Origin of the sequence: Streptomyces sp. NBC_01255, assembly GCF_036226445.1 — a bacterium.
In the GTDB taxonomy this organism is placed as follows: domain Bacteria; phylum Actinomycetota; class Actinomycetes; order Streptomycetales; family Streptomycetaceae; genus Streptomyces.
The window spans coordinates 1,658,968-1,772,865 of record NZ_CP108474.1; the positions used below are offsets into that span (position 1 = coordinate 1,658,968).

Here is a 113,898-nt window from a genome sequence, read left to right on the forward strand (position 1 = left end):
CCGGTAGAGGCGGCGCCGGTAGGCGTCGTCGTCGCGGACGGCGAGGGCGGTGGCGGTGGCGGAGGCGACGGCGGACATGACGGCGGCGACCACGACGGCGGTCTCGGGGTCGGCGGCGCCGCGGCCGTCGGGGATCAGCCAGAGCGCGACGAGCAGCAGCGAGCCGTTGAGGAAGAACACCAGCAGGCCGAGGACGAGCGCCGGGACGAGGAGGAGGGCGCGGACGATCACCGGCCACACGAGCGCGCCGAGCAGACCGAAGACGCCCGCGGCGGTGGCGGCGGTGACGGCCGTCCTCGTCAGGCTGTCGCCGTCCGCGGACTGGAGCTCGAAGTCGGGGAGCAGTCCGGCGAGGGCGAGCATGGTGAGGGTGGACACCGCCCACACCACGATCATCCGCATCACCGCGCGGCCCGTGGTCCGCCAGCGGCCGGCGCCACCCCATCGCCCGTCTCCCACGCCCGATTCACCTTTCACCCGTTTCCTGCCTCAAGCGTGGCACAACGCCCACGGTCAAGGCGCGAAACGGGTGACGGGGAACGGCCCGGGTGTGTCAGGTCGCGCGCTCCCGTGTCGGGTGGTGCGGACGGGTCAGGAGCCGTCGTACCCGGCGGTGGGCATCGAGAGCCGCCGGTGCACGCCGGCCTTGGCCGCCGTGTCGTACGCCGGTTCGTCGAGGCCGACGGTCTCGACCCGTACCCCGCGGCGCTCGCACTCGGCGCGGAAGCCGGGCACCGAGGTCAAGGCCCGGGCGAGGACCCGCTCGTTGGCGGCGACGAAGAGGTCCACCTCGCCCGCCTCCACGTCCTGCCACAGGGCCGCGTGGTCGGGACGGATGCCGTAGAAGAGGAGTTGGCGGACGAGCGTGTACCCCTTGTCGGCGGCCCAGCGGGCGCACTGCTCGTGCTGGCCGCGCGTGTCCACCAGGAAGGGGTCGCTGTCCAGCTCTTCGAGCGGGGTGAGGCTGGCGATCGCCGCCACCCGAACGTCGTCCATGGACCGACCCTACTGGGGAACGGCACGGCCGAACATCCTCCGGAGCACGCTCCGGACATTTACCCTCGTTACGGAGGTACGGAACGGTCGCGGACATCGGGGCGCGGCGGCCGGAGCCCCCGAGGACGGCAGACGGACGACGGAAGGCGGCATGCCGGTGGAGGTCACCTGGTGGGGTCACGCGACCTGCACGGTCGAGGACTCCGGGGTCCGCTTCCTCACCGACCCGCTGTTCACCCGCCGGCTCGCGCACCTGCGCCGCCGGCGCGGCGCCCTGCCGCCGCCCGAGGCCACGCTCGCCGAGGCCGTCCTCGTCTCGCACCTGCACGCCGACCATCTGCATCTGCCCTCGCTGGCCCGGCTCGCGCCCGGGACGCGGATCGTCGTGCCGCGCGGCGCGCCCGCCGCCGTACCGGGGCTGCGGAGGCTCGACGGGAACGGGCTGCGGCTGACCGAGGTGGAGCCGGGCGACACGGTGACGGTCGAGGGCGTGACGGTACGGGCCGTGCCGGCGCTCCACGACGGGCGGCGGCTGCCGGTCGGACCCCACCGCTCCCCCGCGCTCGGGTACGTCGTCGAGGGCGAGGCGCGGACGTACTTCGCCGGGGACACCGGTCTCTTCGACGGGATGGCGGAGGCGGTGGGTCCGGTGGACGTGGCGCTGCTGCCGGTGGGCGGCTGGGGCCCGTACCTCGGGCACGGCCACCTCGACGCAGGCCGCGCGGCCGAGGCGCTCGCCGCACTGTCGCCCGCGGCCGCGGTGCCCGTGCACTACGGCACGTACTGGCCGATCGGGCTCGACGGGGTCCGGCCGCACGAGTTCCACGCGCCGGGGGACGAGTTCGTCCGCCAGGCGGCGAGGCTCGCGCCGAAGGTGGTGGTGCACCTGCTCGCCCACGGCGAGCGAGTGCGGCCGGAGGTCGCCCGGTGATCGACGGCCTCGTCGGGATCGCCGGGGCGGTGCGCGAGCTGCCGCCCGAGTCGACGCAGCAGGCGGTCGGCTACCCCTCGCTGTTCCTGCTCGTGGCGCTGGGCGCGCTGGTGCCGGTCGTGCCGACGGGCGCCATCGTCAGTTCGGCGGCGGTGGTCGCCTTCCACCAGTCCTCGCCGCTGTCGCTGCTCTTCGTCTTCCTGGTGGCGGCGTTCGCCGCGTTCCTGGGGGACATCGCGCTGTACTGGCTCGGGCAGCGCGGGGTCCGGTCCCGCAACGGCTCGCGGTGGCTGGCCGCGCTGCGGAGCCGGGCGACGCCGGAGCGGACCGCGCACGCGCAGCAGCGGCTCGACACCCATCAGGTGTCGGTGCTCGTGCTGTCCCGGCTGGTGCCGGCGGGGCGGATCCCGGTGATGCTGGCGTGCCTGCTCGCGAAGATGCCGCTGCGGCGCTTCGCGCGGGGGGACGCGGTGGCGTGCCTCGCGTGGGCGGCGACGTACCAGCTGATCGGGATCCTGGGCGGTTCGCTCTTCCCGGAGCCGTGGCAGGGCGTCGTGGCGGCGGTGGGCCTGACGGTGCTGTTCAGCGCGCTGCCGTCGCTGTGGCGGCGGGTGCGGGGATCTCGAAGGGTCGCGGGCCCGTCAGGGAGCCAGCACCCGTGAGGCGCCGACCGGGAGGTCCCACAGGTCCTCGCGGGGCAGCCCCGCCTTGTCCCAGGCGGCCCTGACCCGGGTGAGGGGTTCCAGAACGGGTTCGGAGGACAGGACGAAGGTGGCCCAGTGCATGGGGGCCATCCGCCGCGCCCCCAGGTCCTGGTGGGCGCGGACCGCCTCCTCCGGGTCCGTGTGGACGTCGCTGAGCCACCAGCGGGGGTCGTAGGCCCCGATCGGGAGCAGGGATAGGTCGATGCCGGGGAAGCGGCGGCCGATCTCGGCGAACCAGTGGCCGTAGCCGGTGTCCCCCGCGAAGTGGACGCGGCGCCCCGACGGGTCGGTGAGCACCCAGCCGCCCCACAGGGAGCGGCAGGTGTCCAGGAGGGTGCGCTTGGACCAGTGGTGGGCGGGGACGAAGTCGAAGCGTACGCCGTCGAGTTCGGCCGCCTCCCACCAGTCGAGTTCGGTCACGCGGCCGAACCCGCGGCGGGCGAACCAGCGTCCGAGGCCTGCCGGGACGAACACGGGGGTGCGCCGGGGCAGTCGCCTGAGGGTGGGGGCGTCGAGGTGGTCGAAGTGGTTGTGGCTGATGACGACGGCGTCGACGGGCGGCAGGTCCTCCCAGCGGACGCCGACCGGGGTGAGCCGGGCCGGGGTGCCGAAGATCCGGCGGGACCAGACGGGGTCGGTGAGGACGGTGAGTCCGCCGAGGCGCAGGATCCAACTGGCGTGCCCCGCCCAGGTGACGGCGAGCGAGTCGGGTCCGGCGGACGGCAGCGGCCCCGGCTCGAACGGGAGCAGCGGGACGTCGCGGAGGCCTTCGCGGCGGGGCCGCACGGCACCCTCGCGGGCCAGCCGCGCCATGGCGCGGACGCCGGGGAGGGGGGCAGTGAGCCGGTCGACGAAGGTCCGGGGCCAGTCCGCGCGCAGCCGGCCGATCGGCTGGAGTACGGACGTGGGGGCGGGAGCCGGGAGTGGGGCGGGGGCGTCGGCCGCGGGGGCGTCGGAGGGGTACGGGGCCTCGGCGGCCTGGGCGGGGTGTGCCGTCCGTTCGGTCATCTGCGGGCTCCGTCCTGCGCGGCTCGTACGGGGTGGGCGGGGTGGGCGGGGTGGCCGGGATGGGGATTGCCGGGATGGCCGGGATGGTTCACCGGAGTTCCTCCAGGGCTCCTCCGAAGTCCGTCAACGCGCGTGCCACATGAGGGAGTTCCTCGGGGTTCCGGGATCCGAGGGTCTCGGCGCGCTCGTCCTCGGTGCCGCCCAGGAACATCTCGGTGCCGAACCGGGCGCGCAGGGCGCCGAGTTCGTCCCCGAAGCGGTGGCCGCCGGGGACGGAGGCGCCGAGTCGCGCGGTCAGGTGGCTCTCCAGCTCCAGGGAGTCGGTGACGCCGCGGGCGGCCAGTCCCGACCTCAGCCTGCCGAGGTCCACGTAGAGATGGCGTCCCGCCTGCGGGGGCCTGGAGAGGGCTCCGGCGGCAAGGGCGGTGCGGTGCGCGGCGGCGGCGAGCCGGCCGTGGACGGTGGCGGCGCGCCGGGCCCGTACGGTCACGTCCTCGGGTTCGTCGAGGGCGTGCGCGGCGGCGGGGGCGACGGGGCCCGGGACGACGGCGCCGATCGCGGTGAGGACGTCCAGGACGCGGGCCCTGCGGTCGGTCCAGCGGTCGGCGCGGGACGGGTCGGTGGGCGGGAAGCGGGCGACGGCACAGGGCCAGGCGGCCGGGGTGAGGGGCGCGCCGCCGAGGTCGACGAGGACGGTGACGTCGTCGGGGCACATCTCGGCGGGGCTCAGGAGCACGGTGTCGTGCGGGTGGTGGAGGGTGTCGCGCCAGGTCTCGTCGCTGATGACGTGGAGGCCCTCGGCGACTGCGGCCTCGCAGGCCTCTCGGACGATCTCGGGCGGGGCGACGGTGGCGGTGGGGTCGTCGGCGACGGAGAGCAGCAGGACCCGGGGGTCGCCGCCCTCTGCGCGGACCCGCCGGACGGTCTCCAGGAGGGCGTACGGGTCGGGGACGCCGCCGCATTCGGCGGGGGTGGGCACGTGGTAGGCGGGGCGGCCGAGGAGGCGGGCCTGCGGGGTCCACCAGGCGGGGCAGGGACGGGGCAGCAGGAGGTCGCCGCCGTGCGCGGCGATCAGGGCGAGGAGGAGGGCGGGCGCGCCGGGGGCCGCGACCACGTCCTCGGCGTGCGTCCGCAGGCCGCGGCGCCACCAGTAGCCGGCCGCCGCCTCCCGCAGGACGGGGCCGCCGCCGGGCGGCTCGGGGGCGGTCCGTCCGGCCGCGGCCGCGAGGAGGGCGGCGAGCCCGGGGAGGACGGGCAGGCCCGCGTCGGGCGCGGGAGGGCCGTAGCGCACCGGGCCTCGGGCTTCCGGAGCCGTGTGGTGCATGTCCCGTACCTCCTGAGCGCACGGGGGCACCGGGAACGGCACCCCGAGCCCTTTATACGAAGATCCGGGCGGTTTCGCCGCTCAAGCAGGCGCTCGGTACGACGTTTCAGGCGACGGTGACCGGGTGGCGTACGACCGCGTCGAAGAGGTAGCCCTGGGTGTTGTGGACGGCCCGCTCGGGCTGGGTGTTGCCGGCGGCGTCGGTCGTACGGGACAGCAGGGTGACCGGCCCGGTGCGGTGCGGGCGCCACGGCGCGGCCCAGCGGACCCAGCCGTTCCGCCTCGGGGTGTCGAGGAGCCGGGCCCGCCGCCAGTGGGTCCCGCCGTCGGTGGAGACCTCCACCGAGCGGACGGGCGCGTGGGCGGACCAGGCGCGCCCGGTGAGCCGGTGGACGCGGTCGGCCTCCAGGGTGGCGCCGAAGGGGAGTTCGTACGCGGACTTGACCGTCTGCACGCTGATCGGGGCGCTGCCGCCGGACGGGTGGGCGGGCCCGAGAAGGCGGTACCAGTCCGTGGACCAGGGCGAGGACAGCGGGCGGGTGGAGACCTCGATGTCGCCGAGCCACTTGATCGAGGCGATGCCGACCCAGGAGGGCACGACGAGCCGGACCGGGTGGCCGTGGTCGTACGGCAGCGGTTCGCCGTTCATCTCGTAGGCGAGGATGGCGTCGTCGAAGGCCTTGGCGACCGGCAGCGGGCGGCGGACCCGGCCGAAGTCGACGCCGCCGGAGACGTACGGGTCGTCGAGGCCGCGCGGCTGGAGGGCGACGGCGTCGCGGGCGATCCCGGCGCGTCGCAGCACGTCGGAGAGGCGGACACCGCGCCAGCGGGCCGCGCCGACGGCGCCGAGGGTCCAGGAGGTTCCCGTGACGGACTCGCCCTGCTGGCTGGTGTAGAGGCTGCGGCCGTTTCCGGCGCACTCGATCAGGGCCGTTCGGGTGACGGAGGGGAGGTCGCGCAGCTGACCGTAGGTGAAGTGGACGGGGCTGCGGCCGTGGAGGCCGTCGCCCCAGAGCGTCAGGCGCCAGTCGGCGGCGTCGAGGACGGGGGTGGAGGTGTGGTTGCGGACGAAGAAGCGGTCGGTGGGGGTGAGGAGGCCGGTGTCCGCGAAGGCGTCGAACCGCGCCTCGGCGTTGGTGCCGCGGACGGTGAACCACTCGGGCGGGAGCGCCTTGACGATGCCGGGCACGGCGGCCCCGCTCGCGGGTGCCGCGAGTGCGCCTGCGGGCGCGGCGGTGGCGAGCCCGCCGAGGGCGGAGACCGCGGGGGCCGCCGCGAGCAGCTTCAGCAGGGAGCGGCGGTCGGGCGCGGGCGAGTACGGCACGGGACTCCTCGACACGGGGAACGGGCGGGCCACCGGGCGGCGGCGGGCCGATCCTAGGGGCGGGGAGGGGGCGGGGAGGGTGCCTGGACGGTCCGTTCACGGGGCTGTCACACACGGGCCTGCCGGGTCGGGGGCGACGCGGGCGAAAACGGGAGCGGACCACGGCCTTCCGGGCCGAGAATGCGGCATGCCGACAGCGATACGAGAAGCGATGCCCGAGGACGCGGCGGCCCTCGCCGCCGTACACGTCCTGTCCTGGCAGGCCGCCTACCGCGACCTGCTGCCCGGGCCGTACCTGGACGCCCTGGACCCGGGGGAACGGGCCGCCGTGTGGCACGCGCGTCTGACGGCGCCGGACCGGCCCACGGTGCTCCTGACGACGGAAGCCGACGGGCGGGTGGTGGCCTTCTCCTGCTTCCGCGCCTGGCCCGACGGGCCCGACGAGGCCGGCGAGTCCGACGGGACCGCCGAGGCCGCCGGGGCCGCCGACGAGCCCGGCGCGCTCGACCCCGCCACCACCGCCGAGCTGGCGGCGCTGTACTCCCTCCCGGAGGTGTGGGGCACGGGCGTCGGACGGGCTCTGCTCGCCGCGTCCACCGAGGCCCTCGCGGCGGCCGGGTTCCGTACCGCCGCCCTGTGGGTCCTCGCCGGGAACGCGCGGGGCCGGCGGTTCTACGAGGCGGCGGGCTGGCGGCCCGACGGCACGAGCGTGTGTGACGTCACGGGCGGGCGGGAGCTGGAGGAACTCCGGTACCGGCGGGAGCTGTTCACTTGAGACGATGTCCACATCCCAAGACGCACATCTCACTATGCGGCGCGAGTGCGTACGGTGAAGGAACGCACCCACACCGAGGGAGTCGCTTCGATGACGCATGCCTCCACCCCGTCCGCGGCCCACGAGACCGCCGTCTACACCCACGGCCACCACGAGTCCGTCCTGCGCTCGCACAGCTGGCGGACCGCCGCCAACTCCGCCGCCTACCTGCTGCCCGAGCTGCGCGCGGGACTGGACGTCCTGGATGTGGGCTGCGGCCCCGGCACGATCACGGCCGATCTGGCCGCGCTGGTGGCGCCCGGCCGCGTGACCGCGGTCGACGCCGCGGAGGACGTCCTGGACAAGGCCCGCGCGGTCGCCGCCGAACGCGGCCTGGAGAACGTCGAGTTCGCCGTGGCGGACGTCCACGCCCTGGACTTCCCCGACGACTCCTTCGACGTCGTCCACGCCCACCAGGTACTCCAGCACGTCGGCGACCCGGTCCAGGCCCTGCGCGAGATGCGGCGGGTGTGTCGGCCCGGCGGGGTCGTCGCGGCCCGTGACAGCGACTACGGAGCCTTCGCCTGGTTCCCCGAACGACCCGCGCTGGACGGGTGGTTGGACCTGTACCACCGGGTCGCCCGGGCGAACGGCGGCGAACCGGACGCCGGGCGGCGCCTGCTCTCGTGGGCCCGGCAGGCCGGCTTCACCGACGTCACGACGACCGCGGGCACCTGGTGTTTCGCCACCCCGGAGGAGCGCGCCTGGTGGAGCGGCCTGTGGGCGGACCGGACGACCGCCTCGGTCTACGCCGAGCTGGCCGTGAAGGGCGGCCACGCGACCGCCGACGAGCTGACGGCGATCGGCGAGGCCTGGCGGGAGTGGGGCGAGCGGGAGGACGCCTGGTTCATGGTCCCGCACGGCGAGATCGTGTGCCGGGTGTCCTGACCGCAGCGCGCCCCCGTCCCTCGATCAGCTCGGACGCATCCTGAACTCGTAGGCGTACGGCAGGGGTTCTTCGGTGACCTCCGACCAGAGCTCGCCGAGGATCTCGGCGCCCTCGCGCAGGTCCGCGACCTCGAAGCCCGCGTCGAAGACGGCGCGGGCCTCGCCCGTCCTGCCCTCGGCGAGGAGCAGGCGGGCCTCCAGGAGCCGGAAGGCGCCCCTGCCCCGGACCTCTTCCGGCAGTCGCGTCCACGTCTCGCGCGCCCGGCCGGTCCGTCCGGCGGCGAGCAGCGCGACGACGGCCTCGCGGCCGAGGGCGGCGGCCACCACCTCGTCCTCGGCCGCCCGGTCGGCGTGGTCGGTGAAGGCCTCGGCGAACCGTTCGGCCGCGCGTGCCGGGTGTCCGTCCTCCCGGTCGGCGACGGCGAGGCAGTAGAGCAGCGGCCAGCGCACGGCGGCCTCGCGCAGTCCGCGTTCCCAGCTCCGTACCGCCTGGGCGCGGTCTTCGGCGTGCCACTGGGCGATGCCGAGGTGGTACTCGGTGGAGGGGTCCGCCGGGGCGGTCTCCAGCATGTCCCGCCAGGGCGCCGAGACCAGCGGCGCGCCGGGCGCGGCACCCTTCTCGGGGACCGGCAGGACTCCGGTGAGCAGCAGTTCCCGCCAGGGCTCCTGCTCCGGTCCGAGCGTCGACTCGGGGAAGGGAGTCCCGGGCAACTCATGGCGGCCGCGCAGGACTTCGAGGGCGCCCCAGCCGGAGCCGACGGCGAGGACGGTCTCCGGCTCGGCGTCGGCGGCCCGCTCCCGCCACGCGGTGTACGCCGCGTCGACCCCGGCGCGCGGAAGCACCCCGGCGAGGCCGCTCTCGACGGCCTCCCGGGCCACGCCCCAGTCGTCGCCGAGCGCCGCGGCGGGATCCGCGGCGAGCGGTCCGTACGCCTCCAGCCAGCTGAACTCCCCGCCGCCCGGCAGCTCCAGGTGTTCCAGCTGCGTGCGGGCGAGGCCGGCCTGGATCTCGGCGTAGCCAGGAGTGCCGGGCTCGGTGAGCCACTCCTGCCAGCGCCGGCCGCCGCGCTCACGGCCCCACAGGAAGAGCTTGCGGCCGCGCAGCGGATCGGTGGAGGTCTGGACGAGGCCGGTGCCGTCGGCGTCGAGGGCGGCGATCCAGCGGCGCTGTCCGTCGGGCAGGTCGTAGAACCAGTCGGCCGCGTGGTCGCCGTTGAGCGGGTACGAGCGGTCGGTGCCGTCCGCGGTGACGGGGACGGGCACGCGGCGCAGCCCGCGCTCGTAGCCGTGGTGCCAGGCCGAGTCGGCGGGGGCGATGACCCGGCGGTCCTCCGGTACGGCGGTGTTGGACCACCAGTAGACGGGGGCGGGCCGCTCGTGGGGGTTACGGACGCGGACGCCGACATGGAGGAAGTCGGAGTCCTCCGGGAGCCACAGGTCGACCTGGAAGGGGAGGTCCCGCAGGCGCTCCCACTCCCACAGGCGGAGCATCGGACCGCCGTCGGGCGCGCGGACGACCGCCGCGTGCAGGGGTGAGCAGGAGAGGGTGGTGTGGCCGGTGGCTCCGATGTTCCACTCGATGCCACCGGAGTACCAGGCGCCGTTGAGGGCGAAGGCCGCCGGCTGGAACACCGGGTTGCGGTAGAGGAGTTCACGTCCGGTGGGCTTGTGGTGCAGGGAGTGGACGCGGCCGCCGAGGCCGGGGAGCACGGTGGCCCGGAGCCGGTCGTTCTCGATCACGATCGCGTCGAGCTCGGCGGGGGTGCGTTCGCGCCCGTAGCCGTCTCGTACGGGGGCGGGCAGCAGGCTGCGCAGGGGTGCGCGTCCGATGCCCCGGGCCATGTCGCGCGGGAGCTCCGCGAGGGTCTGCTCGTCGACCGCGTGATTCCCGTGATGGGTCCGCAGGGCGGGCAGGGGGTTGTCCGGGCCCAACGGGGCCGCGGGCAGCGTCAGTACGGCACGTCGCACGGTCGTCATCCACCCATGGAACACGCCGGGGCCCGTCCTGACCAGGGGCTCTCGCGCCATGGTTCGACGGAGCGGGCACGCGGGGCCGCCCGGATATTCCGGGCGGCGCTGATGCCGGTCGCCGTACTGAAGATCAACTACAAGCGCTGACCGGTACCCGGGGGCTGCGGGGGGTACGGGGGCTGCGCGGGCTCCGGCGCGGTGATCGCCCAGCGCTCGTGGTCCCGCCAGGCTCCGTCGATGAACAGCATCGCGGGCGAGAAGCCCTCCAGGCGGAAGCCCGCGCGGCGGACGAGCGCGCGGGAGGCGGTGTTGCCGGGCTGGATGTTCGCCTCCAGGCGGTGCAGATCCAGGGGCCCGAAGGCGTACGCCAGGAGCAGCCCGAGAGCCTCGGTGAACAGTCCGCGTCCGGCGGCGTGCGCGAAGGCTCCGTAGCCGAGGGCGCCGCTGCGGAAGGCGCCGCGGACGATGTTGTTGATGTTGACGAAGCCGGCGATCCGGCCGCCGCCGGCGTGCTCGGTGCCGTCGGCGTGCTCGCACACCAGGAACCCGGCGCGCGCCGGGTCCTCGATGAGCACGCCCGCGTAGCCGGCGTACGCCTCGGGGGTGCACGGCGGGAACAGCCAGGGCCGGTGGAGCTCCCGGCTCTCGCGGGCGCGGGCGGTGAACTCCTCCGCGTCGTCCGGGGAGAAGGGGCGCAGGCCCACACGGGGCCCGGCGGCGAGGAAACGGCCGAGATCGTCGGGCATGGACCAAGGTTAGGGCCCGCCCCGGACGGACCGCTCGCCCGGACGGGCCACTCGCCCGGACGTCCGTCGCCCGGGCCGCCCTCCCCCGCCGGTCAGCGCCGGGCGGTGCGGACGCGGGGCGGGCAGGTCTCACCTTTGCGTACGACCCCGATCGTGACCGCGGTCCGCCGGTCGAGGACCGTGGCGGCCGCCGGGTACTGCGTGCACACCCGCCAGTTCGGCGGCCACAGCACCCGCCGGTCCCGTCCGCTCGCGTCGTGGACGTCGAGGCGGGTCCGGCGGTCGAGCCGGGTGAAGACCCGCCACAGCCGTACGCCCAGCAGGTCCGGCATGGCCCGTGTCCCGGCGCCCTCCTCCGGTACGGCGGGTTCCTCGGCCGAGGAGACGGCGACGGCCGCGAGCGCGAGGACGGCGGTCGCGCCCACGACGGCGGCCCGCTTCACTTCTGCCTCCGGCCCGCGACGTAGTAGCCGCAGGCCGCTCCGAGGACGGCGGTCGCGAGGAGCGCCAGATAGAGCGGCATGGACACCTCGGGGATCAGGATCCGGATCCTGACCTCCCGGGTGTTCTCGAAGATGAAGACCAGCGTGAGGACCGCGACCGCCGTCATCGCGATCCGGCCCGGGGTGAAGGCTCCGCTGAACCGGGACGTGCCGCCCGCGCGGGACGCCCCTGACGTGTCCTTGGGACTCATGCCCGGCCCTCTCCTCCGTCGTGCCGTCGGGGGTGCCCGTCGGTCGCACCCGGCCCGCGCCGCGGGACCAGCCGTGGGACCAGAATGGGGCGAGTCGAGCCCCACCGTGTCGGTGGGAGGAGCCGTACGGGTGACTTGTCAGACAACGTGGGCCGACTACGGTGGTCCCGGACACCGGCGGGAAGCCAGACGGGAACCAGACGAGGAGGCGGCCGTGGCGGTCAGCGGACAGCGGCGGCGGCCGGTCGTGGCGCTGTACGAGCGGATCGCGGACGCCGTCCACGACGGCACCTACCCGCCGGGCTCGACGCTCCCCTCCGAACCGAAGCTCGCCGTCGAACTCGGCGTGAGCCGGCCCGCCCTGCGCGAGGCGCTGCTCCTGCTCCAGGAGGACGGTCTCCTGACCGTGCGCCGCGGGGTCGGCCGGACCGTCAACGACCGTCCGCCGCGCAGGGGTTTCGAGCACATCCAGCCGCTGGAGGAGCTGATCGGCGCGGGGGGCCCGCTGCGCGTGCGCGCGCTGCTGCGGACCGTGGAGGAGCCCACCGACTTCACGACGCAGCATCTGCTCGCCCCGGCCCGCGCCGAGCTGCGGTTCTGGGAGTCCGTGCTGACCGGGGAGGGTACGGCGGCGGCTCTGAGTCACGAATGGGCGGCGGCCGACGAGGTGCTCGACCGGGTGCATCCCGAGTTCGCCCGCGCTCTGCGGGCGGCGGAGCCGGACGCCCCCGCGCGAGCCGGCGGGCCCGGCCCCGCCACCTCGATGCTCGCGGTCCTCGTCGGGGCCTCGCCCGAGACGGCCCTGAGCGCGCACAGCGGCATCACCGCGACCCTGCTCGGGAGGCGGCGCGGGGACCAGCTGGGCCGCCCGGCGGACACCCCGGCCGTCCTGGTCACCCAGGTCGTGCGGGTCGGGGAGACCCCGGTCCTGGCCGCCAAGCACATGCTGCCGACAGGCACCCCCGCACTGCCGGTGCTCCAGTCCCACTGAGCGGCCCGGAACCGGCCCGCACCCGGCCGTCGCCGCACACCCCTCGGCCGTGGCGTACACTTCCCCGCCATGCACTTGTCTGACAACCCTGCCACGCCTGCCGCCGCCACCGTCTCCGAGTGGATCCGCCGGGCCCCCAAGGCCGTTCTCCACGACCACCTCGACGGCGGGCTGCGCCCCGCGACGATCGTCGAGCTGGCGCGGGAGCACGGCTACACCGCGCTGCCGACCGAGGACCCGGCCGAGCTCGCGGTGTGGTTCCGGGACGCTGCCGACTCCGGCTCGCTGGAGCGGTACCTGGAGACCTTCGCCCACACCTGCGCGGTGATGCAGACCCGCGAGGCGCTGACCCGCATCGCGGCCGAGTGCGCCGAGGACCTGGCGGCGGACGGTGTCGTCTACGCCGAGATCCGCTACGCCCCCGAGCAGCACCTGGAGGGCGGGCTGACCCTCGACGAGGTCGTCGAGGCGGTCAACGACGGCTTCCGCGAGGGCGAGCGCCGCGCCGGCGGCCGGATCACCGTCCGTACGCTCCTCACGGGCATGCGGCACACGGACCGCTCCCTGGAGATCGCGCGGCTCACGGTCGCCCACCGGGAGAACGGCGTGGCGGGCTTCGACATAGCCGGCGGCGAGATCGGCAACCCGCCGGCCCGCCACCTTCCCGCGTTCCAGCACCTGAAGCGGGAGAACTGCCACTTCACGATCCACGCGGGCGAGGCCGTCGGCGCGGAGTCGATCCACGAGGCCGTGCAGGTCTGCGGCACGGAGCGGATCGGCCACGGCGTGCGGATCACGGACGACATCGCCGAGGACGGCACGCTGGGCGGGCTCGCCGCGTACGTCCGGGACAACCGCATCGCCCTGGAGGTCTGCCCGACCTCGAACCTCCAGACGGGCGCCGCCAAGGACTACGCCTCGCACCCGATCGACGAGCTGCGTCGCCTCGGCTTCCGGATCACGCTCAACACCGACAACCGCCTGGTCTCCGGCACCACCATGAGCGAGGAGTTCCAGCACATGGTGGACGCCTTCGGCTACGGCCCCGAGGTGTTCGAGGAGTTCACGGTCGCCGCCCTGGACGCCGCCTTCCTGCCGCTGCCGGAGCGGCAGCGGCTGATCGACGAGGTCGTCCGCCCGGGGTACGCGGCGCTCTGACCCGCCCCCTCTACCCCACCCTGCCGTTCACGAGCGGCAGCTCCAGCGTCCCCGCGTCGTCGGGGGCGCTGGTGACGGTCACCGGCCTGATGCCCCGGTTGCCGAAGTAGGCCGAGTCGCTGCCCGCGATCACGAACTGCAACCGGTGGCCGGCTTCGTAGCGGTGCACGATCGCCGGCAGTTCCACCGTGAACGGGCGCTTGACGTCGGGCACCCGCACCGGCGCGACGAGCCGCTTGACCAGGGTCTTCGTGCCGTCCGGCGCGATGTCGTAGACCTTGGCGAAGAGGACGAGTTTGTCGGCGGCGTCCCCGGAGTCCTGGAACCACTCGGTGACCGGGGACTGGACCCGCAGCGTGGCCTTCGGGGAGCCGACGAGGTCGACCGGGGCGGTCAGCGGGGCGCTGGTCCAGTCGACGTAGGTGCCGGCGGTGTCGGAAGGCCCGGGCTGGGGGATCCCCATCATGCCTGCCAGCGAGATCTCCGAATGGCTCGTCGGGACCAGCGCGTTGCTGTACGTCCGCGATCCGCGGGCGACCTTCGACGTGTTGTCGACGAGCTTGCCGTCGCCGGAGAGGTAGAGCTTCTGACTGACGGCCGGGACGGTGTCGGCGGTGCCGTATCCGCTCTGCCAGTCGCGGTGGTACGCGAACTCGGCTCCGGTGTCCGCGTTCCGGTTGCCGTGCAGGTAGCGGTCGAACCAGGCGAGGATGCGCCGGCCGACGTAGCTGGTCTCCAGATTGCCCTTCGCGAGGTCGAGCTCGCCTTCGTCGGGGTTCATGAGACCGCCGCTGTGGCCCCAGGACTGCCAGACCATCTTGGTCTCGACGCCTTGCGATTCGAGCTTCTCGTAGGTGGCCCGGGCCTCGTTGAGGTTGAAGACGGTGTCCATCTGCCCCTGGACGAGCAGGGTCGGCGCCTTGACCCCGTCCAGGTACGAGGCCGGGGAGACGCTCCGGGCGTAGTCGAGCATCTTCTTCGTGCCGGCCGCCGGGAAGCTGCCGGAGTTCAGCAGCCGCACGGTGTCACAGGCGTCCGTGACGAAGTGCAGACAGTGGAGCGAGTTGATCCTGCTCGGGTCGAGCGAGGGCGAGAGCAGCGGCTGCGCCTCCCCCATCAGGTAGAAGCCGTTGGCCCACTGCCACTTGAAGACGCCCGGGGTGGCGCGGTCGGCTCCGTTGGGGGCCAGGGCGTAGGCGAGGTCGTTCCAGGTGATGAGGGGGACGAGGGCGTCGAGCCGGGGATCGACGGAGGCGGCGGCGAGCTGGATGGCGCCGCCGTAGGAGCCGCCGATCATGCCGACCCGGGGGTCGCCCGCACCGTCCTTGGTGACGAAGTCGACGCGGGTGCCGTCGTCGGCGGCGCGGGTGCCGGCGAGGAAGTCGACGAGCCGGGCGGCGGCCTGTCCGTCGATGCGCGGGTCGTCGAGCGAGATGAGGCAGCCGGACTTGCCGAAGCCGAGCCCGGAGTAGACGAGTCCGACGTAGCCCCGAGACGCGAAGGCCTTGCCGAGGACGTCGGTCTGGCCGTCCGCCTTGCTGCCGCCGAAGCCGTTGGTGGCCATGACGGCGGGCGCCGGACTCCCGGCGTCGACCCCGGCCGGCCGGTAGAGATCGGCCTCGACGGTGCAGGTGCGGCCGCCCGCGTCGACCGTGAACGTGAGCGGGGTGACGGTGTACGCGCCGGGTTCGGCCGCGCTCACCGGACCGGCGAGGGCGAGCGGCGCCGCCATCGCCGTACCGGCCATCAGGGCGAGCATCTTGCGGGATCTGGGCAGTGCACGGGACACGGAGACCTCCACGACGAGGACGCATGAATGACTCACCAGCGACTTACCTACCGGTAAGTAAGTGGGCCGCGCCCATGCTGTGACACGTGTCAGTGCATCGTCAACAGAGGCGACAGGGTTACTGACGGAGATGCAGTGAAGCCCGCGCCCCCGGCCGTTCACCTCTGCCGGGCCTGGTGGTTCCCTCAGGCCAGGGCGGGCATCTCCAGCGTCAGCGCGCACGTCTCCGCGTCCAGGACCGCGGGCACTCCCAGCGGAACCGTCAGCGCCGTGCCGCTGTGGCCGAAGCCCAGCTCCTCCACCACGGGTATGCCCAGGCCGCCCAGCCGGTCGACGAGGACCGCCCGCACGTCCTCGTACGGGCCGCACTCCTCCCATGAGCCCAGGCCGACGCCTGCGACACCGTCCAGCCAGCCGGAACGCAGCAGTTGAGTGAGGACCCGGTCGAGCCGGTACGGCTCCTCCCCCACGTCCTCCAGGAGCAGCAGCCCCCCGCGCGCCGAGGGCCTGCCGTGCGGGGTTCCGAGGTCGGCGGCGAGCAGACTGACGCAGCCGCCGAGCGTGACCCCGCGGGCGCGGCCGGGGACCAGCGTCCGCGCCGTGTCCAGACCGAGCGTCAGCACCTTCTCCGGCTCGAACAGCGTGGCCCGCAGGGACTCCTGGGTGCGCGCGTCCGACAGGAACGTGGCCGCGGCGACCATCGGTCCGTGGAGCGTGGCGAACCCCGTCCGGACGGCGAACGCCTCGTGCAGGGCGGTGACGTCGCTGTAGCCGACGAACGCCTTGGGCCCGGCCGCCTTGATCGCCGGCCAGTCGACGAGGTCCACCATGCGCTGCACCCCGTAGCCGCCGCGCGCGCAGATCACGGCGGAGACGGACGGGTCGCACCAGGCGTCCGTCAGGTCGCGGGCCCTCGCCCGGTCCGCGCCCGCGAGGTAGCCGAGGGTGGGATGGGCGTCGAGGACGTGCGGGGCGACCACGGGATCCAGGTCCCAGCCGCGCAGGATGTCCAGCCCGGCCAGGAGGCGCTCCTCGGGTACGGGTCCGCTGGGGGCGACGACGGCGACCCGTGACCCGGGCCGGAGGCGCGCGGCCCGGGTCAGGGGTTCGGCGGTGGTGTGCGGGGCCTTCGGGGTCACGAGCGGAGCTCCAGGTCGGGGACGTCGGTACGGGTGAGGCCGAAGGTCCGTGCGTACAGGGCGAGTTCGGCCTCCAGTGCCCTGATCATCGTGTCGGCCCTGCGGAAGCCGTGCCCCTCGCCCTCGAAGGCGAGGTAGGCATGGGGGACGCCCCGGCCGGCCATCCGGGCGACGAAGCGCTCGGCCTGCGCGGGCGGGCAGATGACGTCGTCGAGTCCCTGGAGCAGGAGGAAGGGGGTCGTGACCCGGTCGACGTGCTCGATCGGTGAGCGTTCCTCGTAGCGGGCGGGGACCTCGTCGAGAGGGCCGATGAGGCCGTGGAGGTACTGGGACTCGAAGTCGTGGGTCTCGTCGGTGGCCCAGCCCAGCAGGTCGAGGATGGGGTAGATGATCGTGCCGCAGGCGTACACGTCGGTGGTGACGAGGGAGGCCGCGGTCGTCCAGCCGCCCGCGCTGCCTCCGCGTACCGCGAGCCGGGCGGGGTCGGCAGTGCCCTCGGCGGCGAGGGCCGCGGCGACGGCCGCGCAGTCCTCGACGTCGACGACGCCCCACTGCTCGCGCAGCCGTTCCCGGTACTCCCGGCCGTAGCCGGTCGAGCCGCCGTAGTTGACCTCGGCGACGCCGATCCCGCGCGAGGTGAAGTAGGCGATCTCCAGGTCGAGGGCGAGCGGGGCGTGCCCGGTGGGTCCGCCGTGGGCCCAGATCACGTAGGGCGGCAGTTCGCCGGCGGGGCCGGTGAACCCGGGGTGGTGCGGCGGGTACACCTGCGCGTGGATCTCGCGTCCGCCGGGGCCGGTGAAGGTGCGGATCCGCGGCTCGGGGTAGTAGGCGGGGTCGACGGCGTCCGTGTGCGCGGCGCCGACGACGCGGGTGCGGCCGGTGCGGGTGTCGAGCTCGACGAGTTCGTAGGCGCTGCGCGGTCCCGCGGCGACGCCGACGACGCGGGTGCCGTGCGCGGCGAGGGTGGAGGCCCATTCGGTCCAGGGTCCTGCGGCGTCGACGAGGGTTCCGCTGTCGGGATCGAGTATCCCGAGGGCGGTGGTTCCCTTGCCGTGGACGACGGCGATCAGGCCGTTCTCGAGGGGTGTGAACCAGTTCAGCCCGATCTTCCAGAGCGGTCCGGCGAACTCCTCGTCGCGGGGGCAGAGCGCGAGGGGTTCGCCGGCCTCGCCGGCCGCGTCGAGCTCCGTCCGGTAGAGGTTCCACCAGCCGGTGCGGTCGCTCGCGAAGAGCAGTCGCCCGGGCGCGTCCCAGGCGACCTGTGCGATCGACTCGGCGGGGCCGCCGGCGACGGTCCGGGTGCCGTGGAAGGTGCCGTCGGGGGCGACGTCGGCGAGCTGGACCTCGGTGCCGTCCCAGGGCATGCGGGGGTGGTCCCAGGCGATCCAGGCCGCCCGGTGCCCGTCCGGGGAGAGCCGGGGGCCCGTGACGAACCGGTGTCGCCCGTCGGAGAGTTCGCGCACGGCACCGCGGTCCTCTGCGGCCGATCCGTCCAGCGGCACGGCGGCGAGGACCCGGCGGACGTCGGTCGGCGCGGGCCCGGTGAACTCCTCCAGGACGCACCACACCTCGCCGCGGTCGGGGTGGATCACCGGGTCGACCCAGCGCAGTCCGCCGCCGACGCCGGAGACCGGTGTGAGCGGCCGGGGCCCGGCACCGGGCCCTGCCTCCGGCTCGTAGGCGTACAGGCGCTGGTCGGGGAAGTGGCTGAAGACCACGAGCGGTCCGCCGCGCGGCCGCGCGCTCGCGGCCCAGGGCTGTCCGCCGTACTCGACGACCCGGCTGCGGACGTTCCACGGCGCCGGGAGCACCGGCTCCTCGGTACCGTCGGCGCGCCGCCGGACGAGGGCACGCCTGCCGCCCTCGGCGGGCCGGGGCGCGGTCCACCACAGCTCGTCGCCGACGGTGCCCACGTACTCGGGTCGCCCGTCGTGGGCGGCGGCGAGCGCGGCGTCGACGGGCGACGGCCAACTGCCGTGCGCGGCCGTGGTCGCGGTCGTGGACGTGGACGCGGCCATCTCGGCTCCCCCTGTCACTGCGTTCTCCTAGGCGGACTTCATGTAGTGGTCGAGCACCCGGACGCCGAAGTGCAGGGCGTCGACGGGGACGCGCTCGTCGACGCCGTGGAAGAGCGCCCCGTAGTCGAGCTCCGGTGGCAGCCGCAGCGGAGAGAAACCGTAGCCGGTGATGCCCAGCCGGGAGAACTGCTTGGCGTCGGTGCCGCCGGACATGGTGAACGGCACGACGTGTCCGGCCGGGTCGAAGCGCTCGACGGCGGCCCGGAGCTTCGCGAAGGTCGGCGAGTCGACCGGCGCCTCCAGGGACACCTCGCGGTGGTGGAACTCCCACTCCACGTCGGGCCCCGTGAGCGCGTCCATGGTCGTGGCGAACTCCTCCTCGCCGCCGGGCAGCGTCCGTCCGTCGATGTACGCGACGGCCTGGCCCGGGATGACGTTGACCTTGTAACCGGCCTTCAGCATCGTCGGGTTGGCGCTGTTGCGGACGGTCGGTGCGACGAGTGCGGCGGCGGGGCCGAGCTTGTCGAGGAGGAGGTCGACGTCGAGGTCGGGCGCGCCGGTGTCGACGTCGATGCCGTACAGCGCGGCGAGTTCGGTGAGGGCGGCGCGGACGGTGGTGGTGAGGCGCACCGGCCAGGTGTGCGCGCCGATCCGGGCGACGGCGGAGGCGAGGCGGGTGACGGCGTTGGCGGTGTTCACCTTGGAGCCGTGGCCCGCCTTGCCGTGGGCGGTCAGCTTGAGCCAGGCAGTGCCCCGCTCCCCCGCCGCGATCGGGTAGAGGGTCGTGCCGGGCTGCGGGTGGAAGCTGAACGCCCCGGACTCGCTGATGCCTTCCGTGCAGCCCTCGAAGAGCGCGGCGTGGCGGTCGGCCAGGAAGCCGGAGCCGTCGTCGGCGCTTGCCTCCTCGTCGGCGGTGTACGCGAGGACGATGTCGCGGCGCGGGCGGACGCCCTGTCGGGCCCAGGAGCGGACGACGGCCAGGACCATCGCGTCCATGTTCTTCATGTCGACGGCGCCGCGCCCCCACACGAGCCCGTCGCGGACCTCCCCGGAGAAGGGGTGCACGGTCCATTCGGCGGGGTCGGCGGGGACGACGTCGAGGTGGCCGTGGACGAGGAGCGCGTCGGCCGAGGGGTCGGTGCCGGGGATGCGCGCCACGACGTTGGTGCGGCCGGGGGTCCGCTCCAGGAGGGTGGGTGCGATCCCGGCGGCCGCGAGCCGCTCGGCGACGTACTCGGCGGCGGGGCGCTCGCGGCAGTCGCCGCCGCCCCGGTTGGTGGTGTCAATGCGGATGAGCTCGGAGGTGAAGGTGACCACCTCGTCGAGCGCCGTCGTGTCCGGGCCCCGGACCTCCTCAGCCATACTGCTCCTCCACTGCGGCCGAGACGATGGTCGTGACCGCCTTGAACGTGCGAATTGCCTCGTACATCGTCTCCCCCGTGTAGGAGACGCGCCGCTCGCCGCTCCGCGCCACGCCGGGAACCACCGTGGCGGCCGCGCCGAGGTGGTCGGCGTCGAACTCCAGCTCCACCGTGAACGGTCCGCCGCGGACCGGCTCGTGCCGGACGGCGAGGGCGGTCGCGTCCTTCGCCGCCGCTCTGATGTCGGCGGCGGTCCTGGCCGGGGTGCGGCACACCGCCGCGTACCGCGAGACGTGGTCCTTGACGGCCACCTTGCGGGCCTCCGGCGCGTACCCGAGGGCGTCCTCGCAGGTCAGGTCGTCGCCGGTGACGAGCACGACCGGGACGCCGTACTCCGCCACCACATGGGCGTTGAGCAGGCCCTCGCTCGCGCGCTCGCCGTTCAGCCAGACGCCCGTGATCGAGTTGGCGAGGTAGGTGTGCGCGAGGACGCCCTCGGTGCCCGCGCCCGTGTGGTAGCCGACGAAGGCGATCCCGTCGACGTCCCCGTGCTGCACGCCCTCGACCATCGACAGCGACTTGTGCCGGCCGGTGAGCATCTCGGCGCGCTCGTCGAGCCGCTCCAGGAGCAGGTTCCGCATGCTCCAGTGCGCTTCGTTGATCAGGACCTCGTCGGCGCCGCCGTCGAAGAAGCCGAGCACGGCCGCGTTCACGTCGGACGTGAACATCGCGCGGCAGCGCTCCCACTGCGGTGTACCGGGCAGCACGTCGGCGGGCCAGGTCACCCCGGTCGCGCCCTCCATGTCGGCGCTGATGAGGATCTTCATGTCTGGCACCGTACGCGCCGCCCGGCACCCCTACCACCCCTGTGGATAACCGCCGTTGGAGTGGACCAATGACAGCCTGTCGGAGGTCACCGGGACGGCGGTACGGATCATCCGCGGAGTTCCGGATGCCCAAGGTCATGGGAGCATGCTGCCCTCCGGGCCTCCCGACCCGCCCTCGAATGAACGGGCGCCTCGACGATGGCTCGAATAGGGCGAAATATCGTCAACATGTGCGTATAGGCTGTCGGCCGCAGTTGTCGTACCGACCCCGGAGAGCACTCGGTGACCATCGCCATCACCCCGTCCGACACGTCCGCCGAAGACCGCGAGGCCGCCCCCGCGGCGATCTCGGAGCCCGAGTTCTGGGTGCCGGAGGCCCCGGAGCCGGACGCCCCGGAGCCGGAGGCCTCCACGCCGGAGGTCCCCGCGGCCGAGGTCCAGGACGAGGAGCCGGAGCCCGTGTCGCCCGACGCGCACGACCCCGTCGTCGTCCGCGACGCGCAGGACTTCGGGATCTACGCGCGGACCGGCGGCTGGGCCTTCGCGCTCAAGGTCGCGCGGAGCGTGCGCCCCGGCGGCCAGCCCGCCGAGGGCACGGCCGCCGCGAAGGTCTCGGCGAAGGCGTTCGCCGCGCTCGCGGGGTGCTCGCCCGACCGGGTCATGCGCTACTACAAGGCCTGGGACATGGCGGCCGACGACGGCCTGGTCCCGCAGTTCGAGGTCCTGGTGCCCGGCGAGGACGTCGAGCTGCCCGACGCGGACGTCTGGCTCTCGTACTACACCTCCCGCAACAGCGCGTCCTCCGTGCGCGGCCAGGCGATCAGCGCCGCGGCCGAGGCGGAGGGCATCCGGCCGACGAAGGCCCTGGAGGTCGCCGAGAACCCGACGGCGCTGCGGGCCGCGATCCTCGCCGACCCCGGGACGGCCGAGGCGGCACGCGGCGCGCTGCTCGACCGGATGAAGGAGGACCCGGCCCTCCAGACGGAGATGGCCCGCGCGTTCGCCCGCACCGACGACCTGAAGAAGGCGGTGGCGAGCGAGGCGAAGGCGGCCGACCGCATCGGGTACGTGCGGCAGATCGTCGAGAACGGTCAGATCAAGACCCCGGCCGGGCAGACGGTGGACGCGCCGGCCGAGCTGCGCGCCGAGGCGGAGCGCCACCTGTCGCTCATCGACGAACTCGACGACTCCGAGGAGGCGGGCGAGTGGGCCGGTGAGGCGTACGACGCGGTGAAGGGCCTGGTCGCCCGGGCCGTCGAGGAGGACCCGACGCTGCGGGTCCAGGAGCGGCGCACCAAGTTCTACAACAGCTTGCAGAAGGCGACGAAGGTCTTCGAGGAGCTGACGCTGGACGAGGTGATGGAGGAGGACATCTACGAGGCCGACATGCTCCAGCGCCTCGAAGCCCTCCAGGACGCGATCGGCACCTGCATCAGCGCGCTGCGCAAGGCGTCGACCGGTTCCTGACCCGGCACCGAGATCTCGATCGTCGGCGGGCGGTTGCCCACCTACCTGTACGAGCCGCCCGGCCTGCCGGCCTTGCCGCCACCGGATCCGGAGCCCGTGGAGGTCTGACGTACGACACAGCGAAACGGAGGGTCGCCCCCGGCACGAAGCCGGGGACGACCCTCCGTCATGTCTCCTGGATGCTGTCAGTCCGACGGGACCTTGATCCCGCGACTCATCAGCTCCAGTTGTTCGCCTCGGAGAATTCCTCCAGAGACGGTGTCACATCGTTCGAGAACGCTTCCGCGAGGTCGCGCAACTCGGTCAGGGTCGATTCCGCACCCTGACGTTCTCCTGCCTCGCCTCGCTCCCTCAGCAGGATTGCGAGCGCTCGATCCTCAGCATCCCTCTCCCCCTGGACCAGTGGCCCAGGAGCCGGCTGAGGCTCACCGCTTCGCACGATCACGGGCTTCTCTCCGGAGAGCTTGAAATCAACCATGGAGAAAAGCGTTCGCATCGTTTTGTAACCGGTTTCGATGCGATCGACGGACGGCCTCAAGGAAACTGCCAGCGCTTCCCCGACGAGACCGACAGCCATCTCCGCGTAGAACCCGGGAGACGCGGTGGGATCCGCGTCTTCGAATTCACCCTCGTCATCTTCGACGAGGGAATCGAGGAAGGCTGCGCACTCGTCCGCCTCGTCGTGACCAGCGGCCATACGCCACGCGAGTTCCAGACCGGAATCGATCCAGTCCTGCTGCTCTTCGGATCCCAACACCCGACAGAAGGCTGCCGCCCGCTCCGCTGTTGCCGCAGCGAGGAGTTTCAACTCGGTATCCGATGGGCTAGGAAGGTTCTCAATCACGACGTCCCGCTAATCTTCGCTCGAAATCCAGAAGTACCTGAACGGGGAATACTTGATGGTTCCGTGTCCACCCATGAGGTTCACATCCCTCGTGTCCACCAGGGGGAGGCAGTGTTCGTTGCAGAAGTTGGTCGACGCCGCACCGAAGATCGCGTGCTCGTTCGAGGCCAGGTTACCGAGGATGGCTTCCTCGGCATGTCCTGCAGCTTGGATGAACTCCTCGCCGTCGCGGAGCGACCATGCCGGCGGCTGCGCGGCCCCACCACTGATTCCGATGCGAATCGTAACGCTCCGGGTGTCGGAGTTGTAGACGCCGATCACCGCGGTGACCCCCCTGTAGTTGGCGCCAGGGAAGTCGTCTCGGGTGGACTGCAGTTCCAGCGCTCGGTCGTGCGCGAGGCGGGCATCGTCTTCAGTCGCGACACCACAGTTGTGAACCAGGACGGGTGTCGCCCCGGCCAGCACGTAGTACGTGTGGGTGTCCGAGACGGTCAGGTTGTGGACCGTCTCGCTCCGGGCCGTCCATCGCTGGACCGCGGTGACCTGGACGGAGACACCCGCGCTGGTCCTGAGCCACTCACGCGGCTTCAGGTCCGTGGCGCTGATCCACTCGCCCAGTTCGGGGACCCAGAAGGGGTGACCATCGGTCGCGGTGACCTCGGCCGTCTTCGTGCCCTTCGGGCCGTCCGTGTCGATGGTGACCTTGACCAGGCGCTTGAGGCCCTCGCCCTTGATCTCCGCCGTGACCGTCTCGGTCCGGGTCTCCCCGGTCCTCGGGTCGGTGGCGACGATCTTGTCACCCGTTCTGACGTCCTCGATGGCCTTGACGGAGCCGTCCGCCATCAACACCTTCGTGCCCTGCACGAAGCTGTTGTCCGCCGTCTTGCAGGAGCCGCCGCTGGACCCGCCGTTGCTACGGGAGGAACCACCGGAGCTTCCGCCCGGCTTCGACGTGCTGACCTTGCCGCCACCGCCGCCCTTGCCACCGCCCTTGCCGCCACCGGCCACGGACGAGGACTTCGGGGCCGCCTTGGCCTGAGCCCGCTTCTGGACCGGGTTACCGGTCTTCTTCTTGGCGGCCGCCGCAGCGTCGGCCTTTCGTTTCGCCGCCTCGGCCGCCTTCTTCTTGGCCCGTTGCGCGGCCTCCTTCTTCGCCTTCTCGATGGCGGCCTTCTTGGCTCTCAGAGCCGCCGCCTCGGCCGCCTTGGCGGCCTTCAGGACCGCTTCCGCGGCCGCCTTCGCCTTCTTGAACGCCTGGATGGCGTTGATCGTGCGGTCGACCGCCCTCAGGACGGAGGGGATCTTGCCCAGCTTGGTCCACGGGATCGCCCCGATGATCATGCTGCCGCAGGACCACATGTCGCCGCCGAAGCAGGCCATGGCGTCACTGAGTCCGATGAAGTCGCTCAGGACGCTCCATGCGGCGGCGAGGATCACCGAGGTGAGGGACTTGCCCATGGTGGCCTGCGCCTGCGCGACCTGCGCCGCGGACAGGCCCGCGCCCACGAGGGCCGCCGCCTTCTCCGAGGCGGTCAGGGTGATCGCCAGACCCGTCGGGTCCGCGTGGGTGACCGGGTTGTTGTGCGCGTAGACGTATCCGTTGGCCTGCAGAGGATCGTTCAGGTCCATCTGCGGGTCGGCGGAGAGGAAACGTCCGACCACAGGGTCGTACAGACGGGCGCCGAGCAGCGTGTAGCCGGAGGAGTCGTCCCTCGTCTTGCCGAGGAACCCGGTGTGCGTCTGCAGGTTGACGCCGGCCGTGCCCGCACCCCGCTGGTTGCCGAACGCGTCCTGCTTGCGGATCCGGACGTCCATCGCGCCACCGAGCAACACCTCGGTGTAGGTCGAACCCTGGTGGTCCGTGGTCAGGGCGACCAGTTGGTCCCCGGCCGTGCCGTTGGCGTAGCGCATGACCGCGCCGGCAGGGGTCGTGTAGGTGCGCTGCGAGTTGACCAGGACGCCGCCCTGCTGGACGGTGACCTCCGTGTCACCCAGGTTCAGGGTGGCAGTCTTGCCCTTGATGGTGAGCAGGCGTTCGCCGGTGGGACCGTAGATGTGACGGGTGTCGTTCTGCGGCGCCCAGAGCTGCGCGGCGGAGGCTCCGTCGCACGTGGCCAGGACGATCGCCGTGGCGTTGGCCGAGTTGGCGCCCTGCACCGCGAGGCACAGGTTGGACGCGACGTGCGTCAGCTGGCCGGCCGCGTTGCGCTTCAGCTCCTGCGCCGTAGCCGCCGCGGCGGTGGCGGCGCACTTCTGGATCTGCAGCGCGGACCCGGCCGTGTTGGCGGCCGGCTGGAGGCACCAGTCGTCGTACACCGACAGCGTGCCCCGGTTGGGGTCGGTCTGCGGAGTCGCCGGGGTGCTCGGGGTGGGCGTGAACTTCCAGCTCTGCGCCAGGGTGGTGTTGCAGCTGTAGAGCTGGACCGGCTGCGCCGCGACCGCGAGACCGCTCTTGAGGTCGATGCACTTGTCGGCCAGGCCCACGTAGGAGGTCTTGCCGCCGGTGCCCGCGCCGGTGATCCGGTCGATCTTGCCGTCCGGCGTCCAGGTCAGCGTCTGCTTGTCACCGTTGTCGAGCGACGTGACGGACTTCGTCTCACCCGTCAGCTCGTACAGGCGCTCGGCCTCGGCCTTGACCTGCGCACCCGCGGGGGTGGCGTAGGTCTTCGAGACCTTGGTGAGCGTGTGCGGCTGGCTCTTGGCCGCGCCCACACCGTACTGATACGTGGTGGTCGCGTCCTTGGCCGTGGCGCCGGTCAGGTCCTTCTCGACCAGCTTGGTGCGGTTGCCGAGCAGGTCGTACTCGTACTCCTGCCAGTAGCCGGAGCTGTCCTTGCCCGGGGCGACGTTGAGCGTGCCGTCCGGGTTCTTCGGACCGGTGCAGTTCTCCTGGTCCTTCGAGGTCCAGGCGTTCTTCAGCTGGCCCAGCGGGTCGTACGTGAAGCACTGCCGCTCCTCGATCCCGGTGGCGTGCTCACGGATGCCCGTGACATTGCCGGCCGGGTCGTAGGCGTACTCGCGCTTCGAGACCAGATTGCCCTCGACCGGACCGGCACCACCGGTCTGCTCCCGGTAGACCATCTGGTTCTGGAGCTCACCGGTGGACTCGTCGAAGGAGTTCTGTGCCCACACCCGGTACGGCACCGCGCCCAGGGTCGAGCGCAGGACCTGGCCGTAGGGCGAGTAGAGCGTCTCCGAGCCGTACCAGTCCTTGCCGGAGATGGAGAGCGGGTTGCCCTCCTTGTTGTAGCGGATGACCAGCTTCTCCGCGTCGAACTTGCCGGCCTTCGGAAGGTTCGTCTCCTCCAGCATGCCGTTGTCGGAGAACGTGTAGTCGTACTTGTAGTCCGCGGGGATGCCCCACGTGGTGGCCAGCGACGGGGGAAGGGACAGCGTCGTCGAGGTCGGCTGGTAGTCCTTCGTGTAGCCGTTGACCTTCTGGGTGTAGGCCAGGCCGTCGGTGTACCGGGTGGCGGAGGCGGGCATGCCCTTGCCCCCGGCGACGGTGTCGTACGCGAGCGAGGCGAGCAGCGTGCCCGTGGAGCCGCCCAGACGCTGCTCCTTGGGCCGGGACAGCTCGTCGTACGAGTTCCAGGTCGTGATGCCCCGCGCGTTGGTCGTCGTCAGCGGACGGTCGCGGTGGTCGTACGTCACCCGGGTGGTGCCGGTGTCCGGGTCGGTCGCGGTCTCGAGCCGGCCGCGCCGGTCGAACGTCCACGACCACGGGTGCGTCGGGTCGACCGAGCTGGTCGCCGTCGTCAGCTGACCACGGCTGTCGTACGCGTAGCGCGTGGACGTGTGGCCGCCGGGCGCGTCCGGGGTGAAGGTGTCCGTGCGGACGGTGCGGCCCAGGGCGTCGGTGAAGACCTGGTAGGACGAGGCGCCCTGCGGGTGGATCACCTTCGACCAGTCGGCTCCGTACGCGTAGCGGGTCGCCTTCTCCGGCACCTCCTGGGAGATGGCCTCGGTGGTCCCGGGGGCCTTCACCTTGAGGACCGGCATCTCCTCGAGCACGCGGCCGAGGCCGTCGTACTTGTACCGGGTGATGTTCGGGACCGTGGTGTCGGCGCGCGGGGTGAACAGCTCGCCGTTCGGAGCGTCCTCGTTGAGGTAGGCGTTGTTGGTCTGGTAGACCTCACCGGCGCTGTTGTACAGCGTGTCGGTGATCAGACGGCCACCGCCGTCCGCCTCCTCCTGCGACTGGCGCTCGCGGCCGAGACCGTCGTAGATCGTGACGGACTTCTCGATCCGGTTCTCGTAGCCACGGCTGTAGGTCGTGATGTACGGGGGCTTGCGGAGCTTTCCGCCGTCCGGGTCGTTCGGGTCGGGCTGGTCGCCCGGGGTCACGTACTCGGCCCTGAAGTCCGGGACCGCGTTCGGCGACGGGGTCCGGCCGGGGGACCATGCCTCGGCGAGACGGCCCAGCGGGTCGAACGTCGCCTCGCTGACGTGGCCGTTGACGTCGGTGGTCTTCAGCGAGACGCCGCGGCCCGGCTCGACCTCCTGGACCTGGGTGTGACCCAGCGGGTTCGTCTGGGTGATCTTGAAGACCTGACCCGTCGGCGGGTCGAAGGTGGTCGTGTACTCCTTCTTGTCGACGTCGATCTGCTTGGTGACCCGGCCGAGGGCGTCGAAGGCGACGGTGCCGCCGGTCTGCCAGCCGGTGCCGCTCTCGTTGATGGACCACGTCTCGGTGGCCAGACCGCGGGTGGTGTCGGCGAGCGCCGTGCCGTACGCGGTGTTGTCGTAGGAGGTCCGGCCGCCGGCGCTCAGCTTCGTGAGGTCGGACCAGTCCGCGGCAGCACACGAAGTGGACGAGACGAGAACCTGCTTGGTCAGGCCGATGATGTTCTTGGCCGTGTTGTGCAGGTACTCGAGCTTGGTGCAGGACTCGTCACCGGTCTTGGTGGGGTCGGTGTCGCCGAACGACTCCACCTGCGTGGGCAGACCGTGGACACTGTCGAACGTCGTCCTGGTGCGGACGCTCCGCAGGGTGCGGGCGTCGTCACCCGTGCCCGACGACTTCGTGTACGCGATCTCCTCGGGCTCGGTGACGCGCCACGCCTTCAGCGGGTCGAGGCCGTCGCCGCGGACGCGGCTGGCGAGCTCGGTGGCCTCGGGGACGGTGAGGCTGCGGGTGAGCCAGTCGCCGTCGGCGTCGGCCGCGTTGGAGTAGCTGAACTCCTCGGATATGCGGCCGGCGAACGCCTCACGGTCGTAGACCGTCGCACCGTCGTGGGTGAGCGTGGCGCCCGCGATGTTCTTCATCGGGACGGTGTCGCCCATGCCCCGGTAGAAGCGGGTGACCGCCTTGGTCTTCGGTCCCTCCGTGCCCGGCGTGTCCTCGCCCGGGCTGGAGCCCTCGCCGTTGTCGGCGGCGACCTTCCGCTCTCCGGTGACGACGGCCGTCTGCTCGAAGCCCGCGAACTGCGAGTACGTGCGCGTGGACTTCTTGCTGAACTCCGCCTCGGCGAGCTTCCAGCCGGCGTTCTTGTAGTCGTACGACGTCCGCGTGGAGTACGAGCCGTCGACGTTCGGCAGCTCCTCGATCGAGTCGACCACGTACTTGTGGAACCAGTCGATGTCCTCGACCTCGGCGTCCGGGTGCCAGAACATCGGGTAGCACAGACGCGTGTTGGCCTTCAGCGCGGCCGTGTCCGTCTTGCCGGGCAGACCCGTCCTGCTGGCGCAGCCGTCCGCCGCGTCACCCCAGGTCGGCATCTTGTAGGTGACGACGGTCTCGCCGCCGTACTCGTTGATGACGCGACCGATGCGCAGCCTGGCGAAGCCGGGACGCGGGTCGATCGGCGCCCCCTTCTCCTCCCCGGTCGTCTTCCGCAGGAGGACGCGGTTCGGCATCTCCTCCTCGTTGGACTCGAACCGGATCGGGTTGAGCGTGACCGCGGCGTCCGTCGAGCCCTTGCGGGCGTAGCCGGTGCGCTGGATGGACTCCAGCCACAGGGCCGTGTTCGGGCCGGTCTTGAGGACGGGGAAGTTCTGCTTGAGCTGGTACTGGTCGACGTCCTGGCGCGCGGTGGTGTCGGTGCGGCGCTGGGCCGAGGTGGTGATCTTGTCCAGGCGCTTCGTCGACCAGAAGGTCGGGCCGGCGTTCCAGCACTTCTTCTTGTCCGTCGAGGTGACCGCCTGGCACCGCAGGTCGGCGGGGGTGTCGTACCAGATGCGGTACTTGCCCGGGTCGCTCGACGTGAAGTTCTCGTCGCTGCAGGTCAGCGTACCCTCGGTGAAGCAGCGCTCGGCGACGTCGAATCGCACGCGGGCCGGGGCCGTGGCGCTGAAGACGGTGTCCTTGCGCTGGCCGTAGTCGATGCGCTTCAGGTAGCCGCCGCGGTGGTACTCGACCGGCCCCTTGAAGTAGAAGTTCTTCGCGTAGTAGTTCTTCTCGCGCTCCCACCACAGCGACATGGCGTTGCCGTGGACGTCCTCGACGTAGTCGAGGTTCCACTGCCAGGCCTGGTTGCAGGCGGAGGACTTCCAGTCGGCGGTCGTCGCGCCCTTGTAGCAGGGCTCGCCCGCGTGGTTGCCGTAGACCGGCACCGCGAGCACGGAGTCGGTGTACGGGTCGTCGGCGGCGGTGCCGTTGTCCGACCAGCCCGGGAGCTTGTTCAGGCCGAAGTGGTACTTCGTGCCGTCCTTGGTGGTGACGACCCAGTACTCGCCGTCGGCGTCCTTCATGCCCGAACGCGGGTCCTTGGACGTGTCCTTGAACCGCTCGATCTTCGAGCCGTCACCGTTGGCGCTGAACCACTTGTCCTTGGACTCGTCCCACACCAGCTCGGTGGTCATGCCGCCCAGGGAGAGGGTGGCGTTCTCCGAGCCCCAGCACAGGTCGGCCGTCTTGTGGGTCGCGTTGTTCGCCCCGGCCTTCTTGGAGTCCTGGCGGCAGTTGACGTACGTCCGGCTGATGGAGCCCGGGTTGTAGTCCCAGCCGTCACCGATCCAGGAGGCCTGGTTGTTCGACGCCGAGGTACGCCCGTCGACCGTCTGCGACGAGTAGCCCAGGCTGACCTTCGGCGTCAGACCGCCCGCGGCCTCCGGGACCTGCACCTGGTAGCCGTAGGTGAAGGCACCGTTCGACGAGCCCGCGGCCCAGGAGCCGGCGGACAGCAGCGGCGAGGCGGTGAAGTCGCCGGTCGCCGAGGCGCCGGTGTCCATCGCGCCGACGACCTGGCGGCCGGAGGTGTCGACGGCCGGGAGGGCGACCTGCCGGGCCGAGGCGCCGGAGACGCTCGAGCGGGCGACGCCGTCCTCGAGCAGGTTCGCGACCGGCACCGATCCGGACAGGATCTTGCGGGTGGGTGCGTTCTTCTTGAGCTTGGCCTTGGTGGGGGCCTTGGCGGCCGGCACCTCCTTGACCGTGGAACGCAGCCGCTCGATGTCGTCGGCGACCTCGGACGTGCCGGACATGGTCTCCGTGCCGGTGTCCGGGGCACAGTCACCGGAGTCCGGGGAGTCGATGACGCAGTTCGGCAGGAGGACCAGGCCGAAGCGCTCGGCGGCCTGGGGGCCGTAGCGGTCGGCGAAGCCGGTGGTGTCGACCTCGAGCGTGACCTGCGCGGCAGGATCGGCGGTCGCCGGCGGGACGACCTCCAGGATCATGCCGGGGACGCCGGTCTCCTCCGACGTGGTGGTCGACTTGACCGCGACCTGCCAGTCACCGGCGATCGCCGCCGGGTCCTGACCGACCGGCACGCCGACCGCGACCGGCAGACCGACCGACGTGGTCTCGTTCACCACCGGGACCGTGGTGCCCGGCTGGGTCTGCGCCGTCAGCGGCGCCTTGCCGGCGTCCTCCGCCCACGGGGCGACGTTCTCCGGCGCATAGGGGACGACCTGCTGCTCGTCCCCGAGGCTCAGCGCCTTGTCGGCACTGGCGTCGTCGGCGAGCGCGGTGCTCTCGGGGATGTCCGGCAGATCGACCTGAGAGGTCGTCTCCTCACGGCTCATCCCGTCGCCGGGAACGGCCAGGGCCTGCGAGCCCAGACTCGTCACCGTCAATACCGATGACAAAAGAAGGACGGTCGCCGTGCGGCTTCGCCGACGGCGCCGTCGTTGTGACTCTGTCATGGCCAGGCGATTCCGCCCCACCCATGACAGTGGTTCTGAAGCACGCATCACGCGTCGACTCCCACCCAAACGAACAAGACAACGGAGGAGGTGCGGAAACACCAAAGAGCACGCGCCTGGTTCAGGCGCGTGCGTGCGCACTCTGTGTCATGTGTGCGCCAATTTCAAGATCGGCCAAGCGGTCGAAGCGCGTCGACAGTGAGATTCGCCACGGTGCAGTCGCAAACAGAAGCTCACACTGCCGATGTTCGCGATAGATCAGACACCGAGTGCAATTACGACCTAAAACATCATCAAAACAGCCCGAACCAGAGCTAAATGACCTGCTGTCAAACCCGTTCCATGAATCGCATAACATCTTCATAAAGTCTTCAGATATGGACGCCACGTGCCGCACGTGTGATCGTGTGCGCGCCTTGTGCCCCACGGACGGTCCGTCGGGGCCGTCTGTGCTGTCCGAAAATCCCTCTGGTCCCACGGGAGTAGACCGCCGTGCCCGCGCCGCCTCGTCTTCTCAGCCCGTTCGTGCGCACGCGCACACGGCTCACGCTCACTCTCGGCCTCGTACTGGCCGCACTCACCGCCGCGCTCCTGCCCTGGTGGCAGCCGAGCACGCCTTCGACCACCAGCTCCCCCAGCGCCCCCAACTCCCCCCGCACGGATGCCAAGCAGGCGTCGACCGGGCCGAAGGACGAGGCCGCCGCCTCGGCCGAGGCCAAGCGCACCGGCAAGAAGGTGCTCGTCGACACGGCGACCACCGCCACCGAGCTGATCTGGGCGCTGCCGAACGGCCAGATGCGCACCCAGATCCACGCACTGCCCCAGCGCGCGAAGAACGCCAAGGGCAAGTGGGCGCCCATCGACAACACCCTGCACCGGACGGAGAACGCCGGCGCTCTGACCGTCCGCCCTGCCAACCCGGCCGTACCGGTCCGCTTCTCCGGGGGCACCGCCGGCGAGAACCGCGCCGACCGCTCGTACGCCCGGGTGCCGCTCGCCGAGGGCGCGGGCGACACGTCCGTCCTCGCCGAGGTCGACCTCAACGGCCACACCATCGCCTACACCTGGCCCGGCGCCCTGCCGAAGCCGGTGCTCGACGGCCCGCGCGCCCTCTACCCCGAGGTGCTTCCCGGCGTCGACCTGCTCCTGGTGGTACGTGAGGAGGGCGGCTTCGGCCAGCTCCTGATCGTCAAGAACCGCGAGGCCGCGCAGAACAAGGACCTCGCGACCGTCTTGTACGGCCTGCGGTCGAAGACCGCGGTCTTCCGGCAGGACGCGAAGGCCAACCGGATCCAGGTCCTGGACAAGACGGGCGCGGAGGTCGGCACCATCCCGACCCCCTTCGCCTGGGACTCCAGCGGCCGGGACCCCGAGCTCAAGCCGGGCACCCCCCAGCGCACCTCGGTCGCCGGCCCCGCCGACGTACTGAAGCTGTCGGGCCTGACGGGCATCGAGCCGGGCGCGCGCTCCGCGCAGCTCCCGATCGCGCTCGACGGCGACGACACCGGTACGGCCACCCTGAACCTGGGCCTGGGCCGGACCGGCCTCCTCGCCCACCAGGACACGAAGTACCCGGTCTTCATCGACCCGCCGCTCAACAGCGGCTGGGCGGCCTGGACGACCGCGTACAAGAAGTACCCGACCTCCAGCTTCTGGAACGGCACGAACTTCTCCTCCGGCACCTCCGACGCCCGCGTCGGCTACGAGAGCGACACCGGCGGTCTCGGCCGCTCCTTCTGGCGGATGAAGTTCTCGACCGGCTACGAGGGCGCGAAGTTCACCCGCGCCACCTTCAAGGTCAAGAACAACCACTCCTGGTCCTGCACCGCGCGGGAGTTCCAGTTCTGGCAGACCGGCTCCATCTCGTCCGGTACGACCTGGAACGCGCAGCCGAGCTGGTCGACGAAGCTGGACTGGCAGTCCTTCGCCCACGGCTGGTCCTCGACCGGCTGCCCGGACGCGTACGAGGCGTTCAACGTGCTGGCCGGAGTCCAGAAGAGCGCGGACGCCGGCGCCGAGACCCTCACCTTCGGCATGCGTGCCACCAGCGAGGGCGACACCCAGACCTGGCGCAAGTTCCTCGCGACCTCCGCCGTGGTGGAGGGTGACTACAACCGTGCCCCGTCCCAGCCGACCAACGGCACGTCCTCGCCGGGCGGCGCGTGTGTGCCCGGACCGACCAACAGCGTCACCATCGGCCGGACCACCATCACCCTGAAGGCCAAGGGCTACGACGCGGACGGCACCATTCCCAAGCTGCGGTTCCGTATCTGGAAGGCTGGCTCGACCACCAAGACCGAGTACCTCGCCACCGCGGACTCCACCGGCTACGGCCAGATGGTCATCCAGGCCGACAACCCGCTGCTCACGGGCCTCACGGGCAACACCCTCTACTCGTGGGACGTGCGGGCCGAGGACGCGGCCGGTGCGGTCTCCACGTTCTTCCCGGAGGGCACCGAGTCGTGCCGGATCACCGTGGACCCGACCGCGCCGCCGCAGCCGGACATCACGAGCACCGTGTTCACCGAGGCCACGCCCGACGGCAAGACCTGGGCCAAGGTCAAGTACGGCACTCCCGGTGACTTCACCTTCAGCGCCACCGGCGCGACCAAGTTCAAGTACGCCTTCGAGGGCGAGGCGCTCATCGAGACGCCGCCGCCCGTGAACGGCAAGATCACCCTCCCCGGCGTCCAGCCCCGGCACGCGGGTCCGACCAGCCTGTACGTCTACGCCTACGACGTGAACGGCAATCAGAGCATCAAGGGTGACTACTCCTTCTACCTGCCGCCGCGCGACCGGGCCGACGGTCCGATGGACACCGGTGGCGACGACATCGCCGACCTGCTGGTGCTCTACCCGGACGGCAAGCTGAAGAACTGCGTGGGTGCCCCCGCCGACCCGGCGGTCCCCGGTACCGGCGGTGAGCTGTACAGTTGCCTCGCCGCGTCGTACGTGACCAAGGACAAGCAGGTCGACCCGCCGAACCACTGGATCGACGCGGCGGGCACGGCGTCGCTGATCGCGCACTACAACGACACGTACCCGGGCGACGGTTCGACCGACATGTTCGCGGTCACCCCGGACAAGAAGTTCTGGATCTACCCGGGTGACGGCTACGGCACCTTCAACGTCGACGAGCGGATCGAGGTCCGCCTGCCGGCCAACGCCCCCGCGCCGTCCACCTGGACGCAGCTGAAGGCGATCGGCGACATCAACGGCGACAAGCTGCCCGACCTGACCCTGCGGGCCGGGCCGGCGTTCTGGGTGCTGTCCGGCTACACCGGTGCCACCTTCCAGACCGCGACGCTGATGGAGGGCACCGCCTGGGCCCGCCGCGAGATCGTCAACATCGCGGACATGAACAAGGACAGCACGCCCGACCTGCTGTGGCGCAACCTGGACAACGGCAACATGTACGCCCGCCACGGCAAGCCCGGTACGGGCGGCGGCGTCGACCTGGAATCGATCAAGGTGGCGGCCAACTCGCTCAACGGTGACGTCGCCTTCGGTACGAACTGGACCGAAGTCAACGTCATGACCGCGATCGGCATCCCCGACGTCAACAAGGACGGCGTGCCCGACATCTGGGCCCGCTTCGGTGACACGGGCAACATGAAGCTGTACTACCCGTCCACCGCCAACACCAACCCGCCGGTCCGGACCGTCCTGGGCGTCGACTGGCGGGGCATCCGCGCCTTGGGCTGACCCCGCCCCCGGCCGCTGATCCCGAGCCCCGGTCGCCTGCCTCGCAGCAGGCGGCCGGGGCTTCGTGTCCCCGTCGGCCGGTCAGTCCTGGTGGCCGAGCTGGAGGTCGCGCTCGGTGCGCCCCCCGCCGGCCATCTGGAGGACCGTGGCGACGGGCGGGTACCCGGCCGCGATGACCGTGTACTCGCCGGAGGACAGGTCCACGAAGCGGAAGGTGCCGTCCGCCCCGGTGGTGAGGGTGTCCATGACGTTGCCCGCGGCGTCGAGGAGGGTGACGCGGGCGTCCTCGACGGGGCGCCCGCCGCCGGCCCGCACCGTGCCGCGCAGCACCGCCCCGCCGGCCAGCTCGATGTCCTGGCGGGTCTCGCGGGAGGACTGGACGCTCACCGGGAGCGCGGCGGGCCGGAAGGCGGGGGCGCTGGCGGCGAGCGTGTACTCGCCCGCGACCAGTTCGGTGATGACGTACCCGCCCTCGCGTCCGCTGCGGGTGGAGGCGACGACCTCGCCGCGTACGTCGGTGAGGGTGACGGCCGCGTCCCGTACGGGCGTCCCGTCGGCGGTGACGACGCTGCCCGCGAGCCGCCCCGCGCCGCCGAGGACGACGTCGAGCTCCACCGGCCGGTCGCCGACGGTGACGGAGACCGCCTGGGGCTGGTGTCCGCCGGCCGCCGCGATGAGGACGTAGGCGCCCCGGTCGGGCACGCTCAGCGCGTACCGCCCGTCCTCGCCGCTCGCGCCGCGCCCGACCTGACGGCCCTGGACGTCGATGAGGGTGAGGGCGGCCCGGGGCACGCGGCTGCCGTCGTGGTGCTGGACGGTGCCGCAGACCGGGACGCCGGAGTGGGCGGGCCCCTCGTGCGCAGGGGCGGAGGATGCGTGCCGAGCGTGCGGGACCGCCTGGGTGCCGCGGAAGTCGGTGGCCTCGGTGGCCTCGGTGAGCGGGGTGTGGTGGGACACCAGCGGTTTCTCCTTGAGGAAGAAGGCGAGGACGAGGCCGAGCACGAGGACCGGCACGAGGTAGAGGAAGATGCGCGGCATCGCGTCCGCGTACGCCTGGATGTAGGCGTCGCGCAGGGCGGGCGGCAGGGTGTGCACCGACTGCGGGGTGATCGACTCGGCCGGCGGCAGGGACGCGGAGGCGCCGCTCTGGGCGGTCACCCGCGCGAGCCGGTCGCCGAGGGCGTCGTCGAGCCGGGAGGCGAAGAGGGTGCCGAAGACCGCCGCGCCGACGCTGCCGCCGATCTGGCGGAAGTAGTTGTGGGCGCTGGTGGCGGTGCCGAGGTCGGCGGGGCGTACGGAGTTCTGCACGGCGAGCACGAGGACCGGCATGACGAGTCCGATGCCGGTGCCGAGGACGGCCTGCCAGAGGCTGTGCTGGAGGCGCGGCGTCTCGGTGTCCATGCGGGAGAGCAGCCACATGCCGAGGACGGAGACGGCCCCGCCGAGCACCGGGTAGATCTTGTAGTGGCCCGTGCGGCTGATGAGTTGGCCGGAGACGACGGACGCGATGACGATCCCGCCCATGAGCGGGAGCATCAGGAGGCCGGACTCGGTGGCGGTGGCGCCCTCGACCATCTGCAGGAAGCTGGGGAGGTAGCTGGCGGCGCCGAAGAGCGCGATGCCGACGACCGCCCCGACGAGGGCGGTGACGGTGAAGACGGAGTCGCGGAAGAGCCGGAGCGGGATGAGGGGTTCGGGCGCGAAGTGCTCGACGACCAGGAAGAGCAGGGTCGTTCCGGCGGCGCCGCAGGCGAGGGCGAGGACGACCCTGGAGTCCCAGGCGTACTCGGTCCCGCCCCAACTGGTCAGCAGGACCAGGCAGGCGGAGGCGGCGGCGAGGAGCAGTGCGCCGAGGACGTCGAAGCGCCCGCGGGCCGTGGGCTTGGGGAGTTTGAGGACGACGGCGACGACGGCGAGGGTGACGAGCCCGAAGGGCACGTTGAAGTAGAAGCACCAGCGCCAGGAGACGTGGTCGGTGAAGAAGCCGCCGAGCAGGGGTCCGGCGACGGAGGCGAGGCCGAAGGCGGCGCCGATGAGGCCCATGTAGCGGCCGCGTTCCCGGGCGGGGACGATGTCGGCGATGATCGCCTGGACGCCGATCATCAGGCCTCCGGCGCCGGCGCCCTGGAGTGCGCGGAAGGCGATCAGCTCGTCCATGCTCCGGGACCAGCCGGCCAGGCCGGAGCCGATGACGAAGACGACGATGGCGAAGAGGAAGACGCTCTTGCGGCCGAGGAGGTCGCCGAGCTTCCCGTAGATCGGGAGGCCGATGGTGGAGGTCAGCAGGTAGGCGGTGATGGCCCAGGACATCCGGTCCAGGCCCTGGAGTTCACCGACGATCTTCGGCAGGGCGGTGGCCACGATCATCTGCTCGAGCGCGGCGAGGAGCAGCGCGAGCATGAGGCCGCAGAAGACGAGCCGGACACGGCGGGGATCGAGGGGGGCCGGTCCGGGGTCGGGAGGTGGGGCTAGGCCGCCGGCGGGGAACGGCTCCGCGCCCTCCGCTCCGCCCTCGCCCCCCGTGCCCTCGGTGGACTTCTCCATCGTGATCGCACCCACGTACCTGCTCCCCTCGACACGGCGTCTGCGCCGCGCCATTCTTCGCATTGGGCGCGAAGCGGGAGCAAGTCGGGCGGTATGGAAGGTCAGTGGCATCCCGGACTGCGAACGACCCTGCGACACGGCGCACTTGGGTCGCTCATCAGCGCGTTTACGAGAACGCCCGCGCCCCCTCCGCGCGCGGGCGCTCGGGTACGGGGGTGCGGGCGAACCACTCGAATCGGTGAACGCCCTGAGCGTTACTTCTCGACCTCGTCGGCCAGCTTGACGAGCAGGGCGTCGTAGATCCGGCCCAGACCCTTGGGTGCGAAGGTCCTCTCGAAGAAGCCGCCGACGCCGCCGGCGCCGTCCCAGACGGAGGTGACGACGGCGCGCGACTTGCCCTCGCCGGCGGGGGTCACGGTCCAGGTGGTGACCATGGACGAGTTGCGGTCCTTCTCGACGAGCTGCCCGTCGGTGGGCTCGGTGACCTCCAGGAGGCAGTCGCGGACGCGCTTGCTGGTGGCCTGGAGCTTCCAGTGGACGAGGGTGCCCTCGCCGTCGCCGCCCTCCCGCACCTCGTACTCGCTGAAGTGCTCGGGGAGCACCTTCGCGCGCGTGCCGCTGTAGTCCGCCAGCGCGTCGAACACCGTCTCCGCGTCCGCGGCGATGATCCGTTCCGTCGTGGCCTCGACCTGCGCCATTGACTTCCTCCAGCTTGTGGTTCCTCGGGGGTGTGGGCCAAGCGAACCACGCGGGCTCCGGGGCGCGAAATCCGGGTTGCGGTGATCAAGGGAACAGGTGTTCTATTCTGGGCGCAGGATGGAGCCAGAGGCGAGGCAGAGCAACCGAGGAGGCGTCCGTGCGCTGGGACAATCTGGGCGACAGACCGACCGCGCCCGCCGACATCGGCCTGTTCGGTACGGACGCGGTGACCACGCGGACGTTCGACACCCCGGAGTTCCGGGGCATCACCTTCCACGAGGTGCGGGCCCGCTCGATCCTCAACCGGGTCCCCGGCGCCTCGCGGATGCCGTTCGAGTGGACGGTCAACCCGTACCGGGGCTGCACGCACGCGTGCGTGTACTGCTTCGCCCGCAAGACCCACAGCTATCTGGACCTCGACACCGGGCTCGGCTTCGACTCCCAGATCGTCGTCAAGATCAACGCCCCGGAGGTACTGGCCCGCCAGCTCGCCTCCGCGCGCTGGCAGGGCGCCCACGTCGCCATGGGCACCAACGTCGACTGCTACCAGCGTGCGGAGGGCCGCTACCGCCTGATGCCGGGCATCCTCACCGCCCTGCGCGACCGGGCCAACCCCTTCTCGATCCTCACCAAGGGCACTCTGATCCTGCGCGACCTGGAGCTGCTCACCCAGGCCGCCCGGGTCACCGAGGTCGGCATCTCGGTCTCCGTCGGCTTCATCGACGCGGAGCTGTGGCGGACGATCGAACCCGGCACCCCCTCCCCCGAGCGCCGCCTCGACGTGGTCCGCACCCTCGGCGAGCACGGCATCGACTGCGGCGTCCTGATGGCCCCCGTCGTCCCCTTCCTCGGCGACCGGCCCGAGCAGCTGCGCGCGACGGTCCGCGCGATCGCCGAGGCCGGGGCGAGCTCGGTCACCCCGCTCGTCCTGCACCTGCGGCCGGGCGCCCGCGAGTGGTTCATGCGGTGGCTGCGCCACCACCACCCCGGCCTGGTGGGACGGTACGAGCGGATGTACGCGGACGGGGCCTACGCACCGACCTGGTACCAGCGCCGGATCACCCGTCAGGTCCACGAACTGGCCGCCGAGTTCGGAATAGGACCCGCCGACCGGGGCACGCCGCGCCGGATCCCGGTGCCGGAGGAGCCCGCCCTCGCGGCCGCCCCCGAGCAGCTCACGCTGCTCTGACCATCGGGCCGATCATCGGACCGGTTCACCTGACACGCCGTCGGATCGTCCTCTGTTCGGGTCAACTCTCGGTGAAACAGGTCCCTCCACCGACCGTTCGGGGCACGGACGCCCTATGACCCCACGCGCAGGAATGCTGATCGCCGCAGGAGCGCTGGTCGCCGGGACGGTCACCGTCCTGCCCGCCACCCCCGCAGGCGCCGGTGAACCGACCCCCCGGCCGTTCCCCAAGCTCGCCTGGACCGGCTGCGCCACCCAGGCGTACCCGAAGCTCCAGTGCGCCACCCTGAAGGTGCCGCTCGATCATGACGACCCGGCCGGGCGGAGCATCACGCTCGCCCTCACCCGGGTCCCGCACACCGCGAAGACCTTCCAGGGGCCGCTGCTCGTGAACCCGGGCGGGCCCGGGGGCAGCGGACGCACGATGGCCGGGTACGTGGCGGCCTCGCTGCCCCCGAAGGTGGCCGCCGAGTACGACGTGATCGGCTTCGACCCGCGCGGGGTCGGCAGGAGCGAGCCCGCGCTCGACTGCCGGCCGGGCCATTTCGCGCCGGTCCGCCCCGACTCGGTGCCGCGCGGCGCCGACGCCGAGACGGTCGCGGTCGAGCGGGCCCGGGCCTTCGCCGAGGCCTGCGGCGACAAGTACGCCGACGTGCTTCCGTACATCGACACCGTGAGCACCGCCCGGGACCTCGACGCGATCCGCGACGCGCTCGGCGCGCCGAAGGTCAACTACCTCGGCTACTCGTACGGCACCTACCTGGGCGCGGTCTACGCGCGGCTGTACCCGGACCGGGTGCGGCGCATGGCGCTCGACTCCGTCGTCAACCCGCACGGCGTCTGGTACGAGGACAACATCGCGCAGGACTACGCCTTCGACACCCGCCACAAGGACTTCATGGCCTGGGTGGCCCGGCAGAACGCGGTGTACAAGCTGGGGACCGACCCGGCGGCGGTCGAGGCCGCCTGGTACCGGATGCGCGACGCGCTGCGCGAGGCCCCGGCCGGCGGGAAGGTCGGACCGGGCGAACTGGAGGACACCTTCCTGCCCGGCGGGTACTACAACGGCTACTGGCCCCGCCTCGCGAGCGCGTTCTCGTCGTACGTCAACGACGGCGACGCGGCGCCCCTGACGGAGGCGTACGAGAAGTACGGGGAGGCCGACGCGTCAGCCGACAACGGCTACTCGGTCTACACGAGCGTGCAGTGCCGGGACGCGGCCTGGCCCCGCGACTGGAACGTCTGGCGCAAGGACAGCTGGGACGTCCACGCGAAGGCGCCGTTCTCCACCTGGAACAACGCCTGGTACAACGCTCCCTGCGCCTTCTGGCCCGTGCCGGCGCTGACCCCGCCGGACGTCACCAACGACCAGCTGCCGCCGACCCTGATCCTCCAGGCCACGGAGGACGCGGCGACCCCGTACGAGGGCGGTGTGGCGCTGCACCGGCTGCTGCGCGGCTCCAGCCTGGTGGTCGAGGAGGGCGGCGGGAACCACGGGGTGACCCTCGGCGGCAACGACTGCCTGGACGACCACCTGGCCGCCTACCTCGCCACCGGCACGGTGCCGCGCGGCAAGGACGGGGCCGAGGTCGACGCGGTCTGCGAGGCGCTCCCCGAGCCGGAGCCCGAGCCCCTGGCCCCGGCCGGGAGGAAGGCGACGGAGAAGGCGACGGAGAAGTCGGGCAAGCGGGTCGGCACCCTGCGGGCGGAGGCGACCGGCGTCACGCTCCACGGGCTCCTCGGCCACGTCCGCTGACGACGACCGCACCGACCGCCACAGCCCACTGACAGGGCCCGCGCCCCCCGGGACGCGGGCACTGTCAGTGGCGTGCGCGAGGATGTGGGGCATGACGAGCCACCTGACCCACGTCCCCGCGCCCGACGGCCTCGCGCCCAGTCCGCAGTACAGCCACGTCGTCTGGGGGACGGGCCGGTTCGTCGCGATATCCGGGCAGTGTGCGCTGGACGCCTCCGGCGCGGTGGTCGGGGAGGGCGACGCGGTGGCCCAGGCCCATCAGGTCTTCGCCAATCTGGAGCGCTGCCTCGCCGCCGCCGGCGCGGGGTTCGGGGACGTGGTGAAGCTGACGTACTTCGTCACGGACGTGGCCCACCTCCCCGCGGTGCGGGACGCCCGGGACGCGTACTTCGCGGGGGCGCCGCTGCCGGCGAGCTCGGCGATGCAGGTGTCGGCGCTGGTCCGGCCGGAACTCCTCGTGGAGATCGAGGCCTTCGCCCTCGTCCCCGAGCGGGAGACCGGGGATGTCGAGGCGGAGCTCCGGTTGGTGCGCTGACGCCGTGTTCCTCAGCCGAGCGGGCCGAGCCGCGTCAGTGAGTCCTCTGCCGCGCGGCCGAGCCGGGGGTGCGGGAGCGCGGCTTCAAGAGCCGGGCGGGCCCGGGGGTCGCCGAGCGCTCCGAGACCCTCGACGCAGGCGAGTCCGACCCGCCAGTGGGGGTCGTCGGCCGGGAGTCGCCGCCGGAGGACGGTGATCAGGGCCGGTACGGACTCGGGGGCGCGGAGTTCGGCGAGCAGCCGGACCGGCAGGAGGGCATAGGCGACCCGGAGTTCGTTGGTGGCGAGGGTGGCGGCCGCGCGGGCGGTCCGCGGGTCGCCGAGCCGGACCAGGGCGTGGGCGGCGGTGACGCAGCGCTCGGGGTCGCGGTGGTTGAGGAGGAGGACGAGCGCCTCGAAGGCGCGCGGGTCGCCCGCGAGTCCGAGCTTGCAGGCGGCGATCTCGCGGGCCCAGAGCGGCTGCCCGGGTGCGGTGAGGACCTGGTGGAGTTCCTCCGGGTCGTCGGTTCCGGCGAGTTCTCCGAATGCCGCCGGGACTTCTCCGGAGTCATTCTCGATCTCGTCCCGCAATCGATCGATCATCGAGCAGAATTCCGGATCCTCGGCGCTTTCCATGAATCCGAGCCTATCCGCGATCCAGATCACACTTTCTCAACTTGCCGGGACTGGCGCGCTCGTTACCGGCCGGTTAGTCTCAGGTGAGCGGGTCACCACCCGCACTCCTCGCGACAACCTGGTGACGCAGTTGTCGTGAGTGCTTCGTCGGTTCGGCAGTTTCGATGCGACTCCGGGACAGAGTCCGTCGCCCCTTTCTTCAGGGCATCGCCCTTCTTTCCAGGGCCTCGCCCTCGATCTTTCCCGCGCCCTTTCTCTCTCGCGCGCGCACTGCCCTCAGTCGTCACTCTTCCTCCCTGGAGTCCCCTGATGGACACCCCTCTCTCCACCATCGCCGTCGTCGGTCTCGGCACCATGGGCACCGGCATCGCCGACGTCCTCGCCCGGGCCGGCCGCGAGGTCATCGGCATCGACATCGACGACACCGCCGCCGCCCGGGCCGTCGCCGCCCTGGAGGCCTCCACCGCCCGCGCCGTGGCCCGCGAGCGGATCACCGAGGAGGAGCGGCAGGACGTCCTGGCCCGCTTCCGTACCTTCTCCGACCTCCAGGCGGCCGCCGAGGCCGACCTCGTGATCGAGGTCGTGCCCGAGTCGTACGAGGCGAAGCAGGAGGTCTTCCGGGCGCTCGACGGGATCGTCCGGCCCGACGCGATCCTGGCCACCGGCACCAACGCGCTCTCCGTCACCCGGCTCGCCGCCGACTCGGCCCACCCCGAGCGGGTGCTCGGCCTGCACTTCTTCACCCCCGTGCAGGCGATGAAGCTGGTCGAGGTGGTCTCCTCCGTGCTGACCGACCCGCGGGCCGTCGACGCCGTCACGCGGCTCGCGGAGGACCTCGGCAAGGAGCCGGTGGCGGTCGGCGACCGGGCCGGTTTCATCGCGGACGGGCTGCTCTTCGGCTACCTGAACCAGGCCGCCGCCATGTACGAGGCCAAGTACGCCTCCCGCGAGGACATCGACGCGGCCATGAAGCTGGGCTGCGGCCTGCCGATGGGGCCGCTGGCGCTGCTCGACCTGATCGGCGTCGACACGGCCCGTACGGTCCTGGAGGCCATGTACACGTCCTCGCACGACCGGCTGCACGCCCCCGCCCCGATCCTCAAGCAGCTCAGCGAGGCGGGCCTGACCGGCCGCAAGGCGGGCCGCGGTTTCTACACGTACGAGGCGCCGGGCTCCGGCGAGGTCGTGCGGGACGCGCTCACCCCGCTGACCTCCGCCGACGCCGGCGGCGGCCGTGAGGTCCGGTCGGTCGGCGTCGCCGGCTCCGGCACCATGGCCTCCGGCATCGCCGAGGTCTTCGCCAAGGCCGGGTACGAGGTCGTCCTCGCCGCCCGCTCCCAGGAGAAGGCGGACACGGCCAAGGCCCGGATCGCCAAGTCCCTGGCCCGCTCCGTCGACAAGGGCCGGATGACCGGCGAGGCCCGCGACACGACGCTGGCCCTGATCACCGCGGCCGGCACGCTCGACGCCTTCGCCGAGGTCGACCTGGCCGTCGAGGCGGTCGCCGAGGACCTGGGGATCAAGCAGGAGCTGTTCGCGCGGCTCGACAAGATCTGCAAGCCGGGCGCGGTGCTCGCCACCACGACCTCCTCACTGCCGGTCGTGGCCTGCGCCCGCGCCACCTCGCGCCCGCAGGACGTCATCGGGATGCACTTCTTCAACCCGGCGCCCGCGATGAAGCTGGTCGAGATCGTCCGTACGGTCCTGACGGCCGACGACGTCCACGCCACCGTCCGCGAGGTCACCACGAAGATCCGCAAGCACCCGGTGGACTGCGGCGACCGTGCCGGCTTCATCGTGAACGCGCTGCTCTTCCCGTACCTGAACAACGCGATCAAGATGGTCGAGGAGCACTACGCGACCCTCGACGACATCGACGCCGCGATGAAGCTGGGCGGCGGCTACCCGATGGGCCCGTTCGAGCTGCTCGACGTGGTCGGTCTGGATGTCTCGCTCGCGATCGAGCAGGTGCTGCACCGCGAGTTCCGCGACCCGGGCCTCGCCCCCGCCCCGCTCCTGGAGCACCTGGTGGCGGCCGGCTGCCTCGGCCGCAAGACGGGACGCGGCTTCCGCGAATATGCCCGCCGCTGAGCCGCCCACCGCGGGCTGGGGCGGCCTGCTGAGCTCCCCGGGCACCTCCGGTGCCCCGGGGGGCTCCCCGCCCCCACCTGGGCACACTCCCACTCCGATGCAGTACGTTCGGACCATGCCCAAGGCCGCGAAGACACCCCGTGCCACGTCCACGTCCGACGCTCCGGAGAGCGCGGCCGGCACGCGTGCCGCCGCCCAGCGGCTCAAGATGCGCCGGGAGCTGGCGACGGCGGCGATGGAGCTCTTCGCCACCAAGGGGTACGAGGCGACGACCGTCGACGAGATCGCGGCCACGGCCGGGGTCGCCCGGCGGACCTTCTTCCGCCACTTCCGGTCCAAGGAAGAGGCGATCTTCCCGGACCACGACGACACGCTGGTGCGGGCGGAGGCGGTGCTGAACGCCGCCCCGCCGCACGAGCACCCGCTCGACACCGTGTGCCGGGGCATCAAGGAAGTCATGAAGATGTACGCGGGCTCCCCCGCGGTCTCCGTGGAGCGCTACCGGCTGACCCGCGAGGTGCCGACCCTGCGGGAGCGCGAGATCGCCTCGGTGGCCCGCTACGAGCGGCTGTTCACCCGCTATCTCCTGGGCCACTTCGACGAGCGCGACCACCACGACGGCAACGACGACCCGCTGCTCGCGGAGGTGGCCGCCTCGGCGGTCGTCACCGCGCACAACCACGTGCTGCGCCGCTGGCTGCGGGCGGGGGGCCAGGGCGACGTGGAGGCCCAGCTCGACCACGCCTTCGCGATCGTCCGGGACACCTTCGGCACCGGCATAGGCGCGGGCCGGCCGGCCCAGCCCCCGCAGGCCGAGCAGGCGCCGGCCGTCCGGGCCTCCACCACCGGTGACGTGGTGATAGCCGTGGCCCGCACGGACGCTCCGCTCGACGAGGTCATGCGCACGATCCAACAGGCACTCAAGAACCCCTGAGGAGCCCCTTGAGGAGCCCCTGAGGGCCCTTGAGACCGCTCCACCAAGAAGGCCGCCCCCGGTTTCCGGGGGCGGCCTTCTTCGTATCGTCCCAGTTCAGGGGGGATTTCGATCGATCATCGCTCATCCGTGACGGGCAGATTGCATCTGAGTGAAATTGTTGGCACGCAGTGCCTTGTGCGGTGGCACGGCGTGTCATACGTTGATGTTGTCCGGGCGGCCGGCGAGCAGAGAACACCTCGTTCGCCGGCTGTCCCCACAAGCCGACGGCTCGTGCGCCCGGACGCCTGCGTCACAGGCACCCTCGCGCCACCAGCGCCGCGCCACCGCACCACCCGAGCCGAACCGACGGCACACCTCCACAGCAACAGCACTCCCCGCCGTAACCCTCAGGCGTCCCTCCCTCAGGACGCTCATCGCCGGAGGCAACCCGTGAAGGAAATCCTGGCCGCGATCCAGTCGCAGGACGCCACGTCCGCCGACTTCGCGAACATCCCGCTCCCCGAGTCGTACCGGGGCATCACCGTCCACAAGGACGAGGCCGAGATGTTCGCCGGGCTCGCCAGCCGCGACAAGGACCCGCGCAAGTCGCTGCACCTCGACGACGTGCCGCTGCCCGAGCTCGGCCCGGGCGAGGCCCTGGTCGCCGTCATGGCCTCCTCGGTCAACTACAACTCGGTCTGGACCTCGATCTTCGAGCCGGTGTCGACCTTCGGCTTCCTGGAGCGCTACGGCCGGCTCAGCGACCTCAGCAAGCGCCACGACCTGCCGTACCACGTCATCGGCTCCGACCTCGCGGGCGTCGTGCTGCGCACCGGCCCCGGCGTGAACTCGTGGAAGCCCGGCGACGAGGTCGTCGCCCACTGCCTCTCGGTCGAGCTGGAGTCCTCCGACGGCCACAACGACACGATGCTCGACCCCGAGCAGCGCATCTGGGGCTTCGAGACCAACTTCGGCGGCCTGGCGGAGATCGCCCTCGTCAAGTCGAACCAGCTGATGCCGAAGCCCGGCCACCTCAGCTGGGAGGAGGCGGCCTCCCCCGGCCTCGTGAACTCCACCGCCTACCGTCAGCTGGTCTCCCGCAACGGCGCCGGCATGAAGCAGGGCGACAACGTCCTCATCTGGGGCGCGAGCGGCGGACTCGGCTCGTACGCCACGCAGTTCGCCCTCGCCGGCGGCGCCAACCCGATCTGTGTCGTCTCCTCCCCGGAGAAGGCCGACATCTGCCGCGCGATGGGCGCCGAGGCGGTCATCGACCGCAACGCCGAGGGCTACAAGTTCTGGAAGGACGAGCACACCCAGGACCCGAAGGAGTGGAAGCGCTTCGGCAAGCGCATCCGCGAGCTCACCGGCGGCGAGGACATCGACATCGTCTTCGAGCACCCCGGCCGCGAGACCTTCGGCGCCTCCGTGTACGTCACCCGCAAGGGCGGCACCATCACCACCTGCGCCTCCACCTCGGGCTACATGCACGAGTACGACAACCGCTACCTGTGGATGTCGCTGAAGCGGATCATCGGCTCGCACTTCGCCAACTACCGCGAGGCGTGGGAGGCGAACCGCCTGATCGCCAAGGGCAAGATCCACCCGACCCTGTCGAAGGTCTACTCCCTGGAGGAGACCGGCCAGGCCGCCTACGACGTGCACCGCAACCTGCACCAGGGCAAGGTCGGCGTCCTCGCGCTCGCGCCGCAGGAGGGCCTGGGCGTCACCAACCCCGAGCTGCGCGAGAAGCACCTCGACGCCATCAACCGTTTCCGCAACATCTGAGCCCGGGACCATAGATGACTGAGCGCCAGAAGGACCGGCCGTGGCTCATGCGGACCTACGCCGGTCACTCGACCGCCGAGGCGTCCAACGAGCTGTACCGGCGCAACCTCGCCAAGGGTCAGACCGGCCTGTCGGTCGCGTTCGACCTGCCGACGCAGACGGGCTACGACCCCGACCACATCCTCGCCCGCGGCGAGGTCGGCCGGGTCGGCGTCCCCGTCTCGCACCTCGGTGACATGCGCCGGCTGTTCCAGGACATCCCCCTGGAGCAGATGAACACCTCGATGACCATCAACGCCACGGCGATGTGGCTGCTGGCGCTCTACCAGGTGGCCGCCGAGGAGCAGGGTGCGGACATCACCCAGCTCCAGGGCACCACCCAGAACGACATCGTGAAGGAGTACCTGTCGCGCGGGACGCACGTCTTCCCGCCCGGCCCCTCCCTCCGCCTCACGACGGACATGATCGCGTACACGGTCAACCACATCCCGAAGTGGAACCCGATCAACATCTGCAGTTACCACCTGCAGGAGGCGGGGGCCACTCCGGTCCAGGAGATCTCGTACGCGATGGCCACCGCGATCGCGGTGCTCGACTCGGTCCGCGACTCCGGGCAGGTCCCGGCGGACCGCTTCGGCGAGGTCGTCGCCCGCATCTCCTTCTTCGTGAACGCGGGCGTCCGCTTCATCGAGGAGATGTGCAAGATGCGCGCCTTCGGCCGCATCTGGGACAAGATCACCCACGAGCGGTACGGGATCGAGAACGAGAAGCAGCGCCGGTTCCGCTACGGCGTGCAGGTCAACTCGCTCGGCCTGACCGAGGCCCAGCCGGAGAACAACGTCCAGCGGATCGTCCTGGAGATGCTGGCCGTCACCCTCTCCAAGGACGCCCGCGCGCGGGCCGTGCAGCTCCCCGCCTGGAACGAGGCGCTCGGTCTGCCGCGGCCCTGGGACCAGCAGTGGTCGCTCCGCATCCAGCAGGTGCTCGCCCACGAGTCCGACCTGCTGGAGTACGAGGACATCTTCGCCGGCTCGCACGTGATCGAGGCCAAGGTCGAGTCGCTCGTCGCGGAGTGCCTGGCCGAGATCGACCGGATCCAGGAGATGGGCGGCGCCATGGCGGCCGTCGAGTCCGGCTACCTCAAGTCGCAGCTCGTCTCCTCGCACGCCGAGCGGCGCGCCCGGATCGAGTCCGGCGACGAGAAGATCATCGGCGTCAACATCTTCCAGTCGACCGAGGAGAACCCCCTCACGGCCGACCTCGACACCGCGATCATGACGGTCGACCCGGCGGTCGAGGCGCGTGTGGTCGGCTCGCTGAAGACCTGGCGGGACAACCGCTACCAGCCGCCGTTCAACCACCCGCGCCCCTGCAAGGCCCTCGAACGCCTCAAGGAGGCCGCCAAGGGCACCGGCAACCTCATGGAGGCCACCCTCGAGTGCGCCCGCGCCGGGGTCACGACCGGTGAGTGGACCGAGGCCCTGCGCGAGGTGTTCGGCGAGTTCCGGGCCCCCACCGGCGTCTCCTCGGCCCCGGTCGCGGTGACGGCCGAGGAGGGCACGCCGCTGGCTCTCGTACGGGAGAAGGTGGCGCGGACCGCCGACGAGCTCGGCGCCGGGCGGCTGCGGCTGCTCGTCGGCAAGCCGGGCCTGGACGGGCACTCCAACGGCGCCGAGCAGATCGCCGTACGGGCCCGTGACGCCGGTTTCGAGGTGGTCTACCAGGGCATCCGGCTGACCCCCGAGCAGATCGTCAACGCGGCTCTCGCCGAGGACGTGCACTGCGTGGGCCTGTCGATCCTCTCCGGCTCGCACGCCGAGCTGGTCCCGGACGTCCTCGACCGCCTCCGCGAGGCGGGCGCGACCGACGTGCCGGTCATCGTCGGCGGGATCATCCCGAACGCCGACGCCGCAGATCTGAAGCGCGCGGGTGTCGCCGCCGTCTTCACACCGAAGGACTTCGGTATCACGGAGATCATCGGCCGTATCGTCGACGAGATCCGGAAAGCTCACCAGCTCAGCCCCCTTGAAAGTACGGAGGTCCTCGCATGACCAGCCCCGTGAACCGTCTGCGTCCGCGCCGCTCCTGCCTCGCGGTCCCCGGCTCCAACCCGCGCTTCCTGGAGAAGGCCCAGAGCCTCGCCGCGGACCAGGTCTTCCTCGACCTGGAGGACGCCTGCGCGCCGCTGGCCAAGCCCGAGGCACGGCACACCATCGTGAAGTTCCTCAACGAGGGCGACTGGACCGGCAAGACCCGCGTCGTGCGGGTCAACGACTGGACGACCCACTGGACGTACCGGGACGTCGTCACGGTCGTCGAGGGCGCCGGCCAGAACCTCGACTGCATCATGCTGCCGAAGGTCCAGGACGCCCAGCAGATCGTCGCGCTCGACCTGCTGCTCACGCAGATCGAGAAGACGATGGGCTTCGAGGTCGGCAAGATCGGCATCGAGGCGCAGATCGAGAACGCCCAGGGCCTCGTCAACGTCAACGCGATCGCGCAGGCCTCCCAGCGCGTCGAGACGATCATCTTCGGCCCGGCCGACTTCATGGCCTCCATCAACATGAAGTCGCTGGTCGTGGGCGAGCAGCCGCCCGGCTACCCGGCGGACGCCTACCACCACATCCTGATGAGCATCCTGATGGCCGCCCGCGCCAACAACCTCCAGGCGATCGACGGCCCCTACCTCCAGATCCGCAACCCGGAGGGCTACAAGGCGGTCGCGCAGCGTGCCGCCGCCCTGGGCTTCGACGGCAAGTGGGTGCTGCACCCGGACCAGGTCGCCGCCGCGAACGAGATCTTCTCGCCCGCGCAGGAGGACTTCGACCACGCCGAGCTCATCCTGGACGCGTACGACTACTACACGTCCGAGGCCGGCGGGAAGAAGGGCTCCGCGATGCTCGGCGACGAGATGATCGACGAGGCCTCCCGCAAGATGGCCCTGGTCATCTCCGGCAAGGGCCGGGCCGCCGGCATGCAGCGCACCAGCAAGTTCGAGATCCCGGAGGCCTGAGTCCGATGCAGTTCGGCCGTACCTACGAAGAGTTCGAAATCGGTGCCGTCTACAAGCACTGGCCCGGAAAGACGGTCACCGAGTACGACGACCATCTCTTCTGTCTGCTGACGATGAACCACCATCCGCTGCACATGGATGTGAATTACGCCGAGAACACGACGGACTTCGGAAAGAACGTCGTCGTCGGCAACTACATCTACTCGCTGCTGCTCGGCATGTCCGTGCCGGACGTCTCCGGCAAGGCCATCGCCAATCTGGAGATCGAGTCGCTGCGGCACGTGGCGCCGACCTTCCACGGCGACACGATCTACGGCGAGACGACGGTCCTCGACAAGACGCCGTCGAAGTCGAAGAACGACCGCGGCATCGTCTACGTCGAGACCAAGGGCTACAAGCAGGACGGCACCCTCGTGTGCGTCTTCCGCCGCAAGGTCATGGTGCCCACCGAGACGTACATCAAGGAGCGCGGCGGCGAGCAGCCCGGCCGCCCCGAGCTGATCGAGCCCGCCAAGAAGACGGAGAAGTAGCCATGGCCCGACTCGCCCAGACCGCCGGGCTCACGGACGTCCAGCAGGAGATCCTCAAGACCGTCCGGGAGTTCGTCGACAAGGAGATCATCCCGGTCGCCACCGAGCTGGAGCACCGCGACGAGTACCCCCAGCAGATCGTCGACGGGCTCAAGGAGCTCGGCCTCTTCGGTCTGATGATCCCCGAGGAGTACGGGGGCCTGGGCGAGTCGCTGCTCACCTACGCGCTGTGCGTGGAGGAGATCGCCCGCGGCTGGATGTCGGTCTCCGGCATCATCAACACGCACTTCATCGTCGCGTACATGCTCAAGCAGCACGGCACGCAGGAGCAGAAGGACTACTTCCTTCCGCGGATGGCGGCCGGCGAGACGCGCGGCGCGTTCTCGATGTCGGAGCCGGGCCTCGGCTCGGACGTGTCCGCCATCACCTCGAAGGCGGTCAAGGACGGCGACGAGTACGTCCTCAACGGTCAGAAGATGTGGCTGACGAACGGCGGAACGTCAACGCTGGTCGCCGTTCTCGTCCGAAGTGACGAAGGACACCCGGAGGGCACCGCCCCCCACAAGTCGATGACGACCTTCCTCGTCGAGAAGGAGTCCGGCTTCGGAGAGGTCCGCCCCGGCCTCACCATTCCCGGAAAGATCGACAAGATGGGTTACAAGGGCGTCGACACGACCGAACTCATCATGGACGGACTGCGCATTCCGGCCAATCGGGTCCTCGGCGGCACGACGGGCCGAGGGTTTTACCAAATGATGGACGGCGTGGAAGTCGGCCGCGTGAACGTGGCGGCCCGTGGTTGCGGCGTCGCGCAGCGTGCTTTCGAGCTGGGTGTCTCGTATGCCCAGCAACGTCACACTTTCGGCAAGGCGATCGCCGAACACCAGGCAATTCAGTTCAAGCTTGCCGAGATGGCTACCAAGGTCGAGGCTGCTCATGCCATGATGGTGAACGCAGCACGCAAAAAGGACTCCGGGGAACGAAACGACCTCGAAGCAGGGATGGCGAAGTACCTCGCCTCCGAGTACTGCAAGGAAGTCGTGGAGGATGCCTTCCGCATTCACGGCGGCTACGGGTTCTCGAAGGAGTACGAGATCGAGCGTCTCTACCGCGAGGCGCCGATGCTGCTCATCGGTGAAGGTACCGCCGAGATCCAGAAAATGATCATTGGTCGTCGGCTGCTCGAGGAGTACCGCTTCCAGGGTTGATTGTCGCGTTTGAGTCGGTTCGGCCGCGAAGAAGATCACACCCTGTGTTCGTCTTCCGGCCGTCGACTCGGTTCCTGGCTTGCCCAGTTGCGCCCCGCAACCGATAGCATCGCCGGAAAGCCGCCGTCCCCCGTTGCCAGTGCGGCATCATCCGCTACGAAGGTCATCCATGCCCCACAGCCAAACCTCTGCACACCGCGACAGCCTCTCGGGCGTACGCCTCGCGCGCGGAGCATCGCCGTGGCTTCTGCCGACCGTCGCCACCGCGGCGCTCTCCCTCTTGCGCGCGCGCAAGTCGCGACGAGCCGCGGCCATCGCCGTGCCGACCACCGCGCTCGCGGCCGGCATGCTGTGGTTCTTCCGCGACCCCGAGCGCGAGATCGCGCAGGGCCGGGTCATCTCCCCCGCCGACGGTGTGGTGCAGAGCATCATGCCGTGGAAGGACGGACGCACCCGGGTCGCCATCTTCATGAGCCCGCTGAACGTCCACGTCAACCGCGCGCCGCTGGCCGGCACGGTGACGTCCGTGGAGCACATCCCCGGCGGGTTCGTCCCGGCGTTCAACAAGGAGAGCGAGAACAACGAGCGCGTTGTCTGGCACTTCGACACCGAGCTCGGCGACATCGAGATGGTGCAGATCGCGGGTGCCGTCGCACGACGCATCGTGCCGTACATCCCGCAGGGGACGAAGGTCGAGCAGGGTGACCGGATCGGTCTGATCCGCTTCGGTTCGCGTGTCGACATCTACCTCCCGGAGGGTGTCGAGGTCGCCGTCGAGGTCGGCCAGGCCACGACCGCGGGGGTGACTCGCATTGACCGTGATTGATCCCGACACACGGGCTGCCGAATGGGTTGCCGACGCCGAGGACGAGGCGGCCGAAGAGGCCGAGGAGATGCCGCTGTCGTTGAGGCTGTCCATAGCGGACGCCCTCACGCTCGGTAACGCCACGTGCGGCTTCATGGCGGTCTACTTCACGACGACCGGCATCCTGATCCCGCACCTCACCGGCAGCACGGAGACCGGCATGGCGCGCAACAGCGCCGCCACCGCCGTGATCCTCATGCTGGCCGCGGCGATCTTCGACCTCTTCGACGGCATCGTGGCGCGCAAGCTCCGCAGCTCGCCGATGGGCGCCGAGCTCGACAACCTGTCGGACCTCATCAGCTTCGGTCTGGCCCCGGCCTACTTCGTACTCGTGTACGGCATGGTCACGCCCGGCGCGCAGCAGAAGGTCTCGGCGGTGGCCGCGATCGTGGTGCTGCTCGCCGTGGTGCTGAGACTCGCGAGATTCTCGTGCGTGACGATGAAGGACGGCATGTTCCAGGGCATGCCGAGCCCCTTCGGCGCGCTGACGGTCGTCTCGATCGTGCTCCTCGAGCTGCCGTTCATCCCGACGCTCCTCGCGATCATCGGGGTGGCCTGGCTGATGGTGAGCCGGGTCGAGTACCCCAAGCCGCGGGGTGTCCTCGCGGTGGCGATGCTCGCCTGGATCGTCGGTGCCATGGGCATGCTGGCGGCCTGGGCGTTCGACGCACCGGGCGGGGCGTTCCTGCTCCAGACCGGCTGCGCGCTCCAGGTGGTGTTGGGCGCCGTGATCCCCCTCTTCGCGACGGCCCGCCGGGTGAACACGTTCCGCGGCAACCGCCGTGAGAGCCGAGAGGCTCGCGCGGCGCAGCTGCGGTAGCGGATCGAGTGGTACGTGAAGGGCCCCGGGAGGCGACAAGCCTCCCGGGGCCCTTTCGTGTGCCCGGGGTACGTTCCCAGGGATCAGCCGAGGCGCTTGTAGTACAGCGTGGTGGGGCGGAGGGTGCCGGCCGGGTCGGCGGCGAAGTCGGGGATCGTTCCCGCGGCCGTCCAGCCCGCTCTCCGGTAGAGGCGTTCGGCGGGGCTGTCGGTCCGGGTGTCCAGGACGAGCAGGCTCAGGCCGGTGGCGGCGGCGTGGGCCTCGGCGGCGGCGAGCAGCCGGCGGCCGAGGCCGCCGCCCCGGGCGGAGCTGTGCACGAGGAGCCGGGCGATCTCGCCGCGGTGGCGGCCGTTGGCGGTGCCGGTACGGACGAGGGTCACGACGCCCGTCAGGCTCCCGTCCGGGGCGTGGGCGGCCCAGACGTCCCGTACGCCCGCCGCGGCCTCTTCGGCGACCTCGGACCACCAGGCGGCCGCCCTGGCCGTCTCCAGGGGCGCCAGGAAGCCGACGGAGGCCCCGCCGTCGACGGCGTCCACGAGGAGCGCCGCGAGACCGGCGGGGGCGTGGGTCCGTACGGCGTCGGGGGAGAGCCGCTCGATGGCGTCCGGGGTGGGGAGCGGCTTCTCCAGGCAGACCAGGTCCGGCCGCTCGTCCCAGGAGTCCACGGTCGCGAAGCCGAGGCTCCGGTAGAGGGCGAGCGGCTCCGCCCGCCAGGCCCAGACCGTGAGGCGTACGGCGGGGGTGCCCGCGGCGGCGGCCCGGCGCAGGGCCTCGGCCATGAGGGCCTTCGCGAGGCCCTTCCGCCGGGCCTCGGGCGCGACCCAGAGCCGCTTGATCTCGGGAGCGGCGCCCTCGCGGGGCGCCTTGAGGACGACGCAGCCCGACGGGGTGTCGTCGCCGGGCGCGGTGATCAGCAGGACGGTGTCGGCGGCGAAGGCGGCGGCCGGGTCCTCGGCCTCTCCCCGGTATACGGCCGGGAGCTCGGCGACCGTCTCCACCGCCGTGCCCTTCTCGGCCTGGTTGACCAGGTGGTAGGCGGCCAGCAGGTCGCGGAGGCGCGGGTGGGAACGGTTCTCCTCGATACGTGCAGTCATGGGCCAGAGCTTCACACCGCGATGTTTCGGGGATGTGAAGATCCACTAGGGTCGGATCCATGCGCGTACTGGTCGCGGGCGCCACGGGCGCCGTGGGTCGTCAGCTCGTCCCCCGCCTCGAAGCGGCGGGCCACGAGGTCGTGGGCATCTCCCGGCGCGGTCCGCGCCCCGTGGACGTCCTGGACGCCGGGGCGGTGCGGCGGGCCGTCGCCGAGGCCGCGCCGGACGCCGTGGTGCACCAGCTGACGGACCTGGGCGGGGCGGACGGGGCCGCGAACAACCGGGTGCGGATCGAGGGCACCCGGAACCTCGTGGACGCGGCGCGGGCGGCGGGGGTGGGCCGTATCGTCGCGCAGTCGATCGCCTGGGCGTACGGCCCCGGGGACGCGCCCGCCGACGAGTCCGTACCGCTCGACGCCACGGAGGAGCTGCCCCGGGCCAGGATCGTCGCCGGGGTCCGCGCGCTGGAGTCGACCGTGGCGGAACTGCCGGAAGCCGTCGTCCTGCGGTACGGGATCCTCTACGGCCCCGGCACCTGGTACGCGCCCGGGGGCGCGGTGGCCGCCGCGCTCGCGGGGGACCCGGAGGCCCGGTTCCTGGGGAACACGGCGGCCGACGGTTCGGTGAGCTCCTTCGTGCACGTCGCCGATGCCGCCGAGGCGGCCGTACAGGCGCTGGCGTGGGTCCCGGGGGCGTACAACGTGGTGGACGACGAGCCCGCGCCCGGTCACGACTGGCTGCCGGTCCTGGCGGGGGCGCTGGGCGTCCCGGCCCCGGAGCGGAGCGGGGGCCGGGCGCCCTGGGCCCGGGGCGCGGCGAACTCCCGGGCCCGCGCGCTGGGCTGGGCCCCGGCCCGCCCGTCCTGGCGGACGGGCTTCGCGGACCAGGGCTAGGGGGTGTCCGGCGGCTTACGGCGTGTAGGACTTCGCCGCCTCCGCGACGAACGGCTGCCGGATCGTGCGCATGCCGCCGGGGACGGACTTGTCCGGCTGGATGATGACGGACTGGCGGGAGGACGGTGCCTTCGGGTCGCTCAGGTCGTGGGTCATGCCGAAGCCCGCGTCGTGGGCCTTCAGGCTCAGGAGCGCCTTGTCGACGCCCTCGCGGGTGAGGTCCTTGTCCGCGCAGGCCTTCTTCAGGGCCTCGCCGAAGACGCCGGCCGCGGTCCAGCCGGCGACGATGCCGTTGTCGAGGCTGTCGCCCGGGTAGGCGGCCTGGTAGTCGGCGACGAGCTTCTTCGCCGTGGGGGTGTCCGCGCCGATGGGCAGGCTCGGCGAGGCGAACCAGTACATCTTCTCCAGGGCGGGCCCGGCCTGGGTGCCGAGCAGCTGCGGCGCGAAGGCCGAGTTGTTGCCGACGACCGGGACCTTGAGTCCGGTGGCGGCGGCGACGCCGACGAGGGAGGCGGCCTGGCGGGGGCCCGCGCTGATGACGACGGCCTTGACCCCGGCCTGCTTGAGCGCGGAGACCTGCGCGGACATGTCGTTGTCGGTGGGCTTGATCTTCTGCTCGACGACGGTCAGGCCGGCCTTCCCGGCGGCGAACTTCGAGCCCTTCAGCGCGTTCTCGCCGTAGTCGCCCTCGAAGTAGACGTGCCCGAGCTTGTCGCCGGACTTCAGGCCCTTCTCCTTGAGGAGGAAGTCGACGGCGTTGATCGTCTCGACGTCGTACGTGGCGCCGAGGACGCGGATGTACGGGGAGCCGAGCAGGGAGGCCGACCAGGCCTGGGGCAGGACGAGTCCCTTGTCCTTGCCGTCGACCTTGGGCTTGACCGCGGCGACGAACGGGGAGCCGATGAACTGGGTGTAGCCGACGACCTTCGGTTCCAGCTCGGTGTAGGCGGCGAGCGCCTTCTGCGGGTCGTAGCCGTGGTCGCGGACCGTGAGCTCCAGCTGCCGGCCGCAGATCCCGCCGGCGGCGTTGACCTGCTTCACGTACAGCTGCTGGGCCTGGGTGACGCTCTTCCCGAGGGTCGCGTACACGCCGGTCATGTCGGTGAGGGCACCCAGCGCGATCGTCTTGTCGGTGACGCCCTGGCCGGTCTTCACCCCGCCCGCGCCGGTCTGCTTGCCGTCGCCGGTCTTGGCCTTGGAGCTGCATCCGGCGGCGGTGAGGGCGACCAGTGCGGCGAGCGCGGCGGCCAGGCCCCGCACGGCCTGTCTGCTGTGGGTCATCGTGTCTCCCCAGAGGGTTCGGTGGTGGGTGTGGGGCTTTGGGGTGTGGGGCTTGGAGGTGTGGGACTTGGGGGTGTGGGGCTCTTGGGTGGGGGGCTCTTGGGTTTCCGGGCGGCGAGGCGGACCAGGCCGCCGGGCACGAACAGCACCACCGCGACGACGGCCGCGCCGTACAGGTAGCGCGAGGCCTCCCCCGGGGCGATCCCGCCCGTCCCCGGGGCGGAGACCAGGGGCAGCGCGTCGCTGTACCGGGTGAGGAGCTGCGGCAGGAGGGAGACGAAGACGCCTCCGACGACCGCTCCGGCGACCGAGCCGAGACCGCCGATGACGATCATGGCCAGGTATTCGAGGGAGAGCGCCATGCCGAAGTACTCCGGCACGGTGCGCTGGAAGACCAGGGCGAGCAGGACGCCCGCCAGGCCCGCGTACATGGAGGAGAGGACGAAGACGGCGCCGCGGTAGCGGGCCACGGGGATGCCCATGACCCCGGCGGCGATCCGATGGTCCCGGATGGCGTTCATGGCGCGTCCCGGGCGGCCCCTGAGGACTCCCCTGGCGAACAGGACCCCGCCGAGGAGCAGGATCAGGCCGAGGTACCAGAGCTTCTCGACGGCGCCGAACGGCACCTGGGCGACGAGGAGTTCGGTGTCGTCGAAGGTGAGGCCGAAGAGGGACAGGGGCGGGACGGCGCGGCCGTTGTAACCGCCGGTGAGGTCATGGGCGTTGAAGAGCACGTGCTGCCCGATGAAGATCAGCGCAAGGGTGGCGATGCCGAGGTACGCGCCGCGGAGTCGGCCCGCGATGGGGCTGAACACCCCGCCGGCCAGGCCCGCGAGGGCCACGGCGAGGACGGCGGCGAGCCAGCCGGGCAGGCCGAGACCGACGAGTCCGTCCGCGCCGTCGCCGGCGAAGAGGCAGTAGCCGTAGGCGCCGACGGCGAGGAAGAAGGCATGGCCCATGGAGAGTTGGCCGGTGGCGCCGGTCAACAGGTTGATGCCGAGGGCGCCGAGGGCGGCGACCATGGCGAACAGGCCCGCCTGAAGCCAGAAACGGTCCAGGTAGAACGGGAGGGCGACGAGGAGGAGTCCGGCGGCGGTCCACCCGTACAGCCCGGTGGTGCGGGCCCGCAGGCCGATCCGGGCGAGGGTCTCAGACACGGGCGAGCTCCTTCGTGCCGAAGAGTCCGGCCGGGCGGATCAGCAGCACCGCGACCATGACGAGGTAGGGGGCGAGGTCGCCGATGCCGCGGCCGAGGAAGGCCAGGTCGCTCTGGTAGCCGGTGGCGAGGGACTCCGTGATGCCGACGAGGAGTCCGCCGACGAGGGCGCCCGTGGTGGAGTCGAGGCCGCCGAGGATGGCGGCGGGGAAGGCCTTGAGGGCGGCGAGCGAGGTGGCCCGTTCCAGACCGGGCGTCGGGAAGACGGTGAGGAAGAGCGCGGCGACGGCGGCGAGGGCGCCGGCGACCGCCCAGGCCCCGAGCGAGACCCGGCCGAGCCGGATGCCCATGAGGGCGGCGGTCTCCTGGTTCTCGGCGGCGGCCCGCATGGCGACGCCCCAGGAGGTGTACCGGAAGGCGAGCAGGAAGGCGGTGATGAGGAGCGCCGCGACGAGGAGGGCGGCGATCCGGGTCTGGGCGATGGTGACCGGGCCGACGGTGAGGACCGCGTCGCCCCACGGGTCGCCGAGGGCGAGGATGTCGGTGCCGATCCGGCGGGTCAACTCGGTGGCGAGCAGGATGTCGACGCCGATGGTGACGATCGCGAGGACGCTGTGGTCGGCGCCCCGGTGGCGGCGCATCACGAAGAACTCGACGGCGGCGCCGACCACGGCGGCGCCCGCGATCCCGGCGAGCAGCGCGGGCCAGAAGCCGATCTCGTCGTGGAGCACGGCGGTGACGTAGCCGCCGGCCAGGAGGAGGGAGGCGTGGGCGAAGTTGACGACCTCGGTGGCGCGGAAGATGACCACGAAGCCGAGGGCGATGAGGGCGTAGATCGAGCCCAGTGAGACGCCGTTGATCAGGAATTCGGCGAAGGTGCTCACGCGGCGGTCTCCTCTCCGAGGTAGGCGCGGACGACCGCCGGGTCGTTCTGGACGTCGCCGGGGGCTCCGTCGGCGATGCGGCGGCCGAAGTCGAGGACGGTGACGGAGTCGGCGAGCCGCATCACCAGGCCCATGTCGTGCTCGACGAGGAGGACCGAGATGCCGAGGCCGTCGCGGACGCCCGCGATGACGGAGGCGGTACGGCGCCGCTCCTCGGCGGTCATGCCGGCGACGGGTTCGTCGAGGAGCAGGAGCTTCGGCTCCATGCAGAGGGCGCGGGCGAGTTCGGCGAGCTTCTGCTGCCCGTACGGGAGGGAGCCCGCGGGCTGCGCGAGCTGCTTCTCCAGGCCGACGAAGGCGGCGATCTCCCGGACCCTGGCCCGGTGGCGGGCCTCCTCGCGGGCGGCGGAGGGGAGGCGGAGCCCGGCGGCGAGGAAGCCGGTGCGGGTGAGCCGGTGGCGGCCGAGCATCAGGCTGTCCTCGACGGTGGCGCGGGGCGGCAGGGCCAGGTTCTGGAAGATCCGGCCGACGCCGAGGTCCGCGATCTTGTGCGGGGGCAGGGCGGTCAGCTCGTGCGGGCCGAGGCGGACGGAGCCGGCCGTGGCCCGGTAGACACCGGAGAGCACGTTGAAGCAGGTGGACTTGCCGGCGCCGTTGGGTCCGATGAGGGCGTGGACGGTGCCGGGCCGGACGGTGAAGCCGATGCCGTCGAGGGCGGTGAGTCCGGCGAACCGTACGGTCAGGTCCTCGACGACGAGCGCGGGGACGTCGACCGGGGGCGCGTCCTGTGCGGGGGTGTCGGTCATCGGGACTCCTCCCAGCGGGACAGGACCGGATGCGCGGCCCTGGCGCGGGCCGCGTCGGCGGCGGCGTCCTCGTCGACCACGCCCAGATAGCGGCGGCGTACCTCGTCGGAGGCGGCGAGCTCGGCGGCCGGTCCTGAGAGGGTGACCTCGCCGACCTCCAGGACGTACGCGCGGGAGGCGAGGCGCAGGGCGAGCGCCGCGTTCTGCTCGACGAGCAGCACCGCCGTGCCCTGGGCGTTGATCTCGCGGACGGCGTCCGCGATCCGGGCGGCCATCAGCGGGGCGAGCCCGAGGGAGGGCTCGTCGAGGAGGAGCAGGCCCGGCGCGGCCATCAGGGCCCGGCCGACGGCGAGCATCTGCTGTTCGCCGCCGGAGAGGAGCCCGGCCTGCTGGCGGGCCCGGTCGGCGAGGACCGGGAAGAGCTCGTGGACCCGGCGCAGTGCGGCGGCCTTCGCGGCGCGGTCGCCGCGGCGGCCCAGGGCGCCGGCGCGCAGGTTGTCCTCGACCGTCATCCGGGCGAAGACCTGGCGGCCCTCCGGCACCTGGGAGACGCCTGCGGCGACGACCCGGTCGGGCGGGAGCCCGTCGAGCGGCCGGCCGTCGCGGCTCACCGTGCCGGAGACCACGGACCCGCCGTGGAACCGCAGGGTGCGCGAGACGGCCCGCAGCAGGGTCGACTTGCCGGCGCCGTTGCCGCCCAGGACGGTGACGACGGCGCCCGCCGGTACGGTCAGCGACACCTGGCGCAGCGCGCGCACCGGTCCGTATCCCGCCGTGAGGTCCTTGACCTCCAGGGCGGGTGCGGTTCCTCCCATGGATCCCCTTCCCCGGCCGTTGTTGTTACCCGGCCGTTCAGTGGCGCTCACCCCAGCACCGCGCCGGACCGCCCGTCCACGTCCCGCGGCCGAATCGCTGCCGGTGACCAGCGGAGACGGCGCACGGCTGTGCATGCGCACAACGCTGCGCGTCAGGGCTGTGCCGAGGGGCCCGGGGCGGTGGATCCTCCGGGCATGGGACGGCGCAGACGGCGGACCGGTGACGACTGGAAGGTGCTCGCTCAGGCGTGCACGGCGCTTCTGGAGCGGGTGCCGGAGCTGGTGGACGAGCATCTGAGAGAGCTGCACGCGTACGAGCCCGCCTACGGGCGGATCCTGCCGTACGACCAGCACTGGCAGGAGGCCCACGAGGCGATGCGGATCGGGATCGAGATGATCTCGGCGCCCCGGAGCTCGCCCCGGCGGGATCTGGAGCAGGCGGAGGCGATGGGCCGGCGCCGGGCCGCGCAGGGCATGCCGCTGGAGCTGGTCGTGCACGCGTACCGGCATGCCGGGCACCTCGTGTGGGACGCGCTGATCGAGGGCGCCGGGGAGGACACGGCGCAGCTGGCGGCGCTGATGCAGTCGGCGACGACGGTGTGGTCGGCGGTGGACGCGCAGGCGGACACGGCGTCGGAGGCGTACCGGTCGACGGAGGCGGAGCTGCGGCGCCGGACGGACGAGCAGCTCCAGGCGCTCCTGGACGCGCTGCTCCAGGGGCAGCGGTCGGCCGAGCTGGTGTCGCGTGCCGCGGCGGGCCTGGACCTGCCGGAGCAGGGGCGGTACGCGGTGGTGGTGCTGCGCTACGACCGGCGGGAGGAGCGGGAGTCGTTCCACCGGCAGGTGCAGGGCGAGGGCGTGCGGTTCCTGTGGCGGATGGGCGCGGACTGCGAGATCGGGGTGGTGGCGCTGGCCGGGGAGACCGGTCTGGACGCGCTGTCGGAGCTCCTCGACGGGCGGTGCCCGGGGCCCGGCGGGATCAGCCCGGTCGTGGTCGGCCTGACCGAGCTGGGCCGGGCGCGCCGCCTCGCGGAACTGGCCCTGCGCACGTGCCCGCCGGGCAGCCGGCAGATCGTGCGGCTCGACCGCCGGATGGCGGGGGCGCTGGTGGTGGGCCAGCCGGAGGTGGCGAGCCTGCTGGTCTCGGACGTCCTGGGCGGGCTGCTGGAGCTGGACCCGGCGGACCGGGCGGTGCTCCTGGAGACGCTGGACGTGTGGCTGGACTGCGAGGGCTCGGCGGGGCGGGCGGCGGGCCGCCTGTACTGCCACCGGAACACGGTCTTCAACCGCCTGCGGCGCCTGGAGCAGCTGACGTCACGGTCACTGTCCCGGCCGCGGGACCTGACGGAGATGACGCTGGCGCTGGACGCGTTCCGGCTGACGGCGTCGGGGTGAGGTACGGGTACGAGGGCGGCGCCCGTACCCGTACGCCTGCGTACGGCTACGCCAGGAAGTCCCGGGCGATGTCCGCCGCGACGTCCTCCAGGAGCGGGCCCGCGTTCGCGATGCACTTCGCCGTGTCCGGCTCGATGGCGGTGAGCGGGTAGGCGCGGCGGATGCCGGCCGTGCCGAGGGCCTCGGGCGGGAGGGCCAGGCGGCCGCAGACCGCGACGACCTCCTTGCCTGCGGCGCGGGCCGCCGCGGCGACGCCCGCCGGGGCCTTGCCGTGGAGGGTCTGCTCGTCGAGCGAGCCCTCGCCGGTGATGACGAGGGTGGCCCGCTCCAGGGCGGGGGCGAAGCCGAGGACCTCCAGCATCAGCTCGATGCCGGGGCGGAAGCTCGCGCCGAGGATGAGCGCGCCGTAGCCGATGCCGCCCGCGCCGCCGGCGCCGGGAGCCAGGGCCGCTTCGGCCGCCTTGGGGCCGATGGCCTTCTCCAGGACGGTGGCGAAGTGGGCGAGGGCCGCGTCCAGGGTGCGGACGTCGTCCGGGGTGGCGCCCTTCTGCGGGCCGTAGACGGCCGGGGCGCCCTTGGGGCCGGTGAGCGGGTTGTCGACGTCGCTGGCCAGGATCAGGTCGACCGAGGCGAAGCGCGGGTCGAGGCCGGTCAGGTCGGCCGTGGCCAGCTCGGCGAGGGCCGCGCCGCCGGGGCCGACGGGCTCGCCGGCCTCGTCGAGGAAGCGGGCGCCGAGCGCGGCGAGCATGCCGGCGCCGCCGTCGGTGGTGGCGCTGCCGCCCACGCCGAAGACGAGGGTGGTCGCCCCCGCGTCAAGGGCCGCGCGGAGCAGCTCCCCGGAGCCGTAGGTGGTCGCGGTCAGCGGGGCGAAGACCCCGGCGGGGAGGAGCTGGAGGCCGGAGGCCTCAGCCATCTCGACGACCGCGGTGGTGCCGCGCAGCGCGTAGGCCGCGGTGACCTGCTCGCCGAGCGGTCCCGTGACCTGCACCTCGCGGCGCTCGAAGCCGGCCGCGACCGCGGCCGCGACGGTGCCGTCGCCACCGTCGGCCACCGGCAGCGTCTCCACCGTGAGCTCGGGGACGACCCGTCGCAGTCCTGCTGTGACCCGCTCCGCGACCTGTACGGCCGTGAGCGAACCCTTGAACTTGTCGGCCGCCACGAGTACGTGAGCGACCTGAGTTGCTGCTCCGTCCGTCACCTTGCATCCCTTGCTTTCGAACGTGCAGTCGCGCCAGGGCCGACCCTATCCGTACCCCCAGACGGCGTGCCACCCCCTGATAAGACGATATTCCGCACCATAGTGGGGTCACATGAGTACGGAACCGATCGAACGGACCCCGCGTGAGCGGTTCGCGCCCGATGCCAAGGTCATCGGCATCGGGATCGCGGCCGTCGTGGCGGTCGTCGCCTGGGCGGCCCTGGGCGAGGACTCCTTCGACAGCGCCTCGTCCACCGCCCTCCAGTGGGTGCTGTCCAATTTCGCCTGGCTCTTCGTGGTCGCCGCGGACACCTTCCTGGTCCTGTGCGTGGTGATCGCGCTGAGCCGCTTCGGCCGGATCAGGCTGGGCGCGGACGACTCGGAGCCGGAGTTCACGAACCTCGCGTGGATCGCGATGATGTTCAGCGCCGGTATGGGCATCGGTCTGATGTTCTACGGGGTCGGGGAGCCGCTCCAGCACTTCCTGAGCCCTCCCCCGGCGAGCGGCGTCCCGGCCGGGAGCGGCGCGGCGGCCCGTACCGCCATGGAGTACTCGTTCTTCCACTGGACGCTCACCCCCTGGGCGATCTACGGCATCGCCGGTCTCGCCCTCGCGTACGCGGGATTCCGCAAGGGCCGCGGCAATCAGCTGAGTTCGGCCTTCGTGCCGCTGATCGGGGCACGCCGGGCGGCTTCCTGGCCCGGCAAGGCGATCGATCTGCTCGCGGTGTTCGCGACCGTCTTCGGTACGGCGACGAGTCTGGGGCTCGGCGCCCTCCAGGTGGCCGAGGGGCTGAACCTGACGATGGGCGTGGAGAACTCCACCTCCACCCAGCTGATCATCATCGTCTCGCTGTCGGCGGCCTTCGTCCTGTCGGCGTTCTCGGGGCTCCACAAGGGCGTGAAGTGGCTCTCCACCCTGAACATCGTCCTCGCCGCCTGCCTGATGCTCTTCGTCTTCCTCCTCGGCCCGACCGTCTACATCCTGGACACCATCCCGGCCTCGGTCGGCGGCTATCTGCACCAGCTGCTGCCGATGGCGAGCCGCACGGGTGCCTTCACCGACCCCGACTGGCTGGGCGTGTGGACGATCTTCTACTGGGCGTGGTGGCTGTCCTGGGCGCCGTTCGTCGGCACCTTCATCGCCCGGATCTCGCGCGGCCGGACGATCCGCGAGTTCCTGATGGGCGTCCTGCTCGTCCCCTCCGGCGCGACCGTGGTGTGGTTCTGCGTCATGGGCGGTACGGCCATCCGGCTGGAGTCGACGGGCGAGGCGGACCTGGCGACGGCCGTCAAGGACGGGCCGGAGGCCTCGCTGTTCGCGATGCTGGACGCGCTGCCGATCGGCACGGTCACCTCGGTCATCGCGATGATCCTGGTGATGACGTACTTCGTCACGAGCGCGGACTCGGCGTCGCTGGTCATGGGCTCGCTGACGAGCCGGGGCTCGCTGCACCCGCCGACCTGGCTCGTGGTGACCTGGGGCGTCCTGATGGCGGCCGTGGCGGCGGTGCTGCTCGTCGTCGGCGGGCTGAACTCGCTCCAGACGGCGACGATCCTCGTGGCCCTGCCGTTCGTGGTGGTCATGCTCGTGCTGTGCTTCGCGCTCCTGAAGGAGCTGCGGGAGGACCCGGGCGCGGGCCCGGTCCGGCACCACCCCCTGCACGGGATGCGGGACGCGGTGCGGACGCTGGTCGGCGAGGCGATGACCGAGCAGGGCGGCGGCACCCGCCACCACCACCGGCTGCGCCGGGCGGCGAAGTCCCGTACCGACACGGAGGAAGAGGAAGGCTGACCCGCCATGGAGCTCGCCCACAGGGAACTCACCCGCACGGACCTCGCCGACCGGATCCTGGGCGGCTGGACCGGCCGCATCGCCGGGAACATGCTCGGCAAGCCCGTGGAGCGCGGCGACCACTGGACGCGCGCGCACATCGACGCGTACCTGCGGCTCGCGGACGCGCTCCCGCTGACCGACTACCTGCCGCCCCCGCCGCCCGGGGCGACCGGTTTCGAGCTGCGCCCCGAGTGGCCCCGGTGCGTGCGCGGCGGGATCGACGGGAGCTGCCGGGACGACGACGTCGACTGGTCGGTCCTCGGACTGCACCTCCTGGAGACCCGGGGGTTCGCGTTCACGACCGAGCAGGTCGGCGAGGAGTGGCTGCTGCGGCTGCCGTATCTCCAGACGTTCACGGCCGAGCGGGTCGCCTACCGGAACCTCGCGAACGGGCTGAGGCCGCCGCTGACGGCGACGTACGACAACCCGTACCAGGAGTGGATCGGCGCACTGATCAGGGCCGACGTCTACGGCTGGACCTGCCCGGGGGATCCGCGCCGGGCCGCCTCACTCGCCCGCCGGGACGCGGTCCTCTCGCACACGGGGAACGGCGTGTACGGGGCGATGTGGGCGGCGGCGCTGGTCGCCGCCGCCTTCACCGCTCCCGACGTCCGGTCCGTCCTGGAGGCGGGTCTGGAGCGGGTCCCGGCGAGCAGCCGGCTCGCCCGGACCGTACGGGGCACGATCGCCCTGTACGAGTCCGGGCTCGGCTGGTCCGAGGCGCTGGCCGAGCTGGAGGAGCGGACGGCGGGGCTCGGCTGGATCCACACCGTCCCGAACGCGGCCGTCCTGACCGCCGGACTCCTGTACGGCGAGGGGGACTTCACCCGCACGATCGCGCTGACCGTGCGCGGCGGCCTCGACACGGACTCCAACGGCGCCACGGCGGGCTCGGTGGCCGGGGTGATGTGCGGGGCGGCCGCGATCCCGCCGCAGTGGTCGGAGCCGCTGCGGGACCGGGTGAGCAGCGCGGTCTTCGGCTACGACGGGGTGCGGATCACCGAACTCGCCGAGCGGACGCTGCGGCTGGCTACGCTGACGGAATGACCACCACCGACTACGCCACGTACATCGCCGGCCTGCCCCGCGTCCTGGCCGCCGCCGCCGCCCTCTTCCGCGACGCCGAGGGCCGGGTCCTCGTCGTGGAACCCAACTACCGCGACGGCTGGGCGCTGCCCGGCGGAACGATCGAGTCCGACGGCGGCGAGACGCCGCGGCAGGCCGCCCGCCGGGAGACGGCGGAGGAGATCGGCCTGGACGTGCCGCTCGGCCCGCTGCTCGCCGTCGACTGGGTGCACGGCACGGAGCGGCCGCCGATCGTGGCGTACGTGTACGACGGCGGGGTGCTGCCCGAGGAGCGGTTCGCGGAGATCGGGCTCCAGGAGGAGGAGTTGCTCTCCTGGAAGCTGATCGACCACGGGGAGGTCACCGCCCACCTGCCGGGCAGCCTGGGCCGGCGTGTCCTGGCCGCGCTGGACGTCCTGGAGACGGGCCACGGGCCGGTGGAGCTGGAGAACGGTCACCCCGCGCGGGGATGACGCGGGCCCGGCCCGTCACCCCCGGAAACCCGTTCGCGGGAGCGGTTCGGCGCTGCCTAGGGTCGTCGTATGACGATGGTCGCGATTCTCAGTGGAGCCGGTATCTCGACGGACTCCGGCATCCCCGACTACCGGGGGCCGAAGGGCGTCTGGCGCCAGGACCCGGAGGCCGAGCGGCTCGTCACGTACGGGCCGTACATGGCCGACCCGGAGATCCGCCGCCGCTCGTGGCGGATGCGGCTCGACGGACCCGTCCTGAGCGCCGAGCCGAACGTGGCGCACCACGCGATCGCCGCGTACGAGCGGACGAGCGGCCACGCGCTGCGGGTGATCACGCAGAACGTGGACGGACTGCACCAGGCCGCCGGGGTGCCCGCGCGGAAGGTCCTCGAACTCCACGGCTCCGTGCGGTCGGTGGTGTGCACGGCCTGCCACGCCCGCTCCTCGATGGAGGAGGCGCTCGACCGGGTGCGGGCCGGTGAGGACGACCCGGCGTGCCGGGCGTGCGGCGGGATCCTGAAGTCGGCGACGGTCCCACGCTTTTGACGATCCAAGCAGCCGGGCAGCGGCTCGACCCGGTCGTGCTCGGCGATGCCATGTCGATCGCCAAGGCCACCGAGGTGTTCGTGGCGGTCGGGAGCAGCCTCCAGGTCCAGCCGGCGGCGTCGCTCGCGGGGATCGCGGCCGAGCACGGCGCCCGGCTGATCATCGTGAACGCCGAGCCCACCCCGTACGACCCCGTCGCCGACGAGGTCGTACGCGAAGCCGATCGGCACGGCGCTGCCCGCGCTGCTCGACCGGCTCCGATAGACGCTCCTGGCAGGAGGCGCTCCTAGAAGAGGCCCGCGGGTTCCTCCGTCCCCGATTCGAAGGCGAGCAGGCGCTGCTTGCGGTCGAGGCCGCCGCCGTAGCCGGTGAGGCTTCCGCTCGCGCCGACCACGCGGTGGCAGGGGACGACGATGCCCACGGGGTTCTTGCCGTTCGCCAGGCCGACGGCCCGGGAGGCCGTGGGGTTGCCGAGGGCCTCGGCCAGTTCGCCGTACGTCCGGGTCTCCCCGTACGGGATGCGGCACAGCTCCGCCCACACCCGTAGCTGGAACGGGGTGCCGACCAGGTGGAGCGGGAGGTCGAACTCGGTGAGGTCGCCCGCGAAGTAGGCGTCGAGCTGCCGGACCGTCTCGCCGAAGGGGCGCGGGTCGGACTCGCCGAAGGTCTCCTCGGGCGGGCGGTGGCGCTGGCCGGTCATGTGGATGCGGCTGAGGACGCCGTCGACGGCGACGAGGGTCAGCGGCTCGTAGGGGCTGTCCACGACGGTGTGCTGGACGGTGGGCACGAGGGGCCTCCTCAGGCGGGCAGGTGGTTGATGGGGTGGTCGTCGGTGGCCCAGAGGTACTGGACGGCGTAGGCGCGCCAGGGCCGCCAGTCGGAGGCTCGGGCGGTGAGCGCGGCCGGGGTGCCCGGCAGGCCGAGGCCCTCGGCGGCGCGGCGAACGCCCAGGTCGCCGGGGAGGAACGCGTCGGGGTCGCCGAGCGCGCGCATCGCGATGATCTCGGTGGTCCAGGGGCCGAAGCCCGGCAGGGCGAGGAGCCGGGCGCGGGCCTCCTCACGGTCGTCGGCGGGGCCGAGGGTGAGCGAGCCGTCCGCGAGCGCCCCCACGAGGGTGAGGAGCGTGGTGCGGCGGCTGCGCGGCAGGGCGAGGCTCTCCGGGTCGAGCGCGGCGAGGGCCTCGGGGCCGGGGAAGAGGTGGGTGAGGCCGCCCTCGGGGTCGTCGACGGGGGTGCCGTACGCGGTGACCAGGCGGGCCGCGTGGGTGCGGGCGGCGGCGGTGGAGACCTGCTGGCCGAGGACGGCCCGTACGGCGAACTCGGCGGGGTCGACGGTCCCGGGCACCCGGCGGCCGGGCGCCGCGTCGACGAGGGGCGCGAGCAGCGGGTCCGTGCGCAGCCGGTCGTCGACGGCGACGGGGTCGGCGTCCAGGTCGAGGAGCCTGCGGCAGCGGCTGATCGCGTGGGTGAGGTCGCGGGGGTCGGTGAGGAAGAGGCGGCAGGCGATGTGGTCGGCGCGGGGTGCGAGGCCGACGATGCCGTGTCCGTACGGGAGGCTCAGCGTCCGCCGGTAGGCGCCGTCGCGCCACTCCTCCACGCCGGGGACGGCGGTCGCGGCGAGGTGCCCGAAGAGGTTGGACGGTTCGAGGGGTGCGCGGAACGGCAGCCGGAGGCTGATCACCCCGGGGGTGGTGGCGGCCTTGGCGGCGTGGGGACGGGTCGCGCGGGCGCGGAGCTCCCCGGGGGTGAGGCCGAAGACCTCGCGGACGGTGTCGTTGAAGGTCCGGATGGAGGCGAAGCCGGCGGCGAAGGCGATCTCGCCCATCGGCAGCGGGGTGGTCTCGATGAGGACCCGGGCGGTCTGGGCGCGCTGGGCGCGGGCGAGGGCGAGGGGTCCGGCGCCGAGCTCGGCGAGGAGCTGGCGCTCGATCTGACGGGTGGACCAGCCGAGCCGCCGGGCGAGCCCCGGGACGCCCTCCCGGTCGACGACGCCGTCCTGGATGAGCCGCATGGCGCGGGCGACGGCGTCGGCCCGGACGTGCCACTCGGGCGAGCCGGGGCTGGTGTCGGGCCGGCACCGCTTGCAGGCCCGGAATCCGGAGCGCTGGCAGGACGCGGCGCTCGGGTGGAACTCCATGTTCTCGGGCTTGGGCGGGACGACCGGGCAGCTGGGCCGGCAGTAGATCCGGGTGGTGCGGACCGCGGTGAAGAAGACGCCGTCGAAGCGGGCGTCCTTCGACTGGACGGCCCGCACGCAGCGCTCGGTTTCGGTGTGCATGGTTCCAGGATCGGGGACGGGCGGCTCGCAGGCTGGCGAGAAAACGACATGGACGTCACCTCACATGGCGACGGTCCGGTAGTGGGTCGTCAGCCTGCCGTCCTCGGCGAGGACGTGGAAGGCGAGCGCGGGCGGCAGGTCGAGGTGGACGTGCGGCGAGTCCGGTCCCGGGTTCTCCCAGGGGAGGCGGAGGGCGGAGACGACACCGGGTGCCACGAGGAGCGGGCGCCCGGCGAAGGTGGTGGCGGCCGCCGTGTGGGCGTGGCCCGCGAGGAAGGCCGTGAGGTGGGGGTGGCGCTCGGCGAGGGCGGCGAGCCGCTCCTCGCCGAACTGGCGGATCCCGTCCACGTACGGGGTGTGCAGCGGGACCGGCGGGTGGTGGAAGGCCACGAGGACGGGCACCTCGCGCGGGGTGGAGCCGAGGACGCCGTCCAGCCACTCCAGCGTCTCGTCCTCCAGGAGGCCCTCGTCCTTGCCCGGCACCGAGGAGTCGCAGAGGGCCACGACGAAGCCCTCGCCCCGGAGCACCTGGTTGACGGGCGCGTCCGGGCGGACGGTGGCCTCCTGCGCCTGGTCGAGGAGGCCTGTCCGGAACGCGGCGCGGTCGTCGTGGTTGCCGGGGCAGACGAGCAGCGGGTGACGGGAGGTCAGCAGCTCCCGGACGACCGCGTACTCGTCCGCCGTCCCGTGGTCGGCGATGTCCCCGGTGACGAGGACGGCCGCCAGGTCGTACGGCAGCTCCTCCAGGTACCGCATGACCGCTCTGGTGCGGTCGACGCTGCGCGGTTCCCCGTCGACATGGATGTCGCTGACCTGGGCGATGACGATCACGGGACTCGGTCCTCCGTCGGTTCCGGCGGGCGGCTGCTCGCACGACCGTACGGCGGTCACGGTCCTGACCGTAAGGGCCGGTTCGCGAGCGGTGGACTGCTCGCGGGGCCTCCTACTCGAACCGCGTGGTGTCCCCCGCCCCGCGCCGGACGATCTCGGGCTCGCCGCTGGAGAAGTCGACGACGGTGGTCGGTTCGGTGCCGCAGTCGCCGGAGTCGACGACCACGTCGACCTGGTGGTCGAGGCGCTCCTTGATCTCCCAGCCCTGGGTCAGGGGTTCGGCCTCGTCGGGCAGGAGCAGGGTGCTGGAGAGCAGCGGTTCGCCGAGTTCCGCGAGGAGCGCCTGGGTGACGACGTGGTCGGGGATGCGGACGCCGACGGTCTTCTTCTTGGGGTGCAGCAGCTGGCGCGGCACCTCTTTGGTGGCGGGCAGGATGAAGGTGTACGGCCCGGGGGTCGCGGCCTTGACCGCGCGGAAGACGTCGTTGTCGATGTGCACGAGCTGGCCCAGCTGGGCGAAGTTCTGGCACATGAGCGTGAAGTGGTGCCGGTCGTCGAGGTCGCGGATCGCGCGGATGCGGCTGATGCCGTCGCGGCTGCCCAGTCGGCTGCCGAGGGCGTAGCAGGAGTCGGTCGGGTACGCGACGAGCGCCCCGTTCCGGATGCTGTCGGCCACCGAGCCGATGGTGCGCGGCTGGGGGTTGTCGGGGTGCACGTCGAAGTACTTGGCCATGGGGGCAGTCTATTTTCGCAGTCGGCGCCAGACCGCCTTCGCCGCGTTGTGGCCGGACATGCCGTGGACTCCGGGGCCGGGCGGGGTGGCGGAGGAGCAGAGGAAGACCGCCGGGTGCGGGGTCGCATAGGGGCGGAGCGAGAGGGTGGGGCGCAGCACGAGCTGGAGGCCTCGGGCGGCTCCGCAGGCGATGTCGCCGCCGACGTAGTTGGCGTTGCGCTCGGCGAGTTCGGGGGGGCCGGCGGTGGCGCGGGCCAGGACGCGGTCGCGGAAGCCGGGTGCGAAGCGCTCGATCTGCCGCTCGATGGCGTCGGTGAGGTCGCCTCGCCAGCCGTTCGGCACGTGTCCGTACGCCCAGAAGACGTGCTTGCCCTCGGGGGCGCGGGAGGGGTCGACGAGGCTCGGCTGGGCGGTGATGAGGAAGGGTGCGTCGGGGGCGGTGCCGGAGGAGGCCTGGTGCAGGGCGGTGTCGATCTCGCCGGCGGTGGGGCCGATCTGGACGGTGCCGGCGCGCCGGGGTTCCTCGGCGGTCCAGGGCACGGGCCCGTCGAGCGCGTAGTCGATCTTGAAGACGCTCGCGCCGTACTTGTAGTGGTCGTAGTGCCCGCCGAAGCCGGCGATCCGGGCGAGGGCGGTGGGCGAGGTGTCGAAGACGTAGGCGCGGGCGGGCGGCAGGTCGTCGAGCCGCTTGACCTCGTAGTCGGTGTGGACGGCGCCGCCGAGGTCCTTGAGGTACGCGGCGAGGGCGTCGGAGATCGACTGCGAGCCGCCCCGGGGCATCGGCCAGCCGCCCGCGTGCGCGGCGAGCGCGAAGACGAGGCCCACGGCTCCGGTGGCGAAGCCGCCGAGCGGGGCGATGACATGGCCGACCATGCCGGCGAAGAGCGCGCGCGCCTTCTCGTCCTGGAACCTTCGCATCAGCCAGGTGGCGGGCGGCAGTCCGTCGATTCCGAAGCGGGCGAGGGTGACGGGGTCGCGGGGCAGTCCGGTGAGCGGGAGCTGCATGAAGTCCCGCGCGAGGGTGTCCCACTTGCCGAGGTACGGGGCGACGAGGCGGCGGTACGCCCCGGCGTCGCGCGGGCCGAAGGAGGCGGCGGTCTCGGCGACGGAACGGGCGAGGACGGCGGCGGTGCCGTCGTCCCAGGGGTGGGCCATGGGCAGTTCGGGGTGGAGCCACTCCAGGCCGTACCGATCCAGCGGCATCGTCTTGAAGACGGGTGAGCCGGCGCCGAGGGGGTGCACGGCGGAGCAGGGGTCGTGGCGGAAGCCGGGGAGGGTGAGCTCCTCGGTCCTGGCTCCGCCGCCGACCGTCGACTTCGCCTCGAAGACGGCGACGGAGAAGCCGCGCCGGGCCAACTCCACCGCCGCGGTCAGTCCGTTGGGGCCCGCTCCCACGACGACGGCATCGAGCATCGACGTCTCGTTCGTCACGTTCGGACTCCTTCGTCAGCCGATGACCAAGGCTCTCAGGATAGGCCGGTGGCCGCCCGCGCCTCACGCGCCCCCGAGAAGCGTCCGGATCCGTTCGGCGGTGACCGCGTCCCTGGCCGCCGTGAACGGCAGCGCGTTTCCTCCGGTGATGCGGAACGGCTCCCCGGCGATCGTGGTGTGCGCGCCGCCCGCCTCGACGACGAGGAGCAGTCCGGCCGCGTGATCCCACGCGTACTCCCAGGAGAAGGCGGTCCCGGAGACCGCGCCGCGGGCCACGGCGAGGTACTCGAGACCGGCCGAGCCGCACGGACGCGGGGCGACCCCCTCCACCCGAAGGCCGAGCAGGGCCTGCTTCTGCTCCGGGGTGGTGTAGTCGGGGTGGGAGGCGGCGACCTCCAGGACCTCGCCGGGCGCCGGTGAACCCGACCGTATCGGCTGTCCGTTGAGCGTGGCCCCGCGGCCGCGCACGGCGACCGCCATCAGGTCCAGGGCCGGGGCGAAGGTCCAGGAGGCGAGGAGCTCGCCGCGGACGGCGAGGGCGACGAGGGTGCAGAAGCCGGGGTCGCCGTGGACGAACTGGCGGGTGCCGTCGACGGGGTCGACGATCCAGACGGGGGCGTCGCCGCGCAGCGCCTCGTACACGGCGGGGTCGGCGTGGACGGCCTCCTCGCCGACGACGACCGAGCCGGGCAGCAGCGCGGTCAGCGAGGCGGTGAGGTGGGCCTCGGCGGCCCGGTCGGCGACGGTGACCAGGTCGTGCGGCCCGTTCTTCTCCACGATCTCGTGCGCGGCGAGCTGCCGGAAGCGCGGCATGATCTCGGCGGCGGCCGCCTTGCGGACCGCCTCCTCCACCTCGGTCGTACGGCCGCCGAGGACGTGCTCAAGGAACTCTTCGATCATGCCTCCAGCTAAGCACGGGGCGCTGACAACCGGAATGCCGCACTTGTCACCCACTGTTCTCCCCAGGAGTACCCTTTGGCCCTCTTGATCTAGTTCGCCCCTTACCTACAGGGAGAGTCCGTGCACGGCGCGTTCCACGGCGAGTACAAGGTCCCCGGCGGCAAGCTGGTGGTCGTCGACCTCGACACCGAGGGCGGTGTCCTGCGGAACGTCCGGGTCGCGGGCGACTTCTTCCTGGAGCCCGACGAGGCGATCCTGGCGATCGACCGGGCCCTGGAGGGCGCGCCGGCCGACACGGACGCCGCCGGGCTCGCGGCGCGGATCGACGCGGCCCTCCCGCCGGGCACGCAGATGTTCGGGCTGACCGCCGAGGGCGTCGGGGTGGCGGTCCGCAGGGCCCTCGCGCACGCCACGGACTGGACCGACTACGACTGGCAGCTGATCCACGAGCCGCCGCAGGCACCCGCGCTGCACATGGCCCTGGACGAGGTCCTGACGGCCGAGGTGGCGGCCGGTCGCCGGCCTCCCACCTTGCGCGTCTGGGAGTGGGGCGCGCCCGCGGTGGTGATCGGCAGCTTCCAGTCCCTGCGCAACGAGGTCGACCCGGTGGCCGCCGAGCGCCACGGCATCCAGGTGGTGCGCCGGATCAGCGGCGGTGGGGCGATGTTCATCGAGCCGGGCAACACGATCACGTACTCGCTCTCCGTCCCGGACGCGCTCGTGCAGGGGCTCTCCTTCGTCGACAGTTACGCCTATCTCGACGACTGGGTGCTCGGCGCGCTCGGCGACATGGGGATCAAGGCCTGGTACCAGCCGCTGAACGACATCGCGACGGACGCCGGGAAGATCGCGGGGGCGGCGCAGAAGCGGATGGTCGGGAGCGGGGGCGCGGTCCTGCACCACGTGACGATGGCGTACGACATCGACGCGGACCGGATGACGGAGGTGCTGCGGATCGGCCGCGAGAAGCTCTCCGACAAGGGCACGAAGAGCGCGAAGAAGCGGGTGGACCCGCTGCGGCGGCAGACGGGCCTGCCGCGCGAGGCGGTCATCGAGCGGATGATCGCTTCCTTCCGCGGCCGGTACGGCCTGTCGGAGGGCGCCCTCACGGAGGACGAGCTGACGCGGGCGAAGGAGCTGGCGGAGACGAAGTTCGGCACGGCGGAGTGGACGGCCCGGGTCCCGTAGGGGCAGCTGTCCACGTTGCCTAGGCTGTCGGCATGCGGATGCGTGTCGAGGGACCGGCGAAGCCCGGCCTGCGGATGGAGAGCGCCGACGGGCGGCGGCTGGTACTGGTCCAGGGCGGGGTTCCGGTGCTGTTCGCCCGGCAGCGGGTCACCCGGTACGGGCTGCACTACGCGCGGACGGGCCGGTACGTCTCGCCGCTGGCGCCCTTGCGGGCGGAACTGGCCCGCACTGTCGCCGAGTTCGCGGAGCCCGGCTCGGAGGAGTGGACGGATCGCTGGGCCGCGCACGCCGGGGCGGCGCTCCGCGCGGCGGACGACGGGCCGCTCCACGAGGGCGAGTGGCACTTCGCCCCGGACGCGAGGCACTGGTTCGCGGACTGCAATTGGCCGAAACTGCTCGCCCACGACCCGGACCGGGGCCACCTCACCTGGTTCGGGTACGGCGACCCGGACGAGGACGCCCGGGACCTGCTGCCGCTGCGGGCCCTGTCGCACCCGGAGGCGCCCCGGGTGAAGGCGTACCGCCGCCAGTACCGGGAGGGGATCCTGCCGCCGGTGTTCGCGTGGTGGATCAGCGGGCTCAACTCCCCCGTGGTCCTCGACGGTCACGACCGGCTGACGGCGGTGCTCGCGGAGGGCGGCCGCCCCCGGGTCCTGCTCCTCTCCCGAGCCATGGACGCCGCCTGGGTCGCGCTCTGGGTGGAGGGGCCCGTACGGGAATACGAGCTGCGGCTCGCCGCTCTGGAGGGCCCGCTCGCCCCGGTCCGGGCCGCCAACCAGAGCCGCGAGCTGGCCGCGAAGCTGCAGGCGTTCGACCGCACCCCCGACCTCACCCGTGCCTGGCCCTACCAGGGCGGGCCCGCGGCCTGGGACGCGGCGGCGGCCGCGCACATCCCGGGCTGGGCCCCCGACGCCGACCGGTGACCGCTCCCCTCCTTGATCGTTGAAGTCCGGACGGGCCGGAACGGGCCGTGGTGACGGGCAGAGGAAACGTCTCCGCATGCCGCCGCCGGCCCCGGGAAACGCCGCCGACAGTTCGGAGATGCCGTGGGACGCATGGGATGCATGGGACGGATGAGAAGGCTGCGAAGGCTCATGGCCACGGCCACGGGGGCGGCGCTGGCCCTGAGCCCCCTCGGCCCCGCCCCGGCGGCGCACGCGATCGTCGGAGGGCAGGAGGCGACGCCGCACCAGTACCCGTTCATGGCGGGGCTCGTGGACCTCGCCGAGCAGCGGGTGGTGTGCGGCGGGGCGCTCGTCACCGACCGGTACGTACTCACGGCCGCCCACTGTCTGACCGGTTCCTACAGCGACCCCGCCCGGCTGGGCGTCCTCCTGGGCGACCACGACCTGACGACCGGGGACGACAGCCCGTACACCGTCCTGGCGACGCCGGAACGGTTCGTCGTGCATCCCGACTACGACCCGGAGACCCAGCGGAACGACATCGCGCTCGTCCGGCTGGCCGAACCGGTCGCGTACAACCGCGGCGTGAGCCCGGTCGGGCTGCCCGCCCCGTACTCCCACGGCACCTTCGACCACACCCAGGTCGAGGTCCCCGGCTGGGGCGCCACCTCGTTCGGCGGCCGGACCTCCGACGTCCTGCGCACGGTGGTCCTCGGCACGATGAGCAATCCGACGTGCGTGGACCGGGGCATGGCCCACGTCGCCTCCCCGCAGATCTGCACCTACGCCCCCGGGCGCGACACCTGCCTGTACGACTCCGGCGGCCCCCTGGTCCGCAAGGTCGGGCGGAAGCCGTACCTGGTCGGCCTGGTCTCCTACGGGAAGGGGTGCGCGACCGACACCCCCGCCGTGAACACCCGCGTGTGGTCCTACCTCAGCTGGATCGGGAGGACGACGGGGAAGCGCCCCGCCGCTTCATGAGGGCGGTGTAGAGGAGCAGCGAGGCCGCGAGTCCCACGGCCCATCCGTAGTCGGCGAGGGGCTTGAGGAAGGGGATCAGGCCGTCCTCGGGGAACGGACCGGTGCCCGGCGCCGAGTGGGAGCCGCCGACGGCGAGGACGCCGCCGACCGCGAACGCGAGGACGGCCGCCGGGTTCCAGCCGCCCCGGTACCAGTACGGCCCGTCCGCCCGGTACAGCCCTTCCAGGTCGAGCGCGGTGCGGCGGACGAGCCAGTAGTCGGCGATGAGGATGCCGGCCACGGTGCCGAGGAGACCGCCGACCAGGCCGAGCCAGGTGAAGATGTAGAGCTCGGGGGTGGCGGTGAGCTTCCACGGCATGATGAGGACGCCGACGACGCCGGTGATCAGCGCGCCCGTACGGAAGTTCACGAACTTCGGTGCCAGGTTGGCGAGGTCGTACGCCGGGGAGACGACGTTCGCCGCGATGTTGACCGAGAGCGTCGCGACGAGGACGGTCACCAGGGCGAAGAGCAGGCCGAAGACGTTGTCGGCCTTGGCGGCGAGCGCCACCGGGTCCCAGACGGGCGCTCCGTACACGGCCTGCGAGCCGGAGGTGACGAGCACCGAGAGCAGCGCGAACAGGGTCATGGTGGTGGGCAGGCCGAGGGTCTGGCCCCACACCTGGGCCCGCTGCCCCGCCCCGAAGCGCGTGAAGTCGGGGATGTTGAGGCTGAGCGTCGCCCAGAAGGCGATCATGCCCATGAGGGCGGGGAAGAAGACCGGCCAGAAGTCCGCGCCCCAGCCGAGCCGGGAGGGCTGGTCGAGGAGGGGGCCGAGACCGCCCGCCTTGACCGTGATCCAGACGAGGAGGGCGAGCGCGCCGACGATGACGAAGGGCGCGGCCCAGTTCTCGAAGCGGCGCAGGGCGTCCATGCCCCGGTAGATGATGGCGAGTTCGAGGGCCCAGAAGAGGACGAAGCAGAGCCACAGGGTCCAGGGCTGGCCACCGATCCTCGACGCCTCCGCCCAGCTGCCGCCGAAGACCTTGTCGAGGAGGATGAAGACGCCCTGTCCGCCGATCCAGGTCTGGATGCCGAACCACGCGCAGGCGACGCCGGCGCGGATGAGGGCAGGCAGGTTGGCGCCGCGCAGCCCGAAGGAGGCGCGGGCGAGGACCGGGAAGGGGATGCCGTACTTGGGTCCGGCGTGCCCGGTGAGGAGCATCGGAAGCAGCACGACGACGTTGGCGAGGGCGATGGTGAGGACGGCCTGCTTCCAGTCCATGCCGAGGGCGACGAGACCGGAGGCGAGCATCCAGGAGGGGATGTTGTGGGCCATGCCGACCCAGAGGGCGGCGAAGTTGTACGTGGTCCAGCGGCGCTCCGCGACGGGGACGGGGAGCAGGTCGTCATTGACGAAGCGGGGGTCGGTGGGGGCCGTGCCGGGCGCGAGCTCGGCACGGCCGTCGGCCGTGGCGGGTCTTCCGGAGGAGGCGGTGGCGGTCATGCGGAACCCTTCGTTCGTTCGGCGGGGACGGAACGAGGCCGTGCGGGGCGTGGGGGTTCGGCGCGGGGTCAGGGGCGGAGGACGGGGATGATCTCGCCGCCGTACACGCGGTGTCGGGGTTGTCGGCGCGGCCGTGGTGGCTGTACTCGTACCCCTGCCGGTCCTTGATATACGCGGTGAGCGGCTCCGGCACCATCCCCGAGTGCCCGCCGTCCTCGGCGACAGCACCGGGGCCCGGACCCAACGGCTCTCGGGCTTGCCGAGGTTCACAGCGACCGCGCAGGCCGCGTGCGGAGACTGAGCGCGGCGATCGCCCGGTACTGCCGCGATCACGCTCCTCGCGTGCCGGGTCGGCGTGCGACGGCCTGCCCGTCGCTGCCGCGGACCGTTCCGCAGCGCCGTACAGGTCGGTCGGACAGGCACAACAATGGAGTTGTGGACAGGGAGCAGGCGCGCCGGACGGCTGCTGGACGGCCCGCTCGACGAAGACGAAGCACACCGTCCGTGCCGGAGCCCAGCTGGATGCCGAACATGGCGCGCGCGCTGTCGATGCGACCGTCAGCGGTCGCCACGCGGACTCGCCGCCCTCGGCCAGTGAAGCCACAAGCGGCAGAGCCTTTTGAACCACACCCGGCACCCCTGGGTGGGAGAACCATACGAAGGGTTCGCCCTGTCCCGGTGTACAACGTAGGGAGCCTTTTCCAAGCTGGCGGCGCTGACCGCGAGTTGGACAGTCCTGCGCAACGACGAAGCTCCTGGTAGACGGGTTCTCGACCAAGATCACCCGTGTCCGCCAGGAGCTTCGCGTGCTTGCCTACCCGTCCTCGATTGATCTGTCCAGCCGCACCTTGCGGTTCCTGACCGGACAACTGAAGGCCAGGCGGCAGGACGTCGGGACGCGGTGGCGACGCCTTCCCGCCTCGCGACAGGCCCTGCTCGCCCTGGCCCACCTGCGGTGCGGTGACACCTACGCCCAACTGGCCGCCGGGTTCGGCATCGGGATCGCGACCGTCTACCGCTACATACGTGAAGCCGTCGAGGCCCTGGCCGCCATCGCCCCGTCCCTGGCCGAGGCCATGCGGACGATCCGGGAGAAGGCATTCGTCATCCTCGACGGCACCCTGCTGCCGATCGACCGCATCGCCGCCGACACCCCCTACTACTCCGGGAAACACAAACGCCACGGCATGAACGTGCAGGTCCTCACCGACCCGTTCGGACGGCTGCTCTGGGCCTCGCCGGCTCTGCCCGGCTCGACTCACGACCTGACCGCCACGCGACACCACGGGATCATCGAAGCCCTCACCGAAACAGGACTCAAATGCTGGGCGGACAAGACGTATCAAGGCGCCGGCGGACCCGTCCGCGTACCGTTCCGAGGCCGCCGGCTCAGGCGGTGGAAGCGCCGCCACAACACCACCCACGCCAAGATCCGCTGTCTCGGTGAGCAGGCCATGGCCACCCTCAAGGGCTGGCGCCTCCTGCGGAAGCTCCGCTGCAGCACCAACCGAATCACCGACGTCGTGAAGGCCGTCCTCGTCCTTCACCACGCATCAACGTGAGGTTGGAAAACGCTCACTGCCGACCCCACAGCTCCGCCCCCGCCTCCGATCGGGACGGCTGCGCGGCAGCCCTCATCGGTGCCGCCGGAGGTGGTGCTGCCCTCTCCCGCCGTGTCGGTGGCGATTCAGCAGGCCGATGTTGTGGCCAATGTCGTCAAGAATCTCCACATCGAAAAACGCACGCGTGACGTCCTGGACGGTGTCTACCTCGACCGGGACGACATCCGCCAGCAGCCGTTCGTGCGCGACAACGAATGGAGCAACGTTTGGCGCCCGCTGTTGGAGCAATGGGAACTCGTAGGCCGCGGTTTCTCCGACGCCGGAATGCAGAACCGAGCACTCCTCGTTCTGCACGACGCCCTCGCCGCCCACACCCAAGAGGAAACAGGGCCGGCAGAAGCAGCTCCGTCGGCCGGACAGCCCGACCTGCGCAGCGCAGGGTGAGCGAAATAAAACCGACGCTATGGCGGCTGATTCTCGAACCCGTCACCAGCTGGCGGGCATGCTGTCTGCAACGCGCGCGCCCCGGTACACCGTTCGACGCGGCCTGGCGCAGTTCACGCATGCTGTCGGCGCCAGACGAAATGGTCTATCGGTTGCACGGCCACTCCGTGATCCCCATGGCGTGCAGCGATAGGCCGACGGAGGAGGGCCGATAGCCCCACGCTCCTACGGAGGTCCCCGGCGGATCGGTGCGTCGCCCAGCAGTGCCGGATGACGGTGACTGCTCTATTCCGGGTCCACCCCTCCGTCGGTCGCTGGGGACGAAACGAGCCAGGTGGGGCCTGAGGGACAGTGGCTTCGGGCTAGGGCGTGTCCGTAAAGTCGGTGGCTCGTTACTCCGTTCGTGGTGCGTCGACATGAACTGACAGATGAGTCGTGGGCGTTGATCGCTCCGTTTCTGGCGCCGGGCCGGATGGGCAGGCCTGTGCGGGACCGGCGGCAGGTGGTGAACGGGATCTTGTGGAAGCTGTCCACTGGTGCCGCCTGGCGTGACCTACCGGAGCGATACGGGCCGTGGAAGACGGTCTACGAACGCTTCCGGCACTGGTCCGCCGACGGCACCTGGGACCGGCTCCTCGCCCACGTCCAGCAGCACTCCGATGCCGTCGGAGCCGTGGACTGGTCCATCGTGTGCGTCGACTCGACCACGGTCCGGGCCCACCAGCACTCGGCCGGGGCCCGAAAAGGGGGCCCTGGGAAGGCGAAGCACTCGGACGCTCACGGGGCGGGCTGACCAGCAAGATCCACCTGGCCTGCGACGGCCAGGGCCGCCCCCTCGCGTTCACGATCACAGGCGGGAACGTCAACGACTGCACCCAGTTCGAACCCGTCATGGCCCGGATCAAGGTCGCCCGGCCGGGCCCGGGACGCCCCCGGACCCAGCCCGACCGCGTCGCCGCGGACAAGGGCTACTCCGCCCGCAAGATCCGCGCCTACCTGCGACGACGCGGCATCGCCTGCACGATCCCGGAACGGATCGACCAGATCAACGGACGCATCCGCCGCGGCGAGACGCTCTGCCGCCTCGACCGGGCCGCCTACCGGCGGCGAAACGTGATCGAACGCTGCTTCAGCCGGCTCAAACAGAACCGGGCCCTGGCCACCCGCCACGACAAACGAGCCCGCCACTACCAAGCCATGGTCACCCTCGCCTGCCTCCGACTCTGGCTCCCATGACTTTCCGGACACGACCTAGTACTCCAGCAGGACTTTGATGTTTTGCCTGGTCAACGGCTTGGGTTTGGGGAGTGTAGCGGGGTGGTGCTGGAAGCGGGGCGGGTTCACCTGGCCCGTCCCGCGAACGAGTGCCCTCGCCGTGTGTAGTGACATCGGGCTGGACAGCCACCATGTGTGACTGATGACGTAACCGCCAACGAGTGGGAACACGAACTGGAAGAACTCTTCCTGCAAGTCGGGCACCGCTTCTCACGTGTTGAGCCGCGACGCCGGATGCGGGACTACGTCCGTGGTCTGCTCGGCCCGGTGGGCCGCAAGAACTCCTGGCAACTGGCCGAGTTTGCCGGGCACTCCACGCCGGACGGACTGCAGCACCTCCTGGCGAAAAGCCGGTGGGAAGCCGACGGAATCCGTGATGACCTGCAGGGTTACGTCGCCGAGCACCTCGGCGCCGACGACGGTGTCCTGATCATCGACGACACCGGCTTCGTCAAGAAGGGTGTCACTTCAGCCGGGGTGCAACGGCAGTACTCCGGCACAGCCGGCCGCACCGAGAACTGCCAGATCGGTGTCTTCGCCGCCTACGCCACCACCCTGGGCCATGCCTTGGTCGACCGCGAGCTCTACCTGCCCAAGTCCTGGACCGACGACCTCGAGCGCTGCCGTGCTGCCAAGATCCCCAGCGAGCGTGGCTTCGCGACGAAGAACGACCTGGCCCGCACCATGGTCCTGCGAGCACTCGCCTCCCCGCTGCCCGTCGCCTGGGTCACCGCGGATGCCGCCTACGGGCAGGACTCCCGCTTCCGCCGGTTCCTGGAAGACGTCGGCCTGTCCTATGTCATGGCCGTACCGAAGTCCCAGCAGGTCCACGGCCCCCGCATCGACCATCTCATCGGCCAGGCTCCGCCAGAAGCGTGGCAGCAGCTCTCCTGCGGCGACGGCGCCAAGGGGCCCCGAATCTACGACTGGGCCGCGGCCCGGCTGCCGGCTGTCTGGGAATTCGACGGCGACGAGCCCACCCGCCAGCGATGGATGCTCGCCCGCCGCAGCATCACCAAGCCGGACGAGCTCGCCTACTTCCTCGCCTCGGCACCCCTGCAGGCAACCCTCACCGACCTCGTGGGGATCGCCGGCTGCCGCTGGAAGATCGAGGAGTGCTTCCAGAGCGCGAAGAACGAATGCGGCCTGGACCAGTACGAAGTCCGCCGCTACACCGGCTGGCACCGGCACATCACTCTCGCCATGCTCGCCCACGCGTTCCTGGCCGTCACCGCCGCCCACGCGAGGGAAAAAGGGGAACCGAGCAGAACACTCCCGACCTCGTGGACCTCACACCAGCCGAGATTCGCCGTCTCCTGGCAGCTGCCCACCGACATCCTGCTGCACAGGGCGACCACTCGATGAACTGGTCACGATGGCGCCGTCGGCACCAGGCCAGAGCCCGCAGATGTCACTACACACGGCGAGGGCACTCGTTCGCGGGACGGGCCAGGTGAACCCGCCCCGCTTCCAGCACCACCCCGCTACACTCCCCAAACCCAAGCCGTTGACCAGGCAAAACATCAAAGTCCGGCTGGAGTACTAGGAGGTGAGGGCCGGGATGATGTCGGTGCCGTAGGCGTCGATCGTGCCCTCCCGGTTGTCGTGCATGTCGTAGACCGCGAACTGGTCCACGCCGAGGCTCTTGAGGTGGCGGAGCTTCTCGATGTGGGCCTCGGCGGGGCCGAGGAGGCAGAAGCGGTCGACGATCTCGTCGGGGACGAAGGCGGTGTCGGGGTTGTCGGCGCGGCCGTGGTGGGAGTAGTCGTAGCCCTGCCGGTCCTTGATGTACGCCGTCAGCTCCTCGGGGACCATGGCGGAGTGCTCGCCGTACTTGGAGACCAGGTCGGCGACGTGGTTGCCGACCATGCCGCCGAACCAGCGGCACTGGTCGCGGGCGTGCGCCAGGGCCTCGGGCGAGTCGTCCGCCGTGACGTACGCGGGGGCGGCGACGCAGATCGTCAGGGCGTCGGGGTCGCGGCCGGCGTCGGTGGCGGCCTGCCGGACCGCCTTGACCATCCACTCCGTGAGGAACGGGTCGGCGAGCTGGAGGATGAAGCCGTCGGCCTTCTGCCCGGCGAGGGCGAGGGCCTTGGGGCCGTACGCCGCCATCCAGACGGGCAGCTTGCCCTCCTTGATCCAGGGGATGCGGATCGGGTTGCCGTCGACCTCCGCCTCACGGCCCTCCGCCAGGTCGCGGATGACGTCGATGGCCTCGCCGAGCCGGGCGAGGGTGTTGGGCTTGCGGCCCGCGACGCGCATGGCGGAGTCGCCGCGGCCGATGCCGCAGACGGTCCGGTTGCCGTACATGTCGTTGAGGGTGGCGAAGGTGGAGGCCGTCACCTCCCACGTACGGGTCCCCGGGTTGGTCACCATCGTGCCGACGTGCAGCTTGGTGGTGTTGGCGAGGATCTGGCTGTAGATGACGAAGGGTTCCTGCCACAGCACGGCGGAGTCGAAGGTCCAGCCGTAGCGGAAGCCGTTCCGCTCCGCCCGGCGCATCAGGCCGACGACCTGCGAGGCGGGCGGGTCGGTCTGCAGGACGAGTCCGAAGTCCACGCGGGGACCTCCTGGTTCGGGGTTCAGTTCAGGTACTGGCAGGTGGAGCGGGGGGTGAAGGCGCCGTGTCCGGCGCGGCCGGTGAACTTCCGCTGGTCGATGACGAGTTCGCCGCGCGAGAGGACGGTCTCGACCTGTCCGGTGATCGCCTTCCCCTCGTACGCGGAGTAGTCGACGTTCATGTGGTGGGTGGCCGCGGAGAGGGTCTGGCGGGCGTTCGGGTCGTAGATGACGACGTCGGCGTCGGCGCCGGGCGCGATCGTGCCCTTCTGCGGGTAGAGGCCGAACATCCGGGCGGGTGTGGCGCAGGCGATCTCGATCCAGCGGCGCCGGGAGATGTGCCCTTCGACGACGGCCTGGTGGAGGAGGTCCATGCGGTTCTCCACGCCCGGCAGACCGTTGGGGATCTTGGAGAAGTCCCCGCGGCCGAGGTCCTTCTGCCCCGTGAAGCAGAAGGGGCAGTGGTCGGTGGAGACCACCTGGAGGTCGTTGGTCCGCAGCCCGCGCCAGAGCGCGGCCTGGTGCTCCCTGGGGCGGAGCGGGGTGCTGCACACGTACTTGGCGCCCTCGAAGCCGGGCTCGGCGAGGTTGTCGGTGGAGAGGAAGAGGTACTGGGGGCAGGTCTCGCCGAAGACGGGCAGCCCCTTGTCGCGGGCGGCGGCGATCTCGGCGACCGCCTCCTCGGCGGAGACGTGGACGACGTAGAGGGGCGCCCCGGCGACCCGGGCGAGCTGGATGGCGCGGTGGGTGGCCTCGGCCTCCAGGAGGACCTTGCGGACCTCCCCGTGGTAGCGGGGGTCGGTCTCGCCGCGGGCGAGCGCCTGCTCGACGAGGACGTCGATGGCGATGCCGTTCTCGGCGTGCATCATGATCAGCCCGCCGTTGTCGGCGGAGCGCTGCATGGCGCGCAGGATCCGGCCGTCGTCCGAGTAGAAGACCCCCGGATACGCCATGAAGAGCTTGAACGAGCTCACCCCCTCCTGGACGAGCCGGTCCATCTCCTTGAGCGTGTACTCGTTCACGTCGGAGAGGATCATGTGGAAGCCGTAGTCGATCGCGCAGTTGCCGTCGGCCTTGGCGTACCAGGCGTCGAGTCCTTCACGGAGGCTCTGGCCGACGGTCTGGACGGCGAAGTCGACGATCGTGGTGGTGCCGCCCCAGGCGGCGGCGCGGGTGCCGGTCTCGAAGGTGTCGGAGGCGGCGGTGCCGCCGAAGGGCAGCTCCATGTGGGTGTGGGCGTCGACGCCGCCGGGCAGCACGTAGCGGTCGGTGGCGTCGATGGTCCGGTCGGCGGTCCAGCCGGCGGCCGCGTCCGAGCCGTGGGCGGCGAGGGCGGCGATCCGGCCGTCCTCGATCAGGACGTCGGCGTGGATCTCGTCGGCGGCGGTGACGACGAGACCGCCCCGGATGAGGGTACGGGTGCTCACGGGACTCTCCTGCGTGAGTAAGGGGGGAACGACAGGGAGCGAACTGCGGGGCGGGGAGCGGGCTACAGGGCTCTGAGCGCCTCTTCGAGGATCGCGGCACCTTCCTCCGCTTCGGCGACGGAGAGCGAGAGCGGCGGGGCGATCCGCAGGGCGCTGGTGTTGTGTCCGCCGCCCTTGCCGATGAGCAGGCCGTTCTCCCGGGCCCTCTCCAGGACGGCGGAGGCCGCGTCCGGGTCGGCGCGGTCGGTGCCCGGCTCGGTGAGTTCGATGCCGATCATGAGGCCTCGGCCCCGGACCTCCCGTACGGCGTCCACGCCCGCGGCGGCGGCCCGTACGCGTTCGATGAGGAGGCCGCCGACGCGGCGGGCGTTGCCCTGGAGGTCGTGCTCCAGGAGGTAGGCGAGGTTGGCCAGGCCCGCGGCCATGGTGATCGGCGAACCACCGAAGGTGGAGATGGAGTTGGCGTCGATGCAGTTCATGATCTCGGCGCGGGCCACGACCCCGCCGACGGACATGCCGTTGCCGATGCCCTTGGCGAAGGTGAGGATGTCGGGCGGCCCGGCCTGGCCGTGGGCCTGCCAGCCCCAGAAGTGGTCGCCGGTGCGGCCCCAGCCGGTCTGCACCTCGTCGGCGATCCAGAGGATGCCGTGCCGGTCGAGGACGCGCCGGAAGGCGGCGTACAGGCCGTCGGGCGGGGAGGTGAAGCCGCCGACGCCCTGGACGGGTTCGGCGATGAGGGCGGCGACGTCCCGGGTGTGGCCGAGGAGGTCTTCGAGGTCGGCGACGCAGGCGTCGACGAACCGCTCGTCGGTGTACTGGGCGTAGGGGCCGCGGTTGCGGACGCCGCCGTGCACGTACAGCGTCTGGAGCGGCGAGAGGCCGGTCGGCGACCAGCTGCGGTTGCCGGTGATGCCGACGGTGGAGAAGGAGCGGCCGTGGTAGCTGTTGCGCATCGCCAGGATCTGGTTCGAGCGGCGGTACGCGGTGGCCAGGAGCAGGGCCGTGTCGTTGGCCTCGGTGCCGGAGGTGGTGAAGAAGACGCGGGCGTCGGGGATGCCGGAGAGGCCGGCGATCCGCTCGGCGAGCTCCACCATGGGCCGGTTGAGGTAGAGCGTCGAGGAGTGGACGATCCGTCCGGCCTGCTCGGCGACGGCCTTGGTGACCTCGGGCAGGGCGTGCGCGGTCATCGTGGTGAGGATGCCGCCGAAGAAGTCGAGGTACTTGCGCCCGTCGGCGTCCCAGACGTGGCGGCCCTCGCCGTGGGTGATCTCGATGGGGTCGCGGTAGTAGAGGGCGACCCAGTCGGGGATGACGGCCTTGTGCCGGTCGTACAGGCTGCTCACGGCTGCACCAGCCCGTCGTACGCGTCGGGGCGGCGGTCCCGGTAGAAGGCCCACTGCTGCCGGACTTCTTCGATGAGGCGGAAGTCGAGGTCGCGGACGACGAGTTCCTCGCTCTTGTCGGAGGCGACCTCGCCGACGAACTGACCGCGCGGGTCGACGAAGTAGCTGGTGCCGTAGAAGTCGTTGTCGCCGTACTCCTCCTGGCCGACGCGGTTGATCGCGGCGACGAAGTACTCGTTGGCGACGGCGGCGGCGGGCTGCTCCAGCTGCCAGAGGTAGGAGGAGAGACCGCGCGAGGTGGCCGACGGGTTGTAGACCAACTGTGCGCCGTTGAGGCCCAGTTGGCGCCAGCCCTCCGGGAAGTGGCGGTCGTAGCAGATGTAGACGCCGACCCTGCCGACGGCGGTGTCGAAGACCGGCCAGCCGGCGTTGCCCGGGCGGAAGTAGTACTTCTCCCAGAAGCCCTTGACCTGCGGGATGTGGTGCTTGCGGTACTTGCCGAGGTAGGTGCCGTCGGCGTCGATGACGGCCGCGGTGTTGTAGTAGAAGCCCTCGCCCTCGACCTCGAAGACGGGGACGACGATCACCATCCCGGTCTCCCGGGCGAGCGCCCGCATCCGGTTGACGGTGGGACCGTCCGGGACGGGCTCGGCCCAGCGGTAGTGCTCGGGCTCCTGGACCTGGCAGAAGTAGGGGGCGTTGAACACCTCCTGGAACCCGATCACCTTGGCGCCCTGCCGGGCGGCCTCCCGGGCGTGCTCCTCGTGTTTGGCGATCATGGATTCGGTGTCGCCCGTCCAGGTCGCCTGGACGAGCGCGGCGCGTACGACGTCGGTCATGAGCTGCTCCTTCGGCACGGCGTCAGAGAGCCTCTACGCCCGTAGACGCGGGGCGTAGGAGGAGAACGTAAGCCCCGTCACACCCCGGAGCAAGACCACCGTCGCGAAGCAGCGGCGTCGATCATGTTTCATACCCGAGTGGTCCACGTCGGACACGTACCGACACGTACCCGCAAGTAATGACACGCGCCCGGGACGGCTCCACCGGAGAGGCTTCAGGCCCCCGCCAGACCCGCCACGCGCAGGGCGTGGAGCAGGTCGCGCTCCCGGGCGGCGGAGACCGCCCGGGCCGCGTCCAGGAGCTGGGGGACGAGTCCGCGCGGATCCGCGCCCGCGAGGCGGGCGGCGTCCTCGGGCGCCCGGACCCGGACGAAGGCGGTGAGCAGCGCGTGCGCCTCGCGGTGGTGGTCCTCGGCGCGCAGCGCGGCGCACGCCCCGGCCAGCTCTTCCACGGGGCGGGCCACGCCCTGGCGGAGGAGCTGATCGCAGTCGGCCGCCCGGCCCGCGTCGGCGAGGACCCCGGCGACGGCGGCGAGCCGGCCGGGCGGCAGCGAGGCCGCCTCCCAGAGCAGGGTGGACCAGTCGGCGCCCAGGCCGGCCCGGTGCAGTTCGGCGGCGAGGGCGGGCAGCCGGCCCGGCGGGCCGCTGAGCGCCTCGCAGAGCAGGGCGTGCGCCTCGCCGCTGCGGCCCTGGGCGCGGAGCCGCTGGAGGGCGTAGACGGCATTGGCCGCGGCGCGGGCGGCCTCCCCGGGGTCCGCCGCCACCTCGGGGGCCGGGGCCGCACCGCTCACCTCGCCGCCACCACCGCCGCCGAACCTGGCGCCCCGGGGCGCCGCTCCTCCGGTCGGCAGCGTGGGGACGGCCACCGCCGGCGTCCGCTCCTCGGCACTCTCCTCCAGCCAGGCGTACCGGGCGCCCCCGCGGCGAGGCTTCGAAGGCCGGGCGGCGGGCCGGGCAGGGGCTGGAGCCTTCGCCGGAGCAGGGGCCTTCGCCCACCCGGCCACCCGGTCCGGTGCGGCCCCTGAGGCCTCTGTGGCCCCTGCGGCCCTTGTGACCCCTGTGGCCCCTGTGGCCCCTGTGGCCCCTTCGAGGCGGGCCAGCCGGGCCGTCAGTTCGGCGACGCGGGCGGCGGCCCGGGCCTGGTCGTCGCGGATCCAGGCGAGGTCGTTCTCCAGGGCGGCCGCCTCGGCCGCCCCCGCGGCGGCGCGGAGCCGCTCCCCCAGCTCGCGGGCGCGGGACTCGGCGTACCGCCGCTCCCGCTCCATGAGCCCCCGGCGTTCGGCGAGCGCGGCGGCCCCGCCGGGGCGCCGGTCGTGGGCGGTGGCCGCCGCCGCGTACAGCGCCCCGGCCCGGGCGGCGAGCGGCCCGTCGGCAGGCTCGCCGGCGTCCTGGAGCAGCGACTCGACGACGTCCCAGGGCAGGATCTCCGTACCGTCGAAGCAGGCGCGCAGCCCCTCCGGGTCGCGGTCGGCGAAGACGCCGTACCAGCCGGCGTCCGGCCGGAGGCGGGATGCGAGCTCCGTCAGCCAGTGCGCGAACGCCATGACGTCCACCGGGAGTTGATACACCGTCATACGTTCCGCACCTGCCCCGCCGTCGACTGGGACCTGCCGGTCCGCGGGTATTGGACCGCAGTCGTGTTACGGGACGACTACGGTCCGTTTTCGTGCGGGTGCCTCACTCGGCGGATTCACCGAAACGCACGACGATTCCGGTGTGCGGGCGCTTGCCGAGGCGGACGATCATGGCCGGCACGTCGGTCAGCCAGTACTGCCAGGTGTACTTGCGCGAGAGCAGCCCCCGGATCCGGCGCAGCTCCTCCCCCTCGACCAGCCGGCCCTCGCCGGGGAAGCGCGTGGCGCCCTCGGCGACGTTGCCGCGCACGTCGCAGACGGCGACCTCGACGCGCGGGTCGTTCCGCAGCCGCTTGACCTTCCAGGAGTCGGTGCGGGTCCACGCGTACAGCTCGGCGCCCTCCACCGCGTACCAGACGGGCGTCGCCACCCCCGTGCCGTTCTTGCGGAAGGTGGTCAGGCTCACGTAGCGGCCGCGCCGCAGTTCCTCGGGAATCATGCCCCGGAGCCTAGGGGGTGCGGCGCGTCACGCCGGGGTCGGGTTCGAGGCGTGGGTGAGGGTCTCCCAGGCGACGAAGAGGTCGTCGGTGCCGCTCGGCCGCTGGCTCCGGGCGAGCTTCGCGGTCTGCGGGAGCTTCATGCCCATCCGGCCTTCGAGGTGGTTGAGGGCGACCTCGACGTCGGGGCCCATGGTCCGTTCGACCTTCCCGCCGCAGAGCCACTTCGGGGCGGTCTCGCCGAGCTGGTAGCGGGCGTGGAACTCCAGGGCGGCACCCAGCCGTTCGGCTTCCTCGCCGTAGAGGTCGAGGCCCTGGTGCCAGGCGGTCTCGGCGATGTGGGCGGTGGCGGCGAGCGAGTACCCGATGTGCATGAAGTTGCGGCAGGTCTCCTGCCCGAGCCCGTCGGCGTAGGTGCGCTGCCCGAACCAGTACGTGGCGAGCTCGTCGGCGGTGTCGATGGTGCCGCCGGGCGGGGCCTTGGGCAGGGCGCCGTCGGTGGAGAGGTAGAAGTAGGCGGGGACGCGGGCACGGTAGCGCCCTACCGCCTCCTCGAAGACCGTGCGGTCCTCCAGGAAGACCGCCATGCCGATGGCCGCGTCGGTCATCGCCAGCTCCCAATTGCCGTTGTAGTCGGGCACCTTGGAACTGACGGCGGGGAGGTACGCCTTGCGTAGCATCCACTTGAACCGCTGGACCGCGGCCCCGCCCCAGGCCGGGTATCCGGCGTGCACGATCTCGGCGGCGCGCGCCCAGGACGAGCCGGACCAGGCGGTCTGCAGGTCGGCGTCGTCGCGGGTGTGTTCCTTCACCGTCTTCGACCAGGCGTCCATGATCTCGACGGCCTTGTCGGCGTGCGCGGCCTTGCCGGACACCGACCACATGAGGGCGTGGGTGTAGGCGGCGATGGCGTCCTCGCGTTCGGCGACACAGGCGTCCGTCCCGGCGTTGGACGCGCAGGCGACGATCCTCGCGGGGTGGGGGGTGTAGTCGAGCGCGGCGTACTCGCTCCTCCCCATGGCCTTGTAGGCGGAGGCCCAGGGCTCCTCCCCCGCGGCGACCCGGCGGCGCACCGTCGCGAGCTGGGCGCCGCCGACGAGGACGCCGGGGTGCCGGAACTTCTCCGGCGCGACGGACCGGGGCGGGTCGACGGTTCCGCCTGCGGTGTCGTCGGCCCCGCAGGCCGTACCGAGGAGCAGCAGTGGGGCCAGGACGGCGGCGAGGAAGCGCTTCTGACGAAGGTGCACGCGTCCACGGTCGCCCCGGCCGCCGGGACCCGCATCCGGTGCTACGCCACCGGGCTGGCCTGCTCGTACGAGGCGCGGGCCTCGGTGATGGCGGGGGCGTGGGCGCGGGCCCAGTCGCAGGCCGTGTCGAGCGGTCCGATGAGCGAGCGCCCGAGGGGCGTGAGGGCGTACTCGACGCGGGGCGGGTTCTCGTCGTGGACGGTCCGGGTGACGAAGCCGTTCCGCTCCATGGAGCGGAGGGTCTCGGTGAGGACCTTGGGGGTGATCCAGTGCAGGGGCACGCGCAGTTCGGTGAAGCGGCGGGGCGTGCCGTCCTCCAGGCAGCGCAGCACCATGCCGGTCCACTTGTCGCCGACGCGGAAGGGCTGGGCCGGGCTGCCGGCGCAGTCGGGGTCGTCGAAGCGGGCGGAGTCCAACGGCGCGGCGGGGAAGGGCTGATCAGGCATGGGCCGACGCTAACCCAGTACCGTTGAAGTAACCAGGGACCTCCGTTCTACCGTCCGGGCATGGACATCGAGAACGACATCAGCAAGAGCAACAGCGACAGCAACGGACTGCGCATCGCGGTCTTCGGCGCCGGCGGGCGCGTCGGCCGGGCGGCCGTGGCCGAGGCGGTGACCCGGGGCCACCGGGTGACGGCCGTGGTCCGCGACCCGGCCGCGCATCGCGACCTGGAGGGCGCGGGAGTCACGCTCGTCCGGGGAGACGCGACGGACGCGGCCTCCGTGGCGGCGGTCGCGGCCGGCCACGACGCGGCGCTCCACGCGGCGGCCCGCCTGGACCTGCCCTCGGAGGAGTACTTCACCGCGGCGGCAAAGGCGCTCGTCGCGGGCCTCGCGGAGGCGGGGGTGCGGCGGCTGCTCACCCTCGGGATCGCGACGACGCTGGAGACGGAGCCGGGGGTGCGGCTCATGGACGCGCCCGGGTTCCCGGCGGCGTGGCGCGCCATCGCCCAGGGCCACGTGGCCGAGTTCGAGCTGCTCACGGCCGAGGCGGGGCCGGAACTCGACTGGCTGATGGTGGTGCCGCCGCTGGACCTGAACGCGGAGGCGGAGCGGACCGGCGGCTACCGGACGGCCGTGGGCACGGTGGTCGAGGGGCCGGGGCGCGTCGGGCACGCCGATCTGGCGCTCGCGCTCCTGGACGAGATCGAGCGCCCGCGCCACAGCCGGGTGCAGCTGGCCGTCTCCGTCTGAGACTCCGGTCCGGCCCCCGTCAGACCGGAGCCGGGGTCGGGGTCGGGGTCGGGGTCGGGGTCGGGGTCGGGGTCGGGGCTGGGGCAGGAGTGCAGAGCACCACGAGTTGGTCCATGGAGAGGTCGAGGACCCCGGCGAGGGCCGCGACGGTGAAGAAGGCGGGCGTCGGGGCCCGCCCGGTCTCGATCTTGCGGAGGGTCTCGGCGGACAGGCCGGCCGCGGCCGCGATCTCGACCATGGACCGCTCGCCGCGCGCCGAGCGCAGGAGGAGGCCCAGGCGCTCGCCGCGCTCGCGCTCTTCGGGGGTCAGGGGTGTGCGTACCATGCGGCCATTCTAATACCGGTATAATAATTGCGGTATAGTAATTGGCATGGTGGAGATCAAGACGAACAAGTCCCTGGCGGCGATGCGCGAGTCCGGCCGGGTGGTGGCCAGGGCCCTCGCGGCCGTACGGGAGAAGGCGGCGCCCGGCGTCGCGCTGACCGAGCTCGACCGGGCCGCCCGGGAGGTTCTGACGGAGGCGGGCGCCGGTTCGCCCTTCCTCGACTACCACCCGGAGTGGGCGCCGGTGCCGTTCCCCGCGGTCGTGTGCCTCTCCGTGAACGACGCGATCGTGCACGGCATCCCCGACGACACGCGACTGGCGGACGGCGACCTCGTGTCCGCCGACTGCGGAGCACTCCTTGCCGGCTGGGCGGGCGACTCGGCCGTCAGCTTCACGGTCGGCCGGGCCCGGCCGGAGGACACGCGGCTGATCGACGCCGCGGAGGAGGCCCTGGAGGCGGGCATCGCGGCGGCCGTCGTCGGCAACCGCATCGGCGACATCGCGCACGCGATCGGCCAGGTCTGCCGCGGGGCGGGCTACGGCATCCCCGACGGTTTCGGCGGCCACGGCATCGGCCGGACCATGCACGAGGACCCGGGCGTCCCCAACGAGGGACGCCCGGGCCGGGGCATGAAGCTGCGGCACGGGATGGTGCTCGCGATCGAGCCGATGCTCATCGGCGGCGGCACGGACGACCACTACACGGCGCGGGACGGCTGGACCATCCGGACGCTCGACCGGTCACGCGCGTCCCACGCCGAGCACACGGTCGCGATCACGGACGACGGCCCGCGCGTGCTCACGGCCCTGTAGGGCCCCAAGGCGTCCGCTACCGGCCCGTCGGCCGGACGACCATCGCCGAGCCGCCGCCCCTGCGGACCGTCTCGGCGGCGGCCACCCAGCGGCCGTCGGGCAGGCGCTGCACGCCCGTCGCCGCGCCGATCTCCGGGTTCTGCCGGAAGCCATGCCCGATCCCTTCCAGCTCCGCCCTCAGCGGGCTGTTCCACAGACCGGGTTCGAGTTCGGTGGTGGCCTGGTTGCGCTGGCTGGCGCGGGGCGCGGCGATCGCGTCGACGAGCGGCAGACCCCGGTCGACGACCCCGGTGAGGGTCTGGAGGACCGTCGTGATGATGGTCGCGCCGCCCGGTGAGCCGAGGGCGAGGACGGGCCGGTCGTGCCGGTCGAGGACGATCGTCGGGGAGATCGAGGAGCGCGGTCGCTTGCCGGGGCCGGGCAGGTTCGGGTCGTGCACGGCCGGGTTCGCGGGGGCGAAGGAGAAGTCGGTGAGCTCGTTGTTGAGCAGGAAGCCCCGGCCGGGCACGGTGATGCCGCTGCCGCCGGTGGACTCGATGGTCAGGGTGTAGGCGACGACGTTGCCCCACTTGTCGGCGGCCGTCAGATGGGTGGTGTTCTCGCCCTCGTACGTGGTCGGGGCCGCGATCCCGCCGCTCGCGCAGGGCGCCGGGTCGCGGGGGTCGCCGGGCGCGAGCGGGCTGGTCAGGACGGCTTCGTCGCGGATCAGGCAGGCGCGGGAGTCGGCGTACCGCTGGGAGAGCAGCTCGCGGGTCGGCACGGACTCGAAGGCGGGGTCGCCGACCCAGCGGCCCCGGTCGGCGAAGGCGATCCGGCTCGACTCGATGAACCGGTGCAGATAGCCGGCCGGGGTGGCGGCGGCGAGGTCGGTGCCCTCCAGGATGTTGAGCGCCTCGCCGACGCTCGTGCCGCCGGAGGAGGACGGGGCCATGCCGTACACGTCGAGTCCGCGGTACGCGATCTTCGTGGGCCTGCGGGACTCGGTGCGGTACGCGGCGAGATCACGCTCCGTCAGATCGCCGGGGCGGACGGTCCGGGTGGCGCCCTCGCGGACGGGGGGCGTGCGGACGGTGTCGACGATGTCCCGGGCGAGCGGGCCCCGGTAGAGGGCGCCGATGCCCTGACGGCCGAGCGTCTCGTACGTACGGGCCAGGTCAGGGTTCTTGAACACCGAGCCGACCACCGGCAGTTGGCCGTCGGGCAGGAAGAGCGCGGCGGTGTCCGGGAAGTCGCGGAACCTGGCCTCGTTGGCGGCGGTCTGGGCCCGGAAGGTGGGGTCCACGGTGAAGCCCTCGCGGGCGAGCCGCTCGGCGGGCGCGAGGAGGGTGGAGAGGCGCTTGCTGCCCCAGGCGTCGAGGGCGGTCTTCCAGGTCGCCGGGGTGCCGGGGGTGCCGACGCCGAGGCCGCTGGTCATGCCCTCCTCGAAGGGGATCGGCTTGCCGTTCTCCGTGAAGAGGTTCGTGTCGGCGGAGCGCGGTGCGGTCTCCCGGCCGTCGACGGTGTGGACCGTACGGCTCTTGGCGTCGTAGTACACGAAGTACCCGCCGCCCCCGATCCCGGCGGAGTAGGGCTCGGTGACGCCGAGGGCCGCCGCGACGGCGACGGCCGCGTCCACGGCGTTGCCGCCCTTGCGGAGCACCTCGATGCCGGCGGCCGAGGCGTCGGCGTCGACGCTGGCGACCGCTCCGCCGTAGCCGACGGCGACGGGCTCCTTGACCGGCGCCGGCGGGGCACCGGGAGGGGCCGCGGGCGGCGCGGCGGCGCCCATCGAGAGGACCGTCGCCGCAACAGCGACAACGGAGACCTTCCGGGCGGCGGATCGACGCATGCGCAACCTCCAGTCAACAACCGTCCGCGCAGCGTAACTTCCGCACGCGCCTCCCGTCAGGACCGCCTCGAACGAAGTCCGAATCGCCGCTACCATGCGCGCCCATGGACGAAGACGTGCGCAACATCGTGCTCGGGGTCCTGGCCACCGGGGTGAGTGCCTCCCTCGGCTGGCTGGGTCGCACGTACCTGTGGCGGCGCAGCCTCCGCCGCAAGCAGGGGTTCTTCGGGCTGCCGGGGAACTCGGAGTGCCTGCTCGTGGTGAACAGGGAGTCCGGCGGGGAACGTTCGGTGCACCGGTTCGACGTGTTCGCGCTGCTCGAACTCTCCGCGCTCATCAAGGACTGCGGGGCGCAGGCCCGGATCCTCACCCACGATCAGGCGCACCAGGGGTTCGGGGACCGCACCGAGTTCTGCGTCGGCGGCCCATACTCGAACCGGCGGATGGACGCCCATCTGGCCACGCTCCTGCCGGGCGTGGAGGTGAACGTCGAGGTGGAGCCGAGCCCGGTGCGCGGCATGTTCCGGATCGGCTCGGAGCGCTACCTCTCGGAGGTGGGGGTGTCCGAGTACGTGATCCTGGCGCGGCTCACGGCCGGCGAGGGCGGGCGGCCCGTCTTCCTCTTCTGCGGGCAGCGGGCCATCACCAACCAGGCGGCGACCCGCTATCTGGCACGCCACCACCGCTCTCTGGCGCGCCGCTACCGCTCGGGCTCCTTCGTGCTGCTCCTGAAGGTGATCAACTCGCAGGCCTACGGCCCCGATGTAGTGGAGCTGGTCGCCGATGTCACGCAGCCGGCGCGGACGGCTCCCGCAGCCGAACCGGCAGCGACTTGATGCCGTTGATGAAGTTGGAGACGAGGCGGCGGGGCGGCTCCGCGAGGGTCAGCCCGCCGCAGGCCTCGCGCACCTCCTCGTACAGCACCCGGAGCTGAAGCCGGGCGAAGTGGGCGCCGAGGCAGACGTGCGGGCCGTCGCCGAAGGAGACGTGCGGGTTCGGGCTCCGGCCGAGGTCGAGGCGGTGGGGTGCGGCGAAGACGCGCTCGTCGTGGTTGGCGGAGGCATGGAGGACGACGACCTTGTCGCCCTCGCGGATCGTCTGCCCGGCCAGCTCGGTGTCGTGCGTCGCCGTGCGCCGGAAGGAGAGCACGGGCGGGTGCACGCGCAGGAGTTCGTCGACGGCCGTCTCCATGGTGACCTTTCCGCTCCACAGCCCGGCCTGCTCTCCGGGGTGTTCGGCGAGGGCGAGGAGTCCGCCGGGGGCGGCGCTGCGGACGGTGTCGTTCCCGGCGACGGTCAGCAGGAAGAAGAACATCTCCAGTTCGGCGTCCGCGAGTTCGGAGGTGGCCAGGGAGGTCATCACGTCGTCGGCGGGGTGCGCGCGCTTGTACGCGGCGAGTTCCTGGGCATAGCCGAACATCTCGGCGAGCATCGCGGGCGAGCGGGGGTTGACCGGCCGCCCCCGGGCGTCGAGGACGGGTGGCTCGTCGGGGTCCTGATAGGCGATGACCCGCTCGGTCCAGGCGTGGAGCAGTCCCCGGTCGCTCGCGGGCACGCCGAGCAGGTCGGTGAGGTTGAGGAGGGCGTAGTCGTCGGTGACGGTCCGGACGAGGTCCACCTCGCCGCCGGCCGCGCCCGAGACCGCGTCCGCGAGCAGGCCCCGAGCCCGCTCCCGTGCGGTGGCGGCGAACCGCTCGATCCGCCCGGGGGTGAAGGCCCGGCTGACGAGCCGCCGCAACTTCCCATGTTCGGGAGGGTCCTGATTGAGCATCATGCGCCGGATGAACGGCAGGTCGGCGGGGTCGGGGTCCCGGATCTGCGTGGCACCGAGGGCGGAGGAGTACGTGCCGGAGTCCTTGAGGACCCGGACGACGTCGGCGTGCCGGGTGACGGCCCAGAATCCGGGCCCGGCGGGCCAGCCCAGGATCTCCGGCTCCGCCTGCCGGGCGACGGGCGCGTGGTCGCGCAGTACGCGATAGCGGTCGTGCGGGATCCCGGCGGCGTAGATCCGCGGGTCGAACACATCGGGTAGGTCGCCCGTGTCGCCCACCGTGCCTCCCGTCGGGGGTCAACCAGAGGTGAAGACGTTTCCATCATGACAGGTCAGAGGCGGTTTTCGTAGGACTGATCGCACAGTCGCGGAACCTTGTCCGGCGCCCCGGCCGACTCCCAGAATCGCCGTCATGAATCACTCCGAGAACGTCGATCAGGATGCGGTGCTGCGGGCACGGACGATGCTGCTCGGATCGGGCCGGCTGAGCCTGTCGCAGGAGGTCGAGGCGTACCGGGTGCTCGCGAAGGTGAGTCCGGCGGCCTATCTGCCGAAGCTGGGCAGCGCGCTCGTCTCGTACGGCTACGAGGTCGGGGATCGGGGCGGGCAGGAGCTTCGGCTCGCGCTGCACGCGGAGGCCGTGGACACCGGCCGACGCATCGACGCCCACGAACCGCAGCGGACCGCGGTGCTCTGCCAGGCCCTGGACGCGTACCAGCACACCCTGTTCACCGTCGGCCGCCGGGCCGAGGCGTTCACGGTGTGCGAGGAAATCACGGAGGTGCGACGGCTGGGCCTCGAGCGGGGCCATGGGGAGGGTTTCACGTACGTGCACGAGCGACTGAGGAAGGTACTCGCCGAAGAGGGGCGCCACGCGGAAGCGGCGGACATCTGCGGGAGCGACACCGCGTCCCGCGGGTCCAAGCTCTGCCACTCGGACATGGTGGAGTGGGCGGCGGAGCTGAACGCCGCCGGACGACACGACGAGGCCCTCACCGTGTTCACCGAACTCGTGGACGACACCCGACGCAAGGCGGAGGCCGACGCCCTCCCCATCGCCCACCTGGTGTGGCAACTGGTCCACCGCTCCGAGATGCTCGACGTCGCCGGTCGCCGGGAGGAGGCGCGAGCGGATCGGCAGGAAGCCCTGATGACGCTCGCCCGGCTGGCGGAGCAGGGAGAGAGCCACGGCAACAGCCTCACCTCGTGGTCCACGCTGTTCGCCCTCTCGGGCCGGGCGGCGGAGCCGGGCGCGTCCCGGGACACGCCGATGCCGCCCTTCGGCGCCGACCACCATCATTGGTCCCCCGACACCATGGAGTCGTACCTCGCCGCCATCCCCGCCCTGAAGATGGAGGTCGCCGAACTGACCGCGGCGGGGCATCGCCCCGAGGCGGTGGCGGCGCACCACCGGCTGACCCGGCGTACTGCCATCGGCCAGCGGGGGCACCACTACCGGTTCGAGGAGAAACTCCGCCCCCTCTTCGACGAAGGCGTCGCGCTCGCCCGCCGGATGCCGGAGGCCCCGGGGGCGTCCGCCCGCGCCCTGACCGACCGCTCGATGTTCCTCGTCGCCGCCAAGCGGTGCGACGAGGCCCACGCCGACTTCGCCGAGGCCGTCGCCCTCCTCGACGGCATGGTTCCGCCTTCAATCGTTACCCGCACGTAACTTACCGACCGGTTACCTCGGGTACGGCCTCCCGGTTACCGTCGGGTCACTTTCACTGCCCCCCATTCACTGTCCCCCATCAGTGCCCCCAGTGAGGAGTGACCCGTGCGCACATCCCTGGCACTCGCCGTCTCGGCCGCTCTCGTGGCCGGGACGGCCCTCGGCCTGGCCCCCGCCGCCCAGGCCGTCGAGAACGGCCAGACCGGCCAGACCGGCATCCGGTTCGTCGACATCGCCGGGGAGGGCGGCACCGTCCTCAAGGCGAACGTCGTCACCCCCGCCGGCGCTTCGGCCCGCCTCCCCCTGATCGTGCTGCCCACGAGCTGGGCCATGCCCCAGATCGAGTACCTCGCCCAGGCGCAGAAGCTCGCCGACTCCGGCTACATCGTGGTGAGTTACAACTCCCGCGGCTTCTGGCAGTCCGGCGGCGAGATCGAGACCGCGGGCCCGAAGGACATCGCCGACGCCTCGAAGGTCATCGACTGGGCGCTCGCCAACACTCCGGCCGACGCCGACCACGTGGGCATGGCGGGGGTCTCGTACGGCGCGGGGATCAGCCTGCTCGCCGCCGCGCACGACCCCCGGATCAAGGCCGTCGCCGCGCTCAGCGGCTGGGCCGACCTCATCGACTCGATCTACAGCGGCCGCACCCAGCACCTCCAGGCCGCCGCCCTGCTCGGCGGCGCGGGCTTCCTCACCGGACGCCCCGGCCCCGAACTCCAGGGAATCCTGGGCGACTTCCTCTCGTCGAACCTCGACAAGGAGGACGAGATGATCGCCTGGGGCCGTGTGCGGTCCCCGCTCACCTACCTGGACCGGATCAACGCCAACGGCGCCGCGATCATGATGGGCAACGCCTGGGGCGACACCATCTTCCCGCCGAACCAGTACGCGAGCTTCTACGAGAAGCTCACCGGCCCGAAGCGGCTGGAGTTCCGGCCCGGCGACCACGCCACCGCCGAGGCGACGGGCATCCTCGGGCTCCCCAACGACACCTGGACCAACGCCCACCGCTGGTTCGACCGCCACCTCAAGGGCGTCGACAACGGCATCGACCGCGAGCAGCCCGTCCAGCTCAAGTCCCGCTCCGCCGACGGCTACGAGGGCTACCCGGACTGGAAGTCCGTCCACGCGAACCAGCGGAAGTTCGCCCTCTCCGACTCGGAGCACCTCTGGGCGAACGTCGACTCCGGCGCCAACGGCGGCATCACGCTGCTCACCAATCTGCTGGACCAGCTCCTGCGCACCCCGCCCACCGTCTCCGTCCCGCTGCTCAACCAGGCCTTCGCCGGCGTCTGGCAGTCCGAGCGGTACGCCACCCCGCAGCGGGTGCGCGGCACGGCCGAGGTGCACACCACGGTCACCTCCACGAAGGCGAGCGGCACCTTCGTCGCGTACCTCTACGACGTGGGCCCGCTCGGCATGGGCAAGCTGATCAGCAACGCCCCGTACACCTTCCACGGCAAGACGCCGGGGAAGCCGTTCGCCGTCGATCTGGAGCTGTTCTCCACGGCGTACGACGTGCCGGCCGGACACCGGCTCGCCCTGGTCGTCGACACCGTCGACCCGCTCTACATCGAGCACAACCCGACCGGCGCGCAGCTGACCTTCTCCTCCCCGTCGGCCGACCCGTCGTACGTGTCGGTACCGCTGCGGGAGAAGTGATCACCGGCTGCTGCCGGGCGGGCAGGGCTTCACAGCAGCTACTGCGCTCCCGGCAGCAGCGTCCCGGGGTCGGCCGGCGCGACGTCCACGGCCTTCGTCTTCGGGCTGCGGCGCTCTCGGCGGGCCACCCAGGTGGCGAACCAGGAGAGCAGCATGCACATCCCGATGTAGATCGGTGAGATGACCAGCACGACGGGGATGAACGGCAGGTCGTAGTCGAGGTTCGACGCGATCAGTTTGCCCGCGTGCAGGAACTCCTCGTAGGTGATGAGGAAGCCGAGCGAGGTGTCCTTGAGGGCCACCACGAGCTGGCTGATGATGGCCGGCAGCATCGCCCTGAACGCCTGCGGGGCGAGGACGTAGGTCATGACCTGCGTCTTGCGCATGCCGAGCGCGTACGCGGCCTCGCCCTGGCCGCGTTCGACGGAGTGGATGCCGGTGCGGAAGACCTCGGCGAGCACCGAGCCGTTGTAGAGGGTGAGTCCGGCGACGAGCGCGGGCAGCGGCTGCACCTTGAGCGCCACGAAGATGAAGAAGATCATCACGAGGACGGGCATCGCGCGGAAGAACTCGACGAGCAGGGTCGAGGTCCACCGGAACACGCGGTGCTCGGAGAGCCGCCCGGCGGCGAGGACCCCACCGAGCGCGAGTGACAGGACCGAGGCGTACGCGAAGGCCTTGAGGGTGTTGCCGAGGCCTTCGAGCAGCAGCTCCTGGATGCCCTCGTAGAGGAAGGGCGACCACTTGGTGGAGGTGAACTGCTCGGTGTCGAAGAGGAGATAGAGGAACCAGCCGGCCAGGGCGAGGATCACGACGGTGGACGCGAGGCCGTAGAGGAGGTGACGCCGCCGGGCGTGCGGCCCGGGGATGTCGTAGAGGGCGGTGGACTCGGTCATCGGGCGACTCCCCAGCGCTTCTCCAGGACGTGGAAGATCGCGCTGATGGTGAGGGTGATGATCAGGTATCCGACGGCGATCCAGACGAACGTCCAGACGATGTTGTAGCCGAGCTCGCTCAACGTCTTGTAGGTGCCGAGGAGTTCGGTGACGCTGAAGGCACCGGCGATCGCCGAGTTCTTGGCGAGGGCGATCAGGGTGGAGCCGATGGGCGGGATGACCGTGCGGAAGGCCTGCGGCAGGACCACCGCCCCGAGCGTCTGCGTGAAGGTCATGCCCAGGCTGCGGGCCGCCTCGCCCTGGCCGCGCGGCACGGTGTTGATGCCGGAGCGCAGGACCTCGCAGATGAAGGCGGAGGTGTAGCAGCCGAGCGCGAGGACCGCGAACACCTCGAAGGGCAGGACGAGTCCGAAGCGCGGCAGGCCCAGCATGACCGCGAAGAAGAGCAGAGTCAGCGGGGTGTTGCGCAGGACCGTGACCCAGACCGTGCCGAAGACCCGGAAGGAGCCCACGGGCGCGACCCGGAAGGAGGCCATGACGAAGCCCAGGACGAGGGCCAACGCCGAGGCGTAGACGGTCAGTTCGACGGTACCGAGGAAACCCTCGCCGTAGAGCGCGAAGTTGTCGGTCAGGACGTCCATGTCGGGAGGCTCCTCCGGTCAGCTCGCCGGGTACCGGTCGATGGCGGGCGGCGTCGGGGCGGGGACCCCGGAGAGGCCGAGGGTGGCGTCGTAGGCCTTCTTCCAGTCGCCGTTCTTCTCGTGGGCGGCGATGGCGTCGTCGAGGGCGAAGCGCAGTGCGTTGTCACCGCGCGGGACACCGATGCCGTACGGCTCCTCGGAGAACGGCTTGCCGACGACCTTGAGTTCGTCGGGGACCTTGGCGGCGTACCCCATGAGGATGGTGTCGTCGGTGGTGACCGCGTCGACCTGGTAGGTCAGCAGGTTGTCCACGCAGACGGAGTACGTGTCGTAGGCGACGAGTTCGGCCTCCGGGTAGTCCTTCTCGATCCGCTGGTACGGGGTGGATCCGGCGGCCGAGCAGACCCGCTTGCCGGCCAGGTCCTGCGGCCCGGCGATGTCGTCCTCGTCGGTGCGGACGAGGAGGGACTGGCCCGCCTGGTAGTAGGGGCCGGCGAAGCCGACGAGCTTCTTGCGGTTGTCGTTGATGGTGTAGGTGCCGACGTAGTAGTCGATCTGGCCGTTCTGCAGGGCGGTCTCGCGGTTGGCCGAGGCGATCGTACGGAACTCGATGCCGGCGGGATCGAAGCCGAGGGAGGCCGCCATCATCTTGGCGATCTCGATGTCGAAGCCGGAGTAGCGGCCGGTGGCGGGGTCCTTCTCGCCCATGTAGGGCTGGTCCTCCTTGGCGCCGACGACAAGCCGGCCGCGCTTCTTCGCCCTGTTCCAGGTGCCGGAGTCGGGCAGAGTGAAGCCCGACTGGATTTGGTAGACGGGGAGTTGGTCGGGCTGCGGGCCCTTGACGGGCGGGCTGCCCTCCTTGCCGCAGCTGCCGAGCGATGCCGTCACGGCGAGCAGCAGGGCGAGCGCAGCCAGGGTCCGGTGCGTACGCGGCATGGTCGGCGCCCCCGCTCAGTGCTTGAGGATCTTGGAGAGGAAGTCCTTGGCGCGCTCGCTGCGCGGACTCGTGAAGAACTCCTCCGGCGTGCGGTCCTCGACGATGCGTCCGTCGGCCATGAAGACGACGCGGTTGGCGGCGGAACGGGCGAAGCCCATCTCGTGGGTGACGACGACCATCGTCATTCCCTCCTGGGCCAGTTGCTGCATGACCTCCAGGACCTCGTTGATCATCTCGGGGTCGAGCGCGGAGGTCGGCTCGTCGAAGAGGAGGGCCTTCGGGTCCATGGCGAGGGCGCGGGCGATGGCCACGCGCTGCTGCTGACCGCCGGAGAGCTGCGCCGGGTACTTCTCGGCGTGCGCGGCGAGGCCGACCCGTTCGAGGAGTTCGCGCGAACGCCGGTCGGCCTCCTCCTTCTTGCGCTTGCGGACCTTGACCTGCGCGAGGGAGACGTTGGCGAGGACGGTCTTGTGCGCGAAGAGGTTGAAGGACTGGAAGACCATGCCGACCTCGGCGCGCAGCCGGGCGAGCGCCTTGCCCTCGTCGGGGAGGGGCTGCCCGTCGATGACGATCTCGCCCGACTCGACACGCTCCAGCCGGTTCATCGCCCGGCAGAGGGTGGACTTGCCGGAGCCGGAGGGACCGATGACGACGACCACCTCGCCGCGGCCGACCGTGAGGTCCACATCCTGGAGGACGTGCAGCGCGCCGTAGTACTTGTTGACACCACGCAGTTCGATCAGCGGATCGACGACGGCCATACGCTGCCCTGCCCCATTTCTCAGCGGTGTCGAGGTCAGCGCAAACTATCCACCAGAAAAAGGGACTTCACGGCCGACACGCATGAAAACGGAATAAGCCGTATTTACTGCAAAAGGGTGGCGTGGGGGTGGGGTGGGAAGCGGGGTCCGCTCAGTATTCGGCGGCCTCGGCGTACACCTGGTACAGCTCCGGCGCGCCCCGCATCGCCCAGTCGAGACCGGCCTCGACGACCTGGATCTCCCGGCCGGAGGCGAGCCGCACCACGGGCCCGCCACTGGGCCACACCTGCCACAGGGCCCCGGGCACGTTCCGGACGATCACCGTGCCGAGGTAGAGGCCGGCGTCGTTGCCGAACCAGGGAAGCTCCTCGGGGTCGTCCCGCCAGCGGGGCGGCAACTGGTCCAGCTCCTGGAGGGAGCGCGGGCTGCTGTCGAGCACCACCCCGGATTCCTCGACGCGGGCGCGGAGCAGCTCGCACTCGGAGAGCAGCTCGCCCACCCCGTCGGGGTCACGGTCGAAGTCGGCGGCCGACGGTTCGCCGGCCTCCTCCATCTCGCTCCCGTGCCGCTTGCGCCACTTGTCCAGAAACGGAATGTTCATCCGAACAGCCTCGCACCGCCACCTGCCGGTCGACCACCCGGCGCGCGGAGATCATCAGCTCCGCGCACCCCGCTCGTACGCCGAGATCACACGTCGAGGTCGACCACGACCGGCGCGTGGTCCGAGGCGCCCTTGCCCTTGCGCTCCTCGCGGTCCACGTAGCTGTCCGAGACCGCCTCGGCGAAGGGCTTGTTGCCGTAGACCAGGTCGATGCGCATGCCCTTGTTCTTCGGGAAGCGGAGCTGGCGGTAGTCCCAGTACGTGTACGGGTGGTCGTACTTGAGGGGGCGCGGGACCACGTCGGTCAGACCGGTCTCGCGCAGGCCCGCGAGGGCGGCCCGCTCCGGCTCCGTGACGTGCGTGGCGCCCTCGAACTCGGCGATGTCCCAGACGTCCTCGTCGGCCGGGGCGATGTTGTAGTCGCCGAGGACGGCGAAGGGGCGCTCTCCGGCCGCGTCGTCCGCGACGGCCGCCTTGAGCGCGTCCAGCCAGCGCAGCTTGTACGCGTAGTGGTCGTGGATCACCTCGCGGCCGTTCGGCACGTAGACCGACCAGACGCGGACGGGTCCGCAGGTCGCGGAGATGGCCCGCGGCTCCTCCACGCCCTCGTACTCGGGGCCGCCGGGCAGGCCCGTGACGACGTCCGCGAGGCCGACGCGGGAGACCAGGGCCACGCCGTTCCACCGTCCGGTGGCGTTGACCACCGACTCGTAGCCCAGCGCGCGCAGCTCCTCGGTGGGGAACTGCTCGGCGGTGCACTTGGTCTCCTGGATGCACAGCACATCGGTGCCGGTGCTCTCCAGCCAGGCCAGGAGGCGGGGCAGCCGGGCGGTGATCGAGTTGACGTTCCAGGTGGCGATGCGCATGGGCGCAAGCCTACTGGCGGGGTGTGACAGTCGGCGGATTCGGCCGGCTGACGGGCGTGGACCCGTCCTTTCAGAGCTCGGCGGAGGCGCCGGGGGCGAGGCGGGAGTGGTCGGTGCCGCCGAGGGCGCCGATCTGCCGGTCGTAGATCGGCCGGGCGAGGTCGGTGAGGAGGGCGTCGTGGATGTCGTACGCCCGGCGCGGCTTCACCTCGCGGACGTAGTCGATGACCTCGGAGATCTTGTTCCAGGGGGCCATGACCGGCAGCAGCAGCGTGTCGACGGGGTGGTCGGGGACGGTGAGCGCGTCGCCGGGGTGGAAGACGGCGCCGTCGACGAGGAAGCCCACGTTGGTGATGCGCGGGATGTCGGGGTGGATCACCGCGTGCAGCTCGCCGTGGACCTGGACGTCGAACCCGGCGGCCGTGAAGGTGTCGCCGTGGCCGACGGTGTGCACCCGGCCGGGGAAGGCCGCCGAGAGCCGGTCGGCGACGCTCCGCAGCGTCCAGACCTCGGCAGCCGGGTTGGCTTCCAGGGCCGCGCGCAGCCGGCTCTCGTCGAAGTGGTCCGGGTGCTCGTGGGTGACGAGCAGGGCGTCCGCCCCGAGGGCCGCGTCCTCCTCGGTGAAATTCCCCGGGTCGAGGACGAGCGTCCGGCCGTCCTTCTCCAGCCGGACACAGGCGTGGGACATCTTCGTCAGCTTCACGCGGCCAGGTTACGCGGGAGGCGTCGTCTCCTCCCGGATGACGCGGGTGACCACCCGCAGGGCGGACTCGGCGGCCGGGAGGCCGCAGTACACGGCGGTGTGGAGCACGATCTCGCGGAGCTCGTCGGGCGACAGGCCGTTGCGGAGGGCGGCCCGGGTGTGGTCGGCGAGTGCCTCGTGGTGGCCTCCGGCGATGAGGGCCGTGAGGGTGACGGCGCTGCGGGTGCGCCGGTCGAGGCCCTCGCGGCTCCAGACCTCGCCCCAGGCGTACCGGGTGACGAGATCCTGGAACCCGCTGTCGGGATCGTCGGCGAGTGCCTGGTCCACGTGGGCGTCGCCGAGGACCTCGCGGCGCAGTCCGAGGCCCGTCTCGTACGGGTCGGGCCGGCCGGTGTCGGCGGGTTCGGCGGCCGGTGCCTCGGGGGCGGGCTCGGCGGCGGGGGCCGGGGTCGCGGGGAGCGGCGGCACGGCCAGGATGCCGCCGGTCTCCTGGGCGGTGTCCGCGAAGTGCTCGGTGAGCAGGTCGGTGACGGCGGCGGGCTGCTCGACGGGGGCGAGGTGCGAGGCGCCGGGGACGACGGCGAGCCGGGCGTCGGCGATGCCGGCGACCAGGGTGCGGGCCTCGGCGGGGCCGGTGACCTGGTCCTCGGAGCCGACGAGGACGAGGACGGGGATGCCGATGCGGTCGAGTGCCTCGCGCACGTCGAAGACGGCGAGGGCCTCGCAGGCGGCGACGTAGCAGGCGGGGTCGGTCGTCCGGACCATCTGGACGGCCCAGTCGACGATGGCCGGCTGCGCGCCCGCGAAGAGCGGGGTGAACCACTGCTCGGGGGCGGTGCGGGCCATCGGTTCCAGACCGTTCGTCCGGACGATGACCCCGCGCTGCCTGAACTCGTCGGCGCTGCCGAACCGCGGCGAGGTGGCGACCAGCGCGAGCGAGGCGACCCGCTGCGGTGCGCGGAGCGCGAGGTCGAGGCCCACGGCGCCGCCGAGGGAGCAGCCCGCGTAGCCGAAGCGCTGGACGCCGATCGCGTCGAGCGTGGCGAGGAGCCGGTCGCCGAGCTCGGCGACGGAGGTGAAGGGCTCGGCCGGGGCGCCGCCGTGACCGGGAAGGTCGAAACGGACGACCCGCCACTCGCGCGTGAGCTCGGGTATCTGCCGGTCCCACATGTGCCAGGTGGTCCCCAGAGAGGGCCCGATGACCAGGACCGGAGCGTCGTCTCGCCCGTCGACGCGATATTGCAGGGTGTTCGTCGGTGTCTCACTCACCCGCAAGACCCTCTCATCTCTCACAAGCTCTCACGTCGCCGGGTCGAACCTAACGGCTCGGGGCGGCCCGAGTCGCCGTAGACGTTGTCGACGGGAAACCGGTCCTGGACGGCAAGCGGGCCCCGGATCTCCTTTCGGAGCCGGGGCCGTGGCCGTGGGGGGTGGGGGTGGGGGGTGGGGGCGTGGGCTCAGACGGAGTTCCGGGCGGCGGTGGCGCGCCGGCGCATCCTGAACAGGACGCCCGCGGCGGCGCCGCCGAGGAGCAGCGCGGCGCCGAGGGCGTACGGGCTGCCGCTGTCACTGCTGTCCGCGGCTGCGGTGGCGGCCCAGCCGAAGCCCGCTTCCACGGCACCGTTCGGCCGGCCGGAGATCTGGTAGGTGACGGTCTGCTTGATGCGGGGCGGGCACTTGAGGGTCACGGTGTCCGTGCCGGAGACGGCGTCCAGCGGGAGTGTGAACTCACCCACCAGGACGCCCTTCCGGTCGCCCGGCAGGAGGTGGAACTTCCCGCCCGCCTCCGACTCACCCTTTCCGTAGGTCTCCTTGCCGCAGGCGGTGGTGCTGACGGTGACGGTGGTGCCAGGGGTCGCCTTCCCCGGATTGACCCGGACGTCACCGTCGGGCGCCGCGACGGCGGAGGGTGCGGACAGGGCAAGGGCGACCAGGACCAGGGCGAGCTGGGAACCTGTACGTGCGAGACGCATGCTTCTTCTCTCCTTCGACGGAGCTTTCCTGGCCGGCTGGGCCGCGCGGCGCCTGTGCTGTGCTCCGTTCACGAGAGGATCCCCGACCGGTGACCACCGCAACGGGAACGTCGCGCGTGATGTCCCCCGGTCGGGGTCTTGATCGCCCTCACTGGTCATCATCGCCGCAGGTCACCGCGGCCCGTGCGATGCTCGGGAACGAACGGCGCCCTGCGCGCGAACGGGCTAGAGTGCGTCTCCTCCATGAGCCGGCCAGTCGATCACCGGCCTCGAGAACCAGCCCGGCCCAGGATCGCCGTGAGGGCTTGCCGCAACGCCTCGCCGGGATCAGCCGACGCCCCTTCGGACCGCCACGCGACGAACCCGTCGGGGCGGACCAGCACCGCGCCGTCCGTGGTGACGCCGTGGGCCTCCGCCCAGTCCGTGTCGCTCGCGGGGGAGAGCTCCGCGTCGGGTCCGTCGCCGATCCGGTACGAGTCGAGCGGCACCGCAAGCTGTTGCCCGACGCGTGTCGCCGCGGTGTGCCACCCGCCGGCGCCGTCCTCGGAACTCAGGAGCACCAGGGACCGCTCGTACAGGTCGAGGGTAGAGACGCGGGTACCGGCGCGGTTCAGCCACATGTGGGGTGCCCGGCTCCCGGGTTCGCCCGTCAACCGCAGTGCGTCGGACACGGCCGGCAGCGTCCGGTCGGCGCCCAGGACGGCGCCCTGCTGATAGCGGTAGCCGAGCACCTCGTTGAGGATGCCGCCCTTCCTTCCCTGGGGGCCGCCGGATCCGGGGCCGGGGACGTACCCGGGGTGGCTGTGTTCGACCGACCGCGCCGAAGCCCGGGCGCTCGTCGCCTCCGCCACCGGCCGGCGCTCCGCGTCGTAGGACGCGAGCAGGCCGGGGCCGGCCCATCCGCCCAGTACGGCGGCGAGCTTCCAGGCGAGGTTGTGCGCGTCCTGGATACCGGTGTTGGAGCCGAACGCCCCGGTGGGCGGCATCTCGTGAGCCGAATCGCCGACGAGGAACACCCGGCCGTCCGCGTACCGTTCGGCGATCCTCTCGGCCGCGTGCCAGGGAGCTCTGCCCGTGATCTCCACATCGAGGTCCGGCACCCCCACGGCCCGCCGGATGTGTTCGATGCACCGCTCGTCGGTGAACTCCTCCAGCGTCTCGCCGTGTTCGGGGTGCCAAGGAGCGTGGAACACCCAGCGCTCCCGGTTGTCGACCGGCAGCAGAGCCCCGTCGGCCTCCGGGTTCGTCAGGTAGCAGACGATGAACTGCCGGTCGCCGACGACGTCCGCGAGGCCGCGGGAGACGAAGGTGACGCTGACGTTGTGGAACAGGTCGCCCTGACCGTTCTGCCCGATGCCGAGCCGCTCGCGAACCGGGCTGCGCGGGCCGTCCGCCGCGACGAGATAGTCCGCACGGATGGTGGTGTGCTCACCGGTGTCGCGGCTCTTGACCTGCGCGGTGACCCCTTCGGCGTCCTGATCGAACGACATCAGCTCCGTCGAGAACCGCAGATCCCCGCCCAGCTCACCGGCGCGCTCGAGCAGCACCGGTTCGAGATTGTTCTGGCTGCACAGGCACCACCCGGCGGGGCTGAAGCGGGCGAGCCCGCCGCCGGGATCGATCTCCTTGAACAGCCACTCGCCGACATCGCCCACCAGGCTCGGCGTCTGCAGGATGCCGTTGTTGTGCGCCAGGACCGACGCGGCCTCCTGGATGCGCTGCGTCACCCCGGCGCTGCGGAACAGCTCCATCGTGCGCACGTTGTTGCCGCGGCCGCGCGGGTGGATCGAGGTGCCCGAATGGCGCTCGACCAGTGTGTGCGGCACTCCGAGACGCCCCAGGAACAGCGAGGTGGACAGCCCCACCAGCGAGCCGCCGACGATGAGTACGGGCGTGCGGTGACCGGCTGCTTCGCCGGCCACGTCGAATCGGTTCATTGTCGTCTCCGGCGTCACCTACGACGCGAGTCGGGGATGGGATGCAGATTCAAGTCCTTCGGGGTCGGGTCCGCGTGTCGGGGGCACCCGGATGACACGCGGTTCACTCGTCCGCTCTTTCGGGCTCGCGCGCCGTCGACGCTCCTGTCAACTATCGACACATCACGACCCCGGCGTTTCAGCCACGTAGGTCGTCCCCGCCCCCCCCACTGAGAAGAGAAAGAGGTGTGCCGGATGGCCCCCTCGGGACGCATCTCGCAGTCGGCCTTCGACGGCTCCAAGCTGCGGGTGATCCTCCTGCTCGACCTGTACGAAGGAGCTCAGCAGCAGTTCCTGGAGGCGTACGAACTCATGCGGAAGCAGGTCGCCTCCGTGCCCGGTCACATCAGTGACCAGCTCTGCCAGTCCATCGAGAACCCCTCGCAGTGGCTCATCACCAGCGAGTGGGAGAGCGCTCCGCCGTTCCTCGCGTGGGTGAACAGCGAGGAGCACGTCGAAACCGTCAAGCCGATGCACAGCTGCGTCCGGGACACCCGTTCGATGCGCTACAGCATCCTCCGGGAGACCGGTCCCGGTCAGCAGGCCTCGCGGACCGCGGCACCGGCGGGCGTGCAGGTGGCCGCCCGCGTGGGCGACGGTGCGGCACGCCACGCCCTCACCTTCACCGTCAAGCCGGGCTCCGAGTCGAAGGTGGCGGAGATCCTGGCCGGGTACGAGTCGCCCCGGGCCCAGGTCGACGAGAACACACGGCTGCGCCGTACCTCCCTCTTCATGCACGGCAATCGCGTCGTGCGGGCCGTGGAGGTGGAGGGCGACCTCCTCGCGGCACTCAGGCACGTCGCCCGTCAGCCCGAGGTACGAGCGGTCGAGGAGGCCATCAACCCGTACCTGGAGCAGGACCGGGACCTGACCGACCCCGAGTCGGCACGTGTGTTCTTCACGCGTGCCGCGCTCCCGGCCGTGCACCACGTGGTGTCCGACCGGCCGGCACCGGCCGACCTGCGACGGCACGCGCTGTACTACCCGGCCAAGGAAGGCCGCGGGATGGAGCTGGCCCGGCTGCTCGCCCATCAGGACCAGGCAGCGGCGGACGATCCGGACAGCCCGGTGCACGGCAGCACCGTGTTCCATCGCGACGACATCGTGGTGCGCCTCATCGACATCACGGGCGAACTCGACCTCGACCCCGTGGCCTCCCTCGGGATCAAGGGCGCCGGCAAGGCGGTGGAGCTGGAACATCTCCTCGACGGCGCCGCGATCGGCGTCGAGGGCTCCCTGAAGACGGAACGCAACGTCAACCGGCTCCTGTCGCACGCCGACATGCTGCCCGTCACCGACCGCTCGGCGGATTCCTGACGGCCAGTCGCTGCGCCTGCCGCAGTCGCTCACCCGCACGTCCCTGCCACATCCGGAGGTATCAACCATGCTCAAGCAACGTCCACGCATCGTGAACCTGAGCGAGACGGAACCCAACCGCAGGCGGGGAGGTGACCTGCGGGCCATGCTCACGCCGGCCACCGTGGGTGCCACCAGCGGCTTCATGGGCCTGGCCATCGTCCAGCCGGGCGAGCGCATCGGCGAGCACTACCACCCGTACTCCGAGGAGTTCGTGTACGTCGTCTCGGGCGCGCTGGAAGTGGACCTGGACGGCGACACGTACGCACTCAAGACCGATCAGGGGCTCCTGATCCCGATCGACGTGCGGCACCGCTTCCGCAACGTGGGCGACGTGGAGGCCCGCATGGTGTTCCACCTGGGCCCGCTCGCCCCCCGGCCGAGTCTCGGCCACGTCGACACGGAGGTCACCGAAGAGGCCCAGTTCGCCGCCGCCGGCCCACACCCGACCGTGCACGACCCGGGACAGGTGTCCGAGCGAAGCGGGGCCATCGAGTGACCCGGCGAGTGGCCGTCACCGGCATCGGTGTGGTCGCTCCGGGCGGCACCGGAGCGAAGGCGTTCTGGGACCTCCTCGCCGCCGGCCGTACCGCGACCCGCGGCATCACCCTGTTCGACCCGGTCGGGCTGCGCTCCCGCATAGCCGCCGAGTGCGACTTCGACCCTGCGGACCATGGCCTGGACCCGGACCTGAGCCGCCATACCGACCGGTACATCCAGTTCGCCGTCGTCGCCGCCGGGGAAGCCGTCCGCGACTCCGGACTCGACACCGACACCGAAGACCCCTGGCGCGTCGCCGTCTCCCTGGGCAGCGCCGTCGGCGGCACCACCCGGCTCGAACACGACTACGTCCTGGTCAGCGCGGGCGGCCGGCGGTGGGACGTGGACCACCGCGCGGCCGACCCCAAGCTGCACATGGCGTTCTCGCCGAGCACGCTCGCCTCCGTCGTGGCCGAACAGTTCGGCGCCCGCGGCCCGGTGCAGACCGTCTCCACCGGATGCACCTCCGGCCTCGACGCCGTCGGCTACGCCTTCCACACCATCGAGGAAGGCCGCGCGGACGTCTGCATCGCCGGGGCGTCGGACTCCCCGATCTCCCCGATCACCATGGCCTGCTTCGACGCCATCAAGGCCACGTCGCCCGACAACGACGACCCGGAGCACGCCTCCCGGCCCTTCGACAACAACCGCAACGGTTTCGTCATGGGCGAAGGCGCGGCGGTCCTCGTCCTGGAGGAGTACGAGCACGCCAGGGCCCGCGGTGCGCACATCTACTGCGAGATCGGCGGCTACGCCACCTTCGGCAACGCGTACCACATGACCGGACTGACCGGCGAGGGACTGGAGATGTCCCGGGCGATCGACACCACGCTCGACCAGGCCCGGCTCGACCCCACGCTGATCGACTACGTCAACGCGCACGGCTCGGGCACCCGGCAGAACGACCGGCACGAGACCGCCGCCGTGAAGCGGTCCCTGGGCGCACACGCCTACGACACGCCCATGAGCTCCATCAAATCCATGGTGGGGCACTCGCTCGGCGCGATCGGCGCGATAGAGGTGGCCGCCTGCGTCCTCGCGCTGAAGCACCAGGTGGTACCTCCGACGGCGAACTACGAGACCCCCGACCCCGAGTGCGACCTGGACTACGTGCCGCGCACCGCCCGCCCCCGGAAGCTCAGGAACGTGCTCTCCGTGGGCAGCGGATTCGGCGGCTTCCAGTCCGCGGTGCTCCTGACGGGTCCGGGTGGGAGGACACGATGAGCACTGAGCGCCCACGGCGTGCGGTCGTCACCGGGATCGGTGTGATCGCCCCCAACGGATTGCGCGCCGACGCGTACTGGAAGTCCGTCCGGGAAGGGCTCGGCGCACTGGACCGGATCACCCGTGAGGGTTGCGAGGCCATGCCTCTCAAGGTCGCGGGCGAGGTCCGGGGCTTCGACGCCTCCGACCTGATCGAGGAGCGCTTCCTCGTCCAGACCGACCGGTTCAGCCACTACGCCATGGCCGCGGCCCAACTCGCCCTCGACGACGCCGGCCTCGCCCGCGACGACCCGGAGGAGCCCTTCTCGATCGGCGTGGTCACCGCTGCCGGTTCGGGCGGCGGCGAGTTCGGCCAGCGGGAGCTCCAGAAGCTCTGGAGCCAGGGATCCAAGTTCGTCGGCCCGTACCAGTCCATCGCCTGGTTCTACGCCGCGAGCACCGGCCAGATCTCCATCCGGAGCGGGTTCAAGGGGCCGTGCGGAGTGGTCGCGAGCGACGAGGCGGGCGGCCTGGACGGCATCGCCCACGCCGCTCGGGCCGTACGACGCGGAACGGGCGCGGTGATCGTCGGCGCCGCCGAGGCTCCCCTCGCCCCGTACTCGATGGTGTGCCAGCTCGGATACCCGGAGCTCAGCACCGTCGAGGACCCGGACCGCGCCTACCGGCCCTTCACCGCCGGAGCCTGCGGCTTCGTCCCGGCGGAGGGCGGCGCGATGCTCGTCGTGGAGGACGAGTCCCGTGCCCGCGACCGGGGAGCGGCCGTCCGGGCCGTCGTGGCCGGCCACGGCGCCACGTTCACCGGCGCCTCCCGATGGAAGGAGTCCCGGGAGGGACTCGCCCGCGCCATCCGCGTCGCCCTCGACGAGGCCGAGTGCGCCCCGGAGGAGATCGACGTCGTCTTCGCCGACGCCCTGGGCGTACCGGAGGCGGACCGCGCCGAGGCGCTGGCGATCGCCGACGCCCTCGGAGCACACGCCACCCGCGTACCCGTCACGGCGCCCAAGACCGGCATCGGCCGCGCCTACTGCGGGGCGCCCGTCCTGGACACCGCCGCCGCGGTCTTCGCGATGGAACACGGCCTGGTCCCCCCCACCCCCAACGTGTTCGACATCTGCCACGACCTCGATCTGGTGATGTCCCGCGCTCGCCCCGCCGAGCTGCGCACGGCCCTCGTCCTCAGCCGGGGACTCATGGGATCCAACGCGGCGCTGATCGTGCGCCGCGGCGACGACTCCGCCCGGTAGGACCGGGCGGGAAGGAGAGTACAGATGATCACCACCGCACTGACCTTCGACGAGCTCGCCGCGCTGATGAAGCAGGCGGCCGGGGTCACCGTCGACGCCCGGGAGCTGGAGAAGGCGCCGGACGCGCCGTTCACCACCCTCGGCCTCGACTCGCTCGGTCTGCTCGGGATCGTCGGCGAGTTGGAGAACCGGTACAGCGTGGCGCTGCCCACCGACGCCGAGCGCTGCAAGACGCCCGCCGAGTTCGTCGGCCTGGTCAACAGCACCCTCAAGACGGGAGTCTGACGTGTCCGGCCACACCGACAACAGCATCACCATCGACGCCCCTCTCGACCTCGTCTGGGACATCACCAACGACATCGAGAACTGGCCCCGGCTCTTCAGCGAGTACGCCGCCCTCGAGGTGCTCTCCCGCGAGGGCGACTCCACCACCTTCCGTCTGACCATGCACCCGGACGAGTCCGGGAAGGTCTGGAGCTGGGTGTCGGAGCGCACCGTGGACCGCACCGGGCGGACCGTCCGCGCCCGCCGCGTCGAGACCGGCCCGTTCGACCACATGAACATCCGGTGGGAGTACGAGGAGACGCCGGCCGGCGTCCACATGCGCTGGGTGCAGGAC

The 113,898-nt window shown here is 71.8% G+C and carries 97 protein-coding genes and 3 pseudogenes (2 of these 100 cut by a window edge); 45 read left to right on the forward strand and 55 right to left on the reverse strand.

The features are described from left to right. On the reverse strand, nucleotides 1-402 hold the 5' end (the start) of the coding sequence (locus tag OG357_RS07180; RefSeq protein WP_329625510.1) for a phage holin family protein. The gene continues 1,716 nt to the left of window position 1, outside the view; only the first 402 of its 2,118 coding nucleotides appear in the window; it begins with the start codon at nucleotides 400-402; its stop codon lies off the left edge, out of view. Nucleotides 403-591: 189 nt separating this feature from the next. Beyond that, on the reverse strand, nucleotides 592-996 hold the full coding sequence (locus OG357_RS07185; protein WP_329620344.1) for a hypothetical protein: 405 nt from the start codon (nucleotides 994-996) through the stop codon (nucleotides 592-594). 151 nt (nucleotides 997-1,147) lie between these two features. Here OG357_RS07185 and OG357_RS07190 point away from each other — a divergent pair, with 151 nt between their 5' ends. Both OG357_RS07190 and OG357_RS07195 read left to right on the forward strand, forming a co-directional pair. After that, nucleotides 1,148-1,927, forward strand: a complete 780-nt coding sequence (locus tag OG357_RS07190) for an MBL fold metallo-hydrolase (RefSeq protein ID WP_329620345.1) — start codon at nucleotides 1,148-1,150, stop codon at nucleotides 1,925-1,927. Beyond that, complete coding sequence (locus tag OG357_RS07195; protein ID WP_329620346.1) at nucleotides 1,924-2,589, forward strand: DedA family protein; 666 nt, start codon at nucleotides 1,924-1,926, stop codon at nucleotides 2,587-2,589. Before OG357_RS07190 ends, OG357_RS07195 begins: the two co-directional genes overlap by 4 nt. Here OG357_RS07195 and OG357_RS07200 read toward each other — a convergent pair. From OG357_RS07200 to OG357_RS07210, 3 genes are all read right to left on the reverse strand, one after another. Then, complete coding sequence (locus OG357_RS07200) at nucleotides 2,569-3,639, reverse strand: MBL fold metallo-hydrolase (protein WP_329620347.1); 1,071 nt, start codon at nucleotides 3,637-3,639, stop codon at nucleotides 2,569-2,571. The genes OG357_RS07195 and OG357_RS07200 overlap by 21 nt on opposite strands. 88 nt (nucleotides 3,640-3,727) lie before the next feature. Beyond that, a complete protein-coding gene (locus tag OG357_RS07205; RefSeq protein ID WP_329620348.1) occupies nucleotides 3,728-4,963 on the reverse strand; it encodes an aminotransferase class I/II-fold pyridoxal phosphate-dependent enzyme in 1,236 nt (411 codons plus the stop codon). Nucleotides 4,964-5,069: 106 nt separating this feature from the next. Further along, a complete protein-coding gene (locus OG357_RS07210) occupies nucleotides 5,070-6,287 on the reverse strand; it encodes a sulfite oxidase (RefSeq protein WP_329620349.1) in 1,218 nt (405 codons plus the stop codon). A 187-nt stretch (nucleotides 6,288-6,474) separates the two neighbouring features. On the opposite strand from OG357_RS07210, the gene OG357_RS07215 reads away from it, so the two are divergent. Further along, the gene (locus OG357_RS07215; RefSeq protein ID WP_329620350.1) at nucleotides 6,475-7,062 is read left to right on the forward strand and encodes a GNAT family N-acetyltransferase; all 588 of its coding nucleotides are present in this window, start codon (nucleotides 6,475-6,477) and stop codon (nucleotides 7,060-7,062) included. A 90-nt stretch (nucleotides 7,063-7,152) separates the two neighbouring features. After that, entirely contained in the window at nucleotides 7,153-7,989 is an 837-nt protein-coding gene (locus OG357_RS07220; protein ID WP_329620351.1) for a methyltransferase domain-containing protein, read from the forward strand. 24 nt (nucleotides 7,990-8,013) lie between these two features. Here OG357_RS07220 and OG357_RS07225 read toward each other — a convergent pair whose 3' ends face one another. Beyond that, on the reverse strand, nucleotides 8,014-9,966 hold the full coding sequence (locus OG357_RS07225) for a DUF5107 domain-containing protein (RefSeq protein WP_329620352.1): 1,953 nt from the start codon (nucleotides 9,964-9,966) through the stop codon (nucleotides 8,014-8,016). A gap of 6 nt (nucleotides 9,967-9,972) precedes the next feature. Here OG357_RS07225 and OG357_RS07230 point away from each other — a divergent pair, with 6 nt between their 5' ends. Then, nucleotides 9,973-10,107 (forward strand): hypothetical protein, encoded by a 135-nt coding sequence (locus OG357_RS07230; protein ID WP_329620353.1) that lies wholly within the window; start codon nucleotides 9,973-9,975, stop codon nucleotides 10,105-10,107. Here the strand turns inward: OG357_RS07230 and OG357_RS07235 are convergent. The 3 genes from OG357_RS07235 to OG357_RS07245 all read right to left on the reverse strand — a co-directional run bounded on the left by OG357_RS07235 (nucleotide 10,095) and on the right by OG357_RS07245 (nucleotide 11,400). Further along, on the reverse strand, nucleotides 10,095-10,706 hold the full coding sequence (locus tag OG357_RS07235) for a GNAT family N-acetyltransferase (protein ID WP_329620354.1): 612 nt from the start codon (nucleotides 10,704-10,706) through the stop codon (nucleotides 10,095-10,097). The two genes, OG357_RS07230 and OG357_RS07235, sit on opposite strands and share 13 nt — an antisense overlap. 92 nt (nucleotides 10,707-10,798) lie before the next feature. Next, complete coding sequence (locus tag OG357_RS07240; protein WP_329620355.1) at nucleotides 10,799-11,149, reverse strand: hypothetical protein; 351 nt, start codon at nucleotides 11,147-11,149, stop codon at nucleotides 10,799-10,801. Further along, entirely contained in the window at nucleotides 11,146-11,400 is a 255-nt protein-coding gene (locus tag OG357_RS07245) for a LapA family protein (RefSeq protein ID WP_329620356.1), read from the reverse strand. Before OG357_RS07245 ends, OG357_RS07240 begins: the two co-directional genes overlap by 4 nt. 214 nt (nucleotides 11,401-11,614) lie before the next feature. Between OG357_RS07245 and OG357_RS07250 the strand changes: the two genes are divergently transcribed. Together OG357_RS07250 and OG357_RS07255 are read left to right on the forward strand one after the other, a co-directional pair. Beyond that, nucleotides 11,615-12,391: a GntR family transcriptional regulator gene (locus tag OG357_RS07250; protein WP_329620357.1), complete on the forward strand. Its 777-nt coding sequence runs from the start codon at nucleotides 11,615-11,617 to the stop codon at nucleotides 12,389-12,391. Nucleotides 12,392-12,460: 69 nt separating this feature from the next. Continuing rightward, nucleotides 12,461-13,549, forward strand: coding sequence for an adenosine deaminase (locus OG357_RS07255; protein WP_329620358.1), 1,089 nt, complete (start codon nucleotides 12,461-12,463; stop codon nucleotides 13,547-13,549). 10 nt (nucleotides 13,550-13,559) lie between these two features. Here OG357_RS07255 and OG357_RS07260 read toward each other — a convergent pair whose 3' ends face one another. From OG357_RS07260 to OG357_RS07280, 5 genes are all read right to left on the reverse strand, one after another. Next, nucleotides 13,560-15,308 (reverse strand): CocE/NonD family hydrolase, encoded by a 1,749-nt coding sequence (locus OG357_RS07260; RefSeq protein ID WP_329625511.1) that lies wholly within the window; start codon nucleotides 15,306-15,308, stop codon nucleotides 13,560-13,562. A gap of 215 nt (nucleotides 15,309-15,523) precedes the next feature. Beyond that, complete coding sequence (locus OG357_RS07265; protein ID WP_329620359.1) at nucleotides 15,524-16,477, reverse strand: S66 peptidase family protein; 954 nt, start codon at nucleotides 16,475-16,477, stop codon at nucleotides 15,524-15,526. Further along, entirely contained in the window at nucleotides 16,474-18,495 is a 2,022-nt protein-coding gene (locus tag OG357_RS07270; protein ID WP_329620360.1) for a S9 family peptidase, read from the reverse strand. Before OG357_RS07270 ends, OG357_RS07265 begins: the two co-directional genes overlap by 4 nt. A gap of 27 nt (nucleotides 18,496-18,522) precedes the next feature. Next, on the reverse strand, nucleotides 18,523-19,857 hold the full coding sequence (locus tag OG357_RS07275; protein ID WP_329620361.1) for a M20/M25/M40 family metallo-hydrolase: 1,335 nt from the start codon (nucleotides 19,855-19,857) through the stop codon (nucleotides 18,523-18,525). Beyond that, on the reverse strand, nucleotides 19,850-20,683 hold the full coding sequence (locus OG357_RS07280) for a M55 family metallopeptidase (RefSeq protein WP_329620362.1): 834 nt from the start codon (nucleotides 20,681-20,683) through the stop codon (nucleotides 19,850-19,852). The genes OG357_RS07275 and OG357_RS07280 overlap by 8 nt, the downstream gene beginning before the upstream one ends. Before the next feature lie 282 nt (nucleotides 20,684-20,965). On the opposite strand from OG357_RS07280, the gene OG357_RS07285 reads away from it, so the two are divergent. Beyond that, nucleotides 20,966-22,150: a hypothetical protein gene (locus tag OG357_RS07285; protein WP_329620363.1), complete on the forward strand. Its 1,185-nt coding sequence runs from the start codon at nucleotides 20,966-20,968 to the stop codon at nucleotides 22,148-22,150. Nucleotides 22,151-22,367: 217 nt separating this feature from the next. On the opposite strand, the gene OG357_RS07290 is transcribed toward OG357_RS07285, so the two are convergent. Further along, nucleotides 22,368-22,994: a hypothetical protein gene (locus tag OG357_RS07290; protein ID WP_329620364.1), complete on the reverse strand. Its 627-nt coding sequence runs from the start codon at nucleotides 22,992-22,994 to the stop codon at nucleotides 22,368-22,370. A 9-nt stretch (nucleotides 22,995-23,003) separates the two neighbouring features. After that, nucleotides 23,004-31,004, reverse strand: a complete 8,001-nt coding sequence (locus OG357_RS07295; protein WP_329620365.1) for a ricin-type beta-trefoil lectin domain protein — start codon at nucleotides 31,002-31,004, stop codon at nucleotides 23,004-23,006. A 600-nt stretch (nucleotides 31,005-31,604) separates the two neighbouring features. Between OG357_RS07295 and OG357_RS07300 the strand changes: the two genes are divergently transcribed. Further along, complete coding sequence (locus OG357_RS07300) at nucleotides 31,605-34,784, forward strand: hypothetical protein (RefSeq protein WP_329620366.1); 3,180 nt, start codon at nucleotides 31,605-31,607, stop codon at nucleotides 34,782-34,784. An 81-nt stretch (nucleotides 34,785-34,865) separates the two neighbouring features. Here OG357_RS07300 and OG357_RS07305 read toward each other — a convergent pair whose 3' ends face one another. After that, nucleotides 34,866-37,328, reverse strand: coding sequence for an MFS transporter (locus OG357_RS07305; protein WP_329625512.1), 2,463 nt, complete (start codon nucleotides 37,326-37,328; stop codon nucleotides 34,866-34,868). Between the two features lie 254 nt (nucleotides 37,329-37,582). Further along, complete coding sequence (locus OG357_RS07310) at nucleotides 37,583-38,026, reverse strand: SRPBCC family protein (RefSeq protein WP_329620367.1); 444 nt, start codon at nucleotides 38,024-38,026, stop codon at nucleotides 37,583-37,585. Nucleotides 38,027-38,184: 158 nt separating this feature from the next. On the opposite strand from OG357_RS07310, the gene OG357_RS07315 reads away from it, so the two are divergent. From OG357_RS07315 to OG357_RS07325, 3 genes are all read left to right on the forward strand, one after another. Further along, nucleotides 38,185-39,216, forward strand: coding sequence for an Rv2578c family radical SAM protein (locus tag OG357_RS07315; protein ID WP_329620368.1), 1,032 nt, complete (start codon nucleotides 38,185-38,187; stop codon nucleotides 39,214-39,216). A 115-nt stretch (nucleotides 39,217-39,331) separates the two neighbouring features. After that, the gene (locus OG357_RS07320; protein ID WP_329620369.1) at nucleotides 39,332-40,972 is read left to right on the forward strand and encodes an alpha/beta hydrolase; all 1,641 of its coding nucleotides are present in this window, start codon (nucleotides 39,332-39,334) and stop codon (nucleotides 40,970-40,972) included. Nucleotides 40,973-41,063: 91 nt separating this feature from the next. After that, the gene (locus OG357_RS07325; protein ID WP_329620370.1) at nucleotides 41,064-41,507 is read left to right on the forward strand and encodes a RidA family protein; all 444 of its coding nucleotides are present in this window, start codon (nucleotides 41,064-41,066) and stop codon (nucleotides 41,505-41,507) included. Nucleotides 41,508-41,518: 11 nt separating this feature from the next. Here OG357_RS07325 and OG357_RS07330 read toward each other — a convergent pair whose 3' ends face one another. Then, on the reverse strand, nucleotides 41,519-42,121 hold the full coding sequence (locus OG357_RS07330; protein WP_329620371.1) for a HEAT repeat domain-containing protein: 603 nt from the start codon (nucleotides 42,119-42,121) through the stop codon (nucleotides 41,519-41,521). A gap of 309 nt (nucleotides 42,122-42,430) precedes the next feature. Here OG357_RS07330 and OG357_RS07335 point away from each other — a divergent pair, with 309 nt between their 5' ends. The 9 genes from OG357_RS07335 to pssA all read left to right on the forward strand — a co-directional run bounded on the left by OG357_RS07335 (nucleotide 42,431) and on the right by pssA (nucleotide 53,352). Then, nucleotides 42,431-44,212: a 3-hydroxyacyl-CoA dehydrogenase family protein gene (locus tag OG357_RS07335; RefSeq protein ID WP_329620372.1), complete on the forward strand. Its 1,782-nt coding sequence runs from the start codon at nucleotides 42,431-42,433 to the stop codon at nucleotides 44,210-44,212. 115 nt (nucleotides 44,213-44,327) lie between these two features. Continuing rightward, on the forward strand, nucleotides 44,328-45,146 hold the full coding sequence (locus tag OG357_RS07340) for a TetR family transcriptional regulator (RefSeq protein ID WP_329620373.1): 819 nt from the start codon (nucleotides 44,328-44,330) through the stop codon (nucleotides 45,144-45,146). Between the two features lie 432 nt (nucleotides 45,147-45,578). Continuing rightward, nucleotides 45,579-46,916 carry a crotonyl-CoA carboxylase/reductase gene (ccrA, locus tag OG357_RS07345; protein ID WP_329620374.1) on the forward strand — a complete coding sequence of 446 codons (1,338 nt, stop codon included), beginning with the start codon at nucleotides 45,579-45,581 and terminating at the stop codon, nucleotides 46,914-46,916. A 14-nt stretch (nucleotides 46,917-46,930) separates the two neighbouring features. After that, nucleotides 46,931-48,967 carry a protein meaA gene (locus OG357_RS07350; RefSeq protein ID WP_329620375.1) on the forward strand — a complete coding sequence of 679 codons (2,037 nt, stop codon included), beginning with the start codon at nucleotides 46,931-46,933 and terminating at the stop codon, nucleotides 48,965-48,967. Continuing rightward, nucleotides 48,964-49,929 carry an HpcH/HpaI aldolase/citrate lyase family protein gene (locus OG357_RS07355; RefSeq protein WP_329620376.1) on the forward strand — a complete coding sequence of 322 codons (966 nt, stop codon included), beginning with the start codon at nucleotides 48,964-48,966 and terminating at the stop codon, nucleotides 49,927-49,929. The genes OG357_RS07350 and OG357_RS07355 overlap by 4 nt, the downstream gene beginning before the upstream one ends. A 5-nt stretch (nucleotides 49,930-49,934) precedes the next feature. Then, nucleotides 49,935-50,459, forward strand: a complete 525-nt coding sequence (locus OG357_RS07360; RefSeq protein ID WP_229315537.1) for a MaoC family dehydratase — start codon at nucleotides 49,935-49,937, stop codon at nucleotides 50,457-50,459. A 2-nt stretch (nucleotides 50,460-50,461) separates the two neighbouring features. Beyond that, nucleotides 50,462-51,667 (forward strand): acyl-CoA dehydrogenase family protein, encoded by a 1,206-nt coding sequence (locus OG357_RS07365; RefSeq protein ID WP_125742218.1) that lies wholly within the window; start codon nucleotides 50,462-50,464, stop codon nucleotides 51,665-51,667. A 169-nt stretch (nucleotides 51,668-51,836) separates the two neighbouring features. Then, the gene (locus OG357_RS07370; RefSeq protein WP_317600640.1) at nucleotides 51,837-52,493 is read left to right on the forward strand and encodes a phosphatidylserine decarboxylase; all 657 of its coding nucleotides are present in this window, start codon (nucleotides 51,837-51,839) and stop codon (nucleotides 52,491-52,493) included. Beyond that, nucleotides 52,486-53,352 (forward strand): CDP-diacylglycerol--serine O-phosphatidyltransferase, encoded by an 867-nt coding sequence (gene pssA, locus OG357_RS07375; RefSeq protein ID WP_329625513.1) that lies wholly within the window; start codon nucleotides 52,486-52,488, stop codon nucleotides 53,350-53,352. Before OG357_RS07370 ends, pssA begins: the two co-directional genes overlap by 8 nt. An 83-nt stretch (nucleotides 53,353-53,435) precedes the next feature. On the opposite strand, the gene OG357_RS07380 is transcribed toward pssA, so the two are convergent. Then, nucleotides 53,436-54,446 (reverse strand): GNAT family N-acetyltransferase, encoded by a 1,011-nt coding sequence (locus OG357_RS07380; protein WP_329620377.1) that lies wholly within the window; start codon nucleotides 54,444-54,446, stop codon nucleotides 53,436-53,438. Nucleotides 54,447-54,505: 59 nt separating this feature from the next. Here OG357_RS07380 and OG357_RS07385 point away from each other — a divergent pair, with 59 nt between their 5' ends. Then, nucleotides 54,506-55,339 (forward strand): NAD-dependent epimerase/dehydratase family protein, encoded by an 834-nt coding sequence (locus OG357_RS07385; RefSeq protein WP_329620378.1) that lies wholly within the window; start codon nucleotides 54,506-54,508, stop codon nucleotides 55,337-55,339. A 15-nt stretch (nucleotides 55,340-55,354) separates the two neighbouring features. Here the strand turns inward: OG357_RS07385 and OG357_RS07390 are convergent, their stop codons facing one another. Genes OG357_RS07390 through OG357_RS07410 form a run of 5 tightly spaced genes read right to left on the reverse strand, consistent with a single transcriptional unit; the run spans nucleotide 55,355 to nucleotide 60,281 of the window. Beyond that, nucleotides 55,355-56,620 carry an ABC transporter substrate-binding protein gene (locus OG357_RS07390; protein WP_329620379.1) on the reverse strand — a complete coding sequence of 422 codons (1,266 nt, stop codon included), beginning with the start codon at nucleotides 56,618-56,620 and terminating at the stop codon, nucleotides 55,355-55,357. Then, nucleotides 56,617-57,777: a branched-chain amino acid ABC transporter permease gene (locus OG357_RS07395; RefSeq protein WP_443066638.1), complete on the reverse strand. Its 1,161-nt coding sequence runs from the start codon at nucleotides 57,775-57,777 to the stop codon at nucleotides 56,617-56,619. Before OG357_RS07395 ends, OG357_RS07390 begins: the two co-directional genes overlap by 4 nt. Next, the gene (locus OG357_RS07400; protein ID WP_055640585.1) at nucleotides 57,770-58,660 is read right to left on the reverse strand and encodes a branched-chain amino acid ABC transporter permease; all 891 of its coding nucleotides are present in this window, start codon (nucleotides 58,658-58,660) and stop codon (nucleotides 57,770-57,772) included. Before OG357_RS07400 ends, OG357_RS07395 begins: the two co-directional genes overlap by 8 nt. Continuing rightward, entirely contained in the window at nucleotides 58,657-59,466 is an 810-nt protein-coding gene (locus OG357_RS07405) for an ABC transporter ATP-binding protein (RefSeq protein ID WP_329620380.1), read from the reverse strand. Before OG357_RS07405 ends, OG357_RS07400 begins: the two co-directional genes overlap by 4 nt. Continuing rightward, the gene (locus OG357_RS07410) at nucleotides 59,463-60,281 is read right to left on the reverse strand and encodes an ABC transporter ATP-binding protein (RefSeq protein WP_329620381.1); all 819 of its coding nucleotides are present in this window, start codon (nucleotides 60,279-60,281) and stop codon (nucleotides 59,463-59,465) included. The genes OG357_RS07405 and OG357_RS07410 overlap by 4 nt, the downstream gene beginning before the upstream one ends. 195 nt (nucleotides 60,282-60,476) lie before the next feature. On the opposite strand from OG357_RS07410, the gene OG357_RS07415 reads away from it, so the two are divergent. Then, on the forward strand, nucleotides 60,477-61,676 hold the full coding sequence (locus OG357_RS07415) for a PucR family transcriptional regulator (protein WP_329620382.1): 1,200 nt from the start codon (nucleotides 60,477-60,479) through the stop codon (nucleotides 61,674-61,676). A 46-nt stretch (nucleotides 61,677-61,722) separates the two neighbouring features. On the opposite strand, the gene OG357_RS07420 is transcribed toward OG357_RS07415, so the two are convergent. Beyond that, nucleotides 61,723-62,874 (reverse strand): glycerate kinase, encoded by a 1,152-nt coding sequence (locus tag OG357_RS07420; protein ID WP_329620383.1) that lies wholly within the window; start codon nucleotides 62,872-62,874, stop codon nucleotides 61,723-61,725. Between the two features lie 112 nt (nucleotides 62,875-62,986). On the opposite strand from OG357_RS07420, the gene OG357_RS07425 reads away from it, so the two are divergent. The 4 genes and pseudogenes from OG357_RS07425 to OG357_RS07440 all read left to right on the forward strand — a co-directional run bounded on the left by OG357_RS07425 (nucleotide 62,987) and on the right by OG357_RS07440 (nucleotide 67,059). After that, nucleotides 62,987-64,669, forward strand: coding sequence for a BCCT family transporter (locus OG357_RS07425; RefSeq protein ID WP_329620384.1), 1,683 nt, complete (start codon nucleotides 62,987-62,989; stop codon nucleotides 64,667-64,669). Between the two features lie 6 nt (nucleotides 64,670-64,675). After that, the gene (locus OG357_RS07430; RefSeq protein WP_329620385.1) at nucleotides 64,676-65,758 is read left to right on the forward strand and encodes an ADP-ribosylglycohydrolase family protein; all 1,083 of its coding nucleotides are present in this window, start codon (nucleotides 64,676-64,678) and stop codon (nucleotides 65,756-65,758) included. Next, nucleotides 65,755-66,249, forward strand: a complete 495-nt coding sequence (locus OG357_RS07435) for an NUDIX hydrolase (RefSeq protein WP_329620386.1) — start codon at nucleotides 65,755-65,757, stop codon at nucleotides 66,247-66,249. The genes OG357_RS07430 and OG357_RS07435 overlap by 4 nt, the downstream gene beginning before the upstream one ends. Before the next feature lie 69 nt (nucleotides 66,250-66,318). Continuing rightward, nucleotides 66,319-67,059 (forward strand): annotated as a pseudogene (locus OG357_RS07440) (SIR2 family NAD-dependent protein deacylase). Between the two features lie 22 nt (nucleotides 67,060-67,081). Here OG357_RS07440 and OG357_RS07445 read toward each other — a convergent pair. From OG357_RS07445 to OG357_RS07470, 6 genes are all read right to left on the reverse strand, one after another. Next, entirely contained in the window at nucleotides 67,082-67,582 is a 501-nt protein-coding gene (locus OG357_RS07445) for a methylated-DNA--[protein]-cysteine S-methyltransferase (RefSeq protein ID WP_329620387.1), read from the reverse strand. 11 nt (nucleotides 67,583-67,593) lie between these two features. Then, complete coding sequence (locus tag OG357_RS07450; RefSeq protein WP_329620388.1) at nucleotides 67,594-69,072, reverse strand: AlkA N-terminal domain-containing protein; 1,479 nt, start codon at nucleotides 69,070-69,072, stop codon at nucleotides 67,594-67,596. 60 nt (nucleotides 69,073-69,132) lie between these two features. Beyond that, nucleotides 69,133-69,903 (reverse strand): metallophosphoesterase, encoded by a 771-nt coding sequence (locus tag OG357_RS07455; protein WP_329625515.1) that lies wholly within the window; start codon nucleotides 69,901-69,903, stop codon nucleotides 69,133-69,135. A 112-nt stretch (nucleotides 69,904-70,015) separates the two neighbouring features. Then, nucleotides 70,016-70,636 carry an L-threonylcarbamoyladenylate synthase gene (locus tag OG357_RS07460; protein ID WP_329620389.1) on the reverse strand — a complete coding sequence of 207 codons (621 nt, stop codon included), beginning with the start codon at nucleotides 70,634-70,636 and terminating at the stop codon, nucleotides 70,016-70,018. Between the two features lie 9 nt (nucleotides 70,637-70,645). Beyond that, nucleotides 70,646-72,049 (reverse strand): phytoene desaturase family protein, encoded by a 1,404-nt coding sequence (locus OG357_RS07465; RefSeq protein WP_329625516.1) that lies wholly within the window; start codon nucleotides 72,047-72,049, stop codon nucleotides 70,646-70,648. 81 nt (nucleotides 72,050-72,130) lie between these two features. Next, entirely contained in the window at nucleotides 72,131-72,967 is an 837-nt protein-coding gene (locus tag OG357_RS07470; protein ID WP_329620390.1) for an inositol monophosphatase family protein, read from the reverse strand. A 120-nt stretch (nucleotides 72,968-73,087) separates the two neighbouring features. Between OG357_RS07470 and OG357_RS07475 the strand changes: the two genes are divergently transcribed. The 3 genes from OG357_RS07475 to OG357_RS07485 all read left to right on the forward strand — a co-directional run bounded on the left by OG357_RS07475 (nucleotide 73,088) and on the right by OG357_RS07485 (nucleotide 76,041). After that, nucleotides 73,088-74,155, forward strand: coding sequence for a lipoate--protein ligase family protein (locus tag OG357_RS07475; RefSeq protein WP_329620391.1), 1,068 nt, complete (start codon nucleotides 73,088-73,090; stop codon nucleotides 74,153-74,155). Between the two features lie 32 nt (nucleotides 74,156-74,187). After that, nucleotides 74,188-75,078 (forward strand): hypothetical protein, encoded by an 891-nt coding sequence (locus tag OG357_RS07480; RefSeq protein WP_329620392.1) that lies wholly within the window; start codon nucleotides 74,188-74,190, stop codon nucleotides 75,076-75,078. A 171-nt stretch (nucleotides 75,079-75,249) separates the two neighbouring features. Beyond that, entirely contained in the window at nucleotides 75,250-76,041 is a 792-nt protein-coding gene (locus OG357_RS07485; RefSeq protein WP_329620393.1) for a serine protease, read from the forward strand. Here the strand turns inward: OG357_RS07485 and OG357_RS07490 are convergent. After that, the gene (locus tag OG357_RS07490) at nucleotides 75,995-77,527 is read right to left on the reverse strand and encodes an NCS1 family nucleobase:cation symporter-1 (protein WP_329620394.1); all 1,533 of its coding nucleotides are present in this window, start codon (nucleotides 77,525-77,527) and stop codon (nucleotides 75,995-75,997) included. The two genes, OG357_RS07485 and OG357_RS07490, sit on opposite strands and share 47 nt — an antisense overlap. 106 nt (nucleotides 77,528-77,633) lie before the next feature. Continuing rightward, a pseudogene (locus tag OG357_RS07495) lies at nucleotides 77,634-77,750 on the reverse strand (TIGR03842 family LLM class F420-dependent oxidoreductase); the annotation flags it as partial. A 583-nt stretch (nucleotides 77,751-78,333) separates the two neighbouring features. Between OG357_RS07495 and OG357_RS07500 the strand changes: the two are divergent. The 4 genes and pseudogenes from OG357_RS07500 to OG357_RS07515 all read left to right on the forward strand — a co-directional run bounded on the left by OG357_RS07500 (nucleotide 78,334) and on the right by OG357_RS07515 (nucleotide 82,173). Next, a complete protein-coding gene (locus tag OG357_RS07500; RefSeq protein ID WP_329620395.1) occupies nucleotides 78,334-79,089 on the forward strand; it encodes a transposase family protein in 756 nt (251 codons plus the stop codon). 78 nt (nucleotides 79,090-79,167) lie between these two features. Then, nucleotides 79,168-79,533 (forward strand): hypothetical protein, encoded by a 366-nt coding sequence (locus tag OG357_RS07505; protein ID WP_329620396.1) that lies wholly within the window; start codon nucleotides 79,168-79,170, stop codon nucleotides 79,531-79,533. A 406-nt stretch (nucleotides 79,534-79,939) separates the two neighbouring features. Further along, nucleotides 79,940-80,769 (forward strand): annotated as a pseudogene (locus OG357_RS07510) (IS5 family transposase). Between the two features lie 174 nt (nucleotides 80,770-80,943). Continuing rightward, nucleotides 80,944-82,173 carry an IS701 family transposase gene (locus OG357_RS07515; protein WP_443066622.1) on the forward strand — a complete coding sequence of 410 codons (1,230 nt, stop codon included), beginning with the start codon at nucleotides 80,944-80,946 and terminating at the stop codon, nucleotides 82,171-82,173. A gap of 177 nt (nucleotides 82,174-82,350) precedes the next feature. Here OG357_RS07515 and OG357_RS07520 read toward each other — a convergent pair whose 3' ends face one another. The 8 genes from OG357_RS07520 to OG357_RS07555 form a co-directional block, all read right to left on the reverse strand. After that, nucleotides 82,351-83,367 (reverse strand): TIGR03842 family LLM class F420-dependent oxidoreductase, encoded by a 1,017-nt coding sequence (locus tag OG357_RS07520; RefSeq protein ID WP_329620397.1) that lies wholly within the window; start codon nucleotides 83,365-83,367, stop codon nucleotides 82,351-82,353. Nucleotides 83,368-83,390: 23 nt separating this feature from the next. After that, nucleotides 83,391-84,794 carry a dihydropyrimidinase gene (gene hydA / locus OG357_RS07525; protein WP_329620398.1) on the reverse strand — a complete coding sequence of 468 codons (1,404 nt, stop codon included), beginning with the start codon at nucleotides 84,792-84,794 and terminating at the stop codon, nucleotides 83,391-83,393. Nucleotides 84,795-84,856: 62 nt separating this feature from the next. Then, a complete protein-coding gene (locus OG357_RS07530) occupies nucleotides 84,857-86,137 on the reverse strand; it encodes an aspartate aminotransferase family protein (protein ID WP_329620399.1) in 1,281 nt (426 codons plus the stop codon). Beyond that, nucleotides 86,134-86,976 carry a nitrilase-related carbon-nitrogen hydrolase gene (locus OG357_RS07535; RefSeq protein WP_329620400.1) on the reverse strand — a complete coding sequence of 281 codons (843 nt, stop codon included), beginning with the start codon at nucleotides 86,974-86,976 and terminating at the stop codon, nucleotides 86,134-86,136. Before OG357_RS07535 ends, OG357_RS07530 begins: the two co-directional genes overlap by 4 nt. Before the next feature lie 215 nt (nucleotides 86,977-87,191). Further along, nucleotides 87,192-88,550, reverse strand: a complete 1,359-nt coding sequence (locus OG357_RS07540) for a UL36 very large tegument protein (RefSeq protein ID WP_329620401.1) — start codon at nucleotides 88,548-88,550, stop codon at nucleotides 87,192-87,194. 103 nt (nucleotides 88,551-88,653) lie between these two features. After that, nucleotides 88,654-89,049 carry a PPOX class F420-dependent oxidoreductase gene (locus OG357_RS07545; RefSeq protein ID WP_329620402.1) on the reverse strand — a complete coding sequence of 132 codons (396 nt, stop codon included), beginning with the start codon at nucleotides 89,047-89,049 and terminating at the stop codon, nucleotides 88,654-88,656. A gap of 27 nt (nucleotides 89,050-89,076) precedes the next feature. Continuing rightward, nucleotides 89,077-90,294: an alginate lyase family protein gene (locus tag OG357_RS07550; RefSeq protein ID WP_329620403.1), complete on the reverse strand. Its 1,218-nt coding sequence runs from the start codon at nucleotides 90,292-90,294 to the stop codon at nucleotides 89,077-89,079. A gap of 41 nt (nucleotides 90,295-90,335) precedes the next feature. After that, a complete protein-coding gene (locus OG357_RS07555; protein WP_329620404.1) occupies nucleotides 90,336-90,740 on the reverse strand; it encodes a winged helix-turn-helix transcriptional regulator in 405 nt (134 codons plus the stop codon). 60 nt (nucleotides 90,741-90,800) lie between these two features. On the opposite strand from OG357_RS07555, the gene OG357_RS07560 reads away from it, so the two are divergent. Further along, nucleotides 90,801-91,490 (forward strand): NAD(P)-dependent oxidoreductase, encoded by a 690-nt coding sequence (locus tag OG357_RS07560; RefSeq protein WP_329620405.1) that lies wholly within the window; start codon nucleotides 90,801-90,803, stop codon nucleotides 91,488-91,490. 19 nt (nucleotides 91,491-91,509) lie between these two features. Here OG357_RS07560 and OG357_RS07565 read toward each other — a convergent pair whose 3' ends face one another. Then, nucleotides 91,510-91,815: a helix-turn-helix domain-containing protein gene (locus OG357_RS07565; protein ID WP_329620406.1), complete on the reverse strand. Its 306-nt coding sequence runs from the start codon at nucleotides 91,813-91,815 to the stop codon at nucleotides 91,510-91,512. Nucleotides 91,816-91,861: 46 nt separating this feature from the next. Here OG357_RS07565 and map point away from each other — a divergent pair, with 46 nt between their 5' ends. Next, entirely contained in the window at nucleotides 91,862-92,629 is a 768-nt protein-coding gene (map, locus tag OG357_RS07570; protein WP_329620407.1) for a type I methionyl aminopeptidase, read from the forward strand. Between the two features lie 16 nt (nucleotides 92,630-92,645). On the opposite strand, the gene ggt is transcribed toward map, so the two are convergent. Continuing rightward, a complete protein-coding gene (ggt, locus tag OG357_RS07575) occupies nucleotides 92,646-94,457 on the reverse strand; it encodes a gamma-glutamyltransferase (RefSeq protein ID WP_329620408.1) in 1,812 nt (603 codons plus the stop codon). A 104-nt stretch (nucleotides 94,458-94,561) separates the two neighbouring features. On the opposite strand from ggt, the gene OG357_RS07580 reads away from it, so the two are divergent. Further along, the gene (locus tag OG357_RS07580; protein ID WP_329620409.1) at nucleotides 94,562-95,293 is read left to right on the forward strand and encodes a hypothetical protein; all 732 of its coding nucleotides are present in this window, start codon (nucleotides 94,562-94,564) and stop codon (nucleotides 95,291-95,293) included. Here OG357_RS07580 and OG357_RS07585 read toward each other — a convergent pair. Further along, nucleotides 95,244-96,506, reverse strand: a complete 1,263-nt coding sequence (locus OG357_RS07585) for a cytochrome P450 (RefSeq protein WP_329620410.1) — start codon at nucleotides 96,504-96,506, stop codon at nucleotides 95,244-95,246. The genes OG357_RS07580 and OG357_RS07585 overlap by 50 nt on opposite strands. 133 nt (nucleotides 96,507-96,639) lie before the next feature. Here OG357_RS07585 and OG357_RS07590 point away from each other — a divergent pair, with 133 nt between their 5' ends. Both OG357_RS07590 and OG357_RS07595 read left to right on the forward strand, forming a co-directional pair. Next, nucleotides 96,640-97,896: a hypothetical protein gene (locus OG357_RS07590; protein WP_329620411.1), complete on the forward strand. Its 1,257-nt coding sequence runs from the start codon at nucleotides 96,640-96,642 to the stop codon at nucleotides 97,894-97,896. Nucleotides 97,897-98,001: 105 nt separating this feature from the next. After that, complete coding sequence (locus OG357_RS07595; protein ID WP_329620412.1) at nucleotides 98,002-99,561, forward strand: CocE/NonD family hydrolase; 1,560 nt, start codon at nucleotides 98,002-98,004, stop codon at nucleotides 99,559-99,561. A 38-nt stretch (nucleotides 99,562-99,599) separates the two neighbouring features. Here the strand turns inward: OG357_RS07595 and OG357_RS07600 are convergent, their stop codons facing one another. From OG357_RS07600 to OG357_RS07645, 10 genes are all read right to left on the reverse strand, one after another. Continuing rightward, complete coding sequence (locus tag OG357_RS07600) at nucleotides 99,600-100,457, reverse strand: amino acid ABC transporter permease (RefSeq protein WP_329620413.1); 858 nt, start codon at nucleotides 100,455-100,457, stop codon at nucleotides 99,600-99,602. Continuing rightward, complete coding sequence (locus tag OG357_RS07605; RefSeq protein ID WP_329620414.1) at nucleotides 100,454-101,098, reverse strand: amino acid ABC transporter permease; 645 nt, start codon at nucleotides 101,096-101,098, stop codon at nucleotides 100,454-100,456. Before OG357_RS07605 ends, OG357_RS07600 begins: the two co-directional genes overlap by 4 nt. An 18-nt stretch (nucleotides 101,099-101,116) precedes the next feature. Continuing rightward, nucleotides 101,117-102,034 carry a glutamate ABC transporter substrate-binding protein gene (locus OG357_RS07610; RefSeq protein ID WP_329620415.1) on the reverse strand — a complete coding sequence of 306 codons (918 nt, stop codon included), beginning with the start codon at nucleotides 102,032-102,034 and terminating at the stop codon, nucleotides 101,117-101,119. Nucleotides 102,035-102,049: 15 nt separating this feature from the next. After that, nucleotides 102,050-102,796 carry an amino acid ABC transporter ATP-binding protein gene (locus tag OG357_RS07615; RefSeq protein ID WP_329620416.1) on the reverse strand — a complete coding sequence of 249 codons (747 nt, stop codon included), beginning with the start codon at nucleotides 102,794-102,796 and terminating at the stop codon, nucleotides 102,050-102,052. 151 nt (nucleotides 102,797-102,947) lie between these two features. Continuing rightward, nucleotides 102,948-103,397, reverse strand: coding sequence for a DUF6278 family protein (locus tag OG357_RS07620; RefSeq protein WP_329620417.1), 450 nt, complete (start codon nucleotides 103,395-103,397; stop codon nucleotides 102,948-102,950). Nucleotides 103,398-103,483: 86 nt separating this feature from the next. Further along, entirely contained in the window at nucleotides 103,484-104,263 is a 780-nt protein-coding gene (locus OG357_RS07625) for an exodeoxyribonuclease III (RefSeq protein WP_329620418.1), read from the reverse strand. Between the two features lie 70 nt (nucleotides 104,264-104,333). Next, nucleotides 104,334-104,966, reverse strand: coding sequence for an MBL fold metallo-hydrolase (locus OG357_RS07630; protein WP_329620419.1), 633 nt, complete (start codon nucleotides 104,964-104,966; stop codon nucleotides 104,334-104,336). Between the two features lie 9 nt (nucleotides 104,967-104,975). Next, entirely contained in the window at nucleotides 104,976-106,235 is a 1,260-nt protein-coding gene (pcaDC, locus tag OG357_RS07635) for a bifunctional 3-oxoadipate enol-lactonase/4-carboxymuconolactone decarboxylase PcaDC (RefSeq protein WP_329620420.1), read from the reverse strand. Nucleotides 106,236-106,423: 188 nt separating this feature from the next. Further along, nucleotides 106,424-106,939 (reverse strand): sortase, encoded by a 516-nt coding sequence (locus tag OG357_RS07640; RefSeq protein WP_329620421.1) that lies wholly within the window; start codon nucleotides 106,937-106,939, stop codon nucleotides 106,424-106,426. Nucleotides 106,940-107,199: 260 nt separating this feature from the next. Further along, entirely contained in the window at nucleotides 107,200-108,876 is a 1,677-nt protein-coding gene (locus OG357_RS07645; protein WP_329620422.1) for an FAD-dependent oxidoreductase, read from the reverse strand. Nucleotides 108,877-109,110: 234 nt separating this feature from the next. Between OG357_RS07645 and OG357_RS07650 the strand changes: the two genes are divergently transcribed. The 6 genes from OG357_RS07650 to OG357_RS07675 all read left to right on the forward strand — a co-directional run. After that, nucleotides 109,111-110,232 (forward strand): SchA/CurD-like domain-containing protein, encoded by a 1,122-nt coding sequence (locus OG357_RS07650; protein ID WP_329620423.1) that lies wholly within the window; start codon nucleotides 109,111-109,113, stop codon nucleotides 110,230-110,232. 67 nt (nucleotides 110,233-110,299) lie between these two features. After that, nucleotides 110,300-110,770, forward strand: a complete 471-nt coding sequence (locus OG357_RS07655) for a cupin domain-containing protein (RefSeq protein WP_329620424.1) — start codon at nucleotides 110,300-110,302, stop codon at nucleotides 110,768-110,770. Continuing rightward, on the forward strand, nucleotides 110,767-112,035 hold the full coding sequence (locus OG357_RS07660; protein WP_329620425.1) for a beta-ketoacyl-[acyl-carrier-protein] synthase family protein: 1,269 nt from the start codon (nucleotides 110,767-110,769) through the stop codon (nucleotides 112,033-112,035). The genes OG357_RS07655 and OG357_RS07660 overlap by 4 nt, the downstream gene beginning before the upstream one ends. Beyond that, nucleotides 112,032-113,279: a ketosynthase chain-length factor gene (locus tag OG357_RS07665; protein ID WP_329620426.1), complete on the forward strand. Its 1,248-nt coding sequence runs from the start codon at nucleotides 112,032-112,034 to the stop codon at nucleotides 113,277-113,279. Before OG357_RS07660 ends, OG357_RS07665 begins: the two co-directional genes overlap by 4 nt. A 24-nt stretch (nucleotides 113,280-113,303) precedes the next feature. Beyond that, nucleotides 113,304-113,564, forward strand: a complete 261-nt coding sequence (locus OG357_RS07670; protein ID WP_329620427.1) for a phosphopantetheine-binding protein — start codon at nucleotides 113,304-113,306, stop codon at nucleotides 113,562-113,564. A gap of 1 nt (nucleotide 113,565) precedes the next feature. Continuing rightward, nucleotides 113,566-113,898, forward strand: the 5' portion of a protein-coding gene (locus OG357_RS07675; RefSeq protein WP_329620428.1) for an SRPBCC family protein. Its footprint extends 147 nt past the window's final position; 333 of the gene's 480 nt are visible here — the first part of the coding sequence; it begins with the start codon at nucleotides 113,566-113,568; the stop codon falls past the right edge of the window.

What these genes read in the sequence shown, in the direction of transcription:
- OG357_RS07330 (WP_329620371.1), bottom strand. Translation starts at nt 42,121, where the DNA reads ATGGAAAGCGCCGAGGATCCGGAATTCTGCTCGATGATCGATCGATTG.
- OG357_RS07625 (WP_329620418.1), bottom strand. Translation starts at nt 104,263, where the DNA reads ATGCGCATCGCCACCTGGAACGTCAACTCGATCACCGCCCGGCTGCCC.
- OG357_RS07350 (WP_329620375.1), top strand. Translation starts at nt 46,931, where the DNA reads ATGACTGAGCGCCAGAAGGACCGGCCGTGGCTCATGCGGACCTACGCC.
- OG357_RS07645 (WP_329620422.1), bottom strand. Translation starts at nt 108,876, where the DNA reads ATGAACCGATTCGACGTGGCCGGCGAAGCAGCCGGTCACCGCACGCCC.
- OG357_RS07385 (WP_329620378.1), top strand. Translation starts at nt 54,506, where the DNA reads ATGCGCGTACTGGTCGCGGGCGCCACGGGCGCCGTGGGTCGTCAGCTC.
- OG357_RS07270 (WP_329620360.1), bottom strand. Translation starts at nt 18,495, where the DNA reads ATGGCCGCGTCCACGTCCACGACCGCGACCACGGCCGCGCACGGCAGT.
- OG357_RS07620 (WP_329620417.1), bottom strand. Translation starts at nt 103,397, where the DNA reads ATGAACATTCCGTTTCTGGACAAGTGGCGCAAGCGGCACGGGAGCGAG.
- OG357_RS07580 (WP_329620409.1), top strand. Translation starts at nt 94,562, where the DNA reads ATGGACGAAGACGTGCGCAACATCGTGCTCGGGGTCCTGGCCACCGGG.
- ggt (WP_329620408.1), bottom strand. Translation starts at nt 94,457, where the DNA reads ATGCGTCGATCCGCCGCCCGGAAGGTCTCCGTTGTCGCTGTTGCGGCG.
- OG357_RS07260 (WP_329625511.1), bottom strand. Translation starts at nt 15,308, where the DNA reads ATGCTCGCCCTGATGGCCGGTACGGCGATGGCGGCGCCGCTCGCCCTC.
- OG357_RS07305 (WP_329625512.1), bottom strand. Translation starts at nt 37,328, where the DNA reads ATGGAGAAGTCCACCGAGGGCACGGGGGGCGAGGGCGGAGCGGAGGGC.
- OG357_RS07225 (WP_329620352.1), bottom strand. Translation starts at nt 9,966, where the DNA reads ATGACGACCGTGCGACGTGCCGTACTGACGCTGCCCGCGGCCCCGTTG.
- OG357_RS07275 (WP_329620361.1), bottom strand. Translation starts at nt 19,857, where the DNA reads ATGGCTGAGGAGGTCCGGGGCCCGGACACGACGGCGCTCGACGAGGTG.
- OG357_RS07600 (WP_329620413.1), bottom strand. Translation starts at nt 100,457, where the DNA reads ATGACCGAGTCCACCGCCCTCTACGACATCCCCGGGCCGCACGCCCGG.
- OG357_RS07355 (WP_329620376.1), top strand. Translation starts at nt 48,964, where the DNA reads ATGACCAGCCCCGTGAACCGTCTGCGTCCGCGCCGCTCCTGCCTCGCG.
- OG357_RS07535 (WP_329620400.1), bottom strand. Translation starts at nt 86,976, where the DNA reads ATGACCGACGTCGTACGCGCCGCGCTCGTCCAGGCGACCTGGACGGGC.
- OG357_RS07390 (WP_329620379.1), bottom strand. Translation starts at nt 56,620, where the DNA reads ATGACCCACAGCAGACAGGCCGTGCGGGGCCTGGCCGCCGCGCTCGCC.
- OG357_RS07485 (WP_329620393.1), top strand. Translation starts at nt 75,250, where the DNA reads ATGGCCACGGCCACGGGGGCGGCGCTGGCCCTGAGCCCCCTCGGCCCC.
- OG357_RS07540 (WP_329620401.1), bottom strand. Translation starts at nt 88,550, where the DNA reads ATGACGGTGTATCAACTCCCGGTGGACGTCATGGCGTTCGCGCACTGG.
- OG357_RS07590 (WP_329620411.1), top strand. Translation starts at nt 96,640, where the DNA reads ATGAATCACTCCGAGAACGTCGATCAGGATGCGGTGCTGCGGGCACGG.
- OG357_RS07235 (WP_329620354.1), bottom strand. Translation starts at nt 10,706, where the DNA reads ATGCCCGACGATCTCGGCCGTTTCCTCGCCGCCGGGCCCCGTGTGGGC.
- OG357_RS07220 (WP_329620351.1), top strand. Translation starts at nt 7,153, where the DNA reads ATGACGCATGCCTCCACCCCGTCCGCGGCCCACGAGACCGCCGTCTAC.
- OG357_RS07640 (WP_329620421.1), bottom strand. Translation starts at nt 106,939, where the DNA reads ATGCGTCTCGCACGTACAGGTTCCCAGCTCGCCCTGGTCCTGGTCGCC.
- OG357_RS07435 (WP_329620386.1), top strand. Translation starts at nt 65,755, where the DNA reads ATGACCACCACCGACTACGCCACGTACATCGCCGGCCTGCCCCGCGTC.
- OG357_RS07465 (WP_329625516.1), bottom strand. Translation starts at nt 72,049, where the DNA reads ATGCTCGATGCCGTCGTCGTGGGAGCGGGCCCCAACGGACTGACCGCG.
- OG357_RS07340 (WP_329620373.1), top strand. Translation starts at nt 44,328, where the DNA reads ATGCCCAAGGCCGCGAAGACACCCCGTGCCACGTCCACGTCCGACGCT.
- map (WP_329620407.1), top strand. Translation starts at nt 91,862, where the DNA reads ATGGTGGAGATCAAGACGAACAAGTCCCTGGCGGCGATGCGCGAGTCC.
- OG357_RS07185 (WP_329620344.1), bottom strand. Translation starts at nt 996, where the DNA reads ATGGACGACGTTCGGGTGGCGGCGATCGCCAGCCTCACCCCGCTCGAA.
- OG357_RS07450 (WP_329620388.1), bottom strand. Translation starts at nt 69,072, where the DNA reads ATGCACACCGAAACCGAGCGCTGCGTGCGGGCCGTCCAGTCGAAGGAC.
- OG357_RS07665 (WP_329620426.1), top strand. Translation starts at nt 112,032, where the DNA reads ATGAGCACTGAGCGCCCACGGCGTGCGGTCGTCACCGGGATCGGTGTG.
- OG357_RS07200 (WP_329620347.1), bottom strand. Translation starts at nt 3,639, where the DNA reads ATGACCGAACGGACGGCACACCCCGCCCAGGCCGCCGAGGCCCCGTAC.
- OG357_RS07215 (WP_329620350.1), top strand. Translation starts at nt 6,475, where the DNA reads ATGCCGACAGCGATACGAGAAGCGATGCCCGAGGACGCGGCGGCCCTC.
- OG357_RS07360 (WP_229315537.1), top strand. Translation starts at nt 49,935, where the DNA reads ATGCAGTTCGGCCGTACCTACGAAGAGTTCGAAATCGGTGCCGTCTAC.
- OG357_RS07555 (WP_329620404.1), bottom strand. Translation starts at nt 90,740, where the DNA reads ATGCCTGATCAGCCCTTCCCCGCCGCGCCGTTGGACTCCGCCCGCTTC.
- OG357_RS07255 (WP_329620358.1), top strand. Translation starts at nt 12,461, where the DNA reads ATGCACTTGTCTGACAACCCTGCCACGCCTGCCGCCGCCACCGTCTCC.
- OG357_RS07245 (WP_329620356.1), bottom strand. Translation starts at nt 11,400, where the DNA reads ATGAGTCCCAAGGACACGTCAGGGGCGTCCCGCGCGGGCGGCACGTCC.
- OG357_RS07405 (WP_329620380.1), bottom strand. Translation starts at nt 59,466, where the DNA reads ATGACCGACACCCCCGCACAGGACGCGCCCCCGGTCGACGTCCCCGCG.
- OG357_RS07415 (WP_329620382.1), top strand. Translation starts at nt 60,477, where the DNA reads ATGGGACGGCGCAGACGGCGGACCGGTGACGACTGGAAGGTGCTCGCT.
- OG357_RS07430 (WP_329620385.1), top strand. Translation starts at nt 64,676, where the DNA reads ATGGAGCTCGCCCACAGGGAACTCACCCGCACGGACCTCGCCGACCGG.
- OG357_RS07230 (WP_329620353.1), top strand. Translation starts at nt 9,973, where the DNA reads ATGGAACACGCCGGGGCCCGTCCTGACCAGGGGCTCTCGCGCCATGGT.
- OG357_RS07335 (WP_329620372.1), top strand. Translation starts at nt 42,431, where the DNA reads ATGGACACCCCTCTCTCCACCATCGCCGTCGTCGGTCTCGGCACCATG.
- OG357_RS07205 (WP_329620348.1), bottom strand. Translation starts at nt 4,963, where the DNA reads ATGCACCACACGGCTCCGGAAGCCCGAGGCCCGGTGCGCTACGGCCCT.
- OG357_RS07280 (WP_329620362.1), bottom strand. Translation starts at nt 20,683, where the DNA reads ATGAAGATCCTCATCAGCGCCGACATGGAGGGCGCGACCGGGGTGACC.
- OG357_RS07190 (WP_329620345.1), top strand. Translation starts at nt 1,148, where the DNA reads ATGCCGGTGGAGGTCACCTGGTGGGGTCACGCGACCTGCACGGTCGAG.
- OG357_RS07610 (WP_329620415.1), bottom strand. Translation starts at nt 102,034, where the DNA reads ATGCCGCGTACGCACCGGACCCTGGCTGCGCTCGCCCTGCTGCTCGCC.
- OG357_RS07480 (WP_329620392.1), top strand. Translation starts at nt 74,188, where the DNA reads ATGCGGATGCGTGTCGAGGGACCGGCGAAGCCCGGCCTGCGGATGGAG.
- OG357_RS07365 (WP_125742218.1), top strand. Translation starts at nt 50,462, where the DNA reads ATGGCCCGACTCGCCCAGACCGCCGGGCTCACGGACGTCCAGCAGGAG.
- OG357_RS07470 (WP_329620390.1), bottom strand. Translation starts at nt 72,967, where the DNA reads ATGATCGAAGAGTTCCTTGAGCACGTCCTCGGCGGCCGTACGACCGAG.
- OG357_RS07650 (WP_329620423.1), top strand. Translation starts at nt 109,111, where the DNA reads ATGGCCCCCTCGGGACGCATCTCGCAGTCGGCCTTCGACGGCTCCAAG.
- OG357_RS07605 (WP_329620414.1), bottom strand. Translation starts at nt 101,098, where the DNA reads ATGGACGTCCTGACCGACAACTTCGCGCTCTACGGCGAGGGTTTCCTC.
- OG357_RS07615 (WP_329620416.1), bottom strand. Translation starts at nt 102,796, where the DNA reads ATGGCCGTCGTCGATCCGCTGATCGAACTGCGTGGTGTCAACAAGTAC.
- OG357_RS07425 (WP_329620384.1), top strand. Translation starts at nt 62,987, where the DNA reads ATGAGTACGGAACCGATCGAACGGACCCCGCGTGAGCGGTTCGCGCCC.
- OG357_RS07460 (WP_329620389.1), bottom strand. Translation starts at nt 70,636, where the DNA reads ATGGCCAAGTACTTCGACGTGCACCCCGACAACCCCCAGCCGCGCACC.
- OG357_RS07380 (WP_329620377.1), bottom strand. Translation starts at nt 54,446, where the DNA reads ATGACTGCACGTATCGAGGAGAACCGTTCCCACCCGCGCCTCCGCGAC.
- OG357_RS07565 (WP_329620406.1), bottom strand. Translation starts at nt 91,815, where the DNA reads ATGGTACGCACACCCCTGACCCCCGAAGAGCGCGAGCGCGGCGAGCGC.
- OG357_RS07655 (WP_329620424.1), top strand. Translation starts at nt 110,300, where the DNA reads ATGCTCAAGCAACGTCCACGCATCGTGAACCTGAGCGAGACGGAACCC.
- OG357_RS07490 (WP_329620394.1), bottom strand. Translation starts at nt 77,527, where the DNA reads ATGACCGCCACCGCCTCCTCCGGAAGACCCGCCACGGCCGACGGCCGT.
- OG357_RS07325 (WP_329620370.1), top strand. Translation starts at nt 41,064, where the DNA reads ATGACGAGCCACCTGACCCACGTCCCCGCGCCCGACGGCCTCGCGCCC.
- OG357_RS07320 (WP_329620369.1), top strand. Translation starts at nt 39,332, where the DNA reads ATGACCCCACGCGCAGGAATGCTGATCGCCGCAGGAGCGCTGGTCGCC.
- OG357_RS07310 (WP_329620367.1), bottom strand. Translation starts at nt 38,026, where the DNA reads ATGGCGCAGGTCGAGGCCACGACGGAACGGATCATCGCCGCGGACGCG.
- OG357_RS07670 (WP_329620427.1), top strand. Translation starts at nt 113,304, where the DNA reads ATGATCACCACCGCACTGACCTTCGACGAGCTCGCCGCGCTGATGAAG.
- OG357_RS07370 (WP_317600640.1), top strand. Translation starts at nt 51,837, where the DNA reads ATGCCCCACAGCCAAACCTCTGCACACCGCGACAGCCTCTCGGGCGTA.
- OG357_RS07560 (WP_329620405.1), top strand. Translation starts at nt 90,801, where the DNA reads ATGGACATCGAGAACGACATCAGCAAGAGCAACAGCGACAGCAACGGA.
- OG357_RS07410 (WP_329620381.1), bottom strand. Translation starts at nt 60,281, where the DNA reads ATGGGAGGAACCGCACCCGCCCTGGAGGTCAAGGACCTCACGGCGGGA.
- OG357_RS07545 (WP_329620402.1), bottom strand. Translation starts at nt 89,049, where the DNA reads ATGATTCCCGAGGAACTGCGGCGCGGCCGCTACGTGAGCCTGACCACC.